Origin of the sequence: Actinomycetospora callitridis (assembly GCF_028737265.1) — a bacterium.
GTDB lineage: Bacteria > Actinomycetota > Actinomycetes > Mycobacteriales > Pseudonocardiaceae > Actinomycetospora > Actinomycetospora callitridis.
Window position 1 is genome coordinate 454073 of record NZ_JAQZAK010000003.1, and the last position, 110289, is coordinate 564361.

Consider the following 110289-nt stretch of genomic DNA (forward strand, 5'->3'; position numbering starts at 1 on the left):
GCGACTCGGGGCTCGAGCTGCGGGCCCAGGAACGCCTCGACACCCTCGACGGTCCGATCGACACGCTGGTCGTCTCCGGTGGGCTGGGCCACGAGGACGCCGCCGGCGACCACCGGCTGGTCGGCCAGGTCCGTCGTCTGGCAGGGCTCTCCCGCCGTGTCGCCTCGGTCTGTACCGGGGCGACCCTGCTCGCCGCAGCGGGCCTGCTCGACGGGCGTCGGGCCACGACGCACTGGTTCTACGCGGAGCGGCTGGCGGCCCGGTTCCCGCGGGTCCGCGTCGACGCCGGCCCGATCTACGTGCGGGACGGACCCCTGGCCACGTCGGGCGGGGTGACCGCCGCCCTCGACCTCACCCTGGCGTTCATCGAGGAGGACCACGGACCGGAGCTCGCCCGGCAGGTGGCGCTCGGAACGGTGAGCTACCTCCAGAGGCCCGGCAACCAGGCCCAGATGAGCATGTTCACCACCTCGCCGCGCCCGGAGCACGCGATCGTGCGGCAGGTGTGCGACCACGTGGTCACCCACCTCGAGGACGACCTCGCCGCCACCCGGCTGGCGGGTCTCGTCGGTGTCAGCGAGCGCCACCTGGCGCGGCTCTTCGGCGAGCACGTGGGCCGTACACCGGCCCGCTTCGTGCGCGACGCGCGCCTGGAGGCGGCGTCGCACCTGCTGGTCGAGACCGACGAGCCGACGAGCGCGGTCGCGCGGCGGTGCGGGTTCGCCTCGGGCGAGTCGCTGCGGCAGGCGTTCGTGGCGAAGTTCGCGACGTCACCGTCACGCTTCCGGTCGGCGCACGCGTCGTCGCACGGACGGCGTCCGGTCCCGTCGCCGTGAGGCGGTCCCAATGGCTGGTCGCGGCGTCGGACGAGAAGGCAGTATCCGGACCCTCACCGAGGCGATGCGGATTCCTGATGACGAGCCGGCCCGTGCCGACCGCTCCCGCCGCTCAGGGCCCGCTGTGGCGGACGTCGTCGACGAGACTGCGCATCGCCGAGGACGGCGGCAGCCCGAGCTCGGCCTGGAGCAGGCGTCGGAAGCCGTCGTACTGGCGCAGGGCCTCGCCGGCGTTGCCCTCGGCGAGGTGGACCTGCATGACCTGTCGGTGCGCGGTCTCCCGCAGGGGCTCGCTCTGCACGGCGAGCAGACCGAGCCGCAGCGCGTCGGCGTAGCGCGACTGGTCGCGGCGCCGGGCGCACATGTCCTCGAGGGCGTGCAGGCGCAGCTGCCGGTAGCGCTCGCGCTCGAAGAACCCCACGGGTCGTCCCACCCCGGGAGCAGGTCGCCCGCGAGCAGGTCGAGCTCCCGCCCCTCCGCCTCGCCCGTCTCCACACGCCAGAGGTCGACGACGACGTGCTCGGCGAGCCCGATGCGCCCGCCCTCGGCCCGGACCAGCGGACCCGCGTCGGACCGTGGCAGGCGCCAGAGGGTGGAGCGCAGGTTGGACGACGCCCGGGCCTCGCTCGAGTCCCCCCACAGGGCGCCGGTGAGCTGATCACGGCGGAGCGCCACCCGGTGCAGCGCGAGGTAGGCGAGCAGGCGCTCCCCCCGCGGCGACAGCAGCTGCGGCCGTCCTGCCACCCGGCACGAGAACCGTCCGAGCACGGTCAACTCCGTCGGATTCATCCGAGCCTCCGCCCGTTGGTGCCCACGGTGCGGCTCGCGCTTGAACCCTTGCCCCCAGCCTGGGGGCGCGGGGACGTCCCGGCAACCGGGAGCGGGGACGAGCGCGTGACGACACGGTGACGCGGCGGGTGATGCCCTGGGGCACGCGCGACGCCACGGCGCGCGGACGGCACTTCGGCATGGTCCGTCGGGTCGTCGGCAGCACCGCCGGCGCTTCCCGTCCGCGAGGAGTGCTCGTGTTCTTCCACTACAAGGGACTGCAGTTCGAGTCCACGCCCGAGCGCCCCGACCCCCTGCTCGCGATGAAGCTCCAGGAGCTCCTGGGGGGACACTGGGGCGAGCTCACGGTGGCGATGCAGTACCTGATGCAGGGCTGGAACTGCCGCATCCCCGGCAAGTACAAGGACCTGCTGCTCGACACCGGGACCGAGGAGCTGGCCCACGTCGAGATGATCTCGAACATGATCGCGAAGCTGCTCGAGGGCGCGCCCGCCGAGCAGACCGCCCGGGCCTGCGAGGACAACCCGATGCTCGCCGCGATCGTCGGCGGCCAGAACCCGCAGCACTCCATCGTCTCCGGCGGCGGGCCCGTGCTCGCCGACTCGGCGGGGACGCCCTGGAGCGGCAAGTGGATCGTCGCCAGCGGCAACCTTCTCGCCGACTTCCGGGTCAACGCCGCGGCGGAGGGCCAGAGCAAGATCCAGGCGGCCCGCGTCTACAACATGACCGACGACCCCGGCGTCAAGAAGATGCTCAAGTTCAACCTGGCCCGCGACTCGATGCACCAGAACCAGTGGCTCGCCGCGATCGAGGAGCTCAAGGACGAGGGACTCGAGTACGACCCGGTGCCGGCCGGGATCATCGACGAGGAGTTCGACGAGTACTCCGGCCAGCTGTGGAACCTCTCGGCCGGCAGCGACTCCTCGCAGGGGCGCTGGGCCTCCGGCGAGCGACCCGACGGGCGCGGCTCGTTCAGCTACGTCGACAGCCCGGAGCCGCTGGCCGGGGAGCCCACGCCGCCCTCGGCCGACCCGTACCTGTACGCCACGGTCCCGGGCGGTCCGAACGGTCAGCGACCCGACGGCACCCGGAACGGCGCGTCGGCGTCCCGCGGCGTCTGACCGGCCGACCCCCGAGGAGGAGACGTGCTCCGGCCCGTGCGCTCGCGGCGGTGGCCGGTGCCGAGCGCCGAGGTGCTCGCCGGCGGTGGCGCGGCGCTGGGGCTCGTCCTCATCGGCGTCGGGATGGTGGTCCACGCCGCCGCCGGCCCGACGGCGCTCCAGCTCGTCCTCGCGGCGGCGGCGCTGGCGGTGCGTCCGCTCGCCGTCCTGGCCCACCGGCGCCGGCACCGCACACCGCCGGCGCCGGTGGCGTACACCCCCGACGGTTGAGCTCCCAGCCGGCCTCGACGACCCACCACGAACCGACGGGAGTCCCATGACCACCGCGTCCCAGAACCGGCAGTCGACCGACCTGATCGACGTCCTCGCCGCTGAGCACCGCGAGGTGGAGGGCCTCTTCGCCGAGCTCGAGGCCCGCTTCGGCGCCTCGGGCCCGGAGGTCGAGGACATCGCCCAGCGCGTGGTGACCCGGCTGGTGCAGCACTCCGTGGCCGAGGAGGTGCACCTCTACCCGCTCGTGCGGGAGGTCCTCGACGACGGCGACGCGCTCGCCGAGCGCGAGATCGCCGAGCACGACGCCGCCGAACGCACGATGAAGCGACTCGAGGCCCTCCCGGCCCGGAGCGCGGACTTCTGGATGACCTACCGCATCCTCACCAACCTCATCGCCCAGCACGTGGGCGAGGAGGAGCAGTACCTCTTCCCGCGTCTCGCCGCGGCGGTCGCGAAGGAGGACCGCGAGCAGATCGGCGACCGCATCCTGTCGACGGAGAAGACCGCGCCGACCCGTCCGCACCCCGCCTCGCCGTCGGAGGGCGGCGCGCTGGCCGCGCTCGCCCCGGGAGCCGGTCTGGTGGACCGACTCCGCGACGCGCTCACCGGGCGCGGCCGGTGAGCTGATCCGGACGGCGCGGCGGCGCGGGTCCCGGGGGGTGCGGGTGGGTAGGCCCCCCGGGACCGGCGCTCGACCTCACGGGCCGCACGACCCGACCACCCGACCTGGGGGCCCTCCGTGACGTCCTACGGCTACTTCCTGTCGTGCGAGCAGTACGGCCCGCACGAGCTCGTGGACCAGGCGCGGCGCGCCGAGGCCGCCGGCTTCGAGCGCCTGTGGATCTCCGACCACTTCCATCCGTGGCTCGACGAGCAGGGGCAGAGCCCGTTCGTGTGGTCGGTGGTCGGGGCCCTGTCGCAGGTCACCACGCTGCCGATCTCGACCGCGGTGACCTGCCCGACGATCCGCGTCCACCCCGCGATCGTGGCGCAGGCCGCGGCCACCGCCGCGGTGCAGACCGAGGGACGCTTCGTGCTCGGGGTGGGCAGCGGGGAAGCACTCAACGAGCACGTCCTCGGCGACCGGTGGCCGCCGGTCGCCGAGCGCCTGGAGATGCTCGCCGAGGCCGTCGAGGTGATCCGTGCCCTGCACGGCGGGGGCATGGTCAACCACCGCGGGCGGTACTACCGCGTCGAGGACGCTCGCCTGTACACGGTGCCCGAGCGGCCGGTCCCGATCTACGTCTCGGGCTTCGGGCCGCAGGCCGCCACGCTCGCCGGGCGGATCGGCGACGGGTACTGCGGCGTCTCCCCCGACGCGTCGCTGGTGCAGACGTTCCGCGACGCGGGCGGCGGCGCCGCGCCCGCGCAGGCCGGCACCAAGGTCTGCTGGGCCGGCAGCGTCGACGAGGGCATCGACACCGCCCACCGGCTCTGGCCCAACGACGCCCTGCCGGGTCAGCTCGCCCAGACCCTGCCCCGCCCGCAGGACTTCGCCGACGCGACCGGCCTCGTCGACCGGGACGCGACCGCCGCCACGTTCTCCTGCGGCCCGGACGTCGACGCCCACGTCGGGCAGCTGGCCGCCTACGCCGACGCCGGCTACGACGAGGTGTACGTCCAGCAGATCGGGCCCGACCACGACGACTTCTTCGCCGCGTACCGGAACGAGGTGCTCCCGGCACTGCGCGCACGGTGACGCGGGGACATGTGGATCACAGCCCGGCGGAGCGGGTAGTTCCTCCGACGGCGTTCACCACCGAGCGCGCCGCTGCCGTCGCCGCTGCAGGTGGTGCTCATGGAACGTCCGAGGGACTGGCGCACCTACGTCGCCGTCGGCGACAGCTTCACCGAGGGTCTGGGCGATCCGTCCGGGGCCGGGTGGCGGGGCTGGGCCGACCGGCTCGCCGAGCGGCTCGCGGGCCACCGTCCCGGTCTGCGCTACGCCAACCTCGCCGTGCGCGGGCTGCTCCTCGACCAGATCCTCGACGAGCAGGTCCCCGTGGCCGAGGACATGGAGCCGGATCTCGTCACGGTCTGCGCCGCCGGCAACGACTTCCTGCGGCCGCGCGTCGATCCGGACGGGCTCGCAGACCGTCTCGAGACCGCGGTCGCCCGCCTGCGCGCCGGGGGCGCCGACGTCGTCGTGTTCACCAGCTTCGACCCGCGCGACATGCGCCTCCTGCACCACCGGCGCGGGCCCATCGCGATCTACAACCAGCACCTCCACGCGATCGCCCAGCGCCACGACGCCCACCTCGTCGACCTCTGGTCGATGAGCGTGCTGCGCCATCCCCTGGCCCGGGTGGACGACCGGATGCACCTCTCACCCGAGGCCCACCGGCGGGTCGCGCTGCGGGTCTGCGAGGTGCTCGGTCTGCCGGTGGACGGCGACTGGCGGGCGCCCTGGCCGGACCGCGACGGGCGGCCCTGGCTCACCCGGCGGCGTGACGACCTGGCCTTCACCCGCGAGCACCTGCTGCCGTGGGCCGGCGAGCGGCTGCGCGGGCGACCCGCGGGGATCGGCCGGGCGGCGAAGCGCCCCCACCTCCTGCCCTGGCGCACCGTCACCGGCCCCGAGGACGTCGCGGTCAGCGTGCCGGATCGCTGACGGTGTCCAGCCGCGGGAACACGATCTCGTGGATCAGGAGGTGGACCGTGGCGGCGACCGGGATGGCGATCAGCACACCGACGATGCCGTAGAGCGCCCCTCCCAGCAGCACCGCGACCAGCGTGAGCAGCGCCGGCACCCTCACCACGCGGCCGACGATGGCCGGGAAGATCAGGTAGTCCTCGAGGAACCGGTAGAGGACGAAGAAGCCGACGACGGCCCATCCCACCGCGGGCGACACCGTGAAGGCCACCAGGCTCGCGATGATGCCGGCGGTCACCGACCCCGCGACCGGGATCAGGTCGAGCACGGCGACGACGGTCGCGAGCAGGAAGGGATAGGGCACCCCGAGCGCGAGCAGCACGGCGAGGCTGCTGAGGCCGGCGACGAGGGAGACCAGGACGTTGCCGAGGACGTAGCCCCCGACCCGCTCGGCGATGGCGTCGCCGAGCAGCACCGCCCGCGGCCGCCGCGCCGCGGGGACGAAGCGGTAGGCAGTGCGCCGGATGCGCGGCATGTCGGCGACGAGGTAGACCGCCAGCACGATCACGACCACGGCCGACCCGAGCGCACCGAAGACGGTGCGTCCGACCGAGTACACCTGGCCGCTGCTGAGGTACTCCTGCAGACCCAGGCGTGCGTTGAGCCGCCCGATCAGGGTCCCCTGGTCCTGCGTGGCCTGGAGGTAGGCCGGAGCCTGGTCCGCCTGCGCGGCGAGCACCGGCCCGACGAGGACGACGAAGCCCATCGCGACCGCCAGCCCCACGAGCACGACGCCTGTGACACCGAGCCACCGCGGCCACCCGTGCCGGATCAACCACGACACCACCGGCTCGGCGCCCAGGGCCAGGAACAGGGCCACCCCCATGAGGACGAGCTCGCTGCGGGCCAGGTAGACGAGCCAGGACGCCGCCAGGATCAGCACCACCCCGGACGCTGCGGCGGCACCCCGCAGGAACGCCGACCGCCGGTCCAGCGGCGGCCCGAGTCGTCCCAGCGGGTGCTCCCGGCTGCTCAGGCCGTCGGCCGTCGCCTCGGCGCGGGCGATCGGGCCCTCGTCCTCAGTGTGCGGCTGCCCGATGAGGTCGTGGTGCGCACGCCGCGCCGCACCGTCGGGCGCCGTGGTCGCCTGATCGCGGCCGGTCATCACGGCCGCCCTCGATCGGAGACCGCGAACCGCACGTCGAAGGGACTCAGGGTGGCCGGCAGCGGACGGGCCGGGTCCAGTCGGTCCGGGCCGAGGAGGCGGAACTCGTGGGATCGCAGGAGGCAGGCCAGGAAGGTGCTGGTGGTCAGCAGCACCAGGTTCTGGCCGGGGCACACGCCGGGCCCCTCGCTGAAGGGGATCAGCGGCCAGTCGCCGTGGCCGCGCTCGTCGAGCCACACCTCCGGGGCGAACCGGTCGGCGTAGTCCAGCGTGCGGTCGTCCCGGTGGAAGTACGGCGCGTAGATCAGGAACCCGGTGCCGGCGGGCAGGGTCCCGGTGGGCCAGGTCGTCTCGGTCGTGGAGTCACGCAGGACCGCAGGAGTGGTCGGCCACAGCCGCACCGACTCCAGCATCGCGGCCCGCGTCCGTCGCAACTCCTGCGGGGTCGACAGGTCGACGCCGTCGATCTCCTCGCGGACCTCACGGGCCGGCTCGGGGTGCGTCGCCAGCAGCGCCAGGGCCCGGATCGCCACCATCCCCGCCGGGTCGAACGCGAAGAGCCACTGCGGGACCTGGTCGACGGGGTCCGTGTGCGCGGCCTGGGGGGTCTCGGCGATCAGCGCGGCGAGGCTGCCGGGCTCGGCGCGCTCGAGATGGGTGCGCAGGCGCTCCTTGAACCGGTCGTACACCGAGGACCGACGCGGCAGCAGGTAGGACCAGTTGGCCTCCGCGCGCAGGCGGCTCAGGAGGTCGGTGGTCTCGTGGTCGTCCCGGGCTCCGTCGCCGAGCACGACCCGGCGCACCACACGCCACCACGCGACGATGAAGTCGTCCCACACGAGCTGTCCCGAGCCCTGCGCCTGCGCGGCCAGCTGCTCGGCCTCGTCCCGGACCGTGGCCACGATCCGGTCGGCCATCCGGTGCACGGGCTGGCTGGTGTCGAGCACGGCCTCGTTGAACCGGCGCCGCTCGGCGCGCTCCCGGCCGTGCGAGATGAGCACACCACCGGGCTGGAAGTGGTTCAGCGCCGCCCGCTTCTCGAGGTTCGCGGTGGCGAAGGGCTCCGGAGACCCCTCCAGGATGCGGTGCACGTGCTCGGGGTCGAGCACGAGCGCGAACGACCGGCCCGGCACGTTCAGCCGCACCGGGCCCGGGCCGTAGCGCTCGGCGAGCTGCTGCATGTGCGCCACGGCGCGGCGATCGGCGTCGAGCCGGTCGAACGCACCCACCACCTTGGGGCGGCGGGCGATCACCCCCTGCGCCACCGTCGGCAACAGCACGTTCGCCGCCGTCCGCAGGGTGTCGGGTACCGAGGCCCGTCCACTCGCGGCGACGCCGGTTCCCTGATTCATCAGCTCGTCCTCCTGCCGAACGGCACCGGAGACGTCGCGCTGTCTCCGGAGGGCCGACGCCGGCCCTCGGGCCGGCGTCGCGGTCGCCCTCACGTGCCCGACGGCGACGCCGCAGTAATCCCTGCCCTCGGCGCAGGGGCGCCGGCAGGTCGGATGACGAACCGCCTTCCGCTGGAGCGCAATCACTCCTACCGAGCCCGGGCATGTGTGATCGAGCGGCGACCGGCGTGCACGCGGGTTTGCCCCACCTGCGCCGAGGTGACCCGGGACCATTCCCGTGTGCGGTCCACCCCAGGGGCTCGTCGGGACCCCCGGACCCAGAGGACGGCACATCCATGCGTAGTCAGCCACCGGCCCGCCCCACCGACCGCGTCGCCCTCGCCGTCGGTCGCGGCCTGCTCGCGGGTCTGGCCGGCACCGCGGCGATGACGGTCTCCAGCACCGTCGAGATGAAGATCAACGACCGCGGCGCGAGCTCCACCCCCGCGCAGGCGGTGGCCGAGGTCACCGGCGTGCGACCCGCCGACGACACCGCACAGCAACGGCTCAACACCCTCGCGCACTGGGGCTACGGCACCGCCTGGGGGCTCGGGCGGGGCGCTCTCGACCTGGTCGGGCAGCGCGGGCCCCTGGCCTCCCTGCTGCACCTCGCCGCCGTCCTGGGTGCCGAGCAGGTGATGATGCCCGCACTCGGTCTGGGGTCGCCGACCCCTCGCTACGGGACTTCGGCCGCCGCCACCGACGCCTGGCACCACCTGGTCTACGCCGCCGCCACCGGCCTCACCTACGACGCGCTGGCCGGTCGCTGACGGTCCCGGACGCCGACCCTCCCCGCGTCGTCGGCGCCGGGTCGCGCCGCCCCGCTCACCACGCCGGACGGTTGTACGGTGTGGCCCTGGTCGACCTCACGGCCGTGAGCCGGCGACGGGACAGCGACCGCTGCGTCGCGGACAGCAGCCCCTGTGCCTCGTCGACGAGGAGCATGATCATGACCACCGGACACGACGACGACCAGATCGTCGTCGCCCTGCGCACCGCGGCGCGCGACCTGGCCGAGCGTCAGAGCATCCGCGACCTCGAGGAGACGCTGAGCCAGATCGTCGCCTCGGCCGTCGCGACCGTTCCCGGCGTGGACGCCGGCAGCCTCTCCATGACCGAGGAGGGCCGCATCGAGACCCGCCACCCCACCAGTGAGCTGATCGGCAAGCTCGACCACACCCAGAGCGAGCTCGGGGAAGGGCCCTGCATCAGCGCGATCGAGGACCCTCCCGAGAGTGGCGTCGTCCTCGCCCAGGACCTCGCCGGCGCCGACGCCGAGCGTTGGCCGAACTTCGCGCCGAGGGCGGTCGAGGCCGGGTTCCGGGCGCTGCTCTCGACGCACCTGGCCACCGACGGCAACCTCCGCGCGGCGCTCAACCTCTACTCGGCCACCCCGAACGCCTTCGACGACCGCTCCCGCGTCCTCGCCGGCCTGTTCGGCGTCCAGGCGGGGCTGCTGCTCTACGGCGCCCACCAGGCGCACCACCTGAGACGCGCGATCGACAACCGCGACGTCATCGGCCGGGCCAAGGGCATCCTCTCCGAGCGCTTCGGCGTCGACGACGACGACGCGTTCCGGATGCTGGTCAAGTCCTCCCAGGACACCAACCTCAAGCTCACCGCGGTCGCGCAATGGCTCACCGAGAGCGCCGGCACGACCGCCGCACGCCCCGGGCACGACCCCTCCTGACCGGACGCCGCGGCCGCCGCTACTCGCCGAAGGCCACCCGGACGTCGTCGGTCGTGGTCGGTGTCCGGCGTGCCGGACCGATGGGCACGCTCGCGCCGGAGTCGGACACCACCTCGTCGGCCACGATCGCGGGGTCGATGCGGAGGACCGCGTAGCCACCCACGGCCCCGGCCCCGAAGCCGGGCGCGAAGATCCTCGAGGGGCGATCGATCGCGCCGTCGCGCACGGCGTCGTGGATGGCGATGGGGATGCTCGCGGCCGACACGTTGCCCATCGACTCGATGTTGAAGTAGAGCTGGTCGGCCGAGAGCCCGGCCTTGGCCGCCAGGTCGAGGATCATCGTCTTGTTGGCCTGGTGCGGGACGATGAGCTCGATGCTCTCCAGCAGGCTGCGGCCGGGGTCGTCGGGGTCGGTCTGCTCGGAGAGCTCGCCGAGCATCTGGTCCAGGTAGCGCTGCACCAACGACTTGACCTCGGGGCCGTAGACGGTGATGTCGTTGTCGAACTCCGGGTTCGGCCAGATGATCGAGTTGACCTCCGACGCCGGCCCGCTCGCGTAGGTCTGCAGGACCTCGACGTCGACCGGAGCGCCCTCCGCGGCCGGGGCCACGACCATCGCCGCCGCCCCGTCCCCGAAGATCATCCTCGACGTGCGCGCGCTCCCGATCTTGTCGGAGAACTTCTCGACGCAGACCAGCAGCACGGGCCGCCGGACCTCCTGGATCTGCCGGACCGCCTCGGCGAGCCCGTAGGGCAGCCCGGCGCAGGCCGCGACCATGTCCATCGACGTGTGGGTCTGCGCCAGCCCCAGCTCGCCGGAGACCCAGCAGGCGATGGAGGGGATCTGGCGGTTGCTGGTGCAGGTGCTGACCAGGACCGCGCCGATCTCGTCGGGCGCCCGGCCGGACTTCGCGAGGGCCGCCCGCGCCGCGTCCAACGCGAGGTGGTTCGGCTCGCGTGACGTGTAGCACCGCCGGCGGATCCCGGTCTTCCGGGCGATCTCCTCGGCGCTCATCGGCGACCACGAGAAGCTGGCGTTGCGGATGACGTCCTCGTTGTCGCAGACGTGCTCACCGCGGACCACGGCCAGGGCCTCCAGCGCGGGGCGCACCGCGAAGGCTTCGCGCACCCTCACCGGCGGATAGGGCGTCCGGGGCGACACGGTCTCGACCGGAACACTCGCCGTCTCCGCGACGGCGGGGCCCGTGTCGCGGGCCTGCTTGACCCGGTCGATGAACGCCATCACGTCGCGGTTGCGCGGGTGGAAGGTGACGACGAAGTCGTCGGGGCCGATGTCGGCGGGGTGACGCAGCGTCGTCCGGGAGCCGTCCCACGGATAGAGGTTGTGCAGCACCATCGCCCAGCGCATGAGGGCCTCGAGCTCGGGCACCTCCTCGTCGGCGTCGAGGATCTCGTCCACCGGGAAGAGGTGGTGATCGGGATCGTGGTCGGGCATGACGAAGGTCAGGGCATCGGGTTGCGCCAGGAACTCGGCGACGGTCGGCTTGATCGCCGGGAGCTCGGTGGCGTGGTGCAGCTTGTGCCGGAACACGTCGAACAGCAGGGCGAAGACCCGGTCCTCGGTGTCGGCGGCCCAGCGCGGCGCGAGCTCGTGGTACGCGCGCTCGACCGCCGCGACCTTGCGGTCGCGGTCCTCCCACGGGGTCAGCACCGGGAGGAAGACGTCGTCGCGGTGCCGGGGCACGTCACGCCACCGCATCGGACGCTTGTCGAACATCGTCATCGAGTACCGGTTGACCCAGAACAGGTTCTGGCCGAGGTCGCGCAGCAGCTCGAAGCGGCTCGGGTACGAGCCGCTCTCCACCCGGTGGAGGATGTCGGTCCCGGTCGGGGCCTTCGCCTCGAAGTCCCGCTCGATGACGGCGGTGAACTGCTCGAGCGTGTCGAGGACCGAGAAGTCCAGCTCGCCGAAGAAGTTGGCCGGGAAGACGAGGCGACCACTGCGGTTGATCACGAACGGCTTCACGGCATCACCTTCGGCGTCCTGCGCGGTCGATGGCCGGTCAGCCACGTCGTCGCCGACTCTAGAAGAGTGGCGAGGCTGCCGGGCCCGAGTGAGCGTTCCGTCGCGATGCTGCCCGTGCCGGCGACCACGGGCTACGAGCACGAACATGTCGGGGGACGGCGAGAAGGCGGATCGGTAACGGAACGGTCACGGTCGGCGATACCCGAGTGCCGGCACCAGGCCGGCCGGAGGAGGGTCATGTCGACGCCCACGACGATGCTGAGCGATGCGGTGACCCTCGAGCCGGGACACCTCGTCGCGGGGCGGTACCTCCTGCTCGCGCGGGTCGGGCGCGGCGGGTCCGGCTCGGTGTGGCGGGCGCACGACAAGCTGCTGGACCGCGACGTCGCCATCAAGCGGCTGCACGCCGGGCGCGCGCTCACGGACGTCCACACCCGGAAGATCCGGGACCGGGCGCACCGGGAGGGCCGGGTCGCCGCGCGCCTGCACCACCCGCGGTTGGCCGCGATCTACGATATGACCGAGCTCGACGGCGAGGTCTGCCTCGTCATGGAGTACGTGGCCGCGCCCTCGCTGGCCGACCTCCTGGAGCGGCGGGGCCCGCTCCGCGCCGCCCGTGTCGCGGCCATCGGCGCCCAGATCGCCGAGGGCCTGACGGCGATGCACCGGTGCGGGATCGTGCATCGCGACGTCAAGCCGGCCAACGTGATGGTCGGCCCTGGTGACACGGTCACGGTCACGGACTTCGGCATCGCGATCATCCATGCCGACCTCGGCGAGGACGACCACCTCGTGGCCGGCACCCCGAACTACATGGCCCCCGAGGTCGCGTGCGGGGACGCGCCCACCGCCGCCGCCGACATGTACTCCCTCGGCGCCACGCTCCACGCAGCACTCGAGGGCGCCCCGCCCCGCCCCGGAGCCGGTCACGTCCTCGACGTGCCGGAGGGCGTCCGCGTGGACGCCGGCCAGCCCCCGCGCCGGAGGGAGCGTCTCGATGCGGTGCTGAACACCCTGCTCGACCACGATCCGCAGCGGCGTCCGAGCGCCGACGCCGTGGCCCGCCTTCTCACCGGGGCGAGCGGTGCGGACGCCCCCGGCGACGCGACCACGTGGTCCTCGCCGGTGGGGCGTTCCGCCCCGTCGACCACGATGGCCCTGACGCCCGAGGACGCGGGCCGTACCCCCGCAGCGACCCCTGGCGCGGGGCGCCATCGGGCGGCGCTGACGGCGAGGTGGCGCTCCTCCCGCAGGGTCGTGGCAGTCGGGGCGAGCCTGGTGGGGGTCCTCGGCGCGGCCGGGTTCCTGACCCTGGCCCACGGACCCGCTCCGGCGGCCCCGGTGGCGTCGCCCGTGGTCGGGCCGGCCTCTGCCCCGCCGTCGGCGGGGCCGCCGATCGTGCCCCTCACACCGAGCACCGCGACATCGACACCGGTCGAGGAGGTCGCGTCGGCCGCACCGCCGAGCTCCGTGTCATCGCGAGGGACCACGGCTCAGGCTGCGGGCTCCGGTGATGACGATCTCGATCCTCCCGGCGACGAGCGCAGAGGTCGCGGCGGTGGCCACGGCGGAGAGGACAAGCACGACAACAAGGGGAACGGACCCAAGAACGGTCGCGGGCACGGCCGCTGAGCCGCGCCCTCAGGCGGTCCCGGTCGCCGGTGTGACCGTGCGGGAGCTCGCCGGTTGGAACAGCTCGACCAGGTTCCCGTCGGGGTCGGCGATCAGGACCTGACGGCCTCCCGGCCCGGCCACGAGGTCGCTGCGGAAGGGCAGCTCGGCGGCGCGGAGGCGGGTGATCTCGGCGTCGAGGTCGTCGACCTCGAGGTGGATGCGGTTGCCTCCCGGTGTCGCCGCGTCGGCGGGTGTCGCGCGCGCACCGGAGCTCGCGGGCCCGGAGAGCAGGAGCCGGAGTCGACCGCGCAGGACGTCGGCGAAAGCGGGCGCGGCGCTCGTGTGGAGCGTGAAGCCCAGGTGCCCGGTGTAGAAGTCGATCGCGGCCCCGACGTCCTCGACGAGGTAGCGGACGCTGGCGTACTCCCCTGGTGGGTTCACGGCTCACCCTCTCGGTGTTCGGTCGCGGCGAGGACGGGCAGGAGGTGCCCGACGCGCGTGTCGATGTCGTGCGCGGCGCGCTCGAAGGCCGCGTCGTCCTGTGGACCGGCCGCCGCCGGGTCCGGGATGCTCCAGTGCATCCGTCGGACGGGGCCGGAGAACTCCGGGCAGACCTCCCGCGCCTTGTCGCACAAGGTGATGACGAGATCGAACGACTTGTCGGCGACGTCGTCCAGGTGCCGGGGCCGTTGGGACGACACGTCGACGTCGAAGCGCTCGCGCAGCACGCGGACGGCGTCGGGGTGCAGGTGCTCCTTGGGTCGGCTGCCCGCGCTCGTCGTCCGCACGCCGCCGACCGAACGGAGCGTGAGGAGGGCCTCGGCCACCGGTGAGCGAGCGCTGTTGCCGGTGCAGACGAACAGGACGGACGGGGGCCGTCCGCTCCCCCGCGCGAGGGGAGGGTCCGACGGCGGGCGACTCGTCCGCAGGGCCGGGTGGAGGGCGGTGCCGCTGCCGGCCAGCTCGTGGGCGCAGCGGTCGAGGTCGAGGTGGTAGTAGCTGTCCCGCCGGTCGGCGGAGCTGCGGGTGGCGGTGACGAGCCCGCCGTCGCGGAGCAACCGCAGGTGGTAGGAGACCAGGTTCTGCGGCTGCCCGAGCCGCGTCACCAGCTCCCGCACCCGGTGGTCGCTGCCGGCCAGCTCGGTCATGAGGCGCCAGCGCACGGGATGCGCCGCCAGCGCCACGAAGGGCGGCGGGGCGGCGACTTGACCCGGGCTCGGCACGCGCAGCAGTATGCGCGCCGAGCGGTCGATCCATCAAACGCAGTTGATGGATTGCCCCGTCGGAGGTCGACCGAGGGAGCCGAGGTGACCGACCCCCAGCTGGCACGCCGGCTCGGGCTGACCGACGCCGTGCTGATCGGACTCGGCTCGATGGTCGGCGCCGGGGTGTTCTCGGCGTTCGCACCGGCCGCGGCGGCCGCCGGTGCGGGGCTGCTGATCGGGCTGGGGATCGCCGCCGCGGTCGCGTACTGCAACGCCACCGCCTCGGCCCAACTCGCGGCGCAGTACCCGGTCTCGGGAGGGACCTACGTCTACGGCCGCGAGCGGCTGGGTGACTGGTGGGGCTTCCTCGCCGGCTGGGGATTCATCGTCGGGAAGACGGCCAGCTGCGCCGCGATGGCCCTCACCTTCGCCGCCTACGCCGTGCCCGGTCCGTGGCAACGCCCGGCGGCCGTGGCCGCCGTCGTCGCGCTCGCGGCCGTGAACTACCGCGGGATCACCCGCACGGCCCGGCTCACCCGCGTGATCGTCACCGTCGTGCTGCTCGCGCTGACGGTCGCGGTCGTCGCGGGGCTCACGGGAGGGACGCCGGACATCGCCGGCCTGGTCGCGGTGCCGTCGCCGGGTCCTCTCGAGGTCCTGCAGTCGGCGGGCCTGCTGTTCTTCGCCTTCGCGGGGTACGCCCGGATCGCCACCATGGGCGAGGAGGTGCGCGACCCCCGGCGCACCATCCCGCGCGCCATCGTCACGGCCCTCGCCGTCGCGGTCGCGGTGTACGCCGTCGTCGCGGTGACGCTCCTCGTCGTGCTCGGTCCGGCGCGGCTCGCGACGTCGCGGGCTCCGCTGACCGACGTCGTCGCGGTCGGGGGCTGGGCCTGGGCCGTCCCGGTGGTGGCCGTCGGCGCCTCGGCGGCAGCGCTCGGGGCGCTGCTGGCGTTGATCGCCGGCGTCGGCCGGACCACCCTGGCCATGGCACGCCGGGCCGACCTCCCCCCGTGGTTCGCTGCGGTCCACCCACGCCACGAGGTCCCGCACCGCGCGGAGGTCGCGGTCGCCGTCGTCGTGTCGGTACTCGTGCTCACGGTGGACCTGCGCGAGGCGATCGGCTTCTCGTCGTTCGGCGTGCTCGTGTACTACCTGATCGCCAACCTGTCGGCCTTCACCCAGCCGCCCGAACAGCGCCGGTTCCCGCGCTGGCTCCAGGTCGTCGGGGCCATCGGGTGCCTGCTCCTCGTGGCCACCCTGCCCTCGCCCGCGGTGCTGTCCGGGCTGCTCGTCTACGCCGTCGGCATCGCGTACCGCGCCGCCCGGTTGGCCGTCGCTCGACGATGAGGACGCCCGGGTCAGCGGGGCCGGGACACCGTCGGCGGACGCCCGCCGTCGGCCTCAGCGACCGAGAACGCTGGGCGCCCGCAGCCGGGGTTCACGGGTGATCTCGGGCGGGCCGTTGTCCCTGAAGGCGAACGCGAGGAAGACGTCCGGCTCCTGGGCGAGGTCCTTCCAGTAGAAGCGCAGCAGCGTGCCGTCCGGATCGGTCACGTCGACGACGGCCTCGTGCGGTCCGCGATCCTGCACCTGCGTGTGGTCGGCGCCGAGCATCGCGCTCCGCTCCTGGACGACGGAGAGAGACTCCCGACTGTTCATGTGCAGGGCCACGATGTCGAACCCGTGCAGATCGGGCGCACCGGCACAGTGCTGCCGCAGGCGCAGAGCGAACGAGAACCCGCCCTCCGTCGACTGCAGGGCCGCCCCACGGAGCTCGTCGTGCTCGATGAACTCGTGGGTCAACGTGAGGTCCATCAGCCGGCAGTACCAGTCGACGCTGGCCTGGAGATCGGTCACGGGAATCTTGACGTGCATGACCTTCGTGACGCCGATACCCACCGCACGCTCCTCGTCGACAGGTGTGAGAGATCGCGGTCGGTGAGAGTCTGCTCTCCCTCCTCGCCCGCGTCACCCCACTGCTGCGGAGACCCGGTGCTGCGGAGACCCGGTGCGCGCGATCTCGCTCAGTGGTGGGCGTGGACGACGGCGTGCCCCTTCCCCCGACTGATCATCCAGCGGTTGATCGGGGTGGTGACGACGAAGGCCACCAGGAGCGCGAACGCGAGCGCTCCCCAGAACAAGGCGCTGGTGATGCCGGCGTCCATCGCCCCGGGAACGCCGAGCATGACGGCGTTGTCGACGATCTCCATCACGGTGATCGAGACGGTGTCGGCGGCGAGGGCGACGCGCAGCGCCTGACGGAACCCGACCCCGGCCCGCAGGACGCCGCGCATCGTGAGGGCGTAGCCGAAGACGAAGGCGAGCGCGACCGCCAACACCACGGTGGCGGCATCGTGCAGCCCCAGCGCGGTCCCGATGACCATGCCGAGGACCTCACCGATCGCGCACCCGGTCAGGCAGTGCGCCGTCGCCTGGGCCGCCATGGACCAGGACACCGACGCCCAGCCACCGGCCATGTCTCCGTCGTGCGCGTGCGCCAACTCGTCGTTCGTGCCGACCGACGACGGTCCGTCCTCCATCGCGTGCCTCCCACGCCGAGATCCATCACGGGCTAGATACCCCCTGGGGGTATCGCGTACCCAGTGATACTCCTCGATGCGAGCCGCGACAACCCCTTCCGGTGCCCCGGGCCACCGCGGCCGTCCCCGACCCGAACTCGCGCGACCTCCGGAGGAGGCGGCGGGGCGGCGATCCGCGCACGAGCGGGTCGTCAGGGACGCGCGTGTGGGTGGTCGAGACCCGAGAACGTCCGGTCGGAGGCGGTGTCCCGGTACCGTCACCGGGTGGGTCGGGGGACCCTCCTTGCGGTTCGTCGGGGGTCGGCAGTGGCGTCTCGTTTCGCGGTTCCGCTCTCGCGGTTGCTGGCGTGGGCCCAGCCGCATCCCGGTGGTCAGGGGGCCGGCGCACCGCAGCGGCTCGGCCCGTGGGGCGCACGGCAGCGGTATCACCGAGCGCTCTTCCTCGTGATCGGCTTCTGGGCCGTGATCACGTGCGTCGCGGCCGCCGTCTACCCCCTGGCCGCGATCGTGGTCGCCCTGGCGGGCCTTGCCCACGTCGTCGCCGGCTACCGGGTCGAACAGAGGCGCCGAGATGATCGAGGGAGGCCTGGCGACCGGGCATGATGCGCCGCAGCCGCGCATGGTGCCGACGGTGTGGGTCAGCCCGTCGCCTCGCGGACGTCCGTTCCCTGCTCGGCGAACGCCCTGAAATCCTGCATGTGCTGACGCGTCTGCTTGCGGAAGGCGCCGGGCATGACGAGCCCCACCAGTCGCATCGGCACGCTGCTGAACCGGTGTTCGTTCTCGCTCTCCCAGAGGGTCGTCTCCGGACCGGCTTCGGTCAGCCGCTCGCGCGCGGCGCTCCACATGCCCTCGGTGACGATCTCGCGGTCGAAGTGGACGACGCTGTCCCGCGGGATGCCGTGCAGGTCCGCCGGTTCCCGGCGCGTGATGGTCTCGGTCGCCTCCATCGTCTGCGTGCCCATCTGCATCACGACGCGTGACTCGGTCCCGACCTGCCCGTGCGTCCCGCTCAACGGTTCGTGCAGCACCAGGCCTCGGAGCCACTTCGGCAGGTGCGCGGGGTCGGCGAGCAACTGGGCCACCCTCTCCCGCGGTAGGGCGATCTCGATCGAGACGGTGTACTTCATGGCGGAGCGCTCCCGGTTGTCCTCGCCGACCGACGCACACTAGCGGCCTCGATTTATATTAGTCTATCGTTATAGATCGCCTCGCCTCGACGACCTCCACCGGACGGCATACTCGAGGGCCGTGTCCTCCCGACCGTGCCCGTGCGGCCTGCCCGAACCGTTCGACGCGTGCTGCGGCCGGTATCTCGGCGAGTCCGACATCGCAGCCCCCACCGCCGAGGCGCTCATGCGCTCGCGCTACACGGCCTTCGCGCGTGGCGACGTCGACCATCTGCTGCGGACCTGGCACCCGTCGACCCGCCCGACGACGCTGACACTCGACCCCGCGATCCGCTGGACGCAGCTGGAGGTGCTCGAGCGCGTGGGCGGCGGCCTCTTCGACACCGACGGAGTCGTCGAGTTCCGCGCCCACCACCGCGAGGGCCCGCAGAGCGGGGTCCTGCACGAACGCAGCCGATTCGTCCGGGAAGCCGGGCGGTGGTTCTACCGGGACGGGACCGCCCGCTGACCCCGGAGAGCGGAACCCGGTCCGACCCGACCCTCGGCTTCCGGAGGCATCAGGTGACGGCAGCCCCGACCGGACGAGCGCCGACGTCGGGGTTCCGGCGGGACGACCAGGGCGCGCGGAGGGGTGACGGGTCGCGACGCGACGGCGGCCGCAGGGCCCAGGAGGCCAGGGTGAGCGCGGCCAGGACGAGCGGAGTGATCACGGCGCCGAGGTCGTCGTCGACGGCGACGTGGCAGGCCGCCGCGCCGAGGTAGACGAACGTGAGTCCCGCGTAGGCCCATTCCTTCAGACGCGGCGTGCGGGGTACGAGCAGGGCCACCAGCGCCAGGATCTTGGAGATGCCGAGGATCGTCGCGAAGTAGGCGGGGAAGCCGAGGCGGCCGAGGATGTCGACGACGTAGGGGATGCGGGCGAGGTCCCACTGGATCCCCACCGCGGTCTCGAGCAGGACCGGGGCGCTCACGACCCAGTACAGGCCGACGCGCAGCCGCCGTCGCGTGATGGCGCTGATCGGTGTGTTCATGGAGGTCTCCCGACAGTGGTGGTGGCCGCTCGTCACGTCCGCGGCCCCGGGTGCGTCATCTCGGTGACGGAGCCGGACGCCGGGAGGTGACACGTGAGCGAGACCGACCTCGCCGAGCGGTTCGACACGCTCCGCCCGCACCTGCACGCCGTGGCCTACCGCCTGCTGGGCTCGACGGCCGACGCCGACGATGCGGCGCAGGAGTCCTGGCTGCGCCTCGCGCGCTCGGACAGCGACGCCGTCACCAACCTCGGCGGGTGGCTGACCACCGTCGTCGGGCGCGTGGCCCTGGACATGCCGCGCACGCGGGCCGCCCGTCGCGAGGCGCCCCTCGATCCGGGGCTCCCCGACCCCGTCGTCACCTGGGGAGGAGCCGACGAGGTCGACCGGGCGCCGACGCCCGAGGAGTCGGCGGTCCTCGTGGACTCGGTGAGTCTCGCGCTGCTGGTGGTGCTGGAGTCGCTCTCCCCCGTCGAGCGTCTGGTGTTCGTGCTCCACGACCTGTTCGCGGTGCCGTTCGAGGAGATCGGCGCGACCGTCGGGCGCAGCTCCGCCGCCACCAAACAGCTCGCCAGCCGTGCCCGCGCCCGGGTGCGCGATCGGGTCCCGGCCGCCGATGCCGACCCCGGCGATCCCCTCCACCGTGAGGTGGTGCTGGCGTTCCTCGCCGCGGCTCGCGGAGGGGATCTCGCGGGGCTGATGGCGATCCTCGACGCCGAGGTCGTCCTGCGGGTGGACCGGGGGCCGGCCCCGGACCGGTCACGCGTCGTCGAGTTCTCCGGGGCCGCCGACGTGGCCCGGCAGGCGCTCACCTTCGCCCGTCTCGCCGCCTTCGCTCGTCCGGCCGTCGTCGACGGCGGCCCCGGCGTGGTCACGATCGTCGACGGGGAGCTGGTCTCGGTGCAGGGCTTCGCGATGCGCGGCCGGCGGATCGTGGAGATCGACCTCTACGCCGACCGCGAGCGGCTGGTTCACCTGGACCCCGACATCCAGCGGCCGCCGCGAACCGCAGGGTGACGACGAGGACACCGGACCCGGCGACCGAGAAAATCTCCCTTCGCCACGCTAGACATGGTCTCGGCGGCAGGTGTACTTTCTGCGTCGCGCAAGCAGAAGATCAAGAGACACGGGAAGGGAGGTCGGCGCACCGTCAGATCGTCCGGGTCGTCTCGGCCCGGACCCACCGACTCGTCGGAACGGATGGTGATCTTCGGTTATCGAGCTCCCCCGATCCCCGCAGCACCCGCTCGTCGGTTCCTGCGGTACGAGGCCGGCTCCCGAGCCGGCCGACAGTGTGCAGACCTGATCCCCCAGGGGCCCCGGCGCAAGGTGCGCCGGGGCCCCTCGTCCGTCGGAGGTGATGTTGGCCCGAGAGTCCGAGGCCGTGACGCAGCGGCTCGATGACGAGCACTACCCCGCCTACTCCATCGGCCGTGCCGCCGAGATGGTCGGAGCGACCCCCGGCTTCCTGCGCAGCCTGGACGAGGCGAAACTCCTCGACCCCCAGCGCTCCGGAGGGGGTCACCGCCGCTACTCCCGTCACGAGCTCCGGCTGGCCGCCAGGGTCCGGGAGCTCCTCGACCGCGGCACCGCCCTCGACGCCGCGTGCCGCATCGTGGTCCTCGAGGACCAGCTCGACGAGGCGCGGCGCACCATCGCCGACCAGCGCGAGGGCTGAGGACTCCCGTAGGCGGCAGCACCCCGAGGAGACACGATGAGCGCCATCCCACGACGACAACAGCCCGACGTGACCCGCGTGCTCCTCGCCGACGGGTGGCACCAGGTGGAACAGCGGACGTTCGAGGTGGACGGCCACAGCTTCGGGTTCGCGGAGCTGGTGCCTGTCGAGGGCGAGCACGGCGAACTCATCGCGACCGGTCGCTTCATCACCGGTCCACTCACATCGGTGTTCGCGGTCGAATCCGAACCGACCCCGAGCGAGAACGTCCCGGGGCAGCCGTCGCGACCTCCGGCATGGCCGTAGTCCGCAGCGCTCCGGGTGCGCCGCGGAGTCAGTGCGACCTGTCGTCCTGCTCGCTGGTGGCGGCGGGCCGGGTCGCGGTCCAGCTGGCGAGCAGCGAGAGCGCGTCGGCCGACGGCGTGGAGGGTTCGGGGCTGTAGACGGTGAGGACGAGCCCGGGATCGGCCGGGATCGGCATGGTCTCGTAGCCGACCTCGACGTCGCCCACGACGGGGTGGTGGAAGCGCTTGGTGCCGGTCTGGTGCAGGCGCACGTTGTGCTTGGCCCACCGCACCCGGAACTCCTCACTGCGTGTCGAGAGCTCTCCGACCAGGTCGGAGATGCCGCGGTCGTAGGGATCGCGCCCGGCCTCGGTGCGCAGGTTGTTGACCCCGACGTCGGCCATGAACTCCCAGTCCGGGTAGAACTCGTGCGCCCGGGGATCGAGGAAGCAGAACCGCACGAAGTTCACCGGCACACTCGGGTCGGGGTGCTGCGGGTCGGGGTAGAGCGGGGCGTAGAAGGCGTAGCCCAGCGCGTTCGCCGCCACCAGGTCCTGGCGGGCGTTGCCCACGATGGCCGGCACGGTCATCGCGTCGAGCAACCGTTGGACCATCGGCCGGACGGTGCTCGAGCGCCGGGCTCGGGGGCGTGCTCGTGCGGGGCCGGTGGCGATGCTCCGGCGCAGGTCGGCCAGGTGCGCCCGCTCGGCCTCGTCGAGCTGCAGGGCCCGGGCGATGGCGTCGAGCACGGCCTCGGACACGCCGCCGGCCTTGCCGCGCTCGAGCTGGGTGTAGTAGTCGATCGACAGCCCGGCGAGGGTCGCGACCTCCTGGCGGCGCAGCCCGGGCACGCGGCGCTTGCCGGCGTCGTACACCGGCAGCCCGACATGGTCCGGGGTGATCCGGGCTCGCCGGGAGGCCAGGAACTCGCCGAGCTCGACGCGGTTGTCGGCACCACTCATGACTCCACGGTAGGTCCGGCCCGCCGGGTGTGCGGGGTGCCGTCGCGGGGGGTGCCGGCAGCACCCCCCTGCTGGCACCCGTGTCGAGGGCTCCTCCCACGCGCCCGCGAGAAGGCGTTGTCTCGAGATCGCCGGTCCGCCACCCGGACCGCGACGCGATCACCCACGCACCGATGAGGAACACCCATGCGAGGAGCAGTACTGCACGCCCCCGGCGACGTCCGCGTCGAGGACCGTCCCGACCCGACGATCGAGAAGCCCACCGACGCGGTCATCCGCCTGGCCGCCACCTGCGTGTGCGGCTCGGACCTGTGGCCCTACCGCGGCATCGAGGACGTCGCCGGACCGGCGCCGATGGGCCACGAGTACGTCGGCGTCGTCGAAGAGGTCGGCAACGAGGTCCGCGACATCCGTCCCGGGCAGTTCGTGGTCGGCTCGTTCTTCGCCTCGGACAACACCTGCGAGATCTGCCGCGCCGGCTACCAGCCCTCCTGTCCGCACGCCGAGATCATGGGCACCCTCGGCGCCCAGGCCGAGCACCTGCGCGTCCCGCTGGCCGACGGCACCCTCGTCGCCACCCCCGACACCCCGTCGCCCGACCTCCTCCCGAGCCTGCTCGCCGCCTCCGACGTGCTGGGCACCGGCTGGTTCGGCGCCGTCGCCGCCGAGGCCGGCCCCGGCAAGACCGTCGCCGTCGTCGGCGACGGCGCGGTCGGGCTGCTCGGCGTGCTCGCCGCGAAGCAGCTCGGCGCCGAGCGGATCATCGCCATGAGCCGCCACGAGTCCCGCCAGCAGCTCGCCCGGCACTTCGGTGCCACCGACATCGTCACCGAGCGCGGCGACGAGGGCGTCGCGCGGATCAAGGACATGACGAACGGGTTCGGCGCGCACTCGGTGATCGAGGCCGTCGGCACCCAGGAGTCGATGATGCAGGCAATCGACTCGACCCGCCCCGGCGGGCACGTCGGCTACGTGGGGGTCTCCCACGACGTCTCCCTGCCCGGTCTGCCGCTGTTCTTCTCCCACGTCCACCTCCACGGCGGCCCCGCCCCGGTCCGGCGCTTCCTGCCCGAGCTGATCGACCTCATCACCCGCCGCGAGATCGACCCGGGCAGGGTCTTCGACCTCACCCTCCCCCTCGACGAGGCCGCCGAGGGCTACCGCGCCATGGACGAGCGTCGCGCCATCAAGACCCTGCTGACCCCGTAGCCGGGTCGCCCCGGCTACGGGGTACGCCCACTCGGTCCCGAGGAGAGGTCCGTGGAACTCGAACCCGTCGCTCCGACCGCGAAGGCGCCGGCCGAACGCTTCACCGGCGACGTCTACGTCGACATCTTCCACACCCCGCGCGAGCCCTCCCTGCGTCGCGAGATCGAGGTCATGGCCGGCGCCGGTGGCGGCGCGATCGTCAACACCGCATCGGGGGCAGGCGTCCGGGGCTTCCGCGACCAGACCGCCTACGCCGCCACCAAGCACGCCCTGATCGGCCTGACCACCTCGGCCGCCCTCGAGCAGGCGGCGCAGGGCATCCGCATCAACGCCGTCTGCCCCGGCATCATCGACATTGAGATGATCGGGCGCCTCACCGGCGGCACCGAGGAGGGCTACGCGGCGGTCGTCGCCCAGGAACCGATCGGCCGCCTCGGCCGCTCGGAGGAGATCGCTGTGGCGGTGCTCTGGCTCTGCTCGGACGAGGCCACGTTCACCGTCGGGCACGCGATGGTCGTCGACGGCGGCCAGACCGTCTGGTCCACGATCTGAGAGGACATCACCATGCCGACCTATGACTTCTCCGGGCAGACCGCCTTCGTCACGGGCGCCGGCTCCGGCATGGGCTTGGCCACCGCGCGGGCCTTCGCCGAGTCCGGTGCGGCGGTCGCGCTCGCCGACCTCGCGGGAGAGGCGCTCGACGCCGCGGAGCACGAGCTGCGCGACGCCGGGCACCGCGTGCTCGCCCTGTCCTGCGACGTCACCGACGAGGACCAGGTCGCCACCGCCGTACGCCGGACCGTCGAGACCTTCGGCGGCCTCGACCTTGCCTACAACAACGCCGGCATCCAGTCGCCGCTCACCGACGCCGCCGACGAGCCCGCCGAGGTCTTCGACAAGGTCAACGGCGTCAACCTGCGCGGCATCTGGGCGAGCATGAAGCACGAGCTCGCCCAGATGCGGACCCGGGGCTCCGGTGCGATCGTCAACTGCTCCTCGCTCGGCGGGCTCGTCGGCCTGCCCGGCCGCGCCGCCTACCACGCGTCCAAGCACGGCGTCATCGGTCTGACCCGAAGCGCCGCCGTCGAGTACGCACCCCGCGGCATCCGCATCAACGCCATCTGCCCCGGCACCATCGAGACCCCGATGGTCACACGAATGATCGACTCCGGGGACCTCGACCGCACGCAGGCGGAGGCCAACCAGCCCATCAACCGCCTCGGCACCGCCGACGAGGTGGCCGCTGCCGTGCTGTGGCTCTGCAGCCCCGGCGCCGCCTTCGTCGTCGGCGTCGCCCTCCCCGTCGACGGCGGCTACACCGCCGTCTGATCCCGTGCCGACCGCTCTTCCTCGAGTCCCCGGTCTGCTCCAGCGACGCCGCCACGTGGCCGGGTTTCGTCGACCACGTGCGGCTGGCGTGGCCGGCCACGGGCTTCGCGACGGTCGCGGGGGCGATCGGGTCGGGGCCCGACAGCGATGCCGCGGTCGAGGCTGCGGCCCACGACGGCGAGCAGCGTCGTGAGGCGTTGCGCGAGAAGTCGGCGTCATCTCTCTGAACTCGTTCCACGACGGCCGCGGTCTTGATCGCGCCGTGGTCCTCACCCGAGGATGTGTCCGGCCCGGATCGTGGGCCGTGGGCCCCCGAGGGAGGTGGTCGTCGTGTTGCGCCGCCGTTGAGCCCTCGTCGTGCCGCCCGGTCGGGCGGCTTCCGCACGGTCACGGCGACCGGTAGCGCACTCCCAGGGTGCGCCGCGAGGTCCGCCGTGATCGTTTCCCGCGATCCCACGGAGGAGTCCTCGTGGCTGTTTCTGCTGTCCCCCGCCTGTCCGAGATCGTCGACGCGGTCGGCACGGTCGTCGACGACACCGTCGCCCCGGCCGCCGCCGAGGTCGACCGCACCGGCGCCTACCCCCGCACCGACGTCGAGTCCCTCGCCGCGGCCGGCGCTCTGGGCCTGCTCAGCGCCCCCGAGGTGGGCGGCGCCGGCGGCACCCTCGCCGACGTCGCCGCCGTCCTCGAGCGCATCGCCCGCGCCGACGCGTCCACCGCGATGGTGGTGCTGATGCACCACGCCGCGGTCGCGGTGATCGAACCCCACGGCCCCGAGGACGTCCGCCGGGAGATCGCCGCCGGCCGTCACCTGTCCACGCTCGCGTTCTCCGAGCGCGGCTCGCGCAGCCACTTCTGGGCGCCGACGAGCACCGCGACCGCGGTCGACGACGGTGTGCGCCTCGACGCGACGAAGAGCTGGGTCACCTCGGCCGGCGAGGCCGACAGCTACGTCTGGTCCAGCCGCCCGGTGTCGGCGGAAGGGCCGATGACCCTGTGGCTCGTGCCCGGCGCGACGCCCCGGGTCACGGTCGCGGGCGCGTTCGACGGGTTCGGCCTGCGCGGCAACGGCTCGTCGCCGATGACCGCCGACGGAGCGGTCGTCCCCACCTCGGCCCGGCTCGCCGACGACGGCGCCGGCCTCGACGTGGCCCTGGGCACCGCGCTGCCGGCGTTCCTCGTCGGCAACGCCGCGGTGTCGCTCGGGCTGATGGAGGCGCTGGTGGACGAGGCCGCGAGCCACCTCACCTCCTCCCGCCTCGAGCACCTCGGCCAGAGCCTGGCCGAGCAGGCACCGACCCGCCTCGCCTTCGCCGCCCTGCGCACCCGCGTCGACACCACCCGCGCGTTCCTCGCCGACACCCTCGCGGCGCTGGGCTCGGGGCGCGCGGACGCGACGCTGCGCGTGCTGCAGGTCAAGGCGGTGGCCGCCGAGGCCGCCGCGGACGTCGCCGACGGGGTGATGCGGCTGTGCGGCGGCGCCGCCTTCCGTAAGGAGCTCGGCATCGAGCGCCGCTACCGCGACGCGATGGCCGCGCGGGTCATGGCGCCGACCACCGACGCGCTGCACGACTTCGTCGGCCGGGCCACCCTCGGCCTGCCGCTGTTCGGGGGTGCCTGATGACGCTGCTCATGGGCGGGGTCGCCTACGACCCGAAGGTCCTCACGATCTGGGACGGGTTCCGGCGCTGGCTGCGCGCGCAGGGCCTGGACTTCGACCACGTCCTCTACTCCCACTACGAGCGCCAGGTCGAGGACCTGGTGGCCGGCCACATCCACGCCGCGTGGAACTCGCCGCTGGCGTGGGTGCGCAGCGAGCGGCTCGCCGCGACGCAGGGCCGCCGCGTCGAGTCGGCGATCATGCGCGACACCGACCAGGACCTGACCTCGGTGGTCGTGGTCCGCGGCGACTCCCCGGCGTCATCCGTCGCCGACCTCGCGGGTGGCACGGTGGCGGTGGGGGCGGTCGACTCCCCGCAGTCGACGCTGATCCCGCTGTCGTTCCTGCGTGCGTCCGGGGTCACCGACCTGCGCGTGCGGCGCTTCGACGTCGGCGTCGGACTGCACGGCGACCACGTCGGCGGCGAGCGGGACGCCGCTCGCGCCCTCGTGGCGGGCGAGGTCGACGCCGCCTGCATGATCGACGGCAACCACCTGCTGTTCGGCCAGGAGGGGACGCTGCCCCCGGGATCGACCCGCCTGCTCGCGCAGACCCCGGTCTACGACCACTGCACGATGGCGATCGTCGACACCGCACCGGCCGCGGAGGCCGCCGAGTTCGTCCGGCTGTTGGCGTCGATGTCCTACGCCGATCCCGAGGTCCGTCCCCTGCTCGACCTCGAGGGGCTCAAGCAGTGGGTCCCGGGACGCACGAGCGGGTTCGGGCCGTTGACCCGGGCCGTCGACGAGGTCGGCTTCTACGACGCGGGCGGCGCGGTGACCGCCACGGAGTACACGCCGTGACAGGACCCGGCGCCCCGCTCGATCCCGTGCTCGATCTGGGGTTCCTCGGGTTCGAGCGGGGCGCCCACCTCCTCGTCGACCGCGCCCTGCGTGATCTCCCGGTCGGCGGACGCGTCACCGTCACCGGCGGGGACCCCGCGCTCGGGGTCCACCTGCGGGCGTGGGCCCGGCGGCGGGGCCACGGGTTCGCGGTGCGGTCCGACCGCACCGCCACCTGGGAGCTCGTCCGTGGCTCGGCCGACATCGACCGCTGGGCCGGTGCCGAACGGGCCGGCGGTCCGGGCGTGGACGGGATCGTCGCCCGGCCGCCGGCGCGGTGGGGCCTCGCCGCGCGTGGTGCCCTGGTCGAGGCCGGCGGGCCCCGGGGTCGCTTCGACCTCGACGACCGCGACGTGGTGTGGGCCGACCTCGCGCCCCGGCTCTACGCCCACGCCGCCGCGGCCCAGTGGGACCCGGCCACCGCGGTGGACTGGACCGCGACCCCGGACCAGCCGGTGCCGGCGGACGTCGAGGCCGCCGTCGTGCAGGTCATGACCTACCTGGTCGAGAACGAACAGGCCGCCCTGGTCGTCCCCGCCGGCCTGCTCGCCCGCGTGCACCCGCACTTCCGGGAGGTCCAGCAGCTCCTCGCCGTGCAGGCCGCGGACGAGGCCCGGCACATGGAGGTGTTCACGCGGCGCGCCCTGCTGCACGGCGCCGACATGGGCACCTCGTCGGCCGGTGGGCGATCGTCGCTGGCGACCCTGCTCGCCGAGCCGGACTTCTCCCTCGCCACCTTCCTGCTCTCGGTCCTGGGCGAGGGCAGCTTCCTCGCACTGCTCGCGTTCCTCGAGCGCCACGCCCCCGACCCGGTGACCGCGCGGGTGACCCACCTGGCGCGGATCGACGAGGCGCGCCACGTCGCGTTCGGCGTCGCCCACCTCGAGCACCAGGGCCGGCGCGACCCGACGCTGCCCGGCAGGCTGCGCGCCGCGATCGAGCGACGCCACGACGCCCTCGTCGACACCGCCGGGCTCAACGCCGACGTCTTCGACGCCCTCGTCGTCCTCGCCGCAGGCGACTGGACCCCGGAGGCGATCGCGCGTGGTCACGACGCGGTCCAGGATCTGCACCACGCCATGGACGACGGCCGCCGTCAGCGCCTGGCACGCCTCGGCTTCCCGCCGGACGAGGCCGCCGAGCTCTCCGCCCTGCACACCCGCAACTTCATGTGATCGCCAGGCCTGCCGGCCCTCATAAGGCGCACCTTCTCGAATCAGTGTCGCTGCGCATCGACCGGAGAGGATCATCTCCCCGGCCGACCGCGACCCTGGGGAGATCGACGACGGCGAAGCGAGGCCACCATGACAGTTCCCCAGCCGGTGCCGGAGTCCCTCCGCGGTCCGGGCCTCGCCGAGCGCCTCGCGGCCGGGCCGGTCGTGTGCGGCGAGGGCTACCTGTTCGAGCTCGAGCGGCGGGGCTACCTGCAGGCCGGTGCGTTCGTCCCGGAGGTGGTCCTCGACCATCCCGAGGAGGTCGCCGCCCTGCACCGGCAGTTCGTGCACGCGGGCTCGGACGTCGTCGAGGCGTTCACGTACTACGCGCACCGCGAGAAGCTGCGTGTGATCGGCAAGGGCGACATCCTGGAACCGCTCAACCGGCAGGCGCTCGAGATCGCCCGCGGGGTGGCCGACAGCACCGGCACGCTGCTGGCGGGCAACATCTGCAACACCGGCGTCTACGACCCGGCCGATCCCGCGACGCACGCCACCGTGCGGGAGATGTTCACCGAGCAGGTGGGCTGGGCCGCGGAGGCCGGCGTCGACTTCGTCATCGGGGAGACGTTCCGGTACCTCGGGGAGGCCGAGATCGCCCTCGAGGTGATCCGCGCGGCGGGACTGCCCTCGGTGCTGCTGCTGGTGGCCGGGCAGGAGCCGGTGACCCGGGACGGGGTCACGATGCCGCAGGCGTGCCGCGAGCTGGCCGCTCGCGGCGCCGACGTCGTCGGTCTCAACTGTGTGCGTGGTCCGGCCACGATGCTGCCGCTGCTGGGTCCGATCGCCGCGGCGGTGGACGTCCCGGTCGCCGCGCTGCCGGTGCCCTACCGCACCCACCCCGAGCAGCCGACCTTCCACGCGCTGCGCGACCAGGGGCCGACCACGCTCCCGGAGGATCTCCCGTTCCCGACCGCGCTCGACCCGTTCACCTGCCACCGGTACGAGATCGCGGACTTCACCCGCCGGGCCCGGGCCGCCGGCGTGGGCTACTTCGGCCTGTGCTGCGGCGCGGCACCGCACCACCTGCGGGCGATGGCGGAGACGTTGGGGCGCACCCCGCCGGCCAGCAGGTACTCACCGGACATGTCGAAGCACGTCTACCTCGGTGCCGACCCCCGGTTGCGGCCCTCGAACCAGGAGTACCGCACCCTGCTGTGACACCTCACCCAGGACCCGAGCCGACGGTGCGGAACCGGTCGAGCCTCGTGAAGATCGCCACCAGGACGACGGCCACCACGAGGACGAACGCGGTGTTGCGGATCGACGCCCAGTAGCCGATCACGTCGACGTCCAGGAACGGGTAGGGATACCAGCCGACCAGCGCGCCGCGGATGAAGGTGTAGGCGATCCAGAGCATCGGCCACAGGAACGCCCAGGCGATGGTCCTGCGGTCGATGCGGGGGCGGGGGCCGAAGATCAGCCACCCGAGCAGGGTCGCCCAGGGGGCGATGTAGTGGAAGCCGATGGTGGCGACGAGCGGCCAGCCGGTGGGGTGGACGTAGCGGATGAGGACCAGGTCGAAGACCAGGCCGGTGATCGTGATGCCCAGAAGTGCGTCGAGCCGGAGGATGCGCCAGACCCGTCCGTCCCGGGCGGGGTGGACCACCAGGGTGGCCGCGGCGATCAGCACGAGGATGTTGCTCTGGATGGTGAAGTAGCTCAGCGTCTGGATCATCCGGGTGCCGATCCCGACCGAGGCGACGGCCTCGCCGGTGTTGGGGTCCGGGCCGCCGGTGAGGATGAGCCCCAGCTGGATGACCAGGGCGGCAGCGACGTCGACGACGATCAGCAGGTGCCAGAGGCGGGACGCCTGCTCGGCCCGCCGATGTGTCGACGTCGGTCGCGTGGTGGTGGCGGTCATGGTGTGCCTCGTGGTCGTCGAGCAGGGGTGATCGCTGCTGACCCGGAATCTTCGCGAGGGACGGCGCGCCGTGGGGTGTCGAGACACGAAAGTGCCTGCGCTCCGCACGCCCTGACTAGGTGGGGGCGCCGACGTGGCCCGCGACCCGGAGCGCGAACTCGCTGTACTGCTCGGCCACCTGCTCGGCCGTCAACGGGCCTCCGGGCGAGAACCACCGGGCGACGCTGACACACATCTCCAGCACGCCGAACGACGCGACCCGAGGGGTCTCGACGACGAGCACACCACGGTCCGCCCCCTCCGCGATCAGGTCGCGGACGGCGCGCTCGTGGCGTCGGCGGAGCTCCAGGACCTGCGACAGGACGGGCTCGTCGAGGCTGGCGACGTCACGGTTCACGATCAACGCTTCGCGCCGGTGGGTGGCGTGACGCAGCGCGTAGACCCTCGCCGCCTCGCGCAGCCGGCTCACGACGTCGTCACGGCCGTCGACGGCGGCCTCGAACTCGGCCCACACCTCTTGCGACGTCGTCAGCACGATCTCGGCCAGCAGCTCCTGCTTGGAGCTCATGTGGTTGTAGAGGCTGGGCGTCCGGATCCGGAGCCGCGCGGCCACCTCGCTGAGCGCCGTCCCGTGATAGCCCTTCTCCGCGAACAGGGTCGTCGCCGCGTCGCGCACCGCCGCGGGCGTGACGGCGGCGCGATCGCCGGGCGCGGCGCTCACGGTCGCCATCGTCTCAACGCGCTGGGAGCCGGGCGTCCGAGGCACCGACGATCCGGAGGGCGAAACGGCTGTACTGGTCGGCGACGGCCTCGGCCGTCAGCTCGCCGTCGTCGGAGAACCAGCGCGCGATGCTCACGCACAGCTCCCGGATGGCGAACGACGCCAGGGCCGGCGACTCGACGTGGAAGTCGCCCTGCTCGACGCCGCGGGCGATGACGGCGCGCAGGGCGTGCTCGTGCTCGCGACGACGGGCCTGCAGGTCGCTGAGCGCCGGCTCCTCGAGGCTGCCGGTGTCCCGGTTGACCACGAGCGCGTCGCGGCGATGCGTGGCGTGACGGTGGGCGTAGACCTCGGCGGCCCGCCGGAGCTGCTCGACGGGCGGGTCGTCGGGGTCGACGGCCTCGTGGAAGTCGGCCAGCACGCCCGCGGTGGCCCGGTCGACGATGGTGCGCAGCAACTCGTGCTTCGAGTCCATGTGGTTGTAGAGGCTCGGGGTCCGGACATGCAGGGCGCCGGCGATCTCGCTCAGCGCCGTGCCGTGGTAGCCCCGCTGCGCGAAGAGCGTCAGGGCCGCGTCGAGGACGACCTCCCGGGTCAGCGCCGCGCGGGTGGCGCGCCGGGGCGCGAGGTCCGTCGGGTTCGTGCTCATCGATCCACCGCCTCGGTCCGGACGTCGCATGCATGGTCCCAGAACGAACGAGCATGAGTAAGCCTTGCCCTGGTCACCCACCACCCCTACCGTACTAACGAGCGTTAATTGGTCGAGGAGGCGCGATGCTGCGTACCGAGGTGATCCGACCGCTCCACGTGCTGCTCGAGGGCCACGCCCGCGCACGGGGCGAGGCGACGGCGTTCGCCGACGAGAACCGCGAGATCACCTACGGCGAGCTCGTCCGCACCACCGCCCGCCTCGCCGGCCACCTCGTCTCCCTCGGCGTCGGGGCCGGCGACCGGGTGGCGATGGTGATGGCCAACGCCGTCGAGACCGCGGAGACCTACCTCGCCGTGCCCCGGGCCGGTGCCGTGGCGGTGTGCCTCAACCCGGACGCCGGGCCCGCGGAGCTCGAGTACATGCTCGGCGACTGCGGCGCGCGCCTTGTCGTCACCGACGTCGCCCACGCCGACCTCGTCGCCGGTCTCGTCCCGGCGGACGTCCCGGTGGTCCTGGTCGGCGGGACGGCGCCGCGGTGGCCGTCGTACGCCGAGCTGATCGGCCGCAAGCCGGACGTGCCCGCGCCCGATCCCGACGACCTCGACGCCACGGCGTTCATGCTCTACACCTCGGGCACCACCGGGCGCCCGAAGGGCGTGGAGCTGAGCCTGCGCAGCTGCCTGTGGGTGGTGGCGGCCTGCTGGGCGCCGATCATGGGCCTGGGCCCGGACGACACGGTGCTGTCCGCGCTGCCACTGTTCCACTCCTACGCCCTGGACCTGTGCGTGCTCGGGGTCGCGGCCACGGGAGCGGGCGAACGGATCCTCCCCCGCTTCTCCTCGAGCCGCGTCCTCGAGCTGCTCGCGACCGGCGACTACACGGTCCTCCCCGGTGTGCCGACGACGTTCTCCTACCTGCTGCAGGCCGCGAGCGCGCGCGACGGCGGCGGACCCCCCGCGCACCGGCTCCGCGTCGCGGTCTCGGCCGGCGCGATCCTCCCGGCGGCGGTCAACGAGGCGTTCGAGCGGTCGTTCGGCGCGACCCTGCTCGACGGCTACGGGATCACCGAGACCTCGACGATGGTGGTGATGAACTGGCCGCACGGGTCCCGCCCGTACGGCTCCTGCGGGCTGCCGATCCCGGGCCTCGCCGTCCGGCTGGTCGATCCGGCCACCGGCGTGGACGCGCCACCGGGCGGCGAGGGCGAGCTGTGGGTGCGCGGCCCGAGCGTCATGCGCGGCTACCACGGCAAGCCCCAGCAGACCGCCGACGTGCTCGTCGACGGCTGGTACCGCACCGGCGACCTCGCCCGCGCCGACGTCCACGGCTACCTCACGATCAGCGGCCGCACCAAGGAGATGATCATCCGGGGTGGCGAGAACATCTACCCCGCCGAGATCGAGAACGCCCTGCTCGACGCCCCCGGTGTCGCGGACGCCGCCGTCGTCGGACGGCCGCACCCCGACCTCGGCGAGGTGCCGGTGGCGTTCGTGGTCGCCGACCCCGGGGCCGGCGCAGGACCGGACCCCGAGGCCCTCCGGGAGCACTGCCGCCGGGCGCTGGCGTGGTTCAAGGTCCCGGACGGCTTCCACCTCACCGACACCATCCCCCGCACCGGCTCGGGGAAGATCAAGCGCTTCGAGCTCGCCCGGCGCCTCGACGACGTCGCCGGGCCGCCGCTCCCGGCGCCCGCACCCCGGAGCCTCGACCAGGAGGTCGTGACGTGGAGCTGAGCAACGATCTCGCGAGAGCGACCTCGCCCGCCGACGAGGGGACCCGACGGTGAAGGTCGGCGACGTCGAGATCCTGCCGGTGATCGACGGCACCGGTCGCGAGAACGCGCGCGAGGTGCTCTCGGTGCCCGGCGAGGACCGGTGGGCCTGTCACCCCGAGCACCTCGACGCCCTCGGGGACCTCGAGCTGACCCTCGGCGGGTTCCTGCTGCGCACCGGGGACCGCACGGTGCTCGTCGACGCCGGGGTCGGACGCGTCCACAACGACCACTACGCCGGCGGCGGGTTCCTCGACGCGCTCGCCGCGCACGGCGTCTCCCCCGCCGACGTCACCGACGTCGTCTTCACCCACCTGCACTTCGACCACGTCGGCTGGGCCACCAGCAAGGGCGAGGTGGTGTTCGGCAACGCCACGTACCGCGTGCACACCGCGGACTGGGCGCACTTCGTCGACGCCGCGGACGCCGCGCCGGGAGCGGTGCGCAAGCTCGCCCCGCTGCGGGACCGTCTGGAGGTGTTCGACACCGAGATCACCCTGGCGCCCGGTCTCGACGCCCGACCCACCCCGGGCCACACGCCCGGGTCCACCACCTACGTCGTGTCCGGCGGGGGCGAGCGCGCCCTGCTGGTCGGCGACGTCGCGCACTCGGTCGTCGAGCTCGAGGAGCCCGACTGGGAGGCGACCTTCGACGTCGACCCCCGGGCCGCGCAGGCGATGCGCAACGCCCTGGTCCGCGAGGTCACCGACACCGCCGACCTCGTCGTCCCCGCTCACCTCCCCGGCCTCGCCCACGGCCGGATCGTCACCTTCGGCGACCGCCGCCGCTTCGTCACCGTCTGAGGAGCACCTCATGGATCTGCAGCTCGCCGGCACCACCGTGCTGGTCACCGGCGCCGGGCAGGGCCTCGGCCGCGCCATCGGCGAGGCGTTCGCCGCCGAGGGCGCGCAGGTCGCGTTCGGCTACAACACCTCCGCCGAGGGCGCCGAGGCCGCGGCGGAGGCCATGCGCGCCACCGGCGTCAAGGCCACGGCGGTCGCCGTCGACACCCGCGACGACGCCGGCGTCGCCCGCGCACTCGACATCGTCGAGTCCGAGCTCGGACCGATCGGCGTACTCGTGAACAACGCCGCGGTCACCAGCCGCGGTCGCTTCCTCGAGCGGTCGGCGTCCGACTTCGCGGCCGAGATCGACGTGACCGTCACCGGGACCCTGCGCATCTCCCACGCCGTCGCACAGCGCATGGCCGAGCGCGGCGTCGGGTCGATCGTGTCGCTCATGGGCGATTCCGGACGCGTCGGGGAGTCCGGGCTCACCGTCACCGCCACCGCCCGCTCCTCCACCCTCGGGCTGACCAAGTCGCTGGCCAAGGAGCTCGCCCGCCACGGCATCCGCGCGAACGCCGTGTCGATCGGGCTCGTGCAGACCGACCGGTTCTCCGACCACGCCGGCGGCACCGACGAGGAACGCCTCAAGAAGATCACCGCGCTCTACCCGCTGCGTCGTCTCGGCCGCCCCGAGGACGTGACCCCGACGATCCTGCTGCTCGCCTCGCCGTGCTCGGCGTGGACCACGGGCCAGGTCGTCTCGGTCAACGGCGGCTTCGCGATGCCCTGATCGTCCTCGCGCCGCACGGACGCACCAGCGAGAGAAGGACCATGACCACCACGTCACCGGCACCGGAGCCGACCGCCAGCGGGACCGCGGTCCGGCGCAAGGAGGACGCCCGGCTGCTGACCGGCCGCGGCCGCTACGTCTCCGACCTCACCCTGCCGCGGATGCGTCACGTCGCGTTCGTGCGCAGCCCGCTGGCCCACGCGCACATCACCTCGGTCGACGTCTCCGAGGCCCTCGAGACCGACGGCGTCAGCGCGGTGTTCACCGGCGATCACCCCGCCCTGGCGTCGGTCTCGCTGCGCGCGCAGTCGGGGCTCCCGGGCTACGTCGAGACCGACCAGCCGCCGCTGGCGCGCGGCAAGGTCCGCTTCGCCGGCGAGGCGGTGGCCGCGGTCGTCGCCGACGACCGCTACCACGCCGAGGACGGCGCCGAGGGCGTCGACGTCGAGTACGAACCGCTGAGCCCGCAGGTGTGCGCCTGGGCGTCCCCGGAGGAGATCACCGACCCGGTGCACGACGAGGCGCCGGACAACGTCCTGCTCTCCCGCACCTTCCGCGCGGGCGACGTCGAGGCCGCGCTCGCGGAGGCCGCGGTGGTCGTGGACCGCGAGGTGACCACCAACCGGCACGGCGGCAACCCCATCGAGTGCCGGGCCGGGGTCGCGCGCTACGAGATCGCCGACCGCAAGCTGACGTTCTGGTCCGGCACCCAGGTGCCCTACATCGTGCGCACCCAGCTCGCCGGGCTGCTCGACCTGCCCGAGGGCAACATCCGGGTCATCGCCCCCGACGTCGGCGGCGGGTTCGGGGTCAAGGCCGTGCTCTATCCCGAGGACGTCGCCCTGTGCCTGATGGCCATGGCGATGCCCGGGGTCGCGCTCAAGTGGGTCGAGGACCGCGTCGAGCACCTGCTGTCCGCCACCCACGCCCGCGAGCACCGCTACGTGCTGCGCGCCGGGTTCGCCGCCGACGGGGAGCTGCTCGCGGTCAAGGCCGACGCGTGGTGCAACGCCGGCGCCTACTCGGTGTACCCCTGGACCGCCGGCATCGAGCCCCTCATGGCCGGCGGCCTGCTCACCGGCCCGTACAAGCTCGCGCACTACGAGTGCACGGTCCGCGGCGTCACCACCAACACCAGCCCGTCGGGTCCCTACCGCGGCGTCGCGCGCCCCTCGACGGTGTTCGCGATGGAGGCGCTGATGGACTCCGGCGCGCGGGCACTGGAGATGGACCCGATCGCGCTCCGCCGCCGCAACCTCATCCTGCCCGCGGACATCCCCTACACGATGCCCTCGCGGCTCGTCGACGACTCGGGGGCGTACGAGGCCTGCCTCGACCAGGCACTCGAGACGTTCGGGCTCGAGGGCTGGCGGGCCGAGCAGCAGCGCCGGCGGGCCGGCGGCGGGAAGCCGCTCGGCATCGGGATCGGCATCTACAACGAGCTCACCGGCCTCGGGCGGGCCGCGTCGGCAGGCCCCCGCATGGCGTTCCGCACCGGTCACGACGCCTGCACCGTGCGGATCAACCCCGACGGCGCCGTCACCGTGTTCTCCGGCGTCACCTCCCAGGGGCAGGGCCTCGAGACGACCATGGCGCAGGTCGTCGCCGACGCCCTGGGTGTCACGTACGACGCGGTCGAGGTCCGGATCGGCGACACCGACGAGTCCCTCTGGGGCTTCGGCGCGTTCTCGTCCCGCCAGGCCGTCATCGGCGGCGGCGCGGCCCACCTCGCCGGCGAGCACGTCCGCGGCAAGGCACTCGCGCTGGCCGCGGCGCTCAAGGAGGCGCCCGTCGAGGACCTCGACCTCCGGGGCGGCGAGGTCTACATGGCCGGGCAGGCGAAGTCGATCATCTCGCTGGCCGAGGTCGCGAGGGTCGCCTACCTGCAGTCCGACCGGTTGCCGGAGGGCTTCGAACCGGGGCTCGAGGGCACGAAGTTCTACGACCCGATCCGCGGTGCCTTCGCCGCCGGCGTCCAGCTCGGTGCGCTGGAGTTCGATCCCGCCACCGGCGAGATCGGCATCCTGAGCTGGGTGTGCGTCGAGGACGCCGGGCGCATCGTCCACCCGGTGATCGTCGACGGGCAGATCGCCGGCTCGATCGCCCAGGGCATCGGTGGGGCGATGTACGAGCACCTCGTCTACGACGAGGCCGGGAACCTCACCACCGGCACACTGCTCGACTACCTCATGCCGACCTCGGGCGAGATCCCCGAGCTGACGATCGGCCACGTCAGCACCCCGGCCGCCAACCCCACCGGCGTCCGCGGTGTCGGCGAGGGCGGCACGCTCGCCCCGAACGCCGTGGTCGCGGGCGCGGTGGCCGATGCGCTCGGGGTCGAGGTCGACGACCTGCCGGTCACCCCGGCGTCGGTGTGGACGCTCCTGCAGGGGGTGACGCCGTGATCCTCGACGACCGCCGTGACGGGTCCCCGGTCGTGGCACTCCGGCGTCCACGGACCACCGCTCCCGGGAGGACCCGATGAAGTGCCCACCGTTCGACTACCACCGGGCGACCGGCGTGGCGGACGCCGTCGCCACCCTCGACGCCGCCGGCGACGAGGGGAAGATCCTCGCCGGGGGCCAGAGCCTGGTGCCCGTCCTCGCCCTGCGCATGGCCCGGCCCGCGGTGCTCGTGGACATCAACCACGTCCCCGGCCTCTCCAGCCTCGAGGTGCGCGGCGACACGCTCCACCTCGGGGCCCTCGTCCGCCACCTGACCCTCGCCGAGCAGGACCAGCACCCCCTGCTCGCGGAGGCCGCCCGCTGGATCGGGCACACCGCGATCCGCAGCCGCGGCACGGTCGCCGGCAGCCTCGCCCATGCCGATCCGTCGGCCGAGCTGCCGTCGGTCCTGCTCGCGTGCGACGGCGCCGTCCAGGTCGCAGGCCCGGGCGCGACCCGGCGGGTCGGTGCCGCCGACCTCTTCGTCGGCGCGCTCCAGACCGACCTGGGCGACGCCGAGATGATCACCGAGGTCGAGCTGCCCGTCCCCGACGGCTGGGGCTTCTCCGAGTTCGCCCGCCGCCACGGCGACTTCGCCGTCGTCTCGGCCGTCGCGACCCGCTTCGGCGACCGGATCCGCGTCGTGATCGGCGGCGTGGCCGGCGTCCCGCACCTCGTCTCGCCCCCCGACAGCACCCCCGACCTGCTGACCGTGTCCGGGGCCGTGCAGGACGACCGCGTCGCCGAGATCGCCGACGCCGCCGCCCGGGGCGTCGAGCCGGCCTCCGACCTGCACGGGAGCGCCGACCACCGGCGCGCCCTCACCCGCGAGGTCGTCAGACGCGCCGTCGCCCAGCTCGCCGGGACCCCGACGAGCGACCGCACCCCCGTCCCCGCCTGAGGAGGCCGACGTGCAGATCTCCCTCACGGTCAACGGCGAGCGCCACCGCGTCGACGTCGAGCCCCGCCGCACCCTGGCCGACGCCCTGCGCGAGGACCTGGGGCTCACCGGCACCCACCTCGGTTGCGAGCACGGCGTCTGCGGCGCCTGCACGATCGTGGTCGACGGCCGCCCCGTCCGCGCGTGCCTCATGTTCGCCGTCCAGGCCGACGGCGCCTCGATCGCCACCGTCGAGGGCCTCGCCGCCGACGACGGCACCCTGCACCCGCTGCAGGAGGCGTTCTCGCGCTGCCACGGCCTGCAGTGCGGCGCCTGCACCCCGGGGATGCTCATGACGGCCCTGCACCTGCTCGACACCGAGCCCGCGCCCAGCCGCGACCGCATCCGGGCCGAGATGGCCGGCAACATCTGCCGCTGCACCGGCTACGTCGGCATCGTCGACGCCGTGGAGTCGGCGGCCGCCCGACAGCGCGAGCTCGCCCCCGAGGCCTGAGGGGTGGGCCCGACAACGTCCGGCGACACGGACCCGGCTGCGGTCCGGGCATGGGCCCGGCACCTCGGGCGCGCGTGCGATCCGCCGGCGCTGCGCCGGGACCTGGCCGCGGGGTCGCTGCCGGCCGCTGCGCAGGCCGCCGCGGCCCGGGTCGGCGACCGCACCGCGGTCGAGGTCGACGGCGACGCCCTCACCCACGCGCGGCTCGACGCGGTCGCCGGGCGCACCGCGGCACGCCTGCGGGGCCGTGGCGTCGGCCGGGGTGACGCCGTCGTGCTCGTCGCATGCACGTCCCTCGCCTTCGTGGTCGTCTACCTCGCCGTCCTGCGCCTGGGCGCGACGGTCGTGCCGCTCGACCCCGCCCAGCCCGTGGCCGCGAGGGACCGCATCGTCGGACTCGCCCGCGCCCGGCTCGTCCTCGACGAACCGGCGCTGAGCGACCTGCTCGCGGGAGCCGCGGACGAGCCCGATCCCGTGCCGGTCGGCGACGATCCACGGCCCGGCGACGTCGCCGTCCTCGCGTTCACGTCGGGCACCACCGGCGCCCCGAAGGGCGTGCCCATCACCCACGCCAACCTGCTCGCCTCGGCCCGCGCCGCGATGGCCGCGTGGCGCTGGGCCGACGACGACGTCCTCGTCCACGCGCTGCCCCTGTTCCACCAGCACGGGCTCGGCGGGCTGCACATGACGTTGATCGCCGGCACCACCGCCCGGATCGCCTCGCGGTTCGACCCCGGCCGGCTCCTCGCGACCGACGGCACCGTCCTGTTCGCGGTGCCGGCGATCTGGGCGCGCCTCGTGGATCACCCCCGGATCGGCGCCCTGCGGCGGCTGCGCCTGGCGGTGTCCGGCTCGGCCCCGTTGTCGGCGGCGCTCTCCGATCGCGTCGCGGCCGCGATCGGGCAGGTGCCGTTGGAGCGCTACGGGCTCACCGAGAGCGGGCTCGACGTCTCCAACCCCTACGACGGCCCCCGCGTCGCCGGGACCGTCGGGTTCCCGTTGCCCGGGATCGAGCTGCGCCTCGACGAGCAGGACGAGATCCAGCTCCGCGGTCCCCAGGTGATCTCCGGCTACCTCGACGGGGCGGCCCCGGAGGCCTTCCTGCCCGACGGCTGGTTCCGCACCGGCGACCTCGGTCGCCTCGACGACGAGGGCCGGCTGACGATCGTCGGCCGGCTCAAGGAGCTGATCATCACCGGCGGGTACAACGTCGTCCCCCGCGAGGTCGAGGTGGTGCTCGAGGAGCAGCCCGGCGTCGTCGAGGTCGCCGTCGCCGGGCTGCCCAGCGAGCGGTGGGGCCAGGAGGTGACCGCGTTCGTCGTCCCCGGCGACCCGCCGCCCGACGAGGACGCGCTGCTCACGGCGGCCCGCGAGCAGCTCGTCGGCTACAAGGTCCCCAAGTCCGTGCGGTTCGTCGACGCGCTGCCCCGCAACGCCATGGGCAAGATCGTGCGCACCGCCCTCGTCACGCAGGAGCACCCGTGAGGATCACCACCGACGACGGCGTCGGCCTCGCCGTCCACGTGACCGGGCCGGCCGACGACGGGCCCGGCCCGCCGATCCTGTTCGTCCACGAGTTCGGCGGCGACCACCGCTCGTGGGATCCGCAGGTCGCCGACTTCTCCCGCGCGCACCGCTGCGTCACCTACGACGCCCGCGGCTACCCGCCCTCCGACGTGCCGACCGACCCCGCGGCGTACTCCCAGGACCGCGCCGTCGCCGACGCCCTCGCGGTCCTCGACGCCACCGGCGCCGAGCGCGCCGTGGTCGTCGGCAACTCGATGGGCGGGTTCGCGACCCTGCACCTCGGCCTGCGCCACCCCGAGCGCTGCCTCGGCCTCGTGGTCGCGGGCTGCGGCTACGGCGCCGCCCCCGAGCACGCCGACGCCTTCCGCGCCGACGCGCTCGCCCTCGCCGACGCCTACGACCGCGTGGGGGCCGCGGCCGTCGCTGCCGAGTACGGTCACCGCCCCGCCCGCCAGGCCCTGCGTCGCCGCGACCCCGAGGCCCACGAGCAGCACCTGCGCATCCTCGCCGAGCACGACCCCGTCGGAGCCGCCCTCACCATGCGCGGGGTGCAGGCCGCGCGACCGTCGTTGTTCGACCTGCGCGCCGACCTCGCCGCGATGTCCGTGCCGACGCTGCTCGTGGTGGGCGACGAGGACGCCGAGGCGATCGACGCCAACCTCATGCTGCGCGGGACGCTGCCCGACGCCGGCCTCGCGGTGCTCCCCCGCGCCGGGCACCTCACCAACCTCGAGGATCCGCGCCTGTTCGACCACCTCGTGCGGAGGTTCGTCGCCGGGCTCGGGGGCGCCCCGGCGGGGTGACGAGCGGGATCGAGCCGGGCGTCAGGACCTCGACGGTGTGGCACAGACCGCGATGAAGACCAGGCCGTCCGGGCCCGCCCGCAGGAACCTGGAGGAGTCGACCGTGACGGCGACGAACTGCCCGGGCCCGACCGGGATCTCCTCCTCGTCGACGACCACCCAGCCATGGCCCCGGAGGACGGCGTAGGCGTCCTCGGCGTGGTCGTCGACGTGGTCGTGGGGAACCGTCTCCTCCCCGGCGGGCAGCTCGATCTGGTAGAGGCCGAAGGCCGTGAGCCCGAGGGCCTCACCGACGCGCTTCTCGAACGGACTCGCCGCGGGATGGGGTCCCCGACCGACACTGAGGTCGGCGGCGTCGACGGTGTAGTGGGTCACGGACGGAATCTAGGACAACGACCGCGCGAGCGACCTCAGGGCAGCACCGCCACGGCGTCGACCTCGACGAGGTAGCCCGGCGCGGCCAGCGCGGTGACCCCGATCCAGGTGCTCGGCTGCCGGAACGCGACGCCCAGTGTCGCAGCCGCCCGCTCGCGGCCGACGACGAACTGCTCGGCCTTCGCCTCGTCGAGCTCCACGATGTAGACGGTGACCTTCGCCAGGTCGGCCGGCGTCCCCCCGACCGCGTCGAGTGCGGCCGCGATGTTGAGGTAGCACTGCTCGGCCTGCGCGGCGACGTCGTCGCGGCCCACGAGGGTGCCCTCGACGTCCCAGGACACCTGCCCGGCGAGGTACACGGTGCGCGAGCCCTCCGCGACGGCGACCTGGTGGTGGACGTCGACCCGGTGGACCTGCTCGGGATGCACCAGCTGGACGGTCATCGGCGTGCTCCTCTCCCCTGGGCGTTCTCGCTCCGGGGACCAGGAGACACCGTGCCGTCGCGGCACGGTCCAGCTCCTGTGAGCTGCTTCACCGCCCAGCGGAGAACACCTCAGCCGAAGAACACCTCGGCCTCGTCGAGGCGGGCCGTGGGGACCGTCTTGAGCTCGGCGGTGGCCTCGTCGAGCGAGACCCGCACGATGTCGGTGCCGCGCAGCGCGACCATGACGCCCGACTCCCCGTCGTGCAGCGCCGCCACGGCCTGCACGCCGAACCGTGTCGCGAGGACACGGTCGTACGCGGTGGGCGTGCCCCCGCGCTGGATGTGGCCGAGCACCACGGCGCGGGACTCCGCGCCGGTCTCCCGCTCGATCTCGTCGGCCAGCCAGGTGCCGACCCCGCCCAGCCGGCGGTGGCCGAAGGCGTCGGTGCCGCCGGCGGCGATGAGCTCGCCACCACCGTCGGGCACCGCGCCCTCGGAGACGACGATGACCGGGGCGTACTCGTTGCGGAAGCAGCTGTTCACCCAGTCGCACACCCGGCCCACCGTGAACGGCCGCTCCGGCACGATGATCGCGTTCGCGCCGCCGGCCATGCCCGCGTGCAGGGCGATCCAGCCGGCGTGGCGCCCCATCACCTCGCAGACCAGCGCCCGTCGGTGCGACTCCGCGGTGGTGCGCAGACGGTCGACCGCCTCGGTCGCGATGTGCACCGCGGTGTCGAAGCCGAACGTGTAGTCGGTGGCGGCGAGGTCGTTGTCGATCGTCTTGGGGACCCCGACCACCCGAACGCCCTCCGTGGCGAGCCGGGCCGCCGCACCGAGGGTGTCCTCGCCACCGATCGCGACGAGCGCGTCGACACCCTGGGCCGCCATCGTGGCGCGGACGGCGTCGGCGCCGCCCTCGCCCTGGGCGTAGGGATTCGTGCGCGACGAGCCGAGGATGGTGCCGCCCCGCGCGAGGATCCCGGCCACGTCCGCGATGTGCAGCGGCCGCGAGGCCCCCTTGAGCGGCCCCCGCCAGCCGTCCCGGAAACCGATGACCTCGTCGCCCGCGGCGTCGGCACGGTGCACGACGGCGCGGATGACGGCGTTGAGCCCCGGACAGTCGCCACCGCCGGTCAGCATCCCGATACGCACGATGTTCTCCTCGTCGAGAGTCGCCGCGCGCCAGTGTGCCAGGTCACCTAGAACGGTTCAGCTGCCGCGCCCGTGGTCTGGGACCGGGGCCGGGCGACGCGCCGTCCTACCCGTCGATCAGCCCCTGCAGGGCTCCGCCGAGCAGCTCGTCCTTCGGCAGGAACCCGACCGCGCCGACGCGCTGCGCCGTCGTTCGATTCCCCGCATCGGCGTCGGTGGAGATCAGGACGACGCGAGGAGGCGACGGGAGGGCCACCAGCTGCTCGGTCAGCGCGAACCCGTCGCCGTCCGGCAGACCGATGTCGACGACCACCGTGTGCGGACGGCGCTCGACGGTGCACGCCACGGCCTCCGCGACGGTGCCGGCCTCGATCACCTCGTAGCCCCAGCCGCTGAGGATGCGAGCGGCGAGGCCGCGGAAGCCGGCATTGTCGTCCACGACGAGCACGAGCCCCGTGGTCCGCGGAGGGGAATCCCCCTGACCGAGGGTTGCTCGCCCTCCGGCGGGCCCTGCGTCCTCCGCGAACGGCGGCGTCCCCGGTGGCACGTCCCCACCGTCCGCTCCCCCACCGGAATCCGAGACGCGGATCGGCCCCGCCATGGCGAGACCGGGGTGGCGCGAGCGGGACGGCCGGGTGTGCGGAGGCAGGCCGAGCGTCCGGCGCGGTGCGCCCGGAGCCCTTGTCACCGTCTCAGATTAGCGCGCCGCCAGGTGGTATCCGCGGCATCGCACGAAGTCGGCTCCGCGCCGGACCTCTGCAGGAGCACGATCCGCTGCGGTCCCGGAGACGGTCCGAGATCGGTCCGGAATCCCTTCTCCAGCACGGGGTGCGGGCCGGCAACGGCTAGTGTTCGCCCGTGGAGTCGTCCCTGCGTCTCGTGGTCGCAGAGGATCAGGCCCTGGTCCGCGAGGGGATCATCCGGATGCTCGAGAGCGCCGGGCTCACCGTCGTCGGCGCCGCCGTCGACGCCGTCGACCTCATCCGACAGGCCCGGCTCCACCAGCCGGACATCATCATCACCGACATCCAGATGCCGCCCGGCCGCTCCGACGACGGGCTGCGCGCGGCGATGGAGATCCGCGAGCTCTACCCGGGGATGGGCGTCATCGTCCTGTCGCAGTTCCTCGAGGACCGCTACGTGCTCGATCTGGTCGGGGAGCGCGCGGACGGGGTCGGCTACCTGCTCAAGGAACGCGTGGCCGACCGGACGATCCTCCTCGAGGCCGTGCGCAGCGTGGCGGCCGGCCAGTCGGCGCTGGACCGGGACGTGATCGCCCGCCTCGTCGGTCGTCGGCGCGCCACCGGCCCCCTGGACGACCTCACGCCCCAGGAGCGACGCGTGCTCGCCCTGATGGCGGAGGGACGATCGAACACCGCGATCGCCGACGCGCTCACCGTGACGGTCCCGACCGTGGAGCGGCACGTGAGCGGCATCTTCACCAAGCTCGGCCTCCTCCCGTCGGAGGCGGAGCACCACCGTCGTGTCGTCGCGGTGCTCAAGTACCTCCAGCACTGACCGTCGCTCGGTCGAGAAGGCTGCTCCGGATGCCCGCCTCGCCCTGAGGGGTGGCACCCACGGGCGGCGGGCCAACCCGTGCACGACCGACGTGTGCGCTCGACAGCGTTCCGTCTCGCTCCTCGGCCAGGCTGGACGAGCCGGTCGAGCGCGACCGGCGACCCACGCCGGGGGAGTCACGATGCTCGTCGAGGATTCGCTGCGCGCCGAGGCCCCGACGCCGATCGCGGCCGCGTGGCTGCTGCTCCACCGCGACGACGTCTCCCCCGACCTGCCGCCGCTCCTGGCGATCACGTCCGATCCTGCACGGGCGACCGCGCGCGACGTCGAGGCGGTGGACCGCGCGATCCGCGGCCTGTGGCGGGAGACCGATCCCGGCCGGGTCGTCCGGGTGGCCACGGCGGCGCTCGCCCTGGGCCGGGGCTCGGAGTGCCGGGCGGCGTTGTGGACGGTGGTCGAGGACGGCCGGGATGGCGGCGACGTGACCGCGGGCATCCGGGCGATCTCGCTGCTGTGTGCGGACGGCGTCGTCACCGGGCGGTGGGACGAGTGCGTCCGCCTCGCGGACGAGGGCGCCACCCTGTGCGCGATCCACGGACACCGCCTGCTCGCGGGCCCGCTGCGCCTGGCCCGGGCCCTCGTAGCGGCCGCGCGGGGGGACCTCGGACCGGCCGCCACCCACCGCGACCGCGCCCTCGGCCGGGACGGTCACCGCGTCGCGGCGCTGGCGGCGCTGGCCGACGACGACGTGGAGACGGCCTACGGGCACGCGAGCGCCATCGCCCCGGCGGGCTCGCTGCCGGCGCACGACCATGCCGCCCTCGCCGTCGCGCCGGACCTCGTGGAGGTCGCCCGGTCGACCGGCCGCACCGGGGAGGCGACGCGCCACGCCCGCGCCATGCGAGAGGCGCCCCTCGCCGCGCTGTCCCCGCGCTTCGGGATGCTGGCCCTCGGCGCGGAAGCCGTCGCGACCTCCCCGGGCGACGCGGCCGTCGATCTGTTCGAGGAGGCGCTGGCCACGGTCGGTGGTGAGCGATGGGCCTTCGACCACGCGCGGATCCAGCTCGCCTACGGCCGCCACCTGCGCCGGAACCGGAGCCCCGCCCCGGCCCGGCGCCACCTCGACGCCGCCCTCGCCACCTTCCGGTGGCTCCGCGCCGAGCCCTGGATCGAGCGGACCCGCGACGAGCTCCGAGCCGTCGGCGCGAGGACCGGCGCGCCGACCCGCGGGTGGGGACGCCCGACCCTGGCACCGCACGAGCACGAGGTCGCCTCGCTCGCGGCGTCCGGTCTCACCAACAAGCAGATCGCCGGCCGACTCCACCTCTCGCCCCGCACGGTCTCGGCGCGGCTCTACCAGGTCTTCCCCAAGCTCGGGGTCACGTCACGTGCCGGCCTCCGGGACGCCTTGACGGGCCTCGCCGTCGCGGACGAGCGACGGACGTCGTGACCGCGCCCTCGTCCGCGTGCGGGGACGACGAGGGAGAGGCACCGTCGTGCGGCCCGGACCCGACGCCCGAGATCAAGACCGTCCTGCGGCAGGCCGCCGACCTCATCCCCGCCGGTCCGGCCCGCGCCCGCCGCCTGGCCCGTGCCGCCCACCGGAGCGCGGAGGTCACCGGGGACCTCCGAGCGGTGCCCCGGCTGCTCGCCGCCGCCCGCCGGGCCGATCCCCGTGCCGACACCCGCCTGCCGTGGGTGACGGCGGCGGCCGCGAAGCAGCTCCACGGGGACGGCGACATCGACACGGCGCACCGGGTGCTCCTCGGGGCCCTGGAGTCGGGCCCCCTCGACGGCTCCCTCGACGACGACACCGTCGACGCCCTCCATCTCCTGCTCGTCGTGTGCGCGGCCGGAGGTCGCGACGAGCTGTGGGCTCCGGTGCTCCGCCTCCTCGAGCGCTGTGGTCCGCAGCTGCCGGACACCCTCGGGGTCCCCGGCGCCGCGGCGCCCGCCCTCGAGCCTCTCCTCGCCGCCGTCGACGACCTGACCGACGAGCGCGACCCCCGCCGCATCGTCCGTGTCGCCACCGCGGCGTCCGACCTCGACCGCGGGACGGGGTGCGGGGACGCGCTCCGGCGGGTCGTGCGCGACGGGCGCTCCGGAGGGGCGGTCGCCTCGGGCATCACCGCACTGCGGATCCTCGCCCTGGACGCGTACCAGGAGGGGCGGTGGACCGCGGCCGAGGACCTCGCCGGCGAAGCGCTCGAGACCGGCGCGGCCCGCGGTCTCCCGCTGCTGGCCGCGCCGGCGCGATGGTGTCTGGCCCTCGTGGCCGCGGCGCGCGGGGACGAGGTCGCCGTGCGTGCCCTGACCGACGAGCTGACCGCGTGGGGCGTCCCCCGAGGTGCCCGGCGGCTCGTCGTCTACGCGGGCCAGGCCCGGGCCCTGGCCGCCCTCGGACGCGGCGATGTCGACGACGCCTGGCGCGAGGGCACCGCCGTCGGCCCACCCGGTCTCGTGGAGCCCCGGGGTCCGGCGCTGTGGGCGACCCTGGATCTGGTCGAGGCGGCCACCCGCACCCGCCGGTTCCCCGAGGCGCGCACCCACGTCGCTGCCGTGCGCGCGACCCTCACGCCGGCGCACTCCCCGCGCCTCGCGCTGCTCGCCGCGGGCGCCACGGCGATGGCGGCGTCCGACGACCGCGCCGGCGCCCTCTACGAGGCCGCGTTCGCCCTGCCCGACGCGCAGCGGTGGCCCTTCGACCTCGCCCGCCTCCGGCTCGCCCACGGCGAGCAGCTCCGGCGTGCCCGGTCGACGACGGCGGCGCGCGAGCAGCTCCTGCTCGCGCTCGACACCTTCACCGATCTCGGTGCCCGTCCGTGGGTCGCCCGGGCGAGCACCGAACTGCGCGCGGCCGGTCACGCCCCCGACCGGGGGCGCGACGGACCCCGGAGGGCGGGGCAGGCGTCCCTCACCGCCCAGGAGCGCGAGGTCGCGGGTCTGGCGGCGTCCGGGATGACGAACCGGCAGATCGCCGACCGGCTGCACCTCTCCCGCCGCACGGTCGACGCCCACCTGTACCGGGTGTTCCCGAAGCTGGCCATCACCGGGAGGGCGGCCCTGCGCGACGCCCTCGACCGTCTGGGCGAGCGAGCAGCCGGAACAGGTCAAGACACCGATGCGCCGCCGGAGCCGGCAGCGCAGCCTGGAAGCCCGCCATCCGCCAGCCCGAGATCCGACGTCACGCCCCCGAGGAGCACGCCATGACATCCGAGCCCACGACCGCGACCAACGACGCCGTCGACGACCTCTCGACCACGCTGAAGCGCACCGTGCTCCAGCACGAGCCCTCGACGATCCCCGGCCGCGAGATCGTCCAGGTGCTCACCGAGATCCCCTGCGGCGTCGAGTCCGGCTGGCACTTCCACCCGGGCGAGGAGGTCGGCTACATCGCGGCCGGCACGGTCGAGATGAGGATCCAGGACCGGCCGACGATCACGCTCCGGACGGGCGAGGGATTCCTCATCCCGCCGCGCACACCGCACAACGCGCTCGACCTCGGGCCCGACACGGGGCGGATGCTGTCGACCTACGTCGTCGAGATCGGCGAGCCCCTCACGACCCTGGTCGACGCTCCGCAGACCTGATAAGCCAGGGCTACTTCTCGATCGCCGAGACCGACGAGGTGCGCTCGGCCCAGGCGCGCCTCGGCAGCCGCGCCGCGGCGGCGCGCCGGGCGCGCGCGCTGGGCTCCTCGACCGACCCCGAACCGCGCGACGGCTTCACCGCGGCGGAGCAGGAGTTCGTCGGCGAGCGCGACGGCTTCTACCTCGCGAGCGTGTCGAGCACCGGCTGGCCGTACGTCCAGTTCCGGGGCGGCCCGCCGGGCTTCGTCCGCACGCCGGACGCCCACACGCTGGCGTGGGCCGACTTCCGCGGGAACCGCCAGTACATCAGCACCGGCAACGTCGAGGGTGACGACCGGGTCTCGCTGTTCTTCATGGACTACCCGCACCGCGTGCGGCTGAAGGTGTTCGGGCACGCGCGGATCGTGGACGCGCGGGACGACCCCGACCTCGTCACCGGGCTGATCGTGCCCGGCTACCGGGCCGTCGTGGAGCAGGCGGTCGTCGTGACGATCGCGGCCTTCGACTGGAACTGTCCGCAGCACATCACGCCCCGGTTCAGCCCGATCGAGCTCGAGTCGCTGCTGGGCCGGGACGGCGGCTCCGAGGACCCCGATGCCGGCTGATCGGGAGCTGCGCGAGGTCTACGGGCGCCTCGCCACCCGGGACGACGTGCTGGCCGGCCTCGTCCGCCGGCACGGACGCCCCGACCCCTTCGTGTGGTCGCCCGCGTACGACGCCGCTCGGACGAACTTCGCGAGCCTGGTCCTGCACGTCATCAGCCAGCAGATCTCGACCGGGGTCGCCGTGCAGCTGTTCCGCCGGGTGGAGGGCGCCGCCGGTGGCACCCTCCACCCGGAGGGCGGCACCTGGCCGGGACGTTGGACACCGACCGTCTGGACGACATCGGCGACGACGACGTGACGGCGGCCCTGACCGCCGCCCGCGGGGTCGGGCCGTGGACGGCGCAGATGTTCCTGATCCACCAGCTGCGCCGTCCCGACGTCCTCCCCGCCGGCGACCTCGGCATCCGCCACGCCGTCGCGGCGGGGTGGCCGGGGCAGGGGCAGGGCTCCGGCCTCCCGTCACCCGCGGAGGTCACGCAGCTCGGACGCGCGTGGCGGCCCTACCGGACCTTCGCCGCGGCGCCCCTCTGGGCGTCGCTGCGACCGGCCGTGGAGGAACCGCTCACGGCGTCCGGGCGAGGCTGAGGTCGCTCTTCTCGGTCATCGGTCCGTTCCCCCGGGAGCGGCGGCGTCGTGCGCCAGCCGCTCGAGCAGCCCGTGCATCCGGTCCAGGATCGTCGGGACGGGCTCGGCGGCCGGGTCGACGTCGAGGCCGCGGGGGTCCCGGTAGCCGAGGGCGGTCCGGCCGCCGGGCTGCTCCCAGACCAGCAGGCGCAGCGGCAGGTCGTGACCGACCCGCGGATCGGCCTGCATCAGCCGGGTGCCGACCGCCGGGTCGCCGAACACGAGCACGACCTCGTCCGGGAGCTCCAGCCCGGCGGCGCGGGCGGCCGCGGCGTGGTCGATACGGGCGAACACGGCGATCCCGGCCTCCTCCAGCGCCCGCTCGAGCCGCGCGACGACGCTGGCGACGTCGCGCTCGGCCTCGACCACCACGAGCCGCCCGGCCACGGGGTCAGCTCGCCACGGCCGTGCGGTCCAGCACGTCGAGCACCAGGTTCGCGACCTCGTCCGCGTGGGAGATGCCCACGACGTGGGACGCGCCCGCGATCTCGACGGTGCGACGGGCGTCCGCGCGCTCCGCCATGATCCGGTGCGCGCCGACCGGGATGTTGTGGTCGAGCTCGCCGAACACGAACCAGCTGGGGACCGTCTGCCACAGCGCCTGCTGCCCGGCGGGCTCGAACAACGCCTCCTGGGTGACGGGGCGCTGCGTGATCGCCATCCGCGCGGCCTGGTCGGCCGGGAGGTCGGCGCAGAACTGGGCGTGGTACTTGTCCTCGGCGATGTAGGTGTCGGTGCCGCCGCCCGCCAGCGGCACCGGGACCAGGGTGTCGCCGAGGGTCGACCCCGGGACGAGCGCCGAGGCGTCGCCGGCGCTCTCCCCCGGCGCGAGGGCGAACCCGGCGACGTAGACGAGCGCGACGACGTCGCCGGCGTCCGCGGGGACCCCCGACATGACGGCCCCGCCGTAGGAGTGGCCGACCAGCACCACCGGCCCGTCGAGGGTCCTGATCAGGTCGGTCAGCAGGGCGGTGTCGGACGCCAGGCTCCGCAGCGGGTTCGCGAACGCGATCACGCGGCCCTCGGCGGGCAGCCGGTCGAGCAGGCCGTCCCAGCTCGACGACTCGGCATAGGCTCCGTGCACGAGCACGATCGTGGGCGTCATCTCGGTCCTCTCCTCCAGGGTCTGCGGGCGTGGCGGGGGGCGACGGAACCGTCGCCGGGCGGGCCCCGCTCCCGCGAGGAAGCCGGACACGATCTCGGCCACCTGCTCGGGCTGGTCCTCGACGAGGAAGTGGCTGGCGTCCAGCCCCCGCCCCGCGACGCGCCGGGCCCACGGCCGCCAGACGTCGAGGACGTCGCCGTAGAACCGCGGCAACGCGCCCCGCGCGCTCCACAGCGCCAGGAGCGGGCACTCGATGTGGCGCCGCCCCCGGTCCGCCTCGTCGTGCTCGCGGTCGATGCCGGCTCCGGCGCGGTAGTCCTCGCAGATCGCCTCGACCGTCCCGGGGTCGTCGAGCAGCTCCCGGTAGGCCGCCATCAGGTCCGGCGGATAGCGGTCCGGAGCGGCGCCGAGGCCGAGGGCGCGGACGTGGAGGTCGAAGAACGCGTCCGGATCGGCGCCGATGAGCCGCTCGGGCAACGGGGCGGGCTGGGCGAGGAACGCCCAGTGCCAGTAGCCGAGCGCCATCGCGGCGTCGGCGCGCGCCCACACCTCCCCGGTGGGCACGACGTCGAGCGCGCCCGCCGCGGTGATGCGCTCGGGATGGTCGAGCCCCATCCGGTAGGCCACACGGCCACCGCGGTCGTGCCCGACGACCGCGAAGGCCTCGTGCCCGAGCGCGGACATCGCCTCCGTCAGGTCGAGCGCGAGCGCCCGCTTCGAGTGGGCGGCGTGGTCGGGCGTCGGTGTCGGCCGGAAGGAGGCCCCGTACCCGGGGAGGTCCGCGACGACGACGGTGTACCGGACGCTCAGGAGCGCGGCAGTGGTGTGCCACATGAGGTGGGTCTGCGGATATCCGTGCAGCAGCAGGATCGGCGGGCCGCTGCCGCCGACCCGGGCGAAGACGGTGCCCCGCCCCGTCGCCACCGTGCGTTCGGTGAAGGTCTCGAACACGGTCCCTCCTTCCTTCTCGAGCGGCCGTCAGGCCGTGCCGAGGGCGTCGCGGAGGAACGCGGTGGCCTGGGCGACGGCCGCGCGGGTGGCGCGGGTGTCGGTGAGCGAGTTGAGCAGCATGAAGTCGTGCACGGTGCCGTCGTAGCGGACGGTCGTCACCGGCACGCCCGCGCTGCGGAGCTTCGCCGCGTAGGCCTCTCCCTCGTCCCGCAGGACATCGGCCTCGTCCACCATCAGCAGGGTCGGCGGCAGCCCGCGCACCTGCTCGAGCGTCGCCCGGTTCGGCGAGGCCGTGATCTCGGATCGCCGGGCGTGGTCGGGGGCGTAGGCGTCCCAGAACCACTCCATCAACGCGCGGCTCAGGTAGTAGCCGGTGGCGAAGCGGTCGTACGAGTCGGTGTCCATCGCCGCGTCCGTGACGGGGTAGTACATCGACGCCTGCACGAAGGTCACGTCGCCGCGCTCCTCGGCCATGAGCGCCAGGGCGGCCGTCATGTTGCCGCCGACCGACTCGCCGGCCACCGCCATCCGCGTGGCGTCGAGGCCACGGGCCGCGCCCTCGCGCACGATCCACTGCGCGGTCGCGTAGCCCTGCTCGATCGCCACCGGGTAGTGCGCCTCGGGCGAGGGGGTGTACTCGACGAACGCCACCGCGGTGCGGGCCCCGACGGCCAGCTCACGCACCAGGCGGTCGTGCGTCCCGGCGTTCCCGAGGATCCACCCGCCGCCGTGCATGTAGACGACGACGGGCAGCACCGGCCCGGCGTCACGGGGCCGGACGAGCCGCACGCGCACGTCGCCGACCGCGGCCGGAACGGTCACCCATTCCTCGTCGACGGGCAGCTTGTCCACCGGCTGGGCCTGCAGGTCGTCGAGGACCTTGCGCGCTCCCTCCGGTCCCAGGTCTTCGAGGAACGGGGGCTTGCCGGTGGCCTCGACGAGGTCCTGCGCGGCGGGTTCGAGGACGACCTGCGGGGTGCCGGTCATCGGGCGGCGGTGGGGTCGGCGAGGAAGGCCAGGAGCTCCTGGTTGATCTCGCCGGCGTGGGTCACGCACATGACGTGGGGTCCGCCGTCGATCTCGACGTAGTGGGCATCGGGCAGGGCCGCGTGCAGGCGCCGCCCCTGGCCCTCGATGGAGAGGATGCGGTCCGCCGTGCCGTGCAGGATCAGGGCCGGGACGTCCACGTGCGGGAGGTCAGCGGCGTAGTCGTCGAGCCAGGTCGGGACGCAGGCCCACGTCGCGTACGCGGACGCCTCGGCCCCGGCGTTCCAGAGCGCGCGGACGGTGTCCTCGCTGACCCGCTTGCCGAGGTAGTCGTCGAGGTTGAGGAAGTCCCCGATCAGCCCGCTGAGCCACGCGAACCTGTCGTCGAGGATGCCCTGCTGGACGCCGGCGACGGCCTCCGCGTCGACACCCTCGGGGTTCTCGTCGGACTTGGTGAACGACGGGGCCAGGCTCTCGATGAACACGACGCTGCTGAGGCGGTCGGTGCCGTAGCGACCCATGTACCGGGTCAGCTCGCCGGTGCCGAGCGAGAACCCGACGAGGGTGACGTCGCGCAGGTCGAGCTCGGTCAGCAGCCGGTCGAGGTCGGCGGCGAGGGTGTCGAAGTCGAAGCCGACGGCGGGCCGGCTCGACCGCCCGAAGCCGCGCCGGTCGTAGTTGATCACGCGGTAGCCGGCGGCGAGCAGCGGGTGCAGTTGCGGTTCCCACGACCGGCCGTCGAAGGGCCAGCCGTGGATCAGCACGACCGGTCGCCCGCTCCCCTGGTCCTCGTAGTAGAGGTCGATCGGGGCGCTGTTCTCCTGGCCCACGGTGATCGTGCCCATCCGGAACTCCTCTGCTCGGTGGCCTTGCCCGGCCCGTCCCGGGGGCGAGAAGGCCTGGCACCGAGCATCGGGCGCGGTGGAGAGGCGCACATCAGTCATCTGTCCATGGCCGTGCACGACGACGGATCGCGAGCACGGTCAGTTGACCGATGTGCCGTTCCCGGCGCCGTCGTTGGCTGGGGCCCGCCCCGCCGAGAGGTGCACACCGGTCCGAGGAGCTGAGCGATCATGATCGTGAGCGATGCGGCGCGGGCGACGGCGGCCGTCCGTTCGCGGTTCCGGACCGTGCTGTTCGCCGGCGGGCCGGTCCCGAGCTGGCACGAGCGTGCCGCGTGCGCGTCGGCGCCCACCTCGATGTTCTTCCCCGAGACCGGGGGGACGCTCCAGGCGGTCGCGGTCCGGGCGGCGAAGCGGGTGTGCGCCGGCTGCGTCGTGCGGGAGCAGTGCCTGGCCGACGTGCTGGCCTACGAGTCGCGGGCGCACCGCCGGTACGGCGTCGCGGGCGGGACCTCCGCGGCACAGCGCTCGCAGTGGTCGGGGCGTCGCCGGTGAGCCTGCTGATGGGGCGGGACCTCGGGGTGCTGCCGGCCTCGGGGATCAGCCGATCCCGGGCCGCACGGGGATCTCCGCCCGCACGGTGGTCCCGCGGCCGCGCGGCGAGCGCACGATCATGCGGCCGCCCAGGGCACCGACCCTGTCCATCAGGCCCGACAACCCGCTCCCCTCCCCGCCGGCCCTGGCGCCGCCGACGCCGTCGTCGCGGACCTCCACGGAGAGCTCGGCGTCGTGGAGCCTGATCGACACGCTCGCGGAGGTGGCGGCGGCGTGCTTCGCCGCGTTGGTCAGGGCCTCGGCGACGAAGAAGTAGGCGTTGTTCTCGACCACCTCGGGCAGTCGCCGCGGGAGCGACCCGTCGACGGTGACCGGCAGCGAGGCGCGCGTCGCGAGATCCTCCACCGCCGTGACGAGGCCGCCGTGGGTGAGGATCGGCGGGTGCAGCCCGCTGGCGATCTCGCGGAGGTCGTTGATGGCCTCCCGCGCGTGCGCGACCGCCTCGTCGAGCAGCTCCCCCGCCCTCGCGGGATCCCGCGCCACCTCCTCGCGGGCCAGCTGGGTGCTGATGAGCACGCTGACCAGGGACTGCTGGGCGCCGTCGTGGAGGTCGCGCGCGACCTGGCGGCGGACCACCGCCGAGGCCTCGACGATCCTGCGCTGCGCCGCGCGGCTCTCGGCCTCGCGGATCGCGGCCGCGTCACGCTCGCGGACCGCCTGCTCCGCGGCGCGACGCTCCGAGACGTCGGTGAACGCGAGCACGGCGCCCTGCCCGCCGCTCAGCGCGATGGGCGCCACCCACCAGTCGACCGGGAACAACGACCCGTCGCGGCGTTCGAACCACTCGTCCGCGCCGTGCGCCGCGTCGCCGGAGCGGAACGGCTCCTGCATCGGGCAGTGGCCGCGCGGGTACGGCGAGCCGTCCGGGAGGCGATGGACGGTGTCGTGGCTGTGGCGGTGGTACAGGTCGCTCGGATGGTCGTAGCCGAGGGCCGCGACGGCGGCCGGGTTGGCGAAGACGATCAAGCCCTGATCGTTGAGGACCCAGACGGGCTGCGGGGCGTCCGTCAGGATCTGGGCGAGGAAGTCTGCCGCCGGCTCCACTCCCACCCCCTCCGGGCACGCCCCGCGGCCCCGGAGAGGTGGTCACTCCCCCGGCGGCCGCCGGCACGACTCTACGGCCGCCGACCGGCGCCGCGGTGCCCGACGAGATCGGCAGCGAGATCGGCAGTGAGATGACCGACGCGGTCGTCGTCGCCAGGGGCCATGGTGAGCGGGGCTGCACGCCACCCCTCCCCGACCTGGAGCCGACATGACCACGAACCACTCGCCGGCACCCGCCTCCGGGCCCCTGCACATCGGTGTCGACGTCGGGGGCACCAAGATCGCCGCAGGTGTCGTCGACGACGACGGCGCGATCCTCACGTCGACCACCCGCCCGAGCCCCGCCGGCGATGCGCCGCAGACGCTCGGTGCCGTCGTCGACGCGGTGCGCGAGCTGCGGGCCACCCACGACGTCCTCGCCGTGGGCGTGGCCGCCGCGGGGTTCGTGGACGCCGAGCGCGCCGTGGTCATGTTCGCCCCGAACCTGGCCTGGCGCGACGAGCCGCTGCGCGACGAGATCGAGCAGCGCACGGGCCTGCCGGCGGTGGTGGAGAACGACGCGAACGCGGTGGCCTGGGCCGAGGCGCGCTTCGGCGCGGGGCGGGGCGAGAGCCACCTGGTGGCCCTGACCGTGGGCACGGGGATCGGCGGCGGGGTCGTCGTCGACGGCAGGGTGCAACGAGGGCGGTTCGGGGCGGCCGCGGAGGTCGGCCACGTCGTCATGGTCCCCGGCGGGCGGCCCTGCCCCTGCGGGCTCCAGGGCTGCCTGGAGCAGTACGCGAGCGGCAACGCGCTCCTGCGTCGGGCCCAGGAGGTGGCGACGACGTCGCCGGTGCTCGCCGGAGACCTCCTGGCCCGGGCCGGGGGGCGCACCGACCACATGGAGGGATGGATGGTCACCGAGGCCGCGCGGGCCGGCGACGTCGCGGCCCTCCAGGTCTTCGACGAGGTCGGGGTCTGGCTGGGTCGCGGGATCGCGCAGCTCGCCGCGGTCCTCGACCCGGGCCTCGTCGTCCTCGGCGGCGGGGTGTCCGCGGCCGGGGACCTCCTCCTCGACCGCGTGCGGGACGCCTACGGCAAGAACCTGACGGGGCGGGGCCACCGGCCGCTGCTGCGCATCGAGATGGCCGCGTTCGGCCCCGAGGCCGGGATGATCGGCGCGGCCGACCTGGCCCGCGACGTCGCCGGCCGCGGCGGGGGGACGACGTCGGGGTAGCCCTCTCCGAGCGGGACTGCCAGGCTGCCGGTGGGAGCGGGTGCCGCTCCCGGTCCTCGTCGTCGACGGCGCGTTCCCCCTCCTCTCCGGGGTCGTGCATGGACGGGGCCACGTGGTCGTCGCCGAGTCGGGGCGAGCTCCACGACCGCGTCGCGGCGCGCGACGGCCTGCACCGCCTGGGCCGCGAGCAGGCCGCGCTGCGCCGGGTCGCCGAGCTGGTGGCGCACGGCGCCCCGGCCACGGACGTCTTCGGCGCCGTCGCGGCCGAGGCCGCCGGGCTGCTGGACGGCCAGGCGACCACCCTGACGAGGTTCGACGGGGCCGCCGCGCTCGTCGTCGTCGCCGCCCCCGCCGGCCCCGCACCGGTCGGGGCGCACATCGCGTTCGGGCGGGACACGTTGCCCGACCGGGTCCTGCGCACCGCCGACGTGGTCCGCGTCGACGACTACACCGGGCAGCCGGACGCCGAGCTCGCCGCCTCGTTCGGCCTGGGCGCGGCGGTGTCCGCGCCCGTCCTGGTGGCGGGTGAGGTGTGGGGGATGCTCACGGCCACGTCCGGCGACCGCCCCCTGCCGCAGGACACCGGTCCCCGTCTCGAGCAGTTCGCGCGGCTGGTCGCCGCCGCGCTGGGCAGCAGTCAGGCACGGAGCGATCTCCGTGCGCTCGCCGCCGAGCAGGCCGCACTGCGCCGGGTCGCCGAGCTCGTGGCGCGCGGGACGGCCTCCGACGACGTGTTCGTCGCCGTCACGGACGAGGCGTCGGCCCTGCTCGGCGACCTCCCGGTGGCGCTGATGCTCTACGACGACACCGGCGCCGTGGTCGTCGCCACCTGCCACTGCCCGGCGCCCGTCGGCCTCCACGTGCCGTTCAGCGCGGGCACGGCCGTCGATCGGCTGTACCGCACCGGGCGCCCCGCCCACGTCGACACCTACGAGGGCACCCCGATGGCGGGCATCGCCCGCGACGCCGGCATCGTCTCGACCACCGCCGTCCCGATCACGGTCGAGGGCCGGGTGCGGGCCACGCTCGTCTCGAGCAACACCCTGCCCGCGACCCGCGACGCCGTGGAGGCGCGCCTCACCCAGTTCGCCGAGCTGGCCGCCGTGGCGATCGCGAACGCTGACGCCCGGGCCGAGCTCACCGCCTCGCGGGCGCGCGTCGTCGCCACCGCCGACGAGACCCGCCGACGCCTCCAGCGCGACGTGCACGACGGCGCGCAGCAGCGGCTCGTCCACACGATCATCGCGCTGAAGCTCGCCCGGGACGCCCTCGCCGCCGGCTCCTCGGCGGCCGACCTCGTCGACGAGGCCCTGGCCAACGCCGAGCGCGCCAACGCCGAGCTCCGCGACCTCGTCCACGGCATCCTGCCGGGCTCGCTCACCCGTGGGGGCCTGCGCGCCGGGATCGAGTCGCTCGTCGCCGACATCGCAGTGCCCGTCGACGTCGGCGTCACCGCGCCCCGCCTGCCCGCCGCGACGGAGACCACCGCCTACTTCGTCGTCGCCGAGGCCCTGACGAACATGGTCAAGCACGCCCGTGCCCGCCGGGCCCGCGTGCAGGTCGACCTGGAGGGCGACGACCTCCTGATCGAGGTCCGCGACGACGGCGTCGGCGGTGCGGACCCGACCCTGGGCACCGGACTCGTCGGGCTGCTCGACCGCGTCGACGCCGCGGAGGGCAGCCTCGCGATCACCAGCCCGATCGGGGTGGGCACCACCGTGCGGGCCACCCTGCCGTGCCGACCCGAGGTCCGGGGGGACGCCGGCACGTGACGCGTCCTGCGCGGACCGGAGGTCTGGCGGAGTAGCCGAGCGGCGGCGCGCGCCTCGGCCTGCGCATCGACGTCCCCGCGGTCGAGGGACTCACCCCTCCGCGGCGTCCTCGGGGAAGGCCGGCGGGTCGGACAGCTCCCGCGGTGGGGGCGAGGCCTCGGACACGGGCTCGAGGGCCGTGAGCTGGAAGCGCAGGACGTCCCGGGAGGGCCCGGGACCGTCGGGGCACCAGCCGAGCACGCCGGTACCGGGCACGGTGAGGCCGCCGAAGGTGCGGTGCTCGAGGATCTCGGCGGCGAAGGGCACCTCACGGAAGAACCCGGTGCCCTCGGGGTCGCCCCAACGCACGGTGCTGACCCGGCGGGGCAGGCCGCCCCGGTGCAGGGTGAGGCGAAGCGACACCGGAGTGCCGGCCACGGCGAAGGACACCGAGACGGTGTCCCGGCTCTCGGCCGTCCAGCACACCGTGTCCGAGGGCAGCAGGACGGGCGGGACCCACATCGCGCTGAGCGCGGCGTGGGCGACGTCGGCGCGGGCGAGGTCCGGGCCGACGAGCGCGGGGTGGAGGCACCGCCGCAGCAGCGTGGTGCTCCGCCGGGCGCGGCCTGTCACCCAGGAGTCGACGACCCGCAGGCCGCCGGCCACCCGCATCTCTCGGAAGTAGCCGTGCGCCGGGAGCGTCACCTCGTGGCCGCGGTAGGGCCACCAGGAGCGGCCGAGTCGGATCAGCCCGCGGCTGCGGATACGCACCCCGACGACGCCCGCGGCGGCGGGGCACACCGAGGCCTCCCGGTAGCGGTCCGCGAGCGCGGACGACGCCGCCGTCGCGTCCCCGACGACCGGCTCCGTCCCCCCGAGCGTCCCCCTCGTGTCCATCGCCACCATCCCGTTTCCTCCACCTTCGACGCCGTCTCGGGCATCCCGCCCGGAGATCACGGTGGCGCGGGGACCGGGCTCGGCGGCAGGGTCTCCAGCGTCCCGCCGGGCGACCGGAGGGCCTGTCCGTCCGGGCCTTCCGTCCCACGGCAGGAGGCCCTCCGGCCGGGGACCGTCCCGCGCGCGGGGGGATGAACTGGGCAGATGATCGAACGAGACACCGATGTCCCGGCCGGCATCGACGCGGTCCGTGCCGTCGGCACGCTGAGCCGTCACGACTACGACACGGTCGTGGTCCCCATGCTCGACGCCGCCGTCCGCGAGGGGCGCCGCCTGCGCTTCCTCTGCGTGGTCGACGAGGACTTCCACGGCCTCACCCCCGACGGGATGTGGGCCGACGTCAAGCTCGGCCTCACGGCCATGCGCAATCTCGAGGGCTGCGCGGTGGTCAGCGACCTGACCTGGGTGCGGGACACGACGCAACTCGCGGCCTTCTTCCTACCCGGCCACGTGCGGGTGTTCGACGCCGTCCAGCGGGAGGAGGCGCTGCGCTGGCTCGAGGCCCTGCCGGGACGGCTCGCGACCACGCGGACCGACCCCGCTGCGGGGGTGGTGGTCGCCGACGTCGGCCAGCCGCTGCGGCGCGAGGACGTCGAGGTCATCGCGACGGCGGTGGACAGCTGGCTCGCCGACCACACCGACCTGCCCGGGCTCGTCCTGCACGCCTCGTCGTTCCCCGGTTGGGAGAACCTCGGTGCCCTCGTGGAGCACCTGCGCTTCGTGGGCGGCCACCAGCGCCGGGTCGGCCGCGTCGCCCTGGCCGTGGACGGCCAGCCCGTCGGGGTCGCCGCGCGCGTGGCGGGCGCCCTGCTCCACCCGGAGGTCCGCCACTTCGCCACGAGCGAGATCGACGCGGCGATCGCCTGGGCGGGCGCGCGCGTCCGACCGGCAGCCTCGGCCTGACGAGGCCCTCACCGCCGGGACCGGGCGTCGGTCCCGTCACCCTCGGGCGCCGAGAACACCGCGCCGTCTCCCCGGGCCCAGGGTTTCGGCACCGGGGCGATCTTGCCGACCTGTCAGGGCCGGAGGCGGAGCACCGCGTGCCCGACGCCGGTCTCGTGCGGGTCCGCGCGCAGGGCGGCCCGTCGGACGGCCTCACCGTCGAAGGCCTCGACGTGCACGTCCGCGCGCAGGCCGCGCAGGGCGGCCTCCACGGTCGCCGACTCGAGCACGATGCCGGCCACGACGGCCTCGCGGACGGTGTCGGTGCGGGTGCACACCGCCAGCACGGGGTCACGCCGCCACGGCAGATCGAGCGTGAGGGTGTCGGCGGGCACCGAGCCCGGACCGTGCCAGGCCGGCTTCCCGTCCCGGGTCGGACCGTTGAGCAGGTGCAGCCAGGCGCCCCGGGACCCCGCCGCGTGGGCGACGTCGACGACGCGCGCCTGGTCGGCCGGTGCGGCGTAGCGCGGCGGCGCCCCGTTCCCCCGGCACCGGTCGATGCGACGTCGCGCGAGGTCGGTCGGTGTCGCGGGTCGTCGGCCGGTGCCCGTGACCACCGCCAGGGGCCGCGCGTCCGGGGTCCCGGCGATGACGGTCCGAGGCGCCCACCCGAGGGCGCGCAGGGTGTTCTCGACCGCGCCGACGAGGCGCCCCGCCTGCACGAGCGCCTGGTGCCGCGGTGTTCCTGCCGACGGATCCGGTGCGAGGTCGATGCGCCGGTCGTGGACCGACACCGAGCACGCGGGTACCGCCGGCCCACCGAGGGGTTCGAGAGCCTGCAGGAGAGCTGTGATCTCGGCCGGGGACCACCGGCCGGCCGAGGTCGACGGCGGACGGGTCGCGCTCATGGGCCGGGGCGGGCCGCGGTCGGCGTGCGGCTCAGGCGAGCGGGCCCGCCGCCAGCGGTCCGGCGAGCGCCCACGCGTCCTGCGGCGTCGTCTCCTCGGCGATCCGCGGCGGCGGGACGACCGTCACCGGGCACGGGGCGCGCAGGACCACGGCCAGGCCGACCGAGCCCAGTAGCCGGCTGCGCAGGCCGCCGCGGCCGCGGTGGCCGACGACCAGCAGGGCGGCGTCCTCGGCCTCCTGCACCAGCACGTGCGCCGGAGACCCCGACACGGCCAGGACCTCGACCGGCACGGCCTTGTCCGCGGCATCCATCCCGCCGCGGAGCTCCTCGACCCGGGCGCGCGCGCTGTCCTGCACGGCCCGGCGGAGGCTGCCGTCGTCCGCGAGCAGCGGCATCCCGAAGTCGGCCATCCAGGCGTCGGGCGGCTCGTGCGCCACCACGACACGCACACCGAGACCACGACGGGCGGCTTCGTCCAGGGCGTACCGCAGCGCCTCCTCGGCACAGGCCGAGCCGTCGAACCCCACCACGATCGTTCCGCGGCCGTTCTCCGTTGCGTCCATCGTGCACTCCCCGTCGTCCCGACCAGCGGTTGTTCCCGGGTACAGCGTGCCGACGAGGCGTGCTCCGGCACCGGAGGCGGACGGCCCTGCCTCGGGGGTCCTTCGGTCCCTGGTGACCCACCGGAGCGGCACGGAGGCTGTGATCGAGGACGAGGAGGTGCCCCGTGCACCAGGAGACACCGCGCGCGCCCGCCCGCGGAAGCGGACCGCCGACCGGGAGCGAGGTCGAGGAGCTGCTGCACGCCGCGGCGCTCGCCCCGTCGAGCCACAACACCCAGCCGTGGCGGGTGCGCTGGCACGACGGCGCGGTCGAGGTGCACGGTGACCCGGAGCGGATGCTCCCCGCCGCGGACCCCGTGGGACGGGAGCTGCGGATGGCGTGCGGGGCAGCCATGGTCAACGTCCGGCTGAAGGCGCGCACCCAGGGCCGCCGGGTGCATGCCCAGCTGATGCCGGACCCCGACGACCCCTGGTTCCTCGGTCGCGTACGGCCCGGGGCGCCGCTGGTCCCGTCGGACTGGGAGGTCGAGCTCGCGGCGGCCATCCCGCGGCGCCACACGAACCGGCACCCGTTCACCGGGCCTCCGCTGTCGGTCACCCTGCGCGCGGAGCTCGAACGGGCGGCCTGGCGGGAGCGCTGCCGGCTCATCGTCGTGGCGGACCCGCGGGAGCGACGCCGGCTGCGCGAGATCACCGTCGAGGCCCACCAGCGGCAGCAGAGCGATCCCGCCTTCCTCGCGGAATGGGAGCGTTGGGTCGGGCACCCCGACCGGGTCGACGACGGCCTCCCGCCGGCGCACGCCCGGCGCGCACCCCGCCCGGACGATGCCTGGCGGCCGCGTGACTTCGCCGGGTCGGTCCCCGACGCCGACCGCTCGAGCGCCCCGGAGCCCGGCCAGGACGAACCCACGATCGCCGTGCTCACCTCCTACGACGACACCGCGCTCACCCACGTCCGGGCCGGACAGGCGATGCAGCAGGTGCTGCTCACCGCGACCGCCCGCGGTGTGGGCGCCTCCTTCATCGCGCCCCCGGTGGAGCTCCCGGACGTCCGGACCGAGGTCCGTGCCCTGCTCGGCGGCGTGATGTGGCCCCAGGTCGTGCTCCGGCTGGGGCGGGGCCGCCCGGTCTACCCGACGCCGCGGCGTCAGTCGGGACACTGAGGGTCGAGCGGGACCCACCACGAGAGCCGCGTGCCGGACCCGGTGGCCGCGCGGCTCACGTCGGCGTCCCCCCCGAGGGCACGGGCGCGGGCCACGAGGTTGGCCAGGCCGCTGCGCGCGACGTTCTCCGGGATACCGGCCCCGTCGTCGGTGACGTCCACCGCGAGGATGTCGTCCACCGAGACGGTGACGACGACGGACTGCGGGGCCGCGTGTCGCACCGCGTTCGACACGCCCTCGCGCACGACGGCCTCGACCTGCACGACGAGCTCCTCGGGCACGGCGTCGACCGCCCCCGAGAGGCGCACCACCGGCTCGAGGGCGACGTGGGCGGTCATCTCGGCGACCGCGCCGCGCAGGCGCCCACCGAGACCGGTGCCCCCTCCGACGACGTGCAGGTCGAAGATGCTCGTGCGGATGTCCCGGATGATGCCGTCGATCTGGTCGACCGCCTCGTTGACCCTCTGCGCCGCCTCGGGCAGGGCGGCGAGGCGGGCCTGGGTGGCCTGCAGCCCGAGGCCGACCGCGAAGAGCCGCTGCAGCACGTGGTCGTGCAGGTCGGCGGCGATCCGCTCGCGGTCCGAGGCGACGTCGAGCTGGCGACGCGCGCGCTGCGACTCCGCGAGACGCAGGACGAGGGCGGCCTGGTCGGCGAAGGAGGCCACGGCGGACAGGCCCTCGGCGTCGAGCCCCTCCGAGCCCGCACGGCGCACCACGACGAGCACCCCCGTGATCGCCGTGGTGCCGTCGAGCGGCACCAGCAGGGCCGGGCCGAAGCGACGGTCCTGCCCGTCCACGGTCAGCACGAGGTCCTCCTCCACGCGAGGCGCGTGGATGCGCCCGACCGTGGCCAACGCGGAGCCGTCGAGCCCGAGCCGGGCCCCGACCGGCAGCCGGTCCTCGAGACCGACGCTCACCGTCACCCGCACCGGAGGCGCGACGTCGCCCTCGGCCACCACCGGCGGCGGCGTCGTGATCATCGCGCCGCACCCGTCGGCGAGCTCCGCCGCGCGCTCGGCAGCGAGCACGAGCGCCTCGCCCGGATCCGCTCCGGCCAGGACCTGCGTGGTGATCTCACCGGAGGCCTCCAGCCACCGCCGCCGACGCTGCCCCTCGACCACCAGACGCTCCGTGGCCTGGTGCAGGCGCGCGTTCTCGACGGCGACGGCAGCCGCGGCCGCCAGGGCGACCGTCACGTCCTCGTCCTCGGCGGTGAACTCACCGCGACGCTTGTCGGTGAGGTACAGGTTGCCGAACACCTCGCCCCGGACCCGGATCGGCACCCCGAGGAAGCTCGCCATCGGCGGGTGGTGGGCCGGGAAGCCGACCGAGGACGGGTGCGCGTGGAGATCGCCGAGCCGGAGCGGTTCGGGGTGGCGGATCAGCTCACCGAGCAGGCCGAGGCCGCGGGGCAGGTCCCCGATCCGCGCCCGGGTGTCGTCATCGAGCCCGGTCGTGACGAAACGGGCCAGTCCGGTGCCGGCCTCGTCGAGGACGCCCAGCGCGCCGTAGCGGGCGTCGACCAGCTCGGACGCCACCTCGACCACCCGGCGCAGGGTCGAGTCCAGGTCCAGGCCCTCGGCGATCGCGATCATCGAGGAGTACAGGGCCCCGGCGCGCTCCGGGCTCCCGGTGCCGGCGGCGCGACCCTCGTGTCGCCCCACCGACGCCGCGCCGCGCCGCGGGGCGCCGGTGCTGTCGCCCACGATGTGTGTCTCCTGCTCGTCGGGGCGGAGGCCTGACCCCATCGTGTCCCCGGGCCGGCCACGAGACCAGGGGTCGGAGGTCCCGACGCTCACACGGCGACCGGGGGATGGTGCGGGCAGCCGGCCCGGTGATGGGTGTCGACGTGCACGGTGCCGGGGACGGCGGCGGCGATCACGGTGGCGAGGTGCTGCTCCACCGGATCGTCGAAATCGTCGCAGAGCGCGATCTCGCCCTTCCTCGCGTGGACCGTCCACCGGCTCCATCCGGCGTACGCGTCGAGCTTGCGCTCCACCGCGGCACACAGGTCGGCGTCGCTGCGGGCGAGGACCCGGGTGACGTCGAGCCGGGTCACGATGCCCACGAGTTCGTCGTCGGCGACGACGGGCAGGCTGCGCAGGCCGCGGTCCACCATGAGCACGGCGACCTCGGCGATGTCGGTGTCGGGATGCACGGCGTACGCCGTCCTCGTCATCATCTCGCCGACCCGGGCCGGCGGCCCCGCGTCGGCGTCGTGGGCTCGCAGCACGTCGGACCAGGTCACCACCCCCACCAGCGCCCCGCCGGCGAGGACCGGCAGCATCGCGAACCCGTACCGGCTCAGGAGCCCGGCGGCGTCGTGCACCGACGTCCCCGACGACACCGTGAGTGGCGCCGGTGTCATCACGTCGCGGATGCGCATCCCGGCGCCTCCTCCCAGAGATACGGGCGCCGGCGGACGTCGGCCGCGGTGAGCGTCCGGCACCAGGCCGGGACGCCGTCAGGGTCGTTGGTCCCGTCCCCGGCCGCTGCGGCGACCGACGCCCGCCGGACCGGAGGTCCCGGGTCCCGCGGCCCGATGACCCTGACGATCGAGGACGCCGCCGCGTGGGATGGGGCCAGACGTCACGGACAGGAAGCGAACCGATGACCACCACCTCCGGACCGCCCTCGGAACCGCGGCACATCGTCCCGAGCCGCCCCGTCCGCGTCGTCGACGAACGGACCTCGGTCGCCGAGGCCCTGCGGGTCATGCGTGTCGCGGGCGTGCGCCACGTGCCGGTCGTCACCGGCGGCCGGTGCGTCGGTGTCCTCGTCGACCGCGACGTCGTGGCCGCCGCCGTCGAGGGCACCACGGGCCCGGCCGCCCGGTGGGCCCGCTCCCCCGTGCCGACGGTGGCTCCCGAGGACCCGCCCCACGTCGTCGCCCGAGCGGTGCTCGACGGGGGACTGGACGCGGCCCTCGTGGTGGACGACGGCATCGTCGTCGGCATCGTCACGGCCACCGACGCCCTGGCGGCCCTTGCCGGGAGGCCGACGACCTGACCTCTCGCCGCGCCCCGGCCTGCGCTTGACTCCGCGCGGGGGCGGTCCAGGATGGGTCGACACGCCGTGCGCGATGCCGAGAGAGGGTGGGCAGTGCTCGAGCACCCCGACCCCTCCATCCCCTCGGAAGGGCTCTCCTTTCCCTCGGTGGCCCGACTCGAGCTCGACGAGCTGCTCGACCAGCTCATCACCCGCGCCACCGAGGTCAAGCTCACCCAGGGCCGGCTGCGGGGGCTGCTCGACGCGACGCACCACATCACGGCCGGCCTCGAGCTCGACGACCTCGTCGCGCGGATCGTGGAGAGTGCCCGGGCCCTCGTGGGCGCCCACTACGCCGCGCTCGGCGTGGTGCGCGACGGCCGCCTGATCCGTTTCGTCCACGTCGGCATGGACTCCGCGACCGTCGCGCGCATCGGCGCGCTCCCGCAGGGCAAGGGGGTACTGGGCTGCCTCATCGACGACCCGAAGCCGCTGCGCCTGACCGATCTCAGCACCCACCCGGCGGCCGTCGGCTTCCCCGAGGGGCATCCTCCGATGCACTCCTTCCTCGGGGTTCCCCTCCGCGCCGGCGGCACCGTCTACGGCAACCTCTACGTCACCGAGAGCGAGCGCGGGGACGAGTTCTCGGCCGAGGACGAGCAGCTCCTCACCGCCCTGGCGGGCGCCGCGGGGATCGCCGTGGAGAACGCGCTGCTCCTCGACGCCGCCCGCCGCCGGGAGGCCTGGCAGGCCGCGTCGGCGCGCCTCGCGAGCGACCTGCTCGCCGGGGAGCTCCCGCCCGAGGGGGAGCACCAGCACCTGCTGGAGGCCGCGGTCGACGTGGCCAGGGCCCACGGGGCCGCCATCACCGAGGTCACCGACGCCGATCCCGGACGAGCGACGGTCACCGCCGCGGCCGGCCAGCTCGACGACTGGGCCGGTCGGACGGTCGCCACACCGGGCTCGATCACGCAGGCTGCGCTCGACGAGGGCGGGCCCTTGCTCATCGCCGATGCCGTGGCGGACCCCCGCACGACCGGGGTCGTGGATCGCGCCCCCGAGGTGGGCCCGGTCCTCGCCGTGCCGATGTCGGCGTCACGCGGCGGACCCGGGACGCGCTCGGTCCTCGTCCTGACGCGTGCCGCCGGCGAGGACGTCTTCGGCCCGGTGGAAGCCGAGATGTTGCTCGGGTTCGCCATCCATGCCACCACGGCGATCGAGCTGGCGCGGGGACGGCGTGACCGCGAGACGGTCCGCGCCCTGGAGGACCGGGAGAACCTGGTGCTCTCGCTGTCCGAGCAGGTCCTGCAACGGGTGCAGCGGGTCGGGCTCACCCTGGCCGGTACCGCGTCGGCGGCCGAGCCGGCTCTGCGAGATCGTCTGCTCGCGCAGGTCGCCGAGCTCGACGACGTGGTCCGCGCGGTGCGCGACACGGTGTTCCCGCGCTGAGGGGGTTCGCTCAGCGCGGGAACTCGTGGTCGGGGCCGGTGAAGCGACGCCAGGCCGCGTCCCAGGCGCGCAGACGGCCGCGATCGAGGAACCAGCGCAGCGCGGCGAGCAGGAGCAGCGAGACGACCAGGTCGCCGACGACGAGGAAGAGCGCGGTCAGGAAGCCCTGACCCGCGGGACGGTCGGGCGGCATCGGGGCGACGGTGACACGGTCCTGACGGTCCAACCAGACGACGCGGGCGTCACCGCGCCGAGCCGTGGAGGTGACACGGAGGTCCTGGACCCGTGGAGTGCCGTCCGCGGCGATCCAGCGCACGGGTGCCCGGTGATCGCCGGTGACGGAGTCGGGAGAACCGTCGGTGGGAGCGGCCAGCACCTCGGCTCTCACGGCGTGCCGCTCGGCCTGCTGGAGGGCGACCTGAGGGGCCAGACGCGCCGTCACGTCGCTGCCCGCGGCCAGAGCGACGGGCACGAGCAGGAGACCGAGGAGCAGCAGCAGCCAGCGCGCGCCCACCTCGATCCGGTCGCTGCCACGGCGCAGGGTCGACCTCTTCGGCACGAACGCGCCGACGACCCGGCGCGCGGCCCCGGTCGTGCCGCCCATGGTGAGCCGCCTCCCTCGTGACCTCTCCGCGGTCCCGACGAGAGTGGCCGGAGGCCGTGCTCCGCCGGCACGGGCACCGGGCCCGTCGTCGGTGGCCGAGGGGCCTGATCTCGTCAGGACCCCTGGCGGGACCTTGGACCCTGATCATCGATGCGCCCGCGCCGGGATCGTCGTCGGCGTCCCGCACGTCCGTGCGGAACGCGAGGCGGGGAGGCACTCGAGATGGCGCTGGATCTGGCGCGCTGGCAGTTCGGCGTGATCACCGTCTACCACTTCCTCTTCGTCCCGCTCACCATCGGCCTGTCGCTGCTGGTCGCGATGATGCAGACCGCGTGGGTCCGCACCGGCGACGAACGCTGGCTGCGGATGACGAAGTTCTGGGGCAAGCTCTTCCTGATCAACTTCGCCATGGGCGTGGTCACCGGCATCGTGCAGGAATTCCAGTTCGGGATGAACTGGAGCGACTACAGCCGCTTCGTCGGCGACATCTTCGGAGCGCCGCTGGCGATCGAGGGGCTGCTCGCGTTCTTCCTCGAGTCGACCTTCCTCGGCCTGTGGATCTTCGGCTGGGGCCGGCTGTCGCCGAGGGTCCACCTGGCCACGATCTGGCTGGCCGCGATCGGCACCGTGCTCTCGGCGTACTTCATCCTCGCTGCGAACTCCTGGATGCAGCACCCGGTCGGCTCCGTGGTCAACCCGGTCACCGGGCGCGCCGAGCTCACCGACTTCGGCGCCGTGCTCACCAACTCCACGGCCGTCGGCGCCTTCACGCACACGATCACCGCGGCGTTCCTCTCCGCGGGCATGTTCATGCTCGGCATCTCGGCCTGGCACCTGGCGCGGAAGAACGAGACGCGGGTCTTCCGGTCGTCGCTGCGGATGGCGCTGGTGACCGTGCTGGTCGCCGGTGTCGGGGTCGTCGTGACCGGTGACCTGCAGGCCAAGCTCATGACCGAGCAGCAGCCGATGAAGATGGCCGCCGCCGAGGCCCTCTGGACCACGAGCTCACCGGCCTCGTTCTCCCTGTTCACCATCGGCAGCCTCGACGGCTCCCAGGAGGTCTGGAGCGTCCGGGTGCCCAAGGTCCTGTCGTTCATGGCCACCGGCGACCCCGAGGGCACGGTCGAGGGGATCAACGACGTGCAGCGCGACTCCGAGGCCCGGTTCGGCCCCGGGGACTACACGCCCAACGTCCCGATCGCCTACTGGACCTTCCGCGTCATGGTGGGATTCGGCGCGCTGGCCCTGCTCGTCGCGCTGGCCGGCGCCTGGCTGCAGCGCGGGGGCCGCGTGCCGGCCTCCCGCTGGTTCACCTACGCCGCTCTGGCCGGCATCGGGTTCCCGGTGGTGGCCAACTCGGTGGGCTGGATCTTCACCGAGATGGGCCGCCAGCCGTGGGTCGTCTACGGCACCCTGCGCACCGCGGACGGGGTGAGTCCCTCGGTCGGCCCGGCCTCCGTGGCCACCTCGATGATCGTGTTCACCCTGCTCTACGGCGTGCTCGCCGTGGTCGAGGTGACCCTGCTCGTCCGGTACGCCCGCAAGGGCCCGGACCCCCTGCCGCCCCCCGACGAGGCGGCCCCGAGCGAGGACGCCCCGCGCCCGCTCGCCGTCGCCTACTGATCCCGCCCGACCCACCGAGATCGAGGACATCATGTTCGGGCTCGCCCTGACCGACATCTGGTTCCTGCTCATCGCCCTGCTCTGGACGGGCTACTTCGTCCTGGAGGGCTTCGACTTCGGTGTCGGCGCCCTGCTCGGCGTGCTGGGTCGCGACGAGACGGACCGCCGCCGGGTCGTCAACACCATCGGCCCGCTCTGGGACGGCAACGAGGTCTGGCTGATCGTCGCCGGCGGTGCCACGTTCGCCGCGTTCCCCGAGTGGTACGCGAGCCTGTTCTCCGGCTTCTACCTCGCGCTGCTGATCGTGCTGGTCGCGCTGATCGGTCGCGGGGTCGCGTTCGAGTACCGCGGCAAGGTGGACGACGACCGCTGGCGCCGGCGGTGGGACGCCGTGATCATCGGGTGCTCCGCGGTGCCCGCCCTGCTCTGGGGGGTCGCGTTCGCCAACATCGTGGCGGGCGTGCCGCTGGACGCCGACCACGAGTACACCGGCACCTTCGTCACGCTGCTCACCCCGTATGCCCTGCTCGGCGGGCTGACCACCCTGCTGGTGTTCCTCGTGCACGGCGCCGTGTTCGTCAGCCTCAAGACCGACGGCGACCTCCGGCTGCGCGCCCACCGCCTCGCGCTGCGCCTCGGCCTGGTCGCGGTCCCGGTGGCCGGCGGGTTCCTCGTCTGGACCCAGCTCGCCCACGGCAAGGGCTGGACGCTAGTCAGCGTCGCGCTGGCCGCCGGCGCGCTCGTCGGTGCCGTCCTGCTCGTCGGCCGGGGTCGCGAGGGCTGGGCGTTCACCCTGACCGCGGTCACCATCGTCGCCACCACGGTGACGCTGTTCGGGTCGCTCTACCCGGACGTCCTGCCGTCGAGCACCGACCCCGCCGGCACGCTGACCACGACGAACGCCGCGTCCACGCCCTACACGCTCGGGATCATGACCTGGGTGGCGCTCGCGGTGACACCGATCGTGCTGGCCTACCAGGCCTGGAGCTACTGGGTGTTCCGCCGCCGGCTCACCCGCGACGACATCCCCGCGGCCACCGGCCTGCCGCCCCGCGAGCCCGTGGTCCGGCAGTGAAGCCGCTCGACCCCCGCCTGCTGCGCCACGTCCGCCCGGCCCGCGCCTTCGTGGTGCTCACCGCCGCGGCGGGCGTGGCCACGGCCGGCCTCGTCGTCGTGCAGGCCGACCTGCTCTCGCAGGTCGTGGCCCGGGCCTTCCTCGACCGAGCACCGCTCGCCGCCCTCACCGCGCTCCTCGTCGGGCTGGGCGTCGTGGTCGCCGGACGCGCGCTGCTGGCCTGGGCCACCGAGGCCGCGGCGGTCCGTGCCAGCGCCCGCGTCACCGGGCGGCTGCGCGCCGACCTCGTCGACCACGCCCTGCGCCTGGGACCGCGCGATCCCCGCCTGCCCTCGACCGGGGAGCTCGGCACCCTCGCCACGCGCGGGGTGGACGCGCTCGACGGCTATCTGCGCCGCTACCTGCCCACGCTCCTGCTCGCGACGACCGTTCCGCTGCTGGTCGGGGTACGCCTGCTCACCGCCGACTGGCTCGCGGCGGTGATCGTCGCGGTGACCGTGCCCCTGATCCCTCTCTTCATGGTGCTCGTCGGCCTGCGCACCCGCGACGACACCGCCCGCCGCTGGCGGGCCATGGCCGTGCTCGGACACCACTTCCTCGACCTCGTCGCCGGGCTCGACGTCCTGGTCGCCTTCGGCCGGGCCGGTGCTCAGGACGGACGTCTGCGCGCGGTCGCCGAGGAGTACCGGCGGACCACGATGCGGACCCTGCGGGTGGCGTTCCTGTCGGCGCTGGTGCTCGAGGTGCTGGCCACACTCTCCGTCGCCCTCGTCGCCGTCTCGGTGGGTCTGCGGCTGGCCGGGGGGCGCCTCGACCTCGCCACCGGGCTGCTGGTGATCATGCTGGCGCCCGAGATCTACCTGCCGCTGCGCGCGGTCGGCGCCCGCTTCCACGACAGCATGGAAGGCCTCGCGGCGGCCGACGACGTGTTCGCGGTGCTCGAGACCCCGACGGCGCACGACGCCGGTGCCCGCCGCCCGGCGCCGGACCCCTCGCGGGTCCCGCTGCGCCTCGACGGGGTCGGCGTCGACGGCCGGGGCGGACCCGTCCTGGACGACCTTGACCTCACCGTGGGCCCCGGCGAGACCGTCGGGCTGCGCGGACCGAGCGGGGTGGGCAAGTCCACGCTCCTCGACCTCGTCACCGGACTGCGTCGGCCCGACCGCGGACGGGTCTCGGTCGGGGGCGTCGGCCTCGACGACCTCGACGAGGAGGCATGGCGGGCGCGGATCGCGTGGGTGCCCCAGCGGCCCGTGCTCGTCGCCGGCAGCGTCGCGGACAACATCCGGTCGGGGGCGCCGGACGCCGACGACCACGCCCTCCGGCGCGCCGCCGACGTGGCTCGGGTGGACCTCGCCCTCGACGGCCCGGTCGGCGAGCGGGGCGCGGGCCTGTCCACCGGCCAGCAGCGCCGCGTCGCGCTGGCCCGGGCACTCGTCACCGACCGCCCCCTCCTGCTGCTCGACGAGCCGACCGAAGGGGTCGACGCGGACACCGAGTCCGCCCTGCTCGCGGCCCTGCCCGAGGCGCTCGCCGGGCGCAGCGCGATCCTCGTGAGCCATCGCCCCGCGGTCCTGGCCGCCTGCGACCGCGTGGTGGACCTGGCCGACCGGCGCGCTCCGGCGCCGGTCGTCGAGCCCACGTCCGTCACCGGCCGGACCATGCCGGCCTCCGTTGCTCCGAGCGCTCCCGGGGACGAGGAGCCGGCGGCTCCCGGGCGGAGCCGCGGTGCGCTGCGGTGGCTCGCCGCCGCCGTCCGTCCCCGATGGGCCCGGCTCGCCGGCGCGGTCCTGCTCGGGGCCGGCGCGGTCGGCAGCGGCGTGGCGCTCGCGGCCACCTCGGCCTGGCTGATCTCCGCGGCCGCGCTGCAGCCCCCGCTGCTCACCCTGATGGTGGCGATCGTCGCGGTCCGCGCGTTCGGCCTCTCCAAGGGCGTCCTGCGCTACCTCGAGCGGCTCGCGACCCACGACGCCGCCCTGCGCCTCGGCGCGGACCTGCGGGTACGGGTCTGGCAGGCCCTCGTCCGGCGGGGGCCCGCGGCCACCGCCACGCAGCGCCGCGGCGATCTGCTCGCCCGGCTGACCGGCGACGTCGACGCCCAGCAGGACGTCCTGGTGCGCGGGCTCGTCCCCGCGGGATCGGCGCTGCTCGTCGGGACGGGTCTCGTCGGCCTGTTCGCGGTCCTGCTGCCCGAGGCCGCCCTCGTCCTCGCGCTCGGTCTGGTCCTCGCCGGTGTCGTGGCCCCGCTGCTCGGTGTGATCGCCGGCCGCCGGGCCGCGCGCACGACGGCCGCCGCCCGCGCCGCGGTCGCCACCGGCACCCTGGAGCTGCTCGACGGCGCCGCGGACCTGATCGTCCTCGGTGCGGCCGCCCGGCGCCGTCGGCGGCTCGCCGACCACGACGCCGCCCTCGCGGAACGGACCGTGGCCCAGGCCGGCGGCGCCGGCCTCGGCACGGGGCTCGGTGTCCTCGGCATCGGCCTGGCCATGATCGGCGCCACCGTCGCCGGCGTCCTCGCCCTGGCCGACGGGCGGCTCGCCCCGACGGCGCTGGCCGTGCTCGCGCTGACGCCGCTGGCCGCCGCCGAGCTCGTCGCGGGACTGCCCGACGCCGCCGCCCGGCTCGCCGAGGCCGGCCCGGCCGCCCGGCGGCTCGCCGAGCTCGAGTCCGGTCCGGCGCCGGTGGCCGATCCCGCCCGGCCCGCACCCGTGCCCGCCGACCCGGCCGTCACCGCCGAGGCCCTGGCCGTGCGTTGGCCGGATGCCGTGTCCGAGGCGGTCAGCGGCGTGACCTTCGTGCTCCCGCCCCGTGGACGCATGGTGCTCGCCGGCCCGTCCGGTGCCGGCAAGAGCACCGTCCTCGCCGCGCTCCTGCGCTCCCTCCCGGCCGCCCGCGGCGCCGTCACCCTCGACGGGCACGACACCGCGACGATGGCCGCCGAGGAGGTCCGCGACCGGTTCGGATGGTGCGGCCCCGCCGCGCACCTGTTCGACAGCACCCTGCGCGAGAACCTGCGCCTGGCCCGCCCGGGCGCGACGGACGACGAGCTGGTCGTCGCGCTGCGCCATGCCCGCCTCGGCGCGTGGTTCGCGTCGCTGCCCGACGGGCTCGACACGGCCCTCGGCGACCACGGCGGGGCGGTGTCCGGCGGCGAGCGCCAGCGCCTCGCGGTGGCGCGGGTCCTGATCGCCGACCGCCCGATCCTCGCCCTCGACGAGCCCACCGCCCACCTCGACGCCCCGACCGCCGTCGCGCTCGCCGACGAGATCAGCGAGCTCAGTCGCGGTCGTACGGCGATCGTCGTGTCCCACCGCCCGGGGGAGTTCCCGGATCTCCCGGTGGTCACGGTCGGCTCCGCCACCGCGCAGGCCGTGCCCGGCCGGCGGCCGGAGACCACGGCGCGCACGGGTCACGCGACCGGCCTGAGCCCTCCCCCACGCATCCTCGGCGTGGAGGAGGGCGCCCGCGACGGGGCAGGCGCTGCGCCCTGCGTGTGCGGACGGTCCCGACGCTGCGGGGCGAGGTCGGCGGCGGCAGGGACGCGAGGCCCGGATACCGGGGGGCCCGCGTCGTGCCGCCCGACGGGAGCTCGGGACCTGCGCCGCTCCGGGAGGTGACCTCCGGACCTCGACCGCGAGGAACCCCTCACGGTGAGCTGGAGCGGACGAGAGGAGCCGCCATGGAGACCACACCGCACCGCCGGACCACCGAGGCCTGGGAGCTCGTCGCCCACGCCGTGGAGCTGTGTCGGCGCGGCGTACCGCGCGCGACGCTGCTCGCCGCGCTCGACCAGGCCCGGAGGTCGCTGCACCACGAGCCGTGCCGGGACGCCCGCCGCAGGCTCACCTGGATCGTCGGCGCCCTCGAGCACGGCGACGCCGACGCCCGCGTCGACGTCGCCCTGCAGGTCGCCGCCCGCGATCTGGCCCGGCCGTCGTCGGGAGATGACCGGCGATGACCACCCCGACCACGGACGCCGTCCGGACGGCGCTGCGCGACGCCGTCGCCACGTCGCTGCGCGCTCCCTCGGAGCACAACGCGCAGCCGTGGCGGTGGGTGCTCGGGCCCGACCACGTCGACCTCCACATCGAGCGAGGACGTCGCCTGCCCTTCACCGACGAGCGCGGCCACGGCGTGCTCCTGGGCTGTGGGTGCGCCCTGCACCACCTCCGGGTGGCGCTCGCCGACCGCGGCTGGCACGCCGTGGTGCGTCACCAGCCCGAGGGCCCCGAGGGACGCCCGCTGGCCCGGGTGCGGATCCGTCCGGCGGGCGGCGCCGTCGACGAGGACGCCCACCGGCAGGCCGCGGCCATCGACCGGCGACACACGGATCGCCGCCGGTTCTCGAGCCGGTCGGTGCCCCCGGACGTCCTCGGTGCCGTCGCCGACGCGGCGCGGCCGTTCGGCGGGGTCCTGCACGTGGCGTTCGGCGCGCACCGCACCATGTTCGCCGACGCCATGCGCGAGGCCGCGGAGCGGCAGCGTGACCACGAGGGTTACGCCGCCGAGCTGTACCGGTGGACGCACCGCTACGCCGGGGCCCGGGACGGCATCCCGGCCGGCGCCCGACTCGAGGGTCCGCCTCCCTCCTATCGCGACCTGGTGCTGCGCTGGTTCCCGCAGGGGACGCTCCGCCAGCCCGGGGGCGGGATGGATCACGAGGACGCGTCGATGCTGGCGATCCTCACCGCGGTCGACGAGGAGCCCGTCTCCGTCCTGCGCGCCGGGGAGTCCCTGAGCGCGGTGCTGCTCGAGGCGACCGCGCTCGGGCTGGCCACCACACCGATCACCCAGGTGCTCGAGGTGGAGGAGACGCGTGAGCGGCTCCGGCACCTGGTCGTCGGCGCTCATCGCCCGCCCGTCGTGGCGTTGCGCCTCGGATGGCCCTCCGACCGCGCCGCACCCCTGCACCCGACACCGCGCCGCCCTCTCGACCTGGTGCTGACCGAGGTGGACTGACCAGGGCGGAGGAGCTCTCGCGTCCGTCCGGGTCCCGCTACGCCTGCTCGACGGGGACGACGACCACCGGGCAGGGGGCGCGCACCACGGCCCCGTGGGCGACGGACCCCAGCAGCCACCGGGCGAACGCGCCGTGACCGGTGCGCCCGACCACCACGACCGGCGACCCGCGCTGCTCGGCGACGTCCACGAGGGCCTCCGCCGGATCCTCCGCCCGGACGACGACGCCCACCTCCGGGACGGGGTGGCACCACCGGTCCTCCCCCACGACCTCGCCCACGAACTGCTCGACCCGTGGCTGCAGGGCGTGGCGCACCTCGCCCAGCGTCGCGGCACCCATCGGACGGAAGCCGACCATGACCGGAGGTGGCGCCGTCCCGGTGACCGCGACCAGCCCGACGCCACGCCGTGCCGCGTCCCGCAGGGCGTAGCGCAGAGCCGCCGCCGAGCCCGGCGAACGGTCGATGCCGACGACCACCGGGCCGTCCGTCGCCGCCTCCCGGGGCCGGTCCACCAGCACCGGACAGGACGCGAGCGAGAGCACACGCAGTGCGGTCGAGCCGAGGACCGCACGCCCGACCATCCCGCGACCGCGGTGACCCACGACCAGCAGCGCGGCGGTGCGGCCGGCCTCGGCGAGCAGCGTGGCGGGGGATCCGGCCCGGACCCGGAGCTCGAGCGCGACCTCGCGCAGCGTCGCGGGCAGAGGCATCGTCGCCTCGTCGACGAATCGTCGCGCCTCGTCGAGCACGGCGGTCGCCAGCCGGTCCGGCTCACCGGCATCGGCGGTCCCCGTCGCGCCCCACGATCCCGGCGCGGGATAGGCGAGGACGGCCGTCACGGTCTCCGCGCGCCGGGCGGCCTCCTCGAGAGCCGTCATCAGCGCGGCGGCGGCCCTCGGCGAGCCGTCGATCCCGACGACCACGCCGGCTGGTCCCGTCATCCCGGGAGCTCTCCCCCCGAGGACCGCGCTCAGCACCGTCGTGATGGTCACCAGCCGCACGGGCCCGCCGCGGCGCGAACGCACGGGCAGGGCGGGCAGGCCGGTGGCCAGCAGACGGTGGCCGGCGTGGCGCACCGTGTCGTTCTCGTCGAGGACCTCGACACCGCAGGGGCGGTCGAGCAGCTCGTGGATCGTCCGCCGGTGCTGGACGAGCGGTCCCCCGGCGGGCCAGCGCTCGGCGAGACCGCCGGCCGTGACGACCGCGAGGGGCAGGCCGTCGCGGACGACGACGCCGCACAGACCGGGGTCCTCGTGCAGACGGGCCCAGGCCTCGGGCAGCGACGTGGTCTCCACGAGGACGGTGGCGGGCCGGGCGACCGTGGTCACCGCAGCGTCGAGGTCGCCCGGGGACCCGGTCGCGGAGAGGGTCGGTGCGGTGGACACGGCCGGGTCCTCTCAGGCCGCGACGGGGTCGGGGACGACGGTCACGGGGCAGGACGCGTGGAGCACGCAGCCGAGGCCGACCGAGCCGAGGACGACGCTCCCGAAGGCTCCGCGGCCGCGGTGCCCGACGACGAGCTCGTCGGCGTTCCCCGCGAGCTCGACCAGCACCTCGGCAGGCCGGCCGGCACGCGTCTCGACCTCGATCTCGGGCAGCGTCAGTTCGTCCTGCATATCCGCCCGGACCTCGTCGACCATCACGCGCGCGGCGTTCAGCTCGTCCCCGTGCAGCGCGTCCGGGTCGGGCAGGGCGACGCCGGACGCCGACCCGTAGCCCCAGGCCGCCCCCCACATCTCCGGCGGCTCGTAGACGGCCACCGCCCGGACCCGGTCGCCGCGCCGGGCCGCGGTCCGGATCGCCTCCTGCAGGGCGCGACGCGCCCCGCTCGAGCCGTCGATCCCGCAGACGATCACGCCGCCCCGGGCGTCGTTGTCGGTCATGGTGCTCCCTCGCTCGGTGCGGCCTCGTGCCGTCGTCCCACCGTGGGGCGCAGGGGTCGTCCCCGGTCAGTGCCGGACGGTCACGCCTCGTCCCGAGCACCGGGGCCGAAGGTCCCGAGCGGGAGGGGTCGGGCTCGGGGCCACCAGGAGCGCCGAGGTGGCCCGGGCGGGGGGACGACGAGGACGGGGCACCGGGCGCGCCGCACCGTCCGGGCCACGGGTGAGGGTGTGACCGTGCCGAGGAGTCGGCCCCGCGCGGAGCGTCCGACCACGAGGAGCCGGGCCTCACACGTCGCACCGATGAGCTCGACGGTCACATCGCCCTCGCCGACCCGGACCTCGACGGGCACCGAGGGGTGGGTGATGCGCCAGGCGGACAGTCGGTCCGCGCAGTCCCGTCGTTCCTCGTCCGCGCGAGCGGCGGCGTCCTCGCTGGTGACGACGGTCCACCGGGCGGGATCACGGAGGCGCAGGACGTGGACCGGCGCTCCCCGCTGCTCGGCGGCGTCGAAGGCCGCCCCGATCGTCTCCTCGGTCGTGCGGTGGGCCAGGGCGAGCACGACGGCTCCGTGGGGGTGCGGCGGGTCGGTGGGCACGACCGTCACCGGTTCGTAGGCGGTGTCGACGAGGACGTCGACCTCGGGCAGCGACTGGGGCACGACGAACAACCGTGCCCCCGCCGACGCACGACCCAGCCGCTCGGTCAGGGACCCCGGGTCCACGAACAGCGCCCACACGTGCCCGAGCAGGGCACCGACCAGCGCGATCGGGCCGGCGTGGGCGTCGGTGGGCCGGTCGGGCGGAGCCGCGAGGTCGGGATCGACCAGGATCTCGATCCGCGCCCCGGTCCGGCGCGCGTGCCGGCGCGCCCAGGCGACGACGGCATGCCGTCCCGATCCGGGCGGGGCGAAGGCCCGGACGATCCCGGGGTCGGGCGTCGGGCCCCCACCCCCGGTCGGGCCGGACGAGTCGATCGTCATCTCGGCACTCACGGGTGCTCGCCGAGCGGGCTCACCGGAGGTTCCCTGCGACCTCCGCGGGGACCGCCGCGACCCGGTCGTCGGTGGCCGCCGCCCGGGGGTGCTCGCCCGGCGGAGGGACGACGGTGAGCGGGCAGGGAGCGTTCCGCAGACACCACCAGGCGACCGAACCCAGCACGGTGCTCGCGAGGCCGCCCCGCGACCGCCCGCACCGCGATCGGGGGCGCCGGGGCGTCGGGGTGCTCGGCGAGGTCTCCGGCGACGACCTCGTCCACCTCGGTCCGAGCGGCCGCCTCAGCCGCCGCGGCGACCGCTTCGCGCTCGGTGACGATCGGGAGGCGGTTCACGACCGCGAGCCGCTCGGGGGAGATGAAGGCCGCGACGACGTCGAGCCGCGCGCCCCGTCGACGGGCCTCGTGCAGGGCCTGGCGCAGAGCCGCCCGGGCGCCCACGGAGCCGTCGATCCCCACGACCACCCGCGGCGCCCCCGCCCCGCCCGTGCCTGCTCCACCGCTCATCACGCGCCTCCTCGCTCCGTGTGCGGGCCACGGTGCGGCGCGACGGTGGGCGACGGGCAGGGACCCACGGCCCCGACTCGACGGCCCGAGGGCCCCTGTCCATCCGACGGCGCCTCCCCACAGGCTCGGTCGGGGTCCGAGAGGAGGTCGTCATGATCGCCACGTCTCCCCCGGGCGGCACACCCACGGGGGTTCCGGCCCGCGGCAGGACGGACGTCACCATGACCGACGAGCAGTCACCCCTCCCCCGTCCCGAGGCGGCGCGCGCCCTCCAGCGGTGCGTGCTCGCGTCGGCCCGCCTGCTGCTGCGCCGGCGTCTGCGCCTGCCGAGGCGATGGGTCGGCACCCGCTTGCGGTTCGCCGACGGCACCTCGGCGTGGATCTACCGGGAGACGGTCGTCCGCGGGGCGGTCGCGGAGTCCCCGTGTGCGCTGGTCGTGCGCTTCCGTCTCCGCGGTGTGCGCGGGCCGACCGCCCACGCGGCGTTCCGGGCCGAGAGCCTACTCAACACCCCGCTGTTCGTCGGCTTCCCGGGTTTCGTCGCCAAGTGGTGGCTGGCCGCCGACGAGCACGGGGTGTACCGCGGTCTCTACGAGTGGGACGGCGCCGACCGCGCCCGGGCCTACGCCCGCGCGTTGTGGTGGGTGCTGGCGCTGGTGAGCGTGCCGGGCTCGATCGACTACACGGTCCTCCCGGGCCGGCACCGCGACGATCTGCTCGGGCCGGCGGGCGTCGGAGCGGTGGTCGCAGGCGCCCCGCTCCGGTCCGAGAACGACCGGCGCCGCTCCGTCACACAGCCCGACGGCGCGCAGGGCGTCAGGGACCACCGGCCTGCCCGCGAGCGCCGGTGGTCGCTCCGGAAGGGGCCCACCGACGCTGCCCGGCACCGGCCTCGGGCGACACCGTGAACCCGGGACCGACCGGCCGGGCGCACCGACCGGCGCCCCCGAGCGCAGGAGGCGCGCCATGATGTGGAACGGCGGCTGGACGGTGGGATGGATGGCCCCGCTGATGGGCGTCAGCGCCGTCCTGTGGTGGGTGCTGGTGATCGCGGTCGTCCTCGCCGTCCTGCGGTGGTGGCGCATGCCGCCGGAGGTCGGCGCCGGGCCACGGCAGGACGCCCGCCAGGTCCTGGACGTCCGCTTCGCCCGCGGCGAGATCGACGCCGAGGAGTACGCCGCCCGCCGACGGACCATGGCCGGGTCAGCCGGGTCAGCCGAGTGAGCCCGGGGCCGGGCCGTTCTCGGGGGCGGCCCGGCCCCGTGCTCAGACCTCGACCACCGTCCACGACCCGTGGTGCCGCGGGGCGCGCACGGCCGCCGCGGCGGTCGCCACCGAGTCCTCCCCGGCTCCCGACGTGTCGACCGTGGTGGCCTCCGGCCAGGGGTCCGCGTCGACCGACATCACCGCGGCCACGAGCGGGGTGGCGTCGGAGGCCGAACCGCGGCGTGCGCGGAGACGCGCGTCCGCCAGGTCCCGGGGAGCATCGCAACGCAGCGCCACCAGGTCGGAGGAGGTCCTCGCGGCGAGCGCCGCGGCCTGGTCCCGTCGCCGGGCGTCGGTCCACGACGCGTCGAGCACCACCGTCTCACCCCGGCCGAGCAGCTCCGCGGCGCGGTGGAGCAGGGCCGCGTAGGTGGCGTCGGTGTGCTCCGGCCGGTAGAGGCCGTCGCGGTACGCCGCGGCCGCGGGGTCCGTCGGGTTCAGCCCGGCCAGCTCCTTGCGCACCCGGTCGCTGGACAGCAGCACGGCCCCGAGCCGGTCGGCGAGACCGCCGGCGACGGTGGTCTTGCCCGTCCCCGGCAGGCCGCCGACGAGCACGAGACGGACCCGGGCATCCCGCAGGTGGCGGTCGGCGAGGTCGAGCAGGGTGCGGGCCTCCGCGGCGTCCCCGCCGCCCTGCTCGACGCGGATGCAGGTCACGGCCGCACGGACGGCCGCCCGGTAGGCCACGAAGTGGTGACCCAACGCCGACGGGGCCGGGTCCGCGGCGAACTCGGCGTAGAGCTCCAGGAACCGGGCCGCGGGCTCCGGCCCGCCGAGACGTTCGAGGTCCATGGCGAGGAACGCGGCGTCGTCGAGCCCGTCGACGTAGCGCAGGCGGTCGTCGAACTCGAGGCAGTCGAGCAGGACGGGGCCGTCGGGCAGGCAGAACACGTCGTCGGCCAGCAGGTCCCCGTGGCCGTCGACGACGCGGTCCTCGGCCCGCCGCGCCGCGAACAGGGCCGCGCGGCCGTCGAGGAACGCGGTCGCCTCCTGGGCGACCCGGGCGACGACGTCGGGGGGAAGCAGCGCGCCCGAGTGGCGCCGCAGGCCGTCGAGGACCCCCTCCCACCGGGTCCGCGCCGCCTCGCGGGAGCCCTCGCGCGTGATGGCCGGTCCCCGCGCCGCGGCACTGTGGAATACCGCGAGCCGCCGGGCGACGGCCCGCAGGTGGTCCTCGACGGGCTCGCCCGCACGCACGAGAGCCGCGAGGCTGCGGTCGGCCGGCATACGGCGCATGGCCACCAGGAACTCCTCGGCCTCGCCGGACGACCCCAGGACGGTCTCGAGTCCGAGGTAGACCTCGGGGCTGAGACGCCGGTTGAGCGCGATCTCCCGCCGGCAGGCTTCTCGACGGAGCTCCACCGTGGTGAAGTCGCAGAAGCCGAGGTCGACGGGCTTCTTCATCTTGTGCACGCGGTCGCCGAGGAACCACAGCACCGCGGTGTGGGTCTCGCGCACCCCGACGGCGAGCCCGTCGGCGTCGGGCGCGCGTCCCCCGCGGGCGGCGGCGCCGAGCGGGTCGGTCATCGGACGCCCGCCCGGGTGCCGGGACCGTCGGCCCCGGCGGCGGCCAATGGACCGAGGACGAGCACCGGGCACGGCGCGGCCAGGAGCAGCGACCGGGTCGTCGAGCCGAGGCCGACGAGGTCCTCCACGTCGCGGCATCGGTGCGCGACGACCACCAGGTCCGCCCCGAGGGCACGCTCGAGCAGCAGCCGGGCCGGTCGGTCCTCGGCGACCACGACGCTCGCCGGGACGTCCGGGAACCGGTCTTTCAGCGCGCCGACGAGGCCCTCGATCCGGGCGCGCGCGTCCGTCTCCTCGTCACCGGCGTCGGCGTCGCGGCGGCGGGCGATCCACCCGGCGTCGTAGGTGATCTCGTCGACCGCGTGGACCACCTCGACCGGCTCCCCCGACATCTCCGCGATCCGCAGTGCGTGGTCGAGCACGACCGCGGCGCCCGGCCCCTCGTCGAGCCCGACGACGACCACCGCCCGCGGGGGCACGTGGACCGCCGAGGGCGCGCGGTCCTCGCCGAGCACCAGGACGGGACACGGCGCGATCGCGATCAGCTCCTCGGTGGTCCGGCCGGCCTGGCTGCCCAGGCGGCGGTGGCGGTCGCCGACGACCAGCAGCGACGAGGCTCCACAGGCCCCGGCGAGCGCCCGTGCGGGATCGCCGGTGACGCAGGTGCGGCGGACCTCGACGTCGGGTGCGGTCCGGCTCAGGTAGCTCTCGGCCCGCTCGCCGGCGTCGCCGTACGACGGTGCCTCGGGCCCGGCCGGGCCGTCGGCGTGCACGACGCGGACGGTGCGATCGCGCCGGCGGGCCTCGGCCACGGCGCGGTCGAGCACCCGGGTCCGCAACAGCCCGTCGCCCACACCCACGACCACCGAAGGGAGGCGAGGAGCCACCCTCGCCCCCATCGACGTCACGGTCATCAGGCCCCCTCACCGGCGTAGGTGCGCTCGGGGCGCGCCCACGTCGCGGCGGCCTGCGGGGGCAGCACCGCGACCGGGCAGGGCGCGAAGCGGACGAGCTGCTGGCTCGTCGAACCCAGCAGCGCACCCCCGACGGGCCCCCGCGCTCGCGCGCCGAGCGCCACCAGGCTCACGCCCGAGCGGGCGATGTCGAGGAGCGCCTCGCTCGGCCGACCCCGCCGGACCACCTCGCGGACGACGAGCTCCGGGTAGGGCGTGGCCAGACCGGCGACGGCCTCGGCGAGATACCGGCGGCGGGTCTCCTCGTCGGGACCACCGAGGCGCGGGGTGACGCTCGCGACGACGAGCGTGCTCCGGGACCGGTTCGCGACGTCGGCGCTGAACCCGATCGCGCCCAGCGCCTCGACGGAGCCGTCGACACCTACGAGCACCCCCCGCGAGGCCTCGTCCTCGGCGGCCTCCCAGTCCGGGGGCACCACGATCACGGGGCACGCGGCGTGGCCCATCACGTGGGCGACGGTGCGACCGACACCCAGCTCGGCGAGCCCGCTCCCGGGACGCGCACCGATCACCAGCAGGCGCGCGCGGGAGGCCGTCGCGACGAGCGCGGGCCCGGCGACGCCGTCCACCACCGAGAGTCGCACGGGGACCTGCGGTGCCACGGCGCCGGCGACCCGGCGGGCCCGCTCGAGCAGCGCGTGGGCACGCCCGGACGGGCTGCGGAGCTCGTCGTGCGGACGCTCCGAGGGCGGCAGCACCTGGACCAGGTCGAGCGGCAGGTGACGACGCGCGGCCTCGCGCGCCGCCCACCGGACGGCGCCGGCGGTCGCGGGGCTGCCGTCCACGCCGACGAGCACGCCGGCCGATGGCGTCGAATGGTCGATCATGCGGGCCTCCTCGGGAGGGGACGGCGCCGCGGTCGCGGCCCGCGCACCACGCTCCCGCCGCCTCCCCGTCCCGCGTCAGGGCCCGACGACGCGGACCGGACGGGACCTCCGGCAGGTCCGTCGGTCCCGGGCCCGTCGCTCAGGGCTCCGCCCGGTTCGGGACGGGCGCGGCCACCGCCTGCTGCACGGGGTGGGGCTCGACCCGGGCATCGGGACCGGGGAACACCAGGCTGCGGTGGTCGTCGTCGAGCCACCGGACCCAGAACGGCGGCGTGCCGTCGGCGTGGGTGACCGCCACGATCTCCCCCTGTCGGCGGGACGACGCGTCGGTCAGCCCCTCCACGATCAGCCAGTTCCCGACCTGTGCCCTCATCCCGAGCCTCCCTCGCCGCCGTCACCGTGTGGTCGCTCGAGGTCCTCACACCGGCGCAGCGCCGACCAGGGCCATCCGCACCGGCTCGCTCGGGACCTCCGGCAGGGGCCGGAGCGCACCGGACGCGGGTCCGGTCCGGTCGGCCTCGGGCGCCGACCGGACCGACCGGGGGTGTCAGCGCCGCGCGAGCACCCGCTCGTCCCACGTGGTGATCAGCGCGTAGAGCACGATCACGTCGAGTGCGATCACGAGGATCGACCACACCGGCGCGGCGGCGACAAACGTCAGGTGCAGGATCGCGGAGAGCGCCACGAGGGCGACCGCCGTCCCACGCGCCCAGCTCGGCGCCTCGCCCAGCAGGCTCGCCCCGACGATCGCGACGAGTGCGCCGAGTGCCAGGTGCACCCATCCCCACCCCGCCAGCGACAGCACGAACACCGCGCCGCCGACGGTGACGAAGTACGACGGGGTCAGCACGGCGACCAGGCCCTCGATCACACCGAAGACACCGACGACCACCATCACGACGGCCCCGAAGCGCACCCATCCGGCCGCCCCACTCCGCTCCTGCCCGGTCCCCATCGAGGCCGGACCAGCACCCGTCCCCGGTGCCCCGCGGTAGTCCCTCGGATCGGTCTGCTGGGTCATGACGTCTCCACCTCCCGGCGATACGACGGACACTCGTCGAGAGGACCGTCCCGCCACCCCCGGGCGCCGGGCAGGGACCAACGGCCCCCCCGAGGGCGGCCCACGGTCCCGGTTCCGCTCGCCCGGACGTGAAACCGGTGGAGAGACGCCCCGCGCGGGCCTCCGTCCCCGCGGAGATCCTCGGCCGGAGTCGCGGCCCTCGGGTGATCGTCGGCGAGCGGAGGGCCGACCTAGAGTTCCTCCCTCGCCGAGGGCCCCGTGGTCCGGCGACCGCCGGGCCGTCGGCTGCGCTCGCCTCCCCCCGTGAGAGCCGCCGACGGTGCCGGTCGGGTCGGGTCGCGCGGCGGGAGTCGCCGAGGAAGGCCGTCCTGCAGCCGCTGCCGGGCCAGCCTCTCGAGCAGTTCCGGCAGCGCACCGGGTGGCGCCCCGTCGAGATCGCGCCGGCACTGATCCACCGTGCGGGACACGACCGCGGCGCGCTGGGCCGGGAACTCCACGGAGAGGCGTGCCACGGCGCCCGCGGTGGCGGAGGCGTCGTCGTCGTGGTGGCCGCCGGGCGCGGCGGTGCGGCCGGGTGCGTCCGGCTCGGGGCCGGGCGGGCGTCGAGAACTCATCGCGTCCTGTCGTGGTCCTTCCCGGGACGGCGCCGGTCGGTGACGCTGTGGCGACCCCGTCACCGTGGACGGGGTGGACCCGCGTCGGCAGGGTCGAACGTCCCGAGTGGGGGGAGGCGCGCGTTCGGCCGTCGGTACCCGGCTCGGGTCACCGTGCGGCCACCTCGACACGCGCCTCGGCCCGTCGCCCGGGCCCGCCACCGGGCGGAGGGACGACCGCGACGGGACAGGGTGCCCGGTGCACCATCGCGCGGCCCACCGAACCGAGCAGGAGCCCGGTGAACCCACCGCGGCCGCGGGACCCGACGACCAGGAGGCGCGCCCCGCGGGCGCGGTCGAGCAACGCCCGGGAGGGGTGGGAGCGCTCCACGACGGTGGACACCGCGAGATCGGGGTACGCCGCCGACCGGCCGGCGAGCTGCTCGGCGAGCACCCGCCTCTCGTCGTCGACGATCGCATCCCAGCCCAGCAGCGGCTCCGTCACCGGGTCGAAGAGCGGGTCCCACCACGTGTGGACCGCGACGAGCGGGCAGCCGGCGAGGTCCGCGGCCACGACGGCGAAATCGATCGCGGCGTCGCTGACCGGCGAGCCGTCGACCCCGACGACCACGGGTGCCGCGGGATCGGTGGGCTCGTCGCCGCGGACCACGACGACCGGGGCCACGGCGTGGGCGGCCACCGACGAGGCCACCGACCCGACGAGCGTGCCACCGAGTCCGCCGGTGCCCTGCTCACCCACGACGAGCAGGGCGTCGTCCGCCCGCTCGAGCAGGGCCGGTGCGGCCGCACCGTCCACGAGCTCCTCGGTGACGGTCACCGACGGGGCCGCCTCGTGCGCCACCGCCACGGCCCGTGCGGCGATCTGGCGGGCGTGGTCGAGGAGATCCTGCTGGTAACGACGCCACAGCGAGGCGTCGGCGACGAGGGAGGGGTCGACCCCGCCGTAGGCGTGGACGACGTGCAGGTCCCGGCCCCGGAACACTGCGGTGCGCGCCGCCCACCCGACGGCGCGCAGCGACGACTCGGAGCCGTCGGCACCCACCACGACCGGCCGGCCCGTCCCGCCGACGTCGCTCGACACGCCGGCCATCAGGCGGCCGCCGCGTGGCGGGGAGCCCGCGTCCCGACGACGGCCCCGATGTGCACGTGCGCGAAGTCCTCGACGACACCGTCGTCGAGGACCCGCCCGATCCGCACACCGGCGAAGTCCCGGACGTCGCCCTCGGCGTCCACCCGACCGATCGCCACTCCGCCGTGGTCGGCCACCCTGCGGTCCGCGTCCATCGTGCTCTCCTCTCCTCGACGGGGTTTCCTCGTCCTGGGCGAGACTCGGGGGTGTCGTCCACCGGCGCCCGGGTCCTCCGGGCCCCGTCGGGCGGGCCGATCGTCGCGGCACCGGCGCTCCTCCCGCACACACGCGGGGCCGGACCGCCGTCGGCGGCCCGGCCCCGGGGCGGGACTCAGCCCTTCTCGATGGCGACGGTCGTGGGTTCCTCGCCCGTGGCCGTCTCGGGCATCGGGACCCGGACCGTGAGGATCCCGTCCTTGTAGGACGCAACCACCGTCGAGGGATCGACACCGTCCGGCAGGGGCAGGCGGCGGGCGAAGGTGCCGTAGCGCAGCTCGTGCCGGTGGTACCCCTTGTCCTCGGTGTCCTCCGCGATCCTGCGCTCCGCGCGGAGGTCGAGCATCCCGTTGGCCACGGTCAGGCTGAGGTCCTTGTCCGGGTCGATACCGGGCACCTCGGCCTTGATCACCAGGTCACCGTTCTCCCGGTACTCGTCGACCTTGATCACCTCCTCCGGGGCACGCATCGACGGCGGATCCCACGCCCGCAGGGGAAGGGCGCGCATCCAGTCGTCGAACATCCGGTCGAACTGTCGGAAGACGTCGGCCGAGGTCGCGGGTGTCTGGCGTCGGATCAATGACATGTTCTCCACCTCCGGGCCCGACGTTCCGACCCGACCCGGTCCACCCCCAGGGTCGAAGGACCCGCGACCGAGGTCGTCCGGCCCTGCGGCCCGGGGCGTGCGGCCGTGCGTGACGACCGTCCCGCGCCGTCCGACCCTGCGTCGCCGGTGCGGGTTCCGTCCGGAGGACCGGCGCCGTCCTTCCCCCTGCGGCCCGGGCAGGGCCAGGGGCCCGGTCGACACCGGCCGATCGACCCTGCCCCCAGCCGGCGTCGACGGACACTCTGACCCCATGGACGATGAGCTCCCGGGCCGCGACGCACACGACACCGCGAGCGGGCGCACCGCTCGTGCGGAGGGGATCGCGCTCGTCGTCGCCGGGTACGACGACTCGGAGGAGGCCGTCGAGGCCGTGGGCTGGGCTGCATCGCTGGCCCGGCGGACCGGCAGCGCCCTCCGGGTCGTCTGGGCCTGGAAGATCCGGGACGTCTGGGACACGGCGGTGGCCGCCGACGACCAGCACTCCGGCCCTCACCTGGCCGAGCTCGAGGAGGTCGCACGGCGCCATCTGACCGACGTCCTCACCGAACTCCTGGGCCTCGACGCCGCACACGTCGACGTCCACCTGCGCCAGGGGCCCGACTCGGCGGACATCCTGCTCCACGCTGCCGCCGACGCGGACATCCTCGTCGTGGGGTCCCGCGGACGGGGACGCGCCGCCTCGGCCGTCCTCGGTTCCGTGACCGCCCGGTGCGTGCGCGACTCGCCGGTCCCGGTGCTCGTGATCCCGCACCGCATGGTGCGGTCTGCGGCCGAGGCCCCCGAGCCGATCACCGTGGGCCGGCGGCACGAGCCGTGATGTAGACCCCCTACGGCCCGCCCGGGCGGGGAGGGGCCGTTGGGCAGGCGGGCGGCCGGGCGGCACGGGCAGCCGGGGCTACCGCGAGGGCCGGGAGCGCCCGCCCGCACCCGGGGGAACGATCGCCACCGGGCACGTCGCCCTCCGCACGAGGCCGGGGCGCGTCTGCGGGCGGCGATGCCGGCCGTGCTCCCCCACCCCGAGCACCACGAGCTCCGCATCGCGGGCCTGGTCGGCCAGCACCCGGTCCGCGCGCTCCTCGGCGAGGACGACACGGACTCCGGCCGGACGCGCCGATCCCAGCTCCGGAACGTCCTCGCCGAGCAGCCGCACATCCTTGCCGGCCCGCACCACCACGAGAGGAACACCGCGGGACGCGGCCCGGAGCGCGGCGAACCGCAGAGCGCCCCGACAGCCCTCCGAGCCGTCGTCCCCGACCACGACGGGGGCGTGGCCCTCCGCCCTCTCGCGCGCCCGCGCGTCACAGTGGTGGGGCACGAGGACGACCGGCACGGCGACCTCACCGGCCAGGCCCCGGGTGGTCCTGCCCAGGGTGAGCTCCCCGAGCCTGCCGAATCCGTCGCTGCCGAGGACGAGCAGGGAGGCGACGCGCGCCTGGGCCCGCAGCACCGCGACAGGATCGCTCTCGACCAGGTCTTCGACGATCGGGAGGTCCGGCGCGACGCGGCGGGCGACGAGCCGCATCTCCCGCAGTTCCTGACGGGCCAGCAAGAACAGGCCCTGCTCGGCGTCGACACCGACGAACGAGCGCCCCGGATAGCCTCCGCGGGGGACCACCAGCCCCTGCACCAGCCGGAGAGCGACGCCGCGGTCCCGGGCCTCGGCGGCGGCCCAGTGGACGGCCGCGCCGGCCCGTCCCCCGAGCGGCACGCCCACCACGACGTCCGCGCCCGCCCTCGTCGACGTCGGCGCTGGTGTTTCGGGGTCGCCCGCGGTCTGCGCGGAGACCATCGGATCCGACACGGCCCACCTCCTCGTCCTGCTGCGAGGGTCGCGTCCCACGGCGGGCGGCGGCCAGGGTCGGAGGGCCCTGTGACCCGGGTCGACCGACCGTCGAGCGCCCGAACGCTCGGGATGACGTGCGGGACCTACGGCCGCCGTCGCGACCTCGTGCTCGGCGGGGCGGGGCGATCCGTGAGCACCCCCGGGACGACGATCACCGGGCAGCGGGCCCGGCGCAGACACCCGACGGCCACCGACGCCACGGTTTCCGAGTCCTCGCCGTGGCCCACAACGAGGGCGGCGGCCTCGGCGGACTCCCGGACGAGCACGTCGGCGGGACGGCCGGGCACGGCCCGGGTCTCGATCACCACCGGTCCCTCCGCGACGAGCGCCGCGAGCCCGGGGTCGGACAGCACGTCGTCGACGAAGGCCCGCAACGTCGCCTCCTCGGCCTCGTGGACCGCGGCACGGTCAGGCACCGGCAGCAGGTCGCCCCCGGGCAACGCGGCGAGGGCACCCCAGAAGTAGCCCGCGGCGTCGTAGGCCGTGACGACCGTGAGCCGGCCACCGCACGCCGAGGCTCGGCGCACGGCCTCGGCGAGGGCACTCCGCGAGCTGGTCGAGCCGTTGACCCCACACAGGACTCGCGGGCCGTCGTCGCGGCGGTCGCGGGACACCGTCACGCCCGCTGTTCTGCCGTCATGACGAGGACCCTGCTCGCCACGTTGACTTTCCGTGAGGGTCGATGGTCCCGACGAGTCCCGTCGATCGGGCCCGTCAGTACTCCTCGGGCTTGACCTTGTTCGCGAGGACGGCGGCCTGCACCCGGCGTTGCATCCCCAACTTCGCCAACAACGCCGACACGTAGTTCTTCACCGTCTTCTCCGCCAGGTACATCCGCTGACCGATCTCCCGATTCGTCAGCCCCTCCCCGATGAGCCCCAGCACCTCCCGCTCCTTGACCGTCAGCTCCGCCAACGGATCCGGAGCCTCACTGCGCGACCGCAGCCGACCCATGAGGGCACTCGCCGCGCGACCGTCCAGCAACGAACCCCCCGCCCCCACCTCCCGCACCGCATTCACGATGTCGTTGCCCCGCACGTCCTTGATCACATAACCCGCGGCTCCGGCCAGCACCGCGTCGAACATCGCCTGCTCATCGGTGTACGAGGTCAACATCAGACACGCCAAGGCCGGCATCCGGGACCGCAACTCCCGGCACAGTTCGATCCCGGTGCCGTCCGGCAGGCGTACATCGAGCACCGCCACCTGGGGGCGCAACGCCGGGATCCGACCCAGGGCCTCGGCCACCGACCCCGCCTCACCCACCACCTCGAGGTCCTCGTGGCCGTCCAGCAGGTCCGCCACCCCCCGCCGCACCACCTCGTGATCATCCACCAGGAACACCGTCGTCACGACACGCTCCTTCTCCTGCAGCTCGTCGGGTTCGGGGAGGGACGGACCGGGGCCGACGAGCGTGAACGCGACGACATCCGTGGTCGCCAGCATCGTCCCTCGCGGAGACGACGGGCAGGGTCGAACGTCCCGACGATCAGGAGTCGCCCGGCGGCGTGGACCGGGGCACGACCCGCACCGGGCAGGGCGCGTGCAGCAGACAGCCGAGCCCGACCGAGCCGAGCAGCGCGCTGGCGACCGCTCCGCGGCCGCGGTGGCCCACGACCAGTTCGTCGGCACCCTCGGCCGCGTCGACCAGGACCTCGGCGGCCTCGCCGGGAAGCGCGACGACGTCGACCTCCGGACGCCGCAGATGCTGCCCGCCGAGTTCGTACGCGACATCGGTGACCATCTCACGGACAGCGGCGAGCAACTCGGTCTCGATCTCGGCGCGGCTCGGGAGGGGCGAGCCGGGAGTCGGGCCCAGCCGCCACTCGGGGGGCTCGTAGACCGCGACCACGTGGAGGCGGGCACCTCTCCGCGACGCGGAGCGCATCGCGTCGACCAGCGCCGCACGCGAGCCCGGCGACCCGTCGACCCCCACCACCACGGTCGGGCGGCCACCCTCGCCCGCGGGCACCCGGGCGCCGTCCTCCCCCACCTTCATGATCGCTCCCCGCGTCGCGCCGGCCGGGCCGGACGATCCGCCCTCGACCGGCCCGGCCCCAGGGCCGAACGTCTCTCCGGAGGTCCCGGACCCCCGAGGCGGCCTCCGCCGTGACCTCCGACGCGCTGGCCCTCGACCTCATCGGCGGCGAGTCGGTGGACGACCTCGGCGTGCTCGCCCGGACGTCCTGGGTCGATCGGCCCCCGCGAGCCGGGCTCTTCGCCCCTGAGGGTGCGCCCGGGATACGGCGACCGTCGCCTCGTGATGAGTCGGTGTCGGCAGGCCGCGCTCGGCGTGGTGGTGATCGTCCTGCTCGTGGCGTTCGGCGTCTCGGCGTGCGCTGCGCCGTCCGCCGGCACCGCGTCACCCGTGACCGGCACGGGCGGGACGATGACGGGCCCGGGCGGTGGGTGGCCGCGGTAGCGGTGGTCGCCCGGCTCGCCACCGCCGCCCCCGGGCTCGCGCAGAGCTGACCATGCGAGTCGGTCACTCCTCGAGGATGCGGCGGCGACCGCGGGGCGGACGTCATCGGGGCGTGCCGACCGCCGGTGCCACCGGGTCGCCACGCCGTACGTCGGCGACGGTGGCGTCGACGAACAGGATCGGGGAGGTGCGGATGCTCCGGTCCTCGACGTCGAAGGTCGGTCTGTTCTGCACCTGCAGGTGCAGGTGGGGCTCACCGGAGTTGCCGGAGTCACCGACCTGGCCGATCACCTGGCCGCGCCGGACCTGCTCGCCCACCCGGACGCGGACGCTGCCCTGCTCCAGGTGCCCGTACAGGACGTAGTGACCACCGCCGATGTCGAGGACCAGGTGGTTGCCGGCCATGTCGTGCCGTGTGTACCCGCCGACCGGGAGGTCGGGGAGACCGTCCACGGCCTCGGTGACCCGCGCGTCCGAGACGGCGAGGACGGGCCGGGAGAAGATGGCGAAGTCCTCCAGGCGGCTCCCGTCGCCGCGGTGGGTCCTGTCGTCGACGACCTCGACGAAGTCGATGGCGTCACGCTGCACGGCGAGCGTCCAGTGGTTGTTGACCAGCGCGCTCCGCCCCGCCGAGACGGCCTCCCACCGGACGGCGTGCGGGAGGCCGATCGTCACCGGATCGCGAGGCGCGGTCACGGTGGCGACGAGCTCGGCGACGAGGACCACCGAGCCGAGCAGGGCCAGCAGGTTGATCATGAGCGAGATGCGCGGCAGCGGGAAGGCGACCAGGATCACCGCGACGGCCAGGCCGACCCAGAACGCCGCGGTCACGAACGGCTCGGCACCGGGGAGGTAGGACCGCCAGACGGAGAACGTGCCGGGAAGTCCGGCGGCGGCCAGGACCGCGAGGAAGAGCCAGAGGTTCGTCGCCTGGAGCCCGAAGGTCCGCCGTGCCAGGCAGCGCGGCGAGCAGGCGCCGGCACGCACGCGACGAACGACCATGACGACGGGCAGGACGGCGGCGAACGCGACCATCGCGAGCACGGTCTCGCCCGTCTGGTAGGCACGGGTGCCGGCGACGAGCCCCGTGACCCCGAGGATCAGCTCGCGGTGCCCGAGGACGGCCGGGGCGGGTACCTCGTGCGTCTCGGCCAGGCGCGGGATCGCCACGCACACCGACGCCAGAGCCCCCAGGACGAGGGGTACGGACTCGACGGGCACCCGGCCGATCAGCAGATCCGAGCCGAGAGCGACCGGGACGAACGCGACCGTCGTGAGCCCGGCCAGGACGAGATTGCGCCGGGTCGCAGCGACGCCGCGGTGCCGGTGACGTGCATCGGGCTCGACCGAGAGCATCACGAGCACGCCCAGGACGACCACGACCACGAAGGCCGGCAGGTCGAGAACGCCGAGAGCGGTCGCGACGAACCACGTCACCGCCAGCCCGCCGGCGAGCCATCGTGTCGACAAGGCCGCACCTCCGCGGTCGGAGAGGGACGCTCCTGTGCCTCTCGGGGGCGACCGTGTCGCGCCCGGGCCGCCGGCCACAGCCCGCGAAGGTCCCCCCACTCCGGACCGAAGGTCCACCCCGGACGCTCCTCGCGGGGAGCCGACCGGAGCGGCGGGCCCCACGACCGTCCCACCGAGGTCGCACGGCCCTGGGCGGACCCTGACCGGCGAGGAACGCTTCCGGTCATGAGATCGTCCGCGGCCTACCGCATCTGGCTCCCGAACTGGCTGGGCCTGCTGCTGCTGGCCGTGCTCAACGGCACCGTCCGGGGCACGGTCCTCCAGCCACGGCTCGGCGAGGAGACCGCGCGCCGTGTCGCGACCGTCGTGCTGCTCGCGGCGTTGACCGCCTACGTGCACCGGCTGCAGCGACGTCACCCGATCCCGGATGCGGCGCACGCGTGGGTCGTCGGGATGTCCTGGGTCGTCATGACCCTGGGCTTCGAGTTCGGCTTCGGACGGCTGGTGGGCAAGCTGGCCTGGTCGGAGTTGCTGGCGGACTACGACGTGCGGGCCGGTCGCATCTGGGTGCTGGTGCCGGTGTGGACCGCCGTCGCTCCCGAGGTGATGCGGCGCCTCACGCTCCCGCAGGCACCGCACGAGCCCGAGACACGATGACGCCGACGCTCGCGGTGCTCAGCTCGGCCGTCGGCGTGGCGCTGATCGCGACCGCACTGTTCGACGTCTTCGCCACCCTGTTCTCGCACCCGCGGCGGCACTCGCTGAGTCGAGCGGTGATCAGCGCGACCTGGTCGACGTGTCATCACCTGCCCGGGCCGCGCACGCTGGGGCTCGCCGGGCCCGTCTCGTTCCTCGTCGTCGTGGCGAGCTGGACGACGTTCCTGGGGTGCGGCTGGGCCCTGGTGTACTGGCCGTGGATGCCCGAGGGCTTCCTGCACGCGACCGAGCTCGACGCCGTCGGCACGAGCCTGCTCGACGCCCTGTACTTCTCGCTGGTCACCCTCAGCACGCTCGGCTACGGCGACGTCTCGCCCTCGCACGGACTGCTGCGCGTGGCCGCTCCGCTGGAGGCCCTGCTCGGACTGGGGCTGCTGACCGCCAGCGTGTCGTGGTTGCTCTCGATCTTCCCCGTGCTCTCCCGGCGCCGGGCCCTGGCCTACGAGATACGACTGCTGCAGGAGGTCGGGAACGACAGGTCCGACCCCGGCCCGCCGGAGCCGCTACCCCCGAGCGTGTACGCCGACCTGACCTCGCGGCTGGTGGCCGGCGAGCGCGACCTGGTCACCTTTCCCATCACCTACTACTTCCACGACGACGACCCGCGGTTCGCGCTGCCGGCGGTGATGAGCCATCTGCTGGACCTCGCCGAGCAGGCCCGCCGGCAGGGCACCTGCCCCGATGCCCATTTCCACGGCGGGCTGCTGCTGCGGGCGATCGACGAATTCGCCGCCGGCGTCGCCACCCGCTTCCGGATTCCGGGCGGCTCGACACGGGACGTGCTCGACGCCTACGCCCGCGACCACGCCGTCGGGGCCGCCGGCCCGGGTCGCCTCCATCCGGGGCCTCCCGGCGGCCACCGCCTCCCGGAGGACCGGCGGTCGTAGGTTCGAGCTCGGGACCCGCCGGCCCCCGCCACCTCCCCGGAGGTCGCACGACCGTCACCGCCACGTGCGCGGTGTGCTCGGTCGAACGGCGAGGTGTGGCCGATCAGGGCGCCGTGACAGGTCGGGACCACCACGCCCGGGCATCTCCGGGCCCTCGGTCGCCTCCCGACGGGCCCATCGGCCCTGCTCGACGGGGTTCCAGGATGGCGATCTGGTCTCCCCGGCCCGAGCGGCCGGGTCGACGACAGGAGGAGCTCCATGGCCATCACGAAGCGGGGCCGGCGCGCCGCAACCCAGGAACCAACCGACGACGCGGCAGCGACGACGACGGGCACCTCGACGGAGACCGCCACCACCGCCACGGCGGAGGGCGCGACCGACACCGCACAACCCACAGCGTCGGGCGGCGTCTCCGGCGCCCTCCGCCGCGGTGCCCGTGCGGTTGTCGGCACGCTGAGCGCGCCGGTCTCCGACAGCCTCCTCGGCCGGCACCCGCGCATGACCACGATCGCGGTGGACGAGCGCGTCGAGGACGATGCCGTCGTCGTCGACGCGGAACTGCCCGGCTTCGCCCCCGGCGACATCACCGTCGCCGCGGAGGGCGGTCAGCTGTTCCTGCACGCGGTGCGCGAGGCCGATTCGGAGAACGCTCGACCGGACGCCGAGAGCCGGCGGCGCCGCGAGCGGCGGACGGGCATCTTCCACCGCGAGCTCGCCGTCCCGCCGGACACCGACCCGTCGACGATCACCGCGTCCTACGCCGCCGGCGTGCTGACCGTCCGCATGCCCCTGCCGACACCACGGACGCCGACCGAGCGTGTCGAGATCCCCGTGCGGCACGACGAGCGGGCCCCGGGCGGCGAGACGGACGACGGGAGTCCGTCCTGAGCGCGACACCCGGGCCGCGCCCCGACGGGGGCGAGGTGGCGCCAGGGCCCGGGCGTCGGTGGGCACCTCTGTCAGCGGGCCGGAACCGGGCCGGTTCGCACCCGGCCGGCGACGAGCAGCGTCACGCCCTCGATGACGATCTGGACGCCCAGCAGGAGGCCCAGCAGGGACGGGACGGCGATGGTCAGGTTGAAGAGCACGACCAGACCCAGGATGATCGACAGGATTCCGCTGACGATCAGCAGGGCACGGGCCTGCGGCACCTGGGCCCCGGCGAACAGCCGGGTCACGCCCACGACGAGGAACAGCGCGCCCGCCAGCAACGTGAGCGCCGCGGCACCCGCCAGCGGGTCGCGGACGATGATCACGCCCAGCACGATCAGCACCGCCCCGCCGAGCGCTGCGGACCAGGAGACGCCGGACTCGCGGCGGACGAAGGCGCCCACGAGCGTCACCACACCCGATCCGATCGCGATCCAGCCGAGGAACAGCACGGACAGGATCGTCGCGATCACCGCGTTGCCCAGCACCAACAACCCGGCCAGCAGCAGCAGGATCCCGAGCGCGACGTCCCAGCCGGTCCTGCGTCGTTGCACGACGGTCGCCATGACCATCTCCTTCCGCTCCGTGGCGGGGACAATGCCGGGGGGCGGGTGCTCCCGGTAGGGACCTCGGACCCGGTCCCTCGGGCCCGAGAGCCTCTCGCCACCCCGTGTCGGCCCGGGCTCGATGGCGGTCAGGCCCGTGGGCGTGCTGGTCCACGGGCGGAGAGGATGGGTGTCGATGTTCGAGACGGCCCTGCACGAAGGCATCACCCGGGCACAGGAAGGGTTGCGGCGGGCCCGCCGTGAGGACCTCCCCCACGAAGCGACCGCCTACGCCGCGCGCCTCCTCGACCTGGTGGACCGGGCTCGTGAGAACGGTATCGACACCACGGCCTGGGTGGACCCGGAGCTCATGACCGCCGCCCTCGCGTCGGCCGGGGACACCTGACCGTTCCTGTCGCGCGCGGTGCCGTGATCAGGACGACAACGTCCCGCGCAGCACGCTCGACGCGTGGGCCGGGTCGCCGTCGTAGCGCTCGGCGGAGACGTCGACGACGGAGTAGCCGGTCATGTCCAGGCCCGCAGGCATCGTGAAACTGCCGTGCCCGTTCTCGCCGAGAGCGCCGATCGCGACCATGCTGTTGGTGCGCTCGTCGAGCAGCCAGACCTCGTAGTAGCCCTGCTCCGGGGCAGGCGGCATCGTCGCGCTCACCTCGATGCGCCGCTCGCCGCCGGCCTCGACGACGCTGACCTTCCCGGTGGCACCGGGCGGTCCGGCCGCGAACGCGGACAGGGAGGCGGACGCGATCTGCTCCGTCGCGGGCGGGTCCTCGGTGAACGGACCGGCGACCGCGATCGCCACCGCGGCGACGAGCGCGGCGGCCGCGGCCAGCGCGCCGACGACGAGGGCCCGACGCCGGCGCGACGGGCGGATCGGGCGGACCGGGCCGGGCGCAGGGTCGGCCCCGAGGGCGAGCTCGGCGGCGATGCTGGACCAGACGTGGTCGGGGGGCGCTTCCAGCGGGGCCGGTCCGGCCTCGCGGGCGAGCGCGACCGTGTCGCGCATCGCCGTCACCTCGCTGCGGCACTGAGCGCACTGGTCGAGGTGGGTGGAGAGGGCATCGACGACGGGCTGCTCGCCCAGGGCGACCAGGGTCAGTCGTTCACGGTCGGGATGCGGCACCTTCCACCTCCCTCCTCGTCCGGAGACGCTCGATCCCCCGCCGGAGGTGACTCTTGACCGTACCGAGGGGTAGACCGGTGACGGCGGCGATCTGTGCGTGCGTGAGGTCGTCGTAGAACGCGAGCTCGATGACGCGCCGTTGCTGGGGGACGAGGTGGGTCAGCTCGTCGGCGGCGACGATGCGGTCGAGGACACGGTCCGCCGAGGGTTCGGGCGCGGGGGGGTCCTCAGTTCGTTCGAGGACTCGCTGGAGCCGGGCCTCGCGCTGGAGCACCCGCAGACGGTCGGCGACCTGCCGGCGCGCGATGCCGAGCAACCACGCCGGCAGCGTGCCCCGGTGCGGGTCGAACGTGTGCCGGCCGCGCCACGCGGTGACGAAGGTCTGCTGGGTGATGTCCTCCGCGTCGACCCGGTCGGGCAGGCTGCGCAGGCCCAGGGCGAACACCAGACGTCCCCACCGGTCGTAGGCGGTGCGCAGCGCGGCCTCGTCGCCGGTGACGAAGCTCTCGGCGAGCCGGACCTCGTCGTCGGACGTCATGGCCCTCCCGTGGGAACCGCGGTGATCACCACGTTGTCCCGGTACGACCGGGTGTCCTCGTCGAAGGGGCCGCCGCAGGTGATCACGACGAGGCGAGGCGCACCGGTCCGCGCGAACAGCCGCTCCAGGGGCACCTGGTCCTTCGACCACTGATCGCGGGAGACGACCGCGTAGGACCGGACCTGACCGTCCGGACCCGCGAGCACCAGTGTCGCCCCCGTATCGAGCTCCCGCAGGTCGAACAGCGCGCCCTCCTGCCCGGCACGGTCCACGTGGCCGGCCAGGACCGTCGAGCCCTGCTGCGCGTCGAACCCGGGGCCGTGGCGGTACCAGCCGACGGTCGCGACGTCCTCGGGGATCGCCATGCCCCCGCTCGCGCGGTCGACGCCGACCGGGACGACCGGCACGTCGACACCGAGGGCGGGGATCCGGAGGCCGACCGGTGGCGCCTCCGGGCGCGGCGTGGACGCGGCCGCCGTGACGCGGGGTGGGGGTGCGGGGTCGGCGACGGCCCCGACGGCCGACGGGGACGAGGACGCGGACGCGGGGTCGCCGGCCGGCCAGAAGGCGCCCGCGAGCAGGAGCAGGGCGCCGACGACGACGCCGGTGAGGGCGGACACGCGTCGACGCCGCCCCGTACGGGGCGGCGTCGGGCGTGAGGTGTCAGGAGCGCGCACGGACCCAGGCCGCGCCGGAACCCGCGAGCACCAGCAGACCCAGGACCCCGAGGCCGAGACCGACGGGCAGGCCGTCGTCCGCCAGCCCGCCGGAGCCGCCGGCCACGCCACCGGGGGCGCTGTGCGCACCGGTGATCGTCTGCGTCACCAGTGACAGCGTGTTGTCGTTCGCCGAGCCGATGGCGTAGGCGATGTTGACCGTGCCCTCGCCGAGCTCGAGGGAGGCCGGACCGATGACGACGTCATCGGTCCCGGCGAGGACCACGTCGGCCGAGACGGTGCCGGCGGCGACGTCGGCCTGGGCGCTGTTCGGGTTGGTGAGCCCGCTCAGTGCCGCCTGGCCGTCGACGCGGGCGTCCACGGCGGGGGCCGCCGCGGTGTGCCGGACCACGAGCCGGGCGTCACCGGCGGGCACCGAGCCGACGTCGTTGACGAACGGGGTGAGGGTCGGCTGACCCTGCTCCGACAGGTGGGCGACGACGCTGATGTTCGCGCCGGCCGGGACCTCGGCGTCCTCGGCCGCGACGAGCGGGGCCTCCGACGTCGGTGCGCCCGCAGCCCGGACGGCGAGGTCGTAGGTGCCGGCGGGCAGCTCGAGCGGGCCCGCGACCGTGCCCGGCGCGAAGTCCGACACGGTCTCCGTGCCGTTGACGTAGACGTCGACCGCCTGCCCGGGGATGCCGTGCACCACCGAGACCTGCGCCGGCTGGTCACCCTCGGCCGCCTGCGCGGCTCCGGCGAGCGCCACGGACGTGCTCAGGGCGAGTGTCGCGGCGGCGACGACGGTGAGGATCCTGCGTGTCGGGATCATGGAGCTCCAACCTCGGGCGGACAGTGATGCCGGGTACTACGTCCGCTACGCCCGATACGGATGCGGCAGAACGCCGGGCGACCGATTCCTTTGCGGGGTCGCGGCGGTCTACAGGTGTGAGGCGTGACCGCAGGACAGGTTCGCCTCCCCCGGACACGCCGACCCCGAAGGACGGATCACCATGGGCCTCCCCACGACGATGCGCGCGCTGCAGCAGACGTCCCTGCGCGGGCCGCAGGACATGCACCTGATCACCGACGCGCCGGTGCCGAGGCCCGGCCGGGGCGAGGTCCTGATCCGCGTGACCGCCGCCGGCGTCAACTTCGCCGATGTCTCGAAGGCCCACGGCACGTTCGCGGAGGGACCGAGGCCGCCCTACCTGGCCGGTTTCGAGGCCGCTGGCGAGATCGTCGCCCGCGGTGAGGCGGTGACCGGTGCGGAGGTGGGGACGCGCGTCGTCGGCGTGGGCGACGGCGCCTTCGCCGAGTACGTGGTGCTCTCCGCCGCGGCGGCCGTGCCGGTGCCGGCCGGATGGGCGGAGCAGCAGGCGCTCGGGCTCGTCGTGAACTGGCCGACCGCCCTCGCGACCCTCCGGCTCCTGGGCGGAGCCACCGCCGGGCAGAGCGTGCTGATCCACGCCGCGGCCGGCGCCACCGGTCAGGCCGCGGTCACGCTGGCCAAGCACCTCGGCGCGACGGTCATCGCCACCGCCTCGCCGAGCAAGCACGACGTCGTGCTCGCCCTGGGCGCCGACCACGTCCTGGACTCGCGGACCGGCGACATCGCGGCCGAGGTGCTGCGCCTGACCGACGGCGTCGGTGTCGACGTCGTCCTGGAGTCGGCGGGCGGGACCACGTTCGCGGCGAGCCTGGCCGCGGCGAAGCGGGTCACCGGCCGTGTCGTGGTGTACGGCGTGGCGGGCGGCGACGCCTCCGTCACCAACCGGGACCTGGTGTACCGGCACCAGGTCCACCTCGTCGGCTTCAACCTCGGCGCGTTGATCGGGGCCGCGCCGCACCTCTTCGGGGCGGTCGTGCAGGAGCTCTCCGTGCTCGTCGCCGCCGGCGTGATCACACCTGGCCGGCCCACGACCCACGACCTGGCCGACGGCCCGAAAGTGCTGGCGGACCTGGAGAACCGGGCCACCGTCGGCAAGACGGCACTGCTCCCCTGAGACCTCCGTACTCTCGCGAGGTGCCGTTGCAGCCGCGGAGGGACGACCGGTTCGGCGACGATCGATTCGGGCAGGACACCGAGCAGTTCCGCCGGGAACTGTTGGCGCACTGCTACCGCATGGTCGGCTCGGCCCACGACGCCGAGGACCTGGTGCAGGAGACCTACCTGCGCGCGTGGCGGTCCTACTCGGGGTTCCGGGCCCGGGCCTCGCTGCGGACCTGGCTCTACGCGATCGCCACCAACGTCTGCCTGTCGGCATCGGCGGCGCGCTCGGTCCGGATGCTGCCCTCCGGCCTGGCCGGGCCGGCCGACGGCTCCGACCACCCGCCCGGTCCCGTCCCGCCGGACGAGGTCTCGTGGCTGGAACCGCTGCCGGACGCCTGGACCGCTGCGCCGGTCGACGATCCCGCCGCGGTGGTGGTCGCCCGCGAGACGGTGCGGCTGGCGCTCGTCGCCGGCCTGCAGCACCTCCCCGCCCGCCAGCGCGCGATCCTCATCCTGCGCGACGTGCTGGCGTTCTCCGCGGCCGAGACCGCCGAGGTGCTGGGGACCACCACCGCCGCGGTCAAGAGCGGGCTCCAGCGCGCCCGCGCCCGCCTCGACGACGTCGCACAGGAGCCGGCCGGTCTGCTCCCACCGACCGACCGACGGGCCCGCGCGCTGCTCGACGGGTACATCGCGGCCTTCGAGCACTCCGATGCCCACCTGCTCGAACAGGTGCTGCGTACCGACGCGACCCTCGAGGCGACGCCCTTCCGTGACTGGCAGTCGGGCCGGGCGATGTGCCTCCACGTGCTCGACACGTACGTGCTGGGGACGCCGGGCGACTGGCGGATGATCGCCACGACGGCCAACGGGCACCCCGCCGCGGCGGTGTACCGCCGGGACCCCGACGGCACCCCGAGGGCCGACGGCATCGTGGTCCTCATCCCCACGGCCGGCGGCGTCTCCCGGGTGGTCAAGTTCGGCGATCCCGCACTCGTCGTGGTGTTCGGCTTCCCGGACGTGCTCGCGCCCTGAGTCGGGTCTCCGGACCCGTCCGGCGTCCGGGCCGCGGTCCGGGGCCTCAGCCCGACCGTTCGGGAGGGAAGGACATCTGCGGATGGTGCGGCACCTCGGGCGACGACGTGTCGAGGGGCACCGAGACCGAGCGGACCAGGCCCAGCTGCGTCGACTGCCGCGGCAGGACGGCGTCGAGCACCCAGTCCGCCGCGGTGCGCAGCCTGTTGCCGGGCATCGACAGCAGGTGGTAGCCGCGGGTGATCGTCTTGGCGGGCAGCCCGGAGAGGCGCAGGTGCAGCGGGTTCGCCGCGGCGTCGGTGCTGCCGAGGTCGACGAGGAACCCGAGGTCCCGGTGGCGGTAGCGCCGGGCCCGGCCGCGCCCGAGGGACGCCGCGACGTTGCGGCCGGCCAGCTTCCCCTGGCGCTCGGCGTGCTGGGCGGTCATCGCGGTGAACTTCCCGGGCCTGCCGGGGTCGGGGACCGCGGCCGCGTCGCCGCACGCGAACACCTCGGGGTGCCCGGGCACCGTCAGGGTGGGATCCACGACGACCCGTCCCTCGGCCAGCTCGAGGCCGACGTCCTCGATCAGCGGGTCGGGGCGGACACCGACACACCACATCAGGGTGCGCGTCGGCACGTGCTCGCCGCTGTCCAGCCGGACGCCGTCGGAGGTCACCTGTTCGACGGTCTCGCCGGTGCGCACCTCGACCCCCCGCTCGCGCAGGACCTGGTCGGCGGTCGCCGAGAGGTGCTGGTCGAGACCGGCGAGCACCTGACCCCGGCTGACGAGCACCCAGCGCACGTCGTCCTCGTCCAGCCCGCGGGCGCGGGCCAGGTCGCGGGTGAACAGCTGCCCCTGGGCGGTGACCTCGGTGCCGGTGTAGCCCGCGCCGACGACGACGAAGGTGCACCGGGCCCGGCGCTCCTCGGGGTCGTCGCTGCCGGCCGCGAGCGCGATCTGGCGGATCAGGTGATCGCGCGTGTAGAGGGCTTCGGGGATGCCGCGGAAGCCGTGGGCGAACTCGCTGAGCCCGGGGATCGGCATGAGCTTGTGGACGCTGCCGACGGCCAGGACGAGGCGGTCGTAGGACGTGGCGTGGTGCCTGCCCTCCGGGTCCATCCACCGCACCGTGCGCTGCGCGAGATCGAGCTCGTCGACCTCGCCCTGGGCGTGGGTGACCGAGGACGGCAGCGTGTCGTCCAGCGACACCGAGATGCGCCGGGGTTCCAGGACGCCGCTCGCCACCTCGGGCAGGAGCGGCAGGTAGAGGAAGTAGTTGGTCGGGCTGACCAGGACGATCTCCACCGCGTCGCCCATGGTGCGCGACAGGGAGCGGGCCGCGTTGTACCCGGCGAACCCACCACCGACCACGACCACCCGGGGACGTGATCCCGCCCGCGGTGTGTCCGCACCCGTACCCCACTGCTTCCGCATCATGCGGCAGGCTTCCCCGGCGAGCGCGTCGATCACACGGGCCGGCACCTCGTCGCCGCCACGGGCCGCCGGACGAGCCCCGAGGACCGCACCGCCGGCCGTTCCCCGAGGGCGGACCACCGGTGCCCGTCCCCCGCCGGCGCGGGACGGTCGGCGCCCCTCGCCCGACGGCCGGCCCCGGCCGTCCGCGACACCGAACGGCTCCGGTCACGCCCGCGCCGGCGACCGATCGCCAGCCCCACGCAGGTGAGCCCGAGCAGGACCGCGAACGCCGTGCGCTCGCCGACGGTGACGGACGCGCCGAGCGCGACGGTGCCCGCCACGAACCCCGCGACGACGTTCTTCGTGATCATCGTGCCCACTCCTCCTGGACTCGGCTCCGTTCTGGAGGTGGGACACCGGCCGGGCCGCGGACGGCAGGGTGGTGATCGTCACGGGCCGGTCTGCTCCGGAACCGCGCTCTGGCGACCCAGCGAGCTCAGGTACCGGATCGGCGGGATCAGCAGCCGGTAGATCGGGCGCACCGCCTGCCCCGGGAGGCTGCCGTGGCGTTCCTCCTCCCAGACCCGGGCGCGCGGGTGCTCCTCGAGCAGCCGGTCCGCCAGGGATCGGGGCGCGCCCGTGCGTCCGGTGGTGCGCATCTCGATGCGGCTCAGGTGCTTCGTGCTCATGAAGCCGTACTGGCTCGGGCTCACGAGCCGGGCCGGCGCGCCGTGGTCGGCGTCGAGCGGCCGGCCATCGAGGTTCTCCGCGATCAGGACGTTCGCGGCCAGGGCGTCCTCGAGGGTCGCGACCGACCGGTGGCCGTCCAGTCCGACGAAGGCCACGTGGGTCACCGGGGCACTCCGGTCGAGCACCGGCTCGATGACCTCCCGGAAGACGGTCTCGAAGGCCACCCCCTCCCACCGGAGGTCGACCGCCGACCACCCGGCGACGCAGTGGAGGTCGGCGCGGATCTCACAGCGCGGCAGCCGGGCGAGGTCCGCCGAGGTCATCGAGACCGCGGTCGTCACCGCCCCGCCGACCTCGATCGCGTGATCGGGAGGGATCTCCGGGGGCGGGTGGTGGAGATGGGTGCCGAACCTCGGGAACCCCTCGACCGGGCGCTGGCCCGGCGGCATCCGCAGGCCGTGGCGCGTCGTGATGCTCATGGTGACCTCGTCTATACGACGTCGTATACCGGGCTCGGGACGCTACCAGCATGTGTACGGTGCCGTATAGAAGTGGGTCCGACGGAGAGGGCGATTCATGGCGGTGGCCCGCACGGCCCGGCACCGGTGGATCGACGAGGGACTGCAGGCGCTGGCCGCGGGCGGCCCGGACGCGGTCCAGATCGAGTCGCTGGCGCGGGCGCTGGGCGTCAGCAAGGGCGGCTTCTACGGCTACTTCGCCGACCGGCGCGCCCTGCTGGACGAGGTGCTCGACACCTGGGAGTCCCGGAGCACCGAGCGCGTCATCGAGCAGGTCGAGCACGAGGGCGGCGACGCCATGGACCGGGCGCGGCGGGCCGCCGAGCTCACCTTCAGCGTCGAGCTGCGGCCGATCGACCTCGCGGTGCGGGACTGGGCCCGCCGGGACACCGCGGTCGCCGAGCGCCTGCGACGCGTCGACAACGTCCGGATCGCCTACCTCCGCACGCTGCTGGGGCCGGTCTGCGCCGACGACGAGGACCTCGAGGCCCGCTGCCTGGTCGCCTTCTCGGTGGCGATCGCCGACCGGCTCATCGCCGCCGACCACGGGACCCGCACGCGCTCCGACGTGCGGAAGGCCGTGCGGCGGCAGCTCTTCACCCCGGCGCAGGAGGCACCGGTCGTGCTCGCGGACCGCGGGGACGGGTCACTACCGTCGGGAGGATGACGGGGTCGGGGACGCGCGGCGGTACGCAGATCACCAGTCTCGAGCAGTTGCGGGCGGTCGTCGGCGAGCCGATCGCCCGTGCCCGGACCAAGGTCCGCGCGACGCTGGACGACGTCGACCGCGCCTTCATCGCCTGCTCGACCCTGCACTTCCTGGCCACCACGGGGGCGGACGGCTCGCTGGACGTCTCCCCCAAGGGCGACCCGGCGGGTGCGGTGCTCGTGGCCGACGACCGGACCGTGCTGCTGCCCGACCGTCCGGGCAACCGCCGGGTCGACGGGATGATCAACCTCCTCGACGACCCCCACGTGGCGCTGCTGTTCCTCGTCCCGCGGCGCGGCGACACCCTGCGGGTGAACGGGCGGGCGCGGCTCCTGCTGGACCCGGAGGAGGCGGCGGCGTTCGAGATCCGCGGGCACCGCCCGCGCATCCTCACCGAGGTCACCGTCGACGAGGTCTTCTTCCACTGCCCCAAGGCCCTCATGCGCTCCCACCTCTGGGACCCGGACGCATGGCCGGCCGTCGACCTCCCGAGCGTCGCCGAGATCGCGCACCGGACCAGCCCCGACTCCTCGCTCGAGGACCTCGAGACCCGCTACGCGCCGGAGAACTACCGCAAGCTCCTGTACTGACTCTGGTTCACTGCGCCGGGTGGGCCGCGCGGAACGTCATCCGGCGGGCGGCATCCTGGACGCCGCCCGGGAGCTGGTGCTCGGCGAGGGCCTGCGTGCCGCGACGGTCGACCGCATCGTCGTGGCGAGCGGGGCACCGAAGGGCTCGATCTACCACCGTTTCGGGACGGTGGACGACCTGCTGGCCACGATGTGGCTGCGGGCGGTCCGGGCCTCGCAGGCCCGGTTCCTCGCCTCGCTCGAGGGCGAGGACGCGGTCACCCTCGGCGTCGCGGCCGCCCTGAGCCTCTACGACTTCGCCCGCGAGGAGCCCGACGACGCGGCGCTGCTGATCCTCCTCCGCCACCAGGACGTCGGGAGGCACCTGCGCGACGAGGAGCTCTCCCGGCAGCTCGCGACGGTGAACGCCCCGCTCGAGCGCGCCCTGGAGGACCTCACGACCCGGCTCCACGGCCGGGCGACCGCCGCCGCGGTCGAGCAGACGGTCCTCGCCGTCGTCGACCTCCCCCTGGGGGCGGTCCGCCGTCATCTCCTCGCCCGCCGGCCGCCTCCGCCGGAGCTGCGTGATCCGCTCGGTCGCGCGGTGCGGGCGGCCCTGCCGCAGGCGTGACGACCTCCGCCGTGAGGGGTGCCGATCAATTAGACGGTCTGGTCTACTAAGGCGGTCGGGCAACGAGGGAGGTCCCCGATGTCGGAGCGACGGGCGATGACGGGACGCGTGCGCTGGGGCCCGTGGGCGGGCGTGATGCTGTGCCTGTGCTGGGCACCGATGGCGGTGGCGGTCCCGAGGTTCCCCGACCTCCGGTCCGCGGGCACCGTGGTCGGCTACTGGTCCACCGACCTGGCCACGATGCAGGTCGTCGCGCTCTCGGTGAGCGTCGGCTACCTCTTCCTGCTCGTCTTCCTGGGCGCGCTCGCGGCACGGCTCGGCACCGATGCCCGCGTCCGCGCGTGGTCGTGGACGGCGGTCGGCGCGGCGTGGATGTTCACGACGGCGCTGAACGTGGCGATCGGCCTGGTCCTGGCCGCCGGCCTGGTGGCGGGTGTCGACCCGGCGAGCGCCTACGCCCTGCACGTGGGCGGGTTCGTGCTCGCCGCACCGGCCGCGTTCGCCGGGGTCGCGTTCTTCCTGGCCGTCGCGGTCGTGGCGTTCTCCTCCGACGTCCTGCCCCGGTGGTCGGGGTGGCTCGCGCTCGTCGGGATGGTGGCCAACGTGGGCGCGGTCGGGGGCGTGGGCACCCTCACGGGCCCGTGGAACTCGGGCAACGGGGTCCTCGGGGGGATCGCCGCACCGCTAGGGCTGCTCCTCGTGTGGATCCTGGCGATCAGCGTGTGGTGGCTGCGCGAGCCCGGCGACCGGTCCCCGGCTCCCGCGGTGGCCGAGGGGGCGCGGTCGTGACGCGCGGCCCGCGACCCCGCGACACCGACGCCCTCGCGGCGATCTTCGCGGCGGCCGGCGTGGCCCACTTCGCGGCGCCGACCGTCCTCCACCCCGTCGTCCCACCGTGGATGGCGACGTGGGCGCGACCCGTCGTCGCCGTCTCGGGTGCCGCCGAGCTGGCGGTCAGCGCGGCCCTGCTCCACCCGGCGACCCGGCGGCGGGGCGCGCAGGGCGCCGCCGGCCTGATCGCGATCTTCCTCGTCACGCACGTCGACGCCGCGCTGCGGACGCGACCGGATCGTGGGCGCTGGATCGAGCGTCCCACCGGGGTGACGCTGCGCCTGGTCAGCAACACGGCGTTCGTGGCCTGGGCCCTGACGGTGGCCCGGTCCGCGGGTCCGCGATGACGCCCGAGGGCGAGCGACACGTGGTGGTCGCTGCCGCGCTCGTCGACCACCGGGGCGTCCTGCTGTGCCACCGCCGGCCGGACCGCCCGTGGTACCCCGACGTGTGGGACCTGCCCGGAGGGCACGTCGGCCCGGACGAGACGGCGCGCGCGGCCGTGGACCGCGAGTGCCGCGAGGAGCTCGGCGTCCGGCTCCTGGAGGCGACGGGGGTCCCCGTGAGCACCGGCGACCCGCTCGTCGAGCTGACGCTGTTCACCGTGCGGGCGTGGGTCGGGGTGCCCACCAACACCGCCCCCGAGGAGCACGACCGCATCGCCTGGTTCACCCGAGCGGCCCTCGACACCGCGCGCCTCGCCAGCGATCGCTACCGTCCCCTGCTCGCGAGAGCGATGGAGCCGCCACGATGACCGTTGACCTCGAGGCGCGTTACCACGCCTACCTGGCCGTCCTCAACGAACGACGCCTCGACGACCTCGCGCAGTTCGTGCACGAGCGCCTGACCTACAACGACGAGGAGATCACCGGGGGCGGGTACCGAGACATGATCGCCGCCGACATCGCCGCCGTCCCCGACCTCGTGTTCGACCCGCACCTCGTGGTCGTCTCCGGGGACCGGGTGGCGTGCCGCCTCGTCTTCCGGTGCACGCCCCGCGAGGAGTTCCTCGGGTTCACGCCGGACGGCGAGCAGGTCTCCTTCGCCGAGCACGTCTTCTACCGGTTCGACGAGGGCCGCATCGCCGCGGTGACCTCGCTGATCGATCGCTGGTCGATCGCGACCCAGCTCCGGGACCGCGCGCGACCCTCGCGGTGATGCACCCACCACGGCACCATCTCCGAGCATGAGCGCTCCCGGGGGACCGACGCTGATGCGACCGGCGGGCCCGGTGGACGGGACGGGGCTCGGGGCCTACCTCGAGCACCTGTCGTCGACGCGTGGCCTGGCGTTCGACGACCACCGGGACCTGTGGCGCTGGTCGGTGTCCGAGCCCGAGGCGTTCTGGGCGTCGATCTGGGAGCACTACGGGGTGCCCGGGAGCTACGAGCGGGTGCTCGGCTCGTCGTCGATGCCGGGCGCACAGTGGTTCCCGGGAGCCCGGGTCAACTACGCCGCGCACATGATGGGCACCGACGCCGACACCGACCGCCCCGCGATCATCGCCCGCTCCCAGACGCGCGGGCCGCGCGAGCTCACGTTCGGCGAGCTGCGCGAGCAGGTGGGACGCGCCCGCGCCGGCCTGCAGCGCCTCGGCGTGGGGCGCGGCGACCGGGTCGTCGGGTACCTGCCGCACGTCCCCGAGACGATCGTGGTGTTCCTGGCCGCCGCGAGCCTCGGGGCCGTCTGGGCGGCGTGCGCGCCGGAGTTCGGCGCGCGCAGCGTCGTCGACCGGCTCGGCCAGCTCGAGCCGACGGTGCTGCTCGCCGTCGCGTCGTACCGGTACGGGACCAAGGAGATCGACCAGCGCGACGAGCTGGCCACGATCCGCGAGGGGCTGCCGAGCGTCCGGCACGTCGTCGGGCTGGACTACGGTCCGCACCCGGTGCCCGACGCGATGGCGTGGGACGAGCTGCTCGCCGAGCCCGGGGAGCTGTCCTTCGACGAGGTCCCGTTCGACCACCCGCTCTACGTGCTGTTCTCCTCGGGCACCACCGGGCTGCCGAAGGCGATCGTGCACGGCCACGGCGGCATCCTGCTCGAGCACCTGCGGCTGTTCGGCCTGCACTTCGACATCCGTCCCGGCGACCGGACGCTGTGGTTCACCACCACCGCCTGGGCGATGTGGAACATCACCATCTCGGTGCTGCTGCACCGCGGCGCCGTCGTGCTGCTCGACGGCAACCCGCTCTGGCCGGACCTCGAGGCGCAGTGGCGACTCGCGGCGGAGACGGGCGTCGCTCTGCTCGGCGCCAGCCCCGGGTACCTCACGGCCTGCCGTAAGGAGGGTGTCGTCCCGCCGCGGTGGCCGGAGCTCCGCCAGCTGGGGACCACGGGGGCGCCGCTGCCCCCGGAGGCCTTCGACTGGGTCTACGAGCACCTCGGGCCCGACGTCGTCCTCAACCCGTTCAGCGGCGGCACCGACGTGTGCAGCGGCTTCGTCGGCGGCGGGACCTGGCAGCCCGTCTACCGCGGGGAGATGTCCGGCCCGGGGATCGGCCACGACGTCGCCGCGTTCGACGAGGACGGCCACCCGGTGGTCGGGCAGCTGGGCGAGCTCGTGGTGCGGGCGCCGATGCCGTCGATGCCGGTCGGGTTCTGGAACGACCCGGACGGCGAGCGCTACCGCGAGGCCTACTTCGACACCTACCCGGGCGTCTGGCGCCACGGGGACTGGGTGCGGTTCACCGACCGCGGCAGCTGCGTGATCACCGGGCGGTCGGACGCGACGCTGAACCGAGGCGGCGTGCGGCTGGGCACCGCCGAGTTCTACGACGTCGTCGAGGACATGCCGGAGGTCGCCGACTCCCTGGTCGTGCACCTCGAGGACGACGAGGGCGGATCGGGCGAGCTGCTGCTGTTCGTCGCCCTCGTGCCCGGCGCGGAGCTGGACGACGACCTGCGCGCCCGTATCGCGAGCGGGCTGCGTCGGCACCTGTCCCCGCGCCACGTCCCGGACCTGATCGCGGCCGTCCCGGCCGTGCCGCGGACCCTGACCGGCAAGAAGCTCGAGCGTCCGGTCAAGCAGGTGCTGCGCGGCCGTCCGGTGGAGGAGGTGATCAGTCCCGACGCCGTGAGCGGGGCCGACGCCGTGCCGGCCTTCCTGGACGCCTACCGGCGGTAGCGATCGCGGCTCAGGCCGGGGACGCCGGCACGGCGTCGCGCAGGAGGCCGGTGGCGGGGTGGCAGTTGACGTACTCGTAGTACTGCTCGCCCGCGTCGAACACCGAGACCTCGTGGTAGAGCCGCAGGGTCGGGAGCCGTTTCGCCGTGCTGACGAACGCGACGAAGACCCGCAGGTGGCTGGGGTGGGTCTCGGCCCACTGCTCGAGCCGGTCGAGCGAGCGCCAGTGGGAGATGGCGTAGGTCTTGTCGGTCGGCACGCCGTCGAGGTCGACGGAGCGGACGTAGCGGTTGCTGTAGCAGCCGAGGCGGTGCCCGCGGTCGCGCAGGAAGTCCATGGCCGCCCGCAGCGCCGGCTCGATCTCGGTCAGGTACAGCTCGCGTTCGTCCGGGTCGGCGTCCGGCCACTCCTGGCCGGAGCGGATCAGGGCCACGTTGTCGTGACCCCGGACGATCACGCGTCCGCCGCGCGCCGGGTCGCCCTCCGCCGACAGCTCCCCCGCCGGGCGCATCCGGTCGGTCTGGGAGAGCGGGATGCGGTCGCGCATCGAGCCCCAGTAGGCGTGCTCCTCGACCTCGTCGCTGACGCCGTCCATCACCCCGCCGACGCCGGGGAGGCGGTCGGTGAACGGGTAGAGCGTCTCGAACTGGTCGACCCGCGGGGAGGCGATCTCGCGGAAGAAACCGACGTTCGCGGTGAGCCGGTCGTCCGAGTCCCACCACCCGGCGACCTCGGGCCGCGCGAGCCAGCGCCCGTAGGTGTCGGGGTCGCGCCAGTAGCCGACCGCGACGAGGTTGTCGTA

General features: G+C 74.5%; 122 protein-coding genes (2 of these 122 only partly in view). 67 read left to right on the plus strand and 55 right to left on the minus strand.

Features of this window, described 5'->3' with window-relative positions:
- Positions 1-836, plus strand: partial view of a GlxA family transcriptional regulator gene (locus PH191_RS13560; protein ID WP_274195122.1) — the 3' portion only. It extends 154 nt beyond the left edge of the window; only the last 836 of its 990 coding nucleotides appear in the window; its start codon lies beyond the left edge, outside the window; its stop codon occupies positions 834-836.
- A gap of 112 nt (positions 837-948) precedes the next feature.
- On the opposite strand, the gene PH191_RS13565 is transcribed toward PH191_RS13560, so the two are convergent.
- Complete coding sequence (locus tag PH191_RS13565; protein WP_274195123.1) at positions 949-1269, minus strand: AfsR/SARP family transcriptional regulator; 321 nt, start codon at positions 1267-1269, stop codon at positions 949-951.
- A gap of 592 nt (positions 1270-1861) precedes the next feature.
- Between PH191_RS13565 and PH191_RS13570 the strand changes: the two genes are divergently transcribed.
- The 5 genes from PH191_RS13570 (at position 1862) to PH191_RS13590 (ending at position 5630) form a co-directional block, all read left to right on the plus strand.
- Entirely contained in the window at positions 1862-2746 is an 885-nt protein-coding gene (locus tag PH191_RS13570; protein WP_274195297.1) for a manganese catalase, read from the plus strand.
- A gap of 24 nt (positions 2747-2770) precedes the next feature.
- Positions 2771-3016 carry a hypothetical protein gene (locus PH191_RS13575; protein ID WP_274195124.1) on the plus strand — a complete coding sequence of 82 codons (246 nt, stop codon included), beginning with the start codon at positions 2771-2773 and terminating at the stop codon, positions 3014-3016.
- A 46-nt stretch (positions 3017-3062) separates the two neighbouring features.
- Complete coding sequence (locus tag PH191_RS13580) at positions 3063-3641, plus strand: hemerythrin domain-containing protein (protein ID WP_274195125.1); 579 nt, start codon at positions 3063-3065, stop codon at positions 3639-3641.
- A 117-nt stretch (positions 3642-3758) separates the two neighbouring features.
- Positions 3759-4718 carry a TIGR03557 family F420-dependent LLM class oxidoreductase gene (locus tag PH191_RS13585; protein ID WP_274195126.1) on the plus strand — a complete coding sequence of 320 codons (960 nt, stop codon included), beginning with the start codon at positions 3759-3761 and terminating at the stop codon, positions 4716-4718.
- Between the two features lie 99 nt (positions 4719-4817).
- Positions 4818-5630 carry an SGNH/GDSL hydrolase family protein gene (locus PH191_RS13590; RefSeq protein WP_274195127.1) on the plus strand — a complete coding sequence of 271 codons (813 nt, stop codon included), beginning with the start codon at positions 4818-4820 and terminating at the stop codon, positions 5628-5630.
- Here the strand turns inward: PH191_RS13590 and PH191_RS13595 are convergent.
- Together PH191_RS13595 and PH191_RS13600 are read right to left on the minus strand one after the other, a co-directional pair.
- Complete coding sequence (locus PH191_RS13595) at positions 5611-6777, minus strand: AI-2E family transporter (RefSeq protein WP_274195128.1); 1167 nt, start codon at positions 6775-6777, stop codon at positions 5611-5613. The genes PH191_RS13590 and PH191_RS13595 overlap by 20 nt on opposite strands.
- On the minus strand, positions 6777-8129 hold the full coding sequence (locus tag PH191_RS13600; protein ID WP_274195129.1) for a cytochrome P450: 1353 nt from the start codon (positions 8127-8129) through the stop codon (positions 6777-6779). Before PH191_RS13600 ends, PH191_RS13595 begins: the two co-directional genes overlap by 1 nt.
- 335 nt (positions 8130-8464) lie before the next feature.
- Between PH191_RS13600 and PH191_RS13605 the strand changes: the two genes are divergently transcribed.
- Together PH191_RS13605 and PH191_RS13610 are read left to right on the plus strand one after the other, a co-directional pair.
- Positions 8465-8938: a hypothetical protein gene (locus PH191_RS13605; protein WP_274195130.1), complete on the plus strand. Its 474-nt coding sequence runs from the start codon at positions 8465-8467 to the stop codon at positions 8936-8938.
- 179 nt (positions 8939-9117) lie between these two features.
- On the plus strand, positions 9118-9858 hold the full coding sequence (locus PH191_RS13610; RefSeq protein WP_274195131.1) for an ANTAR domain-containing protein: 741 nt from the start codon (positions 9118-9120) through the stop codon (positions 9856-9858).
- A 19-nt stretch (positions 9859-9877) separates the two neighbouring features.
- Here the strand turns inward: PH191_RS13610 and PH191_RS13615 are convergent, their stop codons facing one another.
- Positions 9878-11845, minus strand: coding sequence for a 3-oxoacyl-[acyl-carrier-protein] synthase III C-terminal domain-containing protein (locus tag PH191_RS13615; protein WP_274195132.1), 1968 nt, complete (start codon positions 11843-11845; stop codon positions 9878-9880).
- 237 nt (positions 11846-12082) lie between these two features.
- Between PH191_RS13615 and PH191_RS13620 the strand changes: the two genes are divergently transcribed.
- Positions 12083-13477: a serine/threonine-protein kinase gene (locus tag PH191_RS13620; protein WP_274195133.1), complete on the plus strand. Its 1395-nt coding sequence runs from the start codon at positions 12083-12085 to the stop codon at positions 13475-13477.
- Between the two features lie 9 nt (positions 13478-13486).
- On the opposite strand, the gene PH191_RS13625 is transcribed toward PH191_RS13620, so the two are convergent.
- Positions 13487-13900 (minus strand): VOC family protein, encoded by a 414-nt coding sequence (locus PH191_RS13625; RefSeq protein WP_274195134.1) that lies wholly within the window; start codon positions 13898-13900, stop codon positions 13487-13489.
- Positions 13897-14682 carry an arsenate reductase/protein-tyrosine-phosphatase family protein gene (locus PH191_RS13630; protein ID WP_274195135.1) on the minus strand — a complete coding sequence of 262 codons (786 nt, stop codon included), beginning with the start codon at positions 14680-14682 and terminating at the stop codon, positions 13897-13899. Before PH191_RS13630 ends, PH191_RS13625 begins: the two co-directional genes overlap by 4 nt.
- 84 nt (positions 14683-14766) lie before the next feature.
- On the opposite strand from PH191_RS13630, the gene PH191_RS13635 reads away from it, so the two are divergent.
- Positions 14767-16014, plus strand: coding sequence for an APC family permease (locus tag PH191_RS13635; protein WP_274195136.1), 1248 nt, complete (start codon positions 14767-14769; stop codon positions 16012-16014).
- A 54-nt stretch (positions 16015-16068) separates the two neighbouring features.
- On the opposite strand, the gene PH191_RS13640 is transcribed toward PH191_RS13635, so the two are convergent.
- From PH191_RS13640 to PH191_RS13650, 3 genes are all read right to left on the minus strand, one after another.
- Positions 16069-16566 carry a VOC family protein gene (locus PH191_RS13640; protein WP_274195137.1) on the minus strand — a complete coding sequence of 166 codons (498 nt, stop codon included), beginning with the start codon at positions 16564-16566 and terminating at the stop codon, positions 16069-16071.
- A 125-nt stretch (positions 16567-16691) separates the two neighbouring features.
- Positions 16692-17111, minus strand: coding sequence for a DUF4396 domain-containing protein (locus tag PH191_RS13645; RefSeq protein ID WP_420791807.1), 420 nt, complete (start codon positions 17109-17111; stop codon positions 16692-16694).
- 734 nt (positions 17112-17845) lie between these two features.
- Complete coding sequence (locus PH191_RS13650; RefSeq protein ID WP_274195138.1) at positions 17846-18337, minus strand: SRPBCC family protein; 492 nt, start codon at positions 18335-18337, stop codon at positions 17846-17848.
- A 121-nt stretch (positions 18338-18458) separates the two neighbouring features.
- On the opposite strand from PH191_RS13650, the gene PH191_RS13655 reads away from it, so the two are divergent.
- Positions 18459-18845, plus strand: a complete 387-nt coding sequence (locus PH191_RS13655; protein WP_274195139.1) for a YchJ family protein — start codon at positions 18459-18461, stop codon at positions 18843-18845.
- A gap of 49 nt (positions 18846-18894) precedes the next feature.
- Here PH191_RS13655 and PH191_RS13660 read toward each other — a convergent pair whose 3' ends face one another.
- Positions 18895-19368 (minus strand): DoxX family protein, encoded by a 474-nt coding sequence (locus tag PH191_RS13660; protein ID WP_274195140.1) that lies wholly within the window; start codon positions 19366-19368, stop codon positions 18895-18897.
- 93 nt (positions 19369-19461) lie between these two features.
- Here PH191_RS13660 and PH191_RS13665 point away from each other — a divergent pair, with 93 nt between their 5' ends.
- The 3 genes from PH191_RS13665 to PH191_RS13675 all read left to right on the plus strand — a co-directional run bounded on the left by PH191_RS13665 (position 19462) and on the right by PH191_RS13675 (position 21352).
- Positions 19462-20385, plus strand: a complete 924-nt coding sequence (locus tag PH191_RS13665; RefSeq protein WP_274195141.1) for a sigma-70 family RNA polymerase sigma factor — start codon at positions 19462-19464, stop codon at positions 20383-20385.
- A gap of 343 nt (positions 20386-20728) precedes the next feature.
- Positions 20729-21046: a MerR family transcriptional regulator gene (locus tag PH191_RS13670; RefSeq protein ID WP_274195142.1), complete on the plus strand. Its 318-nt coding sequence runs from the start codon at positions 20729-20731 to the stop codon at positions 21044-21046.
- A 78-nt stretch (positions 21047-21124) separates the two neighbouring features.
- Positions 21125-21352: a hypothetical protein gene (locus PH191_RS13675; RefSeq protein WP_274195143.1), complete on the plus strand. Its 228-nt coding sequence runs from the start codon at positions 21125-21127 to the stop codon at positions 21350-21352.
- Positions 21353-21380: 28 nt separating this feature from the next.
- Here the strand turns inward: PH191_RS13675 and PH191_RS13680 are convergent, their stop codons facing one another.
- A complete protein-coding gene (locus PH191_RS13680) occupies positions 21381-22292 on the minus strand; it encodes a helix-turn-helix transcriptional regulator (protein WP_274195144.1) in 912 nt (303 codons plus the stop codon).
- A 186-nt stretch (positions 22293-22478) separates the two neighbouring features.
- Here PH191_RS13680 and PH191_RS13685 point away from each other — a divergent pair, with 186 nt between their 5' ends.
- From PH191_RS13685 to PH191_RS13720, 8 genes are all read left to right on the plus strand, one after another.
- Complete coding sequence (locus PH191_RS13685) at positions 22479-23501, plus strand: zinc-dependent alcohol dehydrogenase family protein (RefSeq protein WP_274195145.1); 1023 nt, start codon at positions 22479-22481, stop codon at positions 23499-23501.
- Between the two features lie 51 nt (positions 23502-23552).
- The gene (locus PH191_RS13690; RefSeq protein WP_274195146.1) at positions 23553-24053 is read left to right on the plus strand and encodes an SDR family oxidoreductase; all 501 of its coding nucleotides are present in this window, start codon (positions 23553-23555) and stop codon (positions 24051-24053) included.
- 12 nt (positions 24054-24065) lie between these two features.
- Positions 24066-24830, plus strand: a complete 765-nt coding sequence (locus PH191_RS13695) for an SDR family NAD(P)-dependent oxidoreductase (RefSeq protein ID WP_274195147.1) — start codon at positions 24066-24068, stop codon at positions 24828-24830.
- 77 nt (positions 24831-24907) lie between these two features.
- Positions 24908-25057 (plus strand): hypothetical protein, encoded by a 150-nt coding sequence (locus PH191_RS13700; protein WP_274195148.1) that lies wholly within the window; start codon positions 24908-24910, stop codon positions 25055-25057.
- A gap of 242 nt (positions 25058-25299) precedes the next feature.
- Positions 25300-26451 (plus strand): acyl-CoA dehydrogenase family protein, encoded by a 1152-nt coding sequence (locus PH191_RS13705; RefSeq protein WP_274195149.1) that lies wholly within the window; start codon positions 25300-25302, stop codon positions 26449-26451.
- Positions 26451-27293: a phosphate/phosphite/phosphonate ABC transporter substrate-binding protein gene (locus PH191_RS13710; RefSeq protein WP_274195150.1), complete on the plus strand. Its 843-nt coding sequence runs from the start codon at positions 26451-26453 to the stop codon at positions 27291-27293. The genes PH191_RS13705 and PH191_RS13710 overlap by 1 nt, the downstream gene beginning before the upstream one ends.
- Complete coding sequence (locus PH191_RS13715; protein WP_274195151.1) at positions 27290-28507, plus strand: ferritin-like domain-containing protein; 1218 nt, start codon at positions 27290-27292, stop codon at positions 28505-28507. The genes PH191_RS13710 and PH191_RS13715 overlap by 4 nt, the downstream gene beginning before the upstream one ends.
- A gap of 129 nt (positions 28508-28636) precedes the next feature.
- Positions 28637-29707, plus strand: coding sequence for a homocysteine S-methyltransferase family protein (locus PH191_RS13720; protein WP_274195152.1), 1071 nt, complete (start codon positions 28637-28639; stop codon positions 29705-29707).
- A gap of 4 nt (positions 29708-29711) precedes the next feature.
- Here the strand turns inward: PH191_RS13720 and PH191_RS13725 are convergent, their stop codons facing one another.
- The 3 genes from PH191_RS13725 to PH191_RS13735 form a co-directional block, all read right to left on the minus strand.
- Positions 29712-30410: a Pr6Pr family membrane protein gene (locus tag PH191_RS13725; RefSeq protein ID WP_274195153.1), complete on the minus strand. Its 699-nt coding sequence runs from the start codon at positions 30408-30410 to the stop codon at positions 29712-29714.
- Positions 30411-30525: 115 nt separating this feature from the next.
- Complete coding sequence (locus PH191_RS13730; RefSeq protein WP_274195154.1) at positions 30526-31131, minus strand: TetR/AcrR family transcriptional regulator; 606 nt, start codon at positions 31129-31131, stop codon at positions 30526-30528.
- A gap of 13 nt (positions 31132-31144) precedes the next feature.
- On the minus strand, positions 31145-31780 hold the full coding sequence (locus tag PH191_RS13735) for a TetR/AcrR family transcriptional regulator (protein WP_274195155.1): 636 nt from the start codon (positions 31778-31780) through the stop codon (positions 31145-31147).
- Positions 31781-31905: 125 nt separating this feature from the next.
- Between PH191_RS13735 and PH191_RS13740 the strand changes: the two genes are divergently transcribed.
- The 8 genes from PH191_RS13740 (at position 31906) to PH191_RS13775 (ending at position 41300) form a co-directional block, all read left to right on the plus strand.
- Positions 31906-33516: a class I adenylate-forming enzyme family protein gene (locus PH191_RS13740; protein WP_274195156.1), complete on the plus strand. Its 1611-nt coding sequence runs from the start codon at positions 31906-31908 to the stop codon at positions 33514-33516.
- A 49-nt stretch (positions 33517-33565) separates the two neighbouring features.
- A complete protein-coding gene (locus PH191_RS13745; RefSeq protein ID WP_274195157.1) occupies positions 33566-34357 on the plus strand; it encodes an MBL fold metallo-hydrolase in 792 nt (263 codons plus the stop codon).
- 10 nt (positions 34358-34367) lie between these two features.
- Positions 34368-35132 (plus strand): SDR family NAD(P)-dependent oxidoreductase, encoded by a 765-nt coding sequence (locus tag PH191_RS13750; protein WP_274195158.1) that lies wholly within the window; start codon positions 34368-34370, stop codon positions 35130-35132.
- Positions 35133-35173: 41 nt separating this feature from the next.
- Complete coding sequence (locus PH191_RS13755; protein ID WP_274195159.1) at positions 35174-37537, plus strand: xanthine dehydrogenase family protein molybdopterin-binding subunit; 2364 nt, start codon at positions 35174-35176, stop codon at positions 37535-37537.
- A 76-nt stretch (positions 37538-37613) separates the two neighbouring features.
- Positions 37614-38477 (plus strand): FAD binding domain-containing protein, encoded by an 864-nt coding sequence (locus tag PH191_RS13760; RefSeq protein WP_274195160.1) that lies wholly within the window; start codon positions 37614-37616, stop codon positions 38475-38477.
- A gap of 10 nt (positions 38478-38487) precedes the next feature.
- The gene (locus PH191_RS13765; protein WP_274195161.1) at positions 38488-38970 is read left to right on the plus strand and encodes a (2Fe-2S)-binding protein; all 483 of its coding nucleotides are present in this window, start codon (positions 38488-38490) and stop codon (positions 38968-38970) included.
- Between the two features lie 3 nt (positions 38971-38973).
- Positions 38974-40455 (plus strand): class I adenylate-forming enzyme family protein, encoded by a 1482-nt coding sequence (locus tag PH191_RS13770; RefSeq protein ID WP_274195162.1) that lies wholly within the window; start codon positions 38974-38976, stop codon positions 40453-40455.
- Positions 40452-41300 (plus strand): alpha/beta fold hydrolase, encoded by an 849-nt coding sequence (locus tag PH191_RS13775; RefSeq protein WP_274195163.1) that lies wholly within the window; start codon positions 40452-40454, stop codon positions 41298-41300. Before PH191_RS13770 ends, PH191_RS13775 begins: the two co-directional genes overlap by 4 nt.
- Positions 41301-41321: 21 nt before the next feature.
- Here the strand turns inward: PH191_RS13775 and PH191_RS13780 are convergent, their stop codons facing one another.
- From PH191_RS13780 to PH191_RS13795, 4 genes are all read right to left on the minus strand, one after another.
- On the minus strand, positions 41322-41675 hold the full coding sequence (locus PH191_RS13780) for a cupin domain-containing protein (RefSeq protein ID WP_274195164.1): 354 nt from the start codon (positions 41673-41675) through the stop codon (positions 41322-41324).
- A gap of 35 nt (positions 41676-41710) precedes the next feature.
- Positions 41711-42118 carry a RidA family protein gene (locus PH191_RS13785; RefSeq protein WP_274195165.1) on the minus strand — a complete coding sequence of 136 codons (408 nt, stop codon included), beginning with the start codon at positions 42116-42118 and terminating at the stop codon, positions 41711-41713.
- A 110-nt stretch (positions 42119-42228) separates the two neighbouring features.
- Positions 42229-43254 carry a 6-phosphofructokinase gene (locus PH191_RS13790; protein WP_274195166.1) on the minus strand — a complete coding sequence of 342 codons (1026 nt, stop codon included), beginning with the start codon at positions 43252-43254 and terminating at the stop codon, positions 42229-42231.
- 106 nt (positions 43255-43360) lie between these two features.
- Entirely contained in the window at positions 43361-43702 is a 342-nt protein-coding gene (locus PH191_RS13795) for a response regulator (protein ID WP_274195167.1), read from the minus strand.
- Between the two features lie 422 nt (positions 43703-44124).
- On the opposite strand from PH191_RS13795, the gene PH191_RS13800 reads away from it, so the two are divergent.
- The 7 genes from PH191_RS13800 (at position 44125) to PH191_RS13830 (ending at position 49552) form a co-directional block, all read left to right on the plus strand.
- Positions 44125-44772 carry a response regulator transcription factor gene (locus PH191_RS13800; RefSeq protein WP_274195299.1) on the plus strand — a complete coding sequence of 216 codons (648 nt, stop codon included), beginning with the start codon at positions 44125-44127 and terminating at the stop codon, positions 44770-44772.
- A 181-nt stretch (positions 44773-44953) separates the two neighbouring features.
- On the plus strand, positions 44954-46222 hold the full coding sequence (locus PH191_RS13805) for a helix-turn-helix transcriptional regulator (protein WP_274195168.1): 1269 nt from the start codon (positions 44954-44956) through the stop codon (positions 46220-46222).
- The gene (locus PH191_RS13810; RefSeq protein ID WP_274195169.1) at positions 46219-47982 is read left to right on the plus strand and encodes a helix-turn-helix transcriptional regulator; all 1764 of its coding nucleotides are present in this window, start codon (positions 46219-46221) and stop codon (positions 47980-47982) included. Before PH191_RS13805 ends, PH191_RS13810 begins: the two co-directional genes overlap by 4 nt.
- Complete coding sequence (locus PH191_RS13815) at positions 47979-48362, plus strand: cupin domain-containing protein (protein ID WP_274195170.1); 384 nt, start codon at positions 47979-47981, stop codon at positions 48360-48362. Before PH191_RS13810 ends, PH191_RS13815 begins: the two co-directional genes overlap by 4 nt.
- Before the next feature lie 38 nt (positions 48363-48400).
- Positions 48401-48967: a pyridoxamine 5'-phosphate oxidase family protein gene (locus tag PH191_RS13820; protein WP_274195171.1), complete on the plus strand. Its 567-nt coding sequence runs from the start codon at positions 48401-48403 to the stop codon at positions 48965-48967.
- On the plus strand, positions 48957-49265 hold the full coding sequence (locus PH191_RS13825) for a DNA glycosylase family protein (RefSeq protein WP_274195172.1): 309 nt from the start codon (positions 48957-48959) through the stop codon (positions 49263-49265). The genes PH191_RS13820 and PH191_RS13825 overlap by 11 nt, the downstream gene beginning before the upstream one ends.
- The gene (locus PH191_RS13830) at positions 49223-49552 is read left to right on the plus strand and encodes a DNA glycosylase family protein (protein WP_274195173.1); all 330 of its coding nucleotides are present in this window, start codon (positions 49223-49225) and stop codon (positions 49550-49552) included. Before PH191_RS13825 ends, PH191_RS13830 begins: the two co-directional genes overlap by 43 nt.
- Positions 49553-49567: 15 nt before the next feature.
- Here PH191_RS13830 and PH191_RS13835 read toward each other — a convergent pair whose 3' ends face one another.
- The 4 genes from PH191_RS13835 to PH191_RS13850 are packed head-to-tail and all read right to left on the minus strand — an operon-like array spanning position 49568 to position 53479.
- Positions 49568-49978 (minus strand): DUF302 domain-containing protein, encoded by a 411-nt coding sequence (locus PH191_RS13835; protein ID WP_274195174.1) that lies wholly within the window; start codon positions 49976-49978, stop codon positions 49568-49570.
- A gap of 4 nt (positions 49979-49982) precedes the next feature.
- Positions 49983-51647 carry an alpha/beta fold hydrolase gene (locus tag PH191_RS13840; protein WP_274195175.1) on the minus strand — a complete coding sequence of 555 codons (1665 nt, stop codon included), beginning with the start codon at positions 51645-51647 and terminating at the stop codon, positions 49983-49985.
- Positions 51648-51674: 27 nt separating this feature from the next.
- Positions 51675-52634 carry an alpha/beta hydrolase gene (locus PH191_RS13845; RefSeq protein ID WP_274195176.1) on the minus strand — a complete coding sequence of 320 codons (960 nt, stop codon included), beginning with the start codon at positions 52632-52634 and terminating at the stop codon, positions 51675-51677.
- A complete protein-coding gene (locus tag PH191_RS13850; RefSeq protein ID WP_274195177.1) occupies positions 52631-53479 on the minus strand; it encodes an alpha/beta fold hydrolase in 849 nt (282 codons plus the stop codon). Before PH191_RS13850 ends, PH191_RS13845 begins: the two co-directional genes overlap by 4 nt.
- A 228-nt stretch (positions 53480-53707) precedes the next feature.
- Here PH191_RS13850 and PH191_RS13855 point away from each other — a divergent pair, with 228 nt between their 5' ends.
- Complete coding sequence (locus tag PH191_RS13855; RefSeq protein ID WP_274195178.1) at positions 53708-54031, plus strand: WhiB family transcriptional regulator; 324 nt, start codon at positions 53708-53710, stop codon at positions 54029-54031.
- Between the two features lie 45 nt (positions 54032-54076).
- Here the strand turns inward: PH191_RS13855 and PH191_RS13860 are convergent, their stop codons facing one another.
- Positions 54077-55135 carry a PAS domain-containing sensor histidine kinase gene (locus PH191_RS13860; RefSeq protein WP_274195179.1) on the minus strand — a complete coding sequence of 353 codons (1059 nt, stop codon included), beginning with the start codon at positions 55133-55135 and terminating at the stop codon, positions 54077-54079.
- 208 nt (positions 55136-55343) lie between these two features.
- Between PH191_RS13860 and PH191_RS13865 the strand changes: the two genes are divergently transcribed.
- Both PH191_RS13865 and PH191_RS13870 read left to right on the plus strand, forming a co-directional pair.
- Positions 55344-56351 carry an ROK family glucokinase gene (locus PH191_RS13865; RefSeq protein ID WP_274195180.1) on the plus strand — a complete coding sequence of 336 codons (1008 nt, stop codon included), beginning with the start codon at positions 55344-55346 and terminating at the stop codon, positions 56349-56351.
- A 98-nt stretch (positions 56352-56449) separates the two neighbouring features.
- On the plus strand, positions 56450-58123 hold the full coding sequence (locus tag PH191_RS13870; protein ID WP_274195181.1) for a GAF domain-containing sensor histidine kinase: 1674 nt from the start codon (positions 56450-56452) through the stop codon (positions 58121-58123).
- A 90-nt stretch (positions 58124-58213) separates the two neighbouring features.
- Here PH191_RS13870 and PH191_RS13875 read toward each other — a convergent pair whose 3' ends face one another.
- Positions 58214-58999 (minus strand): DUF6544 family protein, encoded by a 786-nt coding sequence (locus tag PH191_RS13875; protein ID WP_274195182.1) that lies wholly within the window; start codon positions 58997-58999, stop codon positions 58214-58216.
- A 204-nt stretch (positions 59000-59203) separates the two neighbouring features.
- Here PH191_RS13875 and PH191_RS13880 point away from each other — a divergent pair, with 204 nt between their 5' ends.
- Positions 59204-59962 (plus strand): SpoIIAA family protein, encoded by a 759-nt coding sequence (locus PH191_RS13880; protein ID WP_274195183.1) that lies wholly within the window; start codon positions 59204-59206, stop codon positions 59960-59962.
- A gap of 113 nt (positions 59963-60075) precedes the next feature.
- On the opposite strand, the gene PH191_RS13885 is transcribed toward PH191_RS13880, so the two are convergent.
- Complete coding sequence (locus PH191_RS13885; protein ID WP_274195184.1) at positions 60076-60735, minus strand: hypothetical protein; 660 nt, start codon at positions 60733-60735, stop codon at positions 60076-60078.
- A 145-nt stretch (positions 60736-60880) separates the two neighbouring features.
- Complete coding sequence (locus PH191_RS13890) at positions 60881-61414, minus strand: universal stress protein (RefSeq protein WP_274195185.1); 534 nt, start codon at positions 61412-61414, stop codon at positions 60881-60883.
- Between the two features lie 164 nt (positions 61415-61578).
- Here PH191_RS13890 and PH191_RS13895 point away from each other — a divergent pair, with 164 nt between their 5' ends.
- Positions 61579-62577 (plus strand): Acg family FMN-binding oxidoreductase, encoded by a 999-nt coding sequence (locus PH191_RS13895; RefSeq protein ID WP_274195186.1) that lies wholly within the window; start codon positions 61579-61581, stop codon positions 62575-62577.
- Here PH191_RS13895 and PH191_RS13900 read toward each other — a convergent pair.
- Both PH191_RS13900 and PH191_RS13905 read right to left on the minus strand, forming a co-directional pair.
- Positions 62562-64283, minus strand: a complete 1722-nt coding sequence (locus tag PH191_RS13900; protein ID WP_274195187.1) for a GAF domain-containing sensor histidine kinase — start codon at positions 64281-64283, stop codon at positions 62562-62564. The two genes, PH191_RS13895 and PH191_RS13900, sit on opposite strands and share 16 nt — an antisense overlap.
- 89 nt (positions 64284-64372) lie before the next feature.
- The gene (locus PH191_RS13905; protein ID WP_274195188.1) at positions 64373-64963 is read right to left on the minus strand and encodes a CBS domain-containing protein; all 591 of its coding nucleotides are present in this window, start codon (positions 64961-64963) and stop codon (positions 64373-64375) included.
- Positions 64964-65187: 224 nt separating this feature from the next.
- On the opposite strand from PH191_RS13905, the gene PH191_RS13910 reads away from it, so the two are divergent.
- Positions 65188-65586 carry a CBS domain-containing protein gene (locus PH191_RS13910; RefSeq protein WP_274195189.1) on the plus strand — a complete coding sequence of 133 codons (399 nt, stop codon included), beginning with the start codon at positions 65188-65190 and terminating at the stop codon, positions 65584-65586.
- A gap of 147 nt (positions 65587-65733) precedes the next feature.
- Complete coding sequence (locus PH191_RS13915; RefSeq protein ID WP_274195190.1) at positions 65734-67014, plus strand: GAF domain-containing protein; 1281 nt, start codon at positions 65734-65736, stop codon at positions 67012-67014.
- Between the two features lie 10 nt (positions 67015-67024).
- Here PH191_RS13915 and PH191_RS13920 read toward each other — a convergent pair whose 3' ends face one another.
- Entirely contained in the window at positions 67025-67618 is a 594-nt protein-coding gene (locus PH191_RS13920; protein ID WP_274195191.1) for an Rv1733c family protein, read from the minus strand.
- Between the two features lie 222 nt (positions 67619-67840).
- Here PH191_RS13920 and PH191_RS13925 point away from each other — a divergent pair, with 222 nt between their 5' ends.
- The 5 genes from PH191_RS13925 to PH191_RS13945 all read left to right on the plus strand — a co-directional run bounded on the left by PH191_RS13925 (position 67841) and on the right by PH191_RS13945 (position 75275).
- Positions 67841-69241 carry a cytochrome ubiquinol oxidase subunit I gene (locus tag PH191_RS13925; protein WP_274195192.1) on the plus strand — a complete coding sequence of 467 codons (1401 nt, stop codon included), beginning with the start codon at positions 67841-67843 and terminating at the stop codon, positions 69239-69241.
- 31 nt (positions 69242-69272) lie between these two features.
- Complete coding sequence (cydB, locus tag PH191_RS13930; RefSeq protein ID WP_274195193.1) at positions 69273-70316, plus strand: cytochrome d ubiquinol oxidase subunit II; 1044 nt, start codon at positions 69273-69275, stop codon at positions 70314-70316.
- The gene (gene cydD, locus PH191_RS13935; RefSeq protein ID WP_274195194.1) at positions 70313-73933 is read left to right on the plus strand and encodes a thiol reductant ABC exporter subunit CydD; all 3621 of its coding nucleotides are present in this window, start codon (positions 70313-70315) and stop codon (positions 73931-73933) included. Before cydB ends, cydD begins: the two co-directional genes overlap by 4 nt.
- A gap of 62 nt (positions 73934-73995) precedes the next feature.
- Entirely contained in the window at positions 73996-74274 is a 279-nt protein-coding gene (locus tag PH191_RS13940; protein ID WP_274195195.1) for a hypothetical protein, read from the plus strand.
- Positions 74271-75275 carry an Acg family FMN-binding oxidoreductase gene (locus tag PH191_RS13945; RefSeq protein WP_274195196.1) on the plus strand — a complete coding sequence of 335 codons (1005 nt, stop codon included), beginning with the start codon at positions 74271-74273 and terminating at the stop codon, positions 75273-75275. Before PH191_RS13940 ends, PH191_RS13945 begins: the two co-directional genes overlap by 4 nt.
- Before the next feature lie 37 nt (positions 75276-75312).
- Here the strand turns inward: PH191_RS13945 and PH191_RS13950 are convergent, their stop codons facing one another.
- The 4 genes from PH191_RS13950 to PH191_RS30175 form a co-directional block, all read right to left on the minus strand.
- Complete coding sequence (locus tag PH191_RS13950) at positions 75313-76662, minus strand: universal stress protein (RefSeq protein ID WP_274195197.1); 1350 nt, start codon at positions 76660-76662, stop codon at positions 75313-75315.
- 12 nt (positions 76663-76674) lie between these two features.
- Positions 76675-77160, minus strand: coding sequence for a universal stress protein (locus PH191_RS13955; RefSeq protein WP_274195198.1), 486 nt, complete (start codon positions 77158-77160; stop codon positions 76675-76677).
- 80 nt (positions 77161-77240) lie between these two features.
- Positions 77241-78152: a universal stress protein gene (locus PH191_RS13960; protein WP_274195199.1), complete on the minus strand. Its 912-nt coding sequence runs from the start codon at positions 78150-78152 to the stop codon at positions 77241-77243.
- Entirely contained in the window at positions 78149-78658 is a 510-nt protein-coding gene (locus tag PH191_RS30175) for a universal stress protein (protein ID WP_274195200.1), read from the minus strand. Before PH191_RS30175 ends, PH191_RS13960 begins: the two co-directional genes overlap by 4 nt.
- Positions 78659-78879: 221 nt before the next feature.
- Here PH191_RS30175 and PH191_RS13970 point away from each other — a divergent pair, with 221 nt between their 5' ends.
- Positions 78880-79566, plus strand: a complete 687-nt coding sequence (locus PH191_RS13970; RefSeq protein ID WP_274195201.1) for a hypothetical protein — start codon at positions 78880-78882, stop codon at positions 79564-79566.
- A gap of 58 nt (positions 79567-79624) precedes the next feature.
- A complete protein-coding gene (locus PH191_RS13975; RefSeq protein WP_274195202.1) occupies positions 79625-79882 on the plus strand; it encodes an SHOCT domain-containing protein in 258 nt (85 codons plus the stop codon).
- A 42-nt stretch (positions 79883-79924) separates the two neighbouring features.
- On the opposite strand, the gene PH191_RS13980 is transcribed toward PH191_RS13975, so the two are convergent.
- The 8 genes from PH191_RS13980 to PH191_RS14015 all read right to left on the minus strand — a co-directional run bounded on the left by PH191_RS13980 (position 79925) and on the right by PH191_RS14015 (position 86818).
- Positions 79925-81451 (minus strand): bifunctional aminoglycoside phosphotransferase/ATP-binding protein, encoded by a 1527-nt coding sequence (locus PH191_RS13980; protein WP_274195203.1) that lies wholly within the window; start codon positions 81449-81451, stop codon positions 79925-79927.
- Positions 81448-82317, minus strand: a complete 870-nt coding sequence (locus PH191_RS13985; protein WP_274195204.1) for a universal stress protein — start codon at positions 82315-82317, stop codon at positions 81448-81450. The genes PH191_RS13980 and PH191_RS13985 overlap by 4 nt, the downstream gene beginning before the upstream one ends.
- A gap of 47 nt (positions 82318-82364) precedes the next feature.
- Positions 82365-83252, minus strand: a complete 888-nt coding sequence (locus tag PH191_RS13990; RefSeq protein WP_274195205.1) for a universal stress protein — start codon at positions 83250-83252, stop codon at positions 82365-82367.
- A 139-nt stretch (positions 83253-83391) separates the two neighbouring features.
- Complete coding sequence (locus tag PH191_RS13995) at positions 83392-83625, minus strand: DUF1918 domain-containing protein (RefSeq protein WP_274195206.1); 234 nt, start codon at positions 83623-83625, stop codon at positions 83392-83394.
- Between the two features lie 174 nt (positions 83626-83799).
- The gene (locus PH191_RS14000) at positions 83800-84273 is read right to left on the minus strand and encodes a DUF7144 family membrane protein (protein ID WP_274195207.1); all 474 of its coding nucleotides are present in this window, start codon (positions 84271-84273) and stop codon (positions 83800-83802) included.
- A gap of 762 nt (positions 84274-85035) precedes the next feature.
- Positions 85036-85968, minus strand: a complete 933-nt coding sequence (locus PH191_RS14005; protein WP_274195208.1) for a universal stress protein — start codon at positions 85966-85968, stop codon at positions 85036-85038.
- A gap of 8 nt (positions 85969-85976) precedes the next feature.
- Positions 85977-86171 (minus strand): hypothetical protein, encoded by a 195-nt coding sequence (locus PH191_RS14010; protein ID WP_274195209.1) that lies wholly within the window; start codon positions 86169-86171, stop codon positions 85977-85979.
- A 176-nt stretch (positions 86172-86347) separates the two neighbouring features.
- A complete protein-coding gene (locus PH191_RS14015) occupies positions 86348-86818 on the minus strand; it encodes an Hsp20/alpha crystallin family protein (protein ID WP_274195210.1) in 471 nt (156 codons plus the stop codon).
- A 271-nt stretch (positions 86819-87089) separates the two neighbouring features.
- Between PH191_RS14015 and PH191_RS14020 the strand changes: the two genes are divergently transcribed.
- Positions 87090-87656 carry a universal stress protein gene (locus tag PH191_RS14020; RefSeq protein ID WP_274195211.1) on the plus strand — a complete coding sequence of 189 codons (567 nt, stop codon included), beginning with the start codon at positions 87090-87092 and terminating at the stop codon, positions 87654-87656.
- Between the two features lie 78 nt (positions 87657-87734).
- Here PH191_RS14020 and PH191_RS14025 read toward each other — a convergent pair whose 3' ends face one another.
- The 4 genes from PH191_RS14025 to PH191_RS14040 form a co-directional block, all read right to left on the minus strand.
- Positions 87735-88640 (minus strand): universal stress protein, encoded by a 906-nt coding sequence (locus tag PH191_RS14025; protein WP_274195212.1) that lies wholly within the window; start codon positions 88638-88640, stop codon positions 87735-87737.
- Positions 88641-88765: 125 nt separating this feature from the next.
- Positions 88766-89302, minus strand: coding sequence for a universal stress protein (locus tag PH191_RS14030; RefSeq protein WP_274195213.1), 537 nt, complete (start codon positions 89300-89302; stop codon positions 88766-88768).
- 94 nt (positions 89303-89396) lie between these two features.
- Entirely contained in the window at positions 89397-90035 is a 639-nt protein-coding gene (locus PH191_RS14035) for a response regulator transcription factor (RefSeq protein ID WP_274195300.1), read from the minus strand.
- 136 nt (positions 90036-90171) lie between these two features.
- Complete coding sequence (locus PH191_RS14040) at positions 90172-90681, minus strand: universal stress protein (RefSeq protein WP_274195214.1); 510 nt, start codon at positions 90679-90681, stop codon at positions 90172-90174.
- A gap of 261 nt (positions 90682-90942) precedes the next feature.
- On the opposite strand from PH191_RS14040, the gene PH191_RS14045 reads away from it, so the two are divergent.
- Entirely contained in the window at positions 90943-91104 is a 162-nt protein-coding gene (locus PH191_RS14045; protein WP_274195215.1) for a hypothetical protein, read from the plus strand.
- Between the two features lie 102 nt (positions 91105-91206).
- Here PH191_RS14045 and PH191_RS14050 read toward each other — a convergent pair whose 3' ends face one another.
- Positions 91207-92574 (minus strand): M23 family metallopeptidase, encoded by a 1368-nt coding sequence (locus tag PH191_RS14050; protein ID WP_274195216.1) that lies wholly within the window; start codon positions 92572-92574, stop codon positions 91207-91209.
- 225 nt (positions 92575-92799) lie between these two features.
- Between PH191_RS14050 and PH191_RS14055 the strand changes: the two genes are divergently transcribed.
- The 3 genes from PH191_RS14055 to PH191_RS14065 all read left to right on the plus strand — a co-directional run bounded on the left by PH191_RS14055 (position 92800) and on the right by PH191_RS14065 (position 95066).
- Entirely contained in the window at positions 92800-93231 is a 432-nt protein-coding gene (locus tag PH191_RS14055; RefSeq protein WP_274195217.1) for a hypothetical protein, read from the plus strand.
- Entirely contained in the window at positions 93228-94178 is a 951-nt protein-coding gene (locus PH191_RS14060) for a potassium channel family protein (protein ID WP_274195218.1), read from the plus strand. Before PH191_RS14055 ends, PH191_RS14060 begins: the two co-directional genes overlap by 4 nt.
- 258 nt (positions 94179-94436) lie before the next feature.
- Positions 94437-95066, plus strand: a complete 630-nt coding sequence (locus PH191_RS14065; RefSeq protein WP_274195219.1) for an Hsp20/alpha crystallin family protein — start codon at positions 94437-94439, stop codon at positions 95064-95066.
- Between the two features lie 71 nt (positions 95067-95137).
- Here the strand turns inward: PH191_RS14065 and PH191_RS14070 are convergent, their stop codons facing one another.
- Entirely contained in the window at positions 95138-95674 is a 537-nt protein-coding gene (locus tag PH191_RS14070) for a DUF308 domain-containing protein (RefSeq protein ID WP_274195220.1), read from the minus strand.
- A 175-nt stretch (positions 95675-95849) separates the two neighbouring features.
- On the opposite strand from PH191_RS14070, the gene PH191_RS14075 reads away from it, so the two are divergent.
- Positions 95850-96059, plus strand: a complete 210-nt coding sequence (locus PH191_RS14075; protein WP_274195221.1) for a hypothetical protein — start codon at positions 95850-95852, stop codon at positions 96057-96059.
- Positions 96060-96086: 27 nt separating this feature from the next.
- Here the strand turns inward: PH191_RS14075 and PH191_RS14080 are convergent, their stop codons facing one another.
- From PH191_RS14080 to PH191_RS14095, 4 genes are read right to left on the minus strand one after another with little or no spacing between them, the layout of a single operon-like run.
- Positions 96087-96794: an anti-sigma factor gene (locus tag PH191_RS14080; protein WP_274195222.1), complete on the minus strand. Its 708-nt coding sequence runs from the start codon at positions 96792-96794 to the stop codon at positions 96087-96089.
- The gene (locus PH191_RS14085; protein WP_274195223.1) at positions 96775-97332 is read right to left on the minus strand and encodes an RNA polymerase sigma factor; all 558 of its coding nucleotides are present in this window, start codon (positions 97330-97332) and stop codon (positions 96775-96777) included. Before PH191_RS14085 ends, PH191_RS14080 begins: the two co-directional genes overlap by 20 nt.
- Positions 97329-97952 (minus strand): class F sortase, encoded by a 624-nt coding sequence (locus tag PH191_RS14090; protein WP_274195224.1) that lies wholly within the window; start codon positions 97950-97952, stop codon positions 97329-97331. The genes PH191_RS14085 and PH191_RS14090 overlap by 4 nt, the downstream gene beginning before the upstream one ends.
- Positions 97953-97995: 43 nt before the next feature.
- Positions 97996-98820 (minus strand): DUF4397 domain-containing protein, encoded by an 825-nt coding sequence (locus tag PH191_RS14095; protein ID WP_274195225.1) that lies wholly within the window; start codon positions 98818-98820, stop codon positions 97996-97998.
- Between the two features lie 181 nt (positions 98821-99001).
- Here PH191_RS14095 and PH191_RS14100 point away from each other — a divergent pair, with 181 nt between their 5' ends.
- Both PH191_RS14100 and PH191_RS14105 read left to right on the plus strand, forming a co-directional pair.
- Positions 99002-99994: a zinc-binding dehydrogenase gene (locus PH191_RS14100; protein ID WP_274195226.1), complete on the plus strand. Its 993-nt coding sequence runs from the start codon at positions 99002-99004 to the stop codon at positions 99992-99994.
- 26 nt (positions 99995-100020) lie between these two features.
- On the plus strand, positions 100021-101016 hold the full coding sequence (locus tag PH191_RS14105; protein WP_274195301.1) for an RNA polymerase subunit sigma-70: 996 nt from the start codon (positions 100021-100023) through the stop codon (positions 101014-101016).
- Positions 101017-101062: 46 nt separating this feature from the next.
- Here the strand turns inward: PH191_RS14105 and PH191_RS14110 are convergent, their stop codons facing one another.
- From PH191_RS14110 to PH191_RS14120, 3 genes are all read right to left on the minus strand, one after another.
- A complete protein-coding gene (locus PH191_RS14110) occupies positions 101063-102433 on the minus strand; it encodes an NAD(P)/FAD-dependent oxidoreductase (RefSeq protein ID WP_274195302.1) in 1371 nt (456 codons plus the stop codon).
- A 32-nt stretch (positions 102434-102465) separates the two neighbouring features.
- Positions 102466-102786 (minus strand): hypothetical protein, encoded by a 321-nt coding sequence (locus tag PH191_RS14115; protein WP_274195227.1) that lies wholly within the window; start codon positions 102784-102786, stop codon positions 102466-102468.
- A 78-nt stretch (positions 102787-102864) separates the two neighbouring features.
- Positions 102865-103584, minus strand: coding sequence for a molybdopterin-dependent oxidoreductase (locus PH191_RS14120; protein WP_274195228.1), 720 nt, complete (start codon positions 103582-103584; stop codon positions 102865-102867).
- Between the two features lie 97 nt (positions 103585-103681).
- Between PH191_RS14120 and PH191_RS14125 the strand changes: the two genes are divergently transcribed.
- The 8 genes from PH191_RS14125 to PH191_RS14160 all read left to right on the plus strand — a co-directional run bounded on the left by PH191_RS14125 (position 103682) and on the right by PH191_RS14160 (position 109487).
- Complete coding sequence (locus tag PH191_RS14125) at positions 103682-104290, plus strand: TetR/AcrR family transcriptional regulator (RefSeq protein WP_274195229.1); 609 nt, start codon at positions 103682-103684, stop codon at positions 104288-104290.
- Positions 104287-104922: an MSMEG_1061 family FMN-dependent PPOX-type flavoprotein gene (locus PH191_RS14130; RefSeq protein ID WP_274195230.1), complete on the plus strand. Its 636-nt coding sequence runs from the start codon at positions 104287-104289 to the stop codon at positions 104920-104922. Before PH191_RS14125 ends, PH191_RS14130 begins: the two co-directional genes overlap by 4 nt.
- 19 nt (positions 104923-104941) lie before the next feature.
- Entirely contained in the window at positions 104942-105532 is a 591-nt protein-coding gene (locus PH191_RS14135; protein ID WP_274195231.1) for a TetR/AcrR family transcriptional regulator, read from the plus strand.
- 78 nt (positions 105533-105610) lie between these two features.
- Positions 105611-106321 (plus strand): hypothetical protein, encoded by a 711-nt coding sequence (locus PH191_RS14140; protein WP_274195232.1) that lies wholly within the window; start codon positions 105611-105613, stop codon positions 106319-106321.
- On the plus strand, positions 106318-106710 hold the full coding sequence (locus tag PH191_RS14145; protein WP_274195233.1) for a DoxX family protein: 393 nt from the start codon (positions 106318-106320) through the stop codon (positions 106708-106710). The genes PH191_RS14140 and PH191_RS14145 overlap by 4 nt, the downstream gene beginning before the upstream one ends.
- A gap of 20 nt (positions 106711-106730) precedes the next feature.
- Entirely contained in the window at positions 106731-107117 is a 387-nt protein-coding gene (locus PH191_RS14150; RefSeq protein ID WP_274195234.1) for an NUDIX domain-containing protein, read from the plus strand.
- The gene (locus PH191_RS14155; RefSeq protein ID WP_274195235.1) at positions 107114-107521 is read left to right on the plus strand and encodes an ester cyclase; all 408 of its coding nucleotides are present in this window, start codon (positions 107114-107116) and stop codon (positions 107519-107521) included. The genes PH191_RS14150 and PH191_RS14155 overlap by 4 nt, the downstream gene beginning before the upstream one ends.
- Positions 107522-107549: 28 nt before the next feature.
- Positions 107550-109487: an acetoacetate--CoA ligase gene (locus tag PH191_RS14160; RefSeq protein WP_274195236.1), complete on the plus strand. Its 1938-nt coding sequence runs from the start codon at positions 107550-107552 to the stop codon at positions 109485-109487.
- Positions 109488-109497: 10 nt separating this feature from the next.
- Here PH191_RS14160 and oxdA read toward each other — a convergent pair whose 3' ends face one another.
- Positions 109498-110289, minus strand: the 3' portion of a protein-coding gene (oxdA, locus tag PH191_RS14165; RefSeq protein ID WP_274195237.1) for an aliphatic aldoxime dehydratase. It continues 267 nt past the right edge of the window; 792 of the gene's 1059 nt are visible here — the last part of the coding sequence; its start codon lies off the right edge, out of view — the gene reads right to left on this strand; its stop codon occupies positions 109498-109500.

Coding starts and splice junctions, on each gene's coding strand:
- PH191_RS13955 (WP_274195198.1), bottom strand. CDS start 77,160: ATGACCGACAACGACGCCCGGGGCGGCGTGATCGTCTGCGGGATCGAC.
- PH191_RS13970 (WP_274195201.1), top strand. CDS start 78,880: ATGACCGACGAGCAGTCACCCCTCCCCCGTCCCGAGGCGGCGCGCGCC.
- PH191_RS13815 (WP_274195170.1), top strand. CDS start 47,979: ATGACATCCGAGCCCACGACCGCGACCAACGACGCCGTCGACGACCTC.
- PH191_RS13850 (WP_274195177.1), bottom strand. CDS start 53,479: ATGGGCACGATCACCGTGGGCCAGGAGAACAGCGCCCCGATCGACCTC.
- PH191_RS13995 (WP_274195206.1), bottom strand. CDS start 83,625: ATGAGGGCACAGGTCGGGAACTGGCTGATCGTGGAGGGGCTGACCGAC.
- PH191_RS14115 (WP_274195227.1), bottom strand. CDS start 102,786: ATGATCACGAAGAACGTCGTCGCGGGGTTCGTGGCGGGCACCGTCGCG.
- PH191_RS13755 (WP_274195159.1), top strand. CDS start 35,174: ATGACCACCACGTCACCGGCACCGGAGCCGACCGCCAGCGGGACCGCG.
- PH191_RS13590 (WP_274195127.1), top strand. CDS start 4,818: ATGGAACGTCCGAGGGACTGGCGCACCTACGTCGCCGTCGGCGACAGC.
- PH191_RS13845 (WP_274195176.1), bottom strand. CDS start 52,634: ATGACCGGCACCCCGCAGGTCGTCCTCGAACCCGCCGCGCAGGACCTC.
- PH191_RS13650 (WP_274195138.1), bottom strand. CDS start 18,337: ATGAAGTACACCGTCTCGATCGAGATCGCCCTACCGCGGGAGAGGGTG.
- PH191_RS13605 (WP_274195130.1), top strand. CDS start 8,465: ATGCGTAGTCAGCCACCGGCCCGCCCCACCGACCGCGTCGCCCTCGCC.
- cydB (WP_274195193.1), top strand. CDS start 69,273: ATGTTCGGGCTCGCCCTGACCGACATCTGGTTCCTGCTCATCGCCCTG.
- PH191_RS13685 (WP_274195145.1), top strand. CDS start 22,479: ATGCGAGGAGCAGTACTGCACGCCCCCGGCGACGTCCGCGTCGAGGAC.
- PH191_RS13825 (WP_274195172.1), top strand. CDS start 48,957: ATGCCGGCTGATCGGGAGCTGCGCGAGGTCTACGGGCGCCTCGCCACC.
- PH191_RS14085 (WP_274195223.1), bottom strand. CDS start 97,332: ATGACGTCCGACGACGAGGTCCGGCTCGCCGAGAGCTTCGTCACCGGC.
- PH191_RS14000 (WP_274195207.1), bottom strand. CDS start 84,273: ATGACCCAGCAGACCGATCCGAGGGACTACCGCGGGGCACCGGGGACG.
- PH191_RS13670 (WP_274195142.1), top strand. CDS start 20,729: ATGTTGGCCCGAGAGTCCGAGGCCGTGACGCAGCGGCTCGATGACGAG.
- PH191_RS13710 (WP_274195150.1), top strand. CDS start 26,451: ATGACGCTGCTCATGGGCGGGGTCGCCTACGACCCGAAGGTCCTCACG.
- PH191_RS13990 (WP_274195205.1), bottom strand. CDS start 83,252: ATGATCGACCATTCGACGCCATCGGCCGGCGTGCTCGTCGGCGTGGAC.
- PH191_RS14130 (WP_274195230.1), top strand. CDS start 104,287: ATGACGGGGTCGGGGACGCGCGGCGGTACGCAGATCACCAGTCTCGAG.
- PH191_RS13695 (WP_274195147.1), top strand. CDS start 24,066: ATGCCGACCTATGACTTCTCCGGGCAGACCGCCTTCGTCACGGGCGCC.
- PH191_RS13925 (WP_274195192.1), top strand. CDS start 67,841: ATGGCGCTGGATCTGGCGCGCTGGCAGTTCGGCGTGATCACCGTCTAC.
- PH191_RS14100 (WP_274195226.1), top strand. CDS start 99,002: ATGGGCCTCCCCACGACGATGCGCGCGCTGCAGCAGACGTCCCTGCGC.
- PH191_RS14120 (WP_274195228.1), bottom strand. CDS start 103,584: ATGAGCATCACGACGCGCCACGGCCTGCGGATGCCGCCGGGCCAGCGC.
- PH191_RS14065 (WP_274195219.1), top strand. CDS start 94,437: ATGGCCATCACGAAGCGGGGCCGGCGCGCCGCAACCCAGGAACCAACC.
- PH191_RS13660 (WP_274195140.1), bottom strand. CDS start 19,368: ATGAACACACCGATCAGCGCCATCACGCGACGGCGGCTGCGCGTCGGC.
- PH191_RS14060 (WP_274195218.1), top strand. CDS start 93,228: ATGACGCCGACGCTCGCGGTGCTCAGCTCGGCCGTCGGCGTGGCGCTG.
- PH191_RS13910 (WP_274195189.1), top strand. CDS start 65,188: ATGACCACCACCTCCGGACCGCCCTCGGAACCGCGGCACATCGTCCCG.
- PH191_RS14055 (WP_274195217.1), top strand. CDS start 92,800: ATGAGATCGTCCGCGGCCTACCGCATCTGGCTCCCGAACTGGCTGGGC.
- PH191_RS13905 (WP_274195188.1), bottom strand. CDS start 64,963: ATGCGCATCCGCGACGTGATGACACCGGCGCCACTCACGGTGTCGTCG.
- PH191_RS13600 (WP_274195129.1), bottom strand. CDS start 8,129: ATGAATCAGGGAACCGGCGTCGCCGCGAGTGGACGGGCCTCGGTACCC.
- PH191_RS14110 (WP_274195302.1), bottom strand. CDS start 102,433: ATGCGGAAGCAGTGGGGTACGGGTGCGGACACACCGCGGGCGGGATCA.
- PH191_RS13580 (WP_274195125.1), top strand. CDS start 3,063: ATGACCACCGCGTCCCAGAACCGGCAGTCGACCGACCTGATCGACGTC.
- PH191_RS13805 (WP_274195168.1), top strand. CDS start 44,954: ATGCTCGTCGAGGATTCGCTGCGCGCCGAGGCCCCGACGCCGATCGCG.
- PH191_RS14160 (WP_274195236.1), top strand. CDS start 107,550: ATGAGCGCTCCCGGGGGACCGACGCTGATGCGACCGGCGGGCCCGGTG.
- PH191_RS14155 (WP_274195235.1), top strand. CDS start 107,114: ATGACCGTTGACCTCGAGGCGCGTTACCACGCCTACCTGGCCGTCCTC.
- PH191_RS13740 (WP_274195156.1), top strand. CDS start 31,906: ATGCTGCGTACCGAGGTGATCCGACCGCTCCACGTGCTGCTCGAGGGC.
- PH191_RS14015 (WP_274195210.1), bottom strand. CDS start 86,818: ATGTCATTGATCCGACGCCAGACACCCGCGACCTCGGCCGACGTCTTC.
- PH191_RS13680 (WP_274195144.1), bottom strand. CDS start 22,292: ATGAGTGGTGCCGACAACCGCGTCGAGCTCGGCGAGTTCCTGGCCTCC.
- PH191_RS13865 (WP_274195180.1), top strand. CDS start 55,344: ATGACCACGAACCACTCGCCGGCACCCGCCTCCGGGCCCCTGCACATC.
- PH191_RS13920 (WP_274195191.1), bottom strand. CDS start 67,618: ATGGGCGGCACGACCGGGGCCGCGCGCCGGGTCGTCGGCGCGTTCGTG.
- PH191_RS14070 (WP_274195220.1), bottom strand. CDS start 95,674: ATGGCGACCGTCGTGCAACGACGCAGGACCGGCTGGGACGTCGCGCTC.
- PH191_RS13785 (WP_274195165.1), bottom strand. CDS start 42,118: ATGACCGTCCAGCTGGTGCATCCCGAGCAGGTCCACCGGGTCGACGTC.
- PH191_RS13940 (WP_274195195.1), top strand. CDS start 73,996: ATGGAGACCACACCGCACCGCCGGACCACCGAGGCCTGGGAGCTCGTC.
- PH191_RS13735 (WP_274195155.1), bottom strand. CDS start 31,780: ATGAGCACGAACCCGACGGACCTCGCGCCCCGGCGCGCCACCCGCGCG.
- PH191_RS13855 (WP_274195178.1), top strand. CDS start 53,708: ATGATCGTGAGCGATGCGGCGCGGGCGACGGCGGCCGTCCGTTCGCGG.
- PH191_RS30175 (WP_274195200.1), bottom strand. CDS start 78,658: ATGAGCGGTGGAGCAGGCACGGGCGGGGCGGGGGCGCCGCGGGTGGTC.
- PH191_RS13880 (WP_274195183.1), top strand. CDS start 59,204: ATGATCGAACGAGACACCGATGTCCCGGCCGGCATCGACGCGGTCCGT.
- PH191_RS14010 (WP_274195209.1), bottom strand. CDS start 86,171: ATGGACGCGGACCGCAGGGTGGCCGACCACGGCGGAGTGGCGATCGGT.
- PH191_RS13760 (WP_274195160.1), top strand. CDS start 37,614: ATGAAGTGCCCACCGTTCGACTACCACCGGGCGACCGGCGTGGCGGAC.
- PH191_RS13595 (WP_274195128.1), bottom strand. CDS start 6,777: ATGACCGGCCGCGATCAGGCGACCACGGCGCCCGACGGTGCGGCGCGG.
- PH191_RS13945 (WP_274195196.1), top strand. CDS start 74,271: ATGACCACCCCGACCACGGACGCCGTCCGGACGGCGCTGCGCGACGCC.
- PH191_RS13975 (WP_274195202.1), top strand. CDS start 79,625: ATGATGTGGAACGGCGGCTGGACGGTGGGATGGATGGCCCCGCTGATG.
- PH191_RS13645 (WP_420791807.1), bottom strand. CDS start 17,111: ATGGCGGCCCAGGCGACGGCGCACTGCCTGACCGGGTGCGCGATCGGT.
- PH191_RS13870 (WP_274195181.1), top strand. CDS start 56,450: ATGGACGGGGCCACGTGGTCGTCGCCGAGTCGGGGCGAGCTCCACGAC.
- PH191_RS13725 (WP_274195153.1), bottom strand. CDS start 30,410: ATGACCGCCACCACCACGCGACCGACGTCGACACATCGGCGGGCCGAG.
- PH191_RS13610 (WP_274195131.1), top strand. CDS start 9,118: ATGACCACCGGACACGACGACGACCAGATCGTCGTCGCCCTGCGCACC.
- PH191_RS13750 (WP_274195158.1), top strand. CDS start 34,368: ATGGATCTGCAGCTCGCCGGCACCACCGTGCTGGTCACCGGCGCCGGG.
- PH191_RS14075 (WP_274195221.1), top strand. CDS start 95,850: ATGTTCGAGACGGCCCTGCACGAAGGCATCACCCGGGCACAGGAAGGG.
- PH191_RS13720 (WP_274195152.1), top strand. CDS start 28,637: ATGACAGTTCCCCAGCCGGTGCCGGAGTCCCTCCGCGGTCCGGGCCTC.
- PH191_RS14020 (WP_274195211.1), top strand. CDS start 87,090: ATGGACGATGAGCTCCCGGGCCGCGACGCACACGACACCGCGAGCGGG.
- PH191_RS14125 (WP_274195229.1), top strand. CDS start 103,682: ATGGCGGTGGCCCGCACGGCCCGGCACCGGTGGATCGACGAGGGACTG.
- PH191_RS14140 (WP_274195232.1), top strand. CDS start 105,611: ATGTCGGAGCGACGGGCGATGACGGGACGCGTGCGCTGGGGCCCGTGG.
- PH191_RS13875 (WP_274195182.1), bottom strand. CDS start 58,999: ATGGACACGAGGGGGACGCTCGGGGGGACGGAGCCGGTCGTCGGGGAC.
- PH191_RS13890 (WP_274195185.1), bottom strand. CDS start 61,414: ATGGACGCAACGGAGAACGGCCGCGGAACGATCGTGGTGGGGTTCGAC.
- PH191_RS13620 (WP_274195133.1), top strand. CDS start 12,083: ATGTCGACGCCCACGACGATGCTGAGCGATGCGGTGACCCTCGAGCCG.
- PH191_RS14040 (WP_274195214.1), bottom strand. CDS start 90,681: ATGAAGGTGGGGGAGGACGGCGCCCGGGTGCCCGCGGGCGAGGGTGGC.
- PH191_RS14095 (WP_274195225.1), bottom strand. CDS start 98,820: ATGATCCCGACACGCAGGATCCTCACCGTCGTCGCCGCCGCGACACTC.
- PH191_RS13980 (WP_274195203.1), bottom strand. CDS start 81,451: ATGACCGACCCGCTCGGCGCCGCCGCCCGCGGGGGACGCGCGCCCGAC.